Origin of the sequence: Saccharopolyspora hirsuta (assembly GCF_008630535.1) — a bacterium.
Taxonomy (GTDB): domain Bacteria; phylum Actinomycetota; class Actinomycetes; order Mycobacteriales; family Pseudonocardiaceae; genus Saccharopolyspora; species Saccharopolyspora hirsuta.
On record NZ_VWPH01000005.1, the window covers coordinates 397,774 to 511,421 of the forward strand.

At 72.1% G+C, this 113,648-nt stretch carries 110 protein-coding genes (2 of these 110 only partly in view); 64 read left to right on the plus strand and 46 right to left on the minus strand.

Translation table 11 applies throughout. From position 1 onward, the window contains the following. Positions 1–475, plus strand: partial view of a TetR/AcrR family transcriptional regulator gene (locus F1721_RS12695; RefSeq protein ID WP_150066824.1) — the 3' portion only. It extends 290 nt beyond the left edge of the window; 475 of the gene's 765 nt are visible here — the last part of the coding sequence; its start codon lies off the left edge, out of view; the stop codon is at positions 473–475. A 199-nt stretch (positions 476–674) separates the two neighbouring features. On the opposite strand, the gene F1721_RS12700 is transcribed toward F1721_RS12695, so the two are convergent. Next, entirely contained in the window at positions 675–1,679 is a 1,005-nt protein-coding gene (locus F1721_RS12700; protein WP_150066825.1) for an NADP-dependent oxidoreductase, read from the minus strand. Between the two features lie 113 nt (positions 1,680–1,792). On the opposite strand from F1721_RS12700, the gene F1721_RS12705 reads away from it, so the two are divergent. Both F1721_RS12705 and F1721_RS12710 read left to right on the plus strand, forming a co-directional pair. Next, on the plus strand, positions 1,793–2,437 hold the full coding sequence (locus tag F1721_RS12705; RefSeq protein WP_246154745.1) for a TetR family transcriptional regulator: 645 nt from the start codon (positions 1,793–1,795) through the stop codon (positions 2,435–2,437). A gap of 34 nt (positions 2,438–2,471) precedes the next feature. Next, positions 2,472–3,425: a threo-3-hydroxy-L-aspartate ammonia-lyase gene (locus tag F1721_RS12710; protein ID WP_150066827.1), complete on the plus strand. Its 954-nt coding sequence runs from the start codon at positions 2,472–2,474 to the stop codon at positions 3,423–3,425. Here F1721_RS12710 and F1721_RS12715 read toward each other — a convergent pair whose 3' ends face one another. Together F1721_RS12715 and F1721_RS12720 are read right to left on the minus strand one after the other, a co-directional pair. After that, positions 3,426–4,811, minus strand: coding sequence for an amidase (locus F1721_RS12715; RefSeq protein ID WP_150066828.1), 1,386 nt, complete (start codon positions 4,809–4,811; stop codon positions 3,426–3,428). A gap of 122 nt (positions 4,812–4,933) precedes the next feature. Next, positions 4,934–5,932 (minus strand): pirin family protein, encoded by a 999-nt coding sequence (locus F1721_RS12720; RefSeq protein ID WP_211840446.1) that lies wholly within the window; start codon positions 5,930–5,932, stop codon positions 4,934–4,936. Positions 5,933–6,007: 75 nt separating this feature from the next. Here F1721_RS12720 and F1721_RS12725 point away from each other — a divergent pair, with 75 nt between their 5' ends. Then, entirely contained in the window at positions 6,008–6,337 is a 330-nt protein-coding gene (locus F1721_RS12725) for a GNAT family N-acetyltransferase (protein WP_150066829.1), read from the plus strand. Here F1721_RS12725 and F1721_RS12730 read toward each other — a convergent pair whose 3' ends face one another. The 3 genes from F1721_RS12730 to F1721_RS12740 all read right to left on the minus strand — a co-directional run bounded on the left by F1721_RS12730 (position 6,338) and on the right by F1721_RS12740 (position 9,426). After that, positions 6,338–7,420 carry a VIT1/CCC1 transporter family protein gene (locus F1721_RS12730; RefSeq protein WP_150066830.1) on the minus strand — a complete coding sequence of 361 codons (1,083 nt, stop codon included), beginning with the start codon at positions 7,418–7,420 and terminating at the stop codon, positions 6,338–6,340. Positions 7,421–7,464: 44 nt separating this feature from the next. Continuing rightward, positions 7,465–8,244 carry an enoyl-CoA hydratase-related protein gene (locus tag F1721_RS12735; protein ID WP_150066831.1) on the minus strand — a complete coding sequence of 260 codons (780 nt, stop codon included), beginning with the start codon at positions 8,242–8,244 and terminating at the stop codon, positions 7,465–7,467. Positions 8,245–8,475: 231 nt separating this feature from the next. Next, on the minus strand, positions 8,476–9,426 hold the full coding sequence (locus F1721_RS12740; RefSeq protein WP_150066832.1) for a DUF1177 domain-containing protein: 951 nt from the start codon (positions 9,424–9,426) through the stop codon (positions 8,476–8,478). Between the two features lie 170 nt (positions 9,427–9,596). Here F1721_RS12740 and F1721_RS12745 point away from each other — a divergent pair, with 170 nt between their 5' ends. The 4 genes from F1721_RS12745 to F1721_RS12755 all read left to right on the plus strand — a co-directional run bounded on the left by F1721_RS12745 (position 9,597) and on the right by F1721_RS12755 (position 13,372). Beyond that, complete coding sequence (locus F1721_RS12745; protein WP_150066833.1) at positions 9,597–10,451, plus strand: IclR family transcriptional regulator; 855 nt, start codon at positions 9,597–9,599, stop codon at positions 10,449–10,451. A 49-nt stretch (positions 10,452–10,500) separates the two neighbouring features. Continuing rightward, entirely contained in the window at positions 10,501–10,686 is a 186-nt protein-coding gene (locus tag F1721_RS12750) for a hypothetical protein (RefSeq protein ID WP_150066834.1), read from the plus strand. A 534-nt stretch (positions 10,687–11,220) separates the two neighbouring features. Next, entirely contained in the window at positions 11,221–11,391 is a 171-nt protein-coding gene (locus F1721_RS34405) for a hypothetical protein (protein ID WP_170301463.1), read from the plus strand. Positions 11,392–11,485: 94 nt separating this feature from the next. Then, a complete protein-coding gene (locus tag F1721_RS12755) occupies positions 11,486–13,372 on the plus strand; it encodes an ABC transporter ATP-binding protein (protein WP_150066835.1) in 1,887 nt (628 codons plus the stop codon). Positions 13,373–13,572: 200 nt separating this feature from the next. On the opposite strand, the gene F1721_RS12760 is transcribed toward F1721_RS12755, so the two are convergent. Next, positions 13,573–14,766, minus strand: a complete 1,194-nt coding sequence (locus F1721_RS12760) for an FAD-dependent monooxygenase (RefSeq protein ID WP_150066836.1) — start codon at positions 14,764–14,766, stop codon at positions 13,573–13,575. Between the two features lie 286 nt (positions 14,767–15,052). On the opposite strand from F1721_RS12760, the gene qcrB reads away from it, so the two are divergent. The 7 genes from qcrB to F1721_RS12795 all read left to right on the plus strand — a co-directional run bounded on the left by qcrB (position 15,053) and on the right by F1721_RS12795 (position 20,898). Further along, positions 15,053–16,720, plus strand: coding sequence for a cytochrome bc1 complex cytochrome b subunit (qcrB, locus tag F1721_RS12765; RefSeq protein ID WP_150066837.1), 1,668 nt, complete (start codon positions 15,053–15,055; stop codon positions 16,718–16,720). Between the two features lie 50 nt (positions 16,721–16,770). Beyond that, positions 16,771–17,685, plus strand: coding sequence for a ribonuclease Z (locus F1721_RS12770; protein WP_150066838.1), 915 nt, complete (start codon positions 16,771–16,773; stop codon positions 17,683–17,685). Positions 17,686–17,726: 41 nt separating this feature from the next. Beyond that, positions 17,727–18,758 carry a CobW family GTP-binding protein gene (locus tag F1721_RS12775; protein WP_150066839.1) on the plus strand — a complete coding sequence of 344 codons (1,032 nt, stop codon included), beginning with the start codon at positions 17,727–17,729 and terminating at the stop codon, positions 18,756–18,758. Positions 18,759–18,830: 72 nt separating this feature from the next. After that, on the plus strand, positions 18,831–19,343 hold the full coding sequence (locus F1721_RS12780; RefSeq protein ID WP_150066840.1) for a mycothiol transferase: 513 nt from the start codon (positions 18,831–18,833) through the stop codon (positions 19,341–19,343). Positions 19,344–19,362: 19 nt separating this feature from the next. Continuing rightward, the gene (locus F1721_RS12785; RefSeq protein WP_150066841.1) at positions 19,363–19,848 is read left to right on the plus strand and encodes a DnaJ family domain-containing protein; all 486 of its coding nucleotides are present in this window, start codon (positions 19,363–19,365) and stop codon (positions 19,846–19,848) included. Positions 19,849–20,050: 202 nt separating this feature from the next. Next, positions 20,051–20,578, plus strand: a complete 528-nt coding sequence (locus F1721_RS12790) for a winged helix-turn-helix domain-containing protein (protein ID WP_150066842.1) — start codon at positions 20,051–20,053, stop codon at positions 20,576–20,578. Positions 20,579–20,619: 41 nt separating this feature from the next. Further along, positions 20,620–20,898 carry a DUF6343 family protein gene (locus F1721_RS12795; protein ID WP_150066843.1) on the plus strand — a complete coding sequence of 93 codons (279 nt, stop codon included), beginning with the start codon at positions 20,620–20,622 and terminating at the stop codon, positions 20,896–20,898. A 6-nt stretch (positions 20,899–20,904) separates the two neighbouring features. Here F1721_RS12795 and F1721_RS12800 read toward each other — a convergent pair whose 3' ends face one another. From F1721_RS12800 to F1721_RS12825, 6 genes are read right to left on the minus strand one after another with little or no spacing between them, the layout of a single operon-like run. Next, entirely contained in the window at positions 20,905–22,479 is a 1,575-nt protein-coding gene (locus tag F1721_RS12800; protein ID WP_150066844.1) for a dipeptide ABC transporter ATP-binding protein, read from the minus strand. A 36-nt stretch (positions 22,480–22,515) separates the two neighbouring features. Continuing rightward, a complete protein-coding gene (locus tag F1721_RS12805) occupies positions 22,516–24,822 on the minus strand; it encodes an arylsulfatase (protein ID WP_150066845.1) in 2,307 nt (768 codons plus the stop codon). Further along, positions 24,819–25,625 carry an ABC transporter permease gene (locus F1721_RS12810; RefSeq protein WP_150066846.1) on the minus strand — a complete coding sequence of 269 codons (807 nt, stop codon included), beginning with the start codon at positions 25,623–25,625 and terminating at the stop codon, positions 24,819–24,821. Before F1721_RS12810 ends, F1721_RS12805 begins: the two co-directional genes overlap by 4 nt. Beyond that, positions 25,622–26,581, minus strand: coding sequence for an ABC transporter permease (locus F1721_RS12815; RefSeq protein ID WP_150066847.1), 960 nt, complete (start codon positions 26,579–26,581; stop codon positions 25,622–25,624). Before F1721_RS12815 ends, F1721_RS12810 begins: the two co-directional genes overlap by 4 nt. A gap of 18 nt (positions 26,582–26,599) precedes the next feature. Next, positions 26,600–28,153 (minus strand): ABC transporter substrate-binding protein, encoded by a 1,554-nt coding sequence (locus F1721_RS12820; protein WP_150066848.1) that lies wholly within the window; start codon positions 28,151–28,153, stop codon positions 26,600–26,602. Next, complete coding sequence (locus F1721_RS12825) at positions 28,150–29,334, minus strand: ROK family transcriptional regulator (protein WP_246154749.1); 1,185 nt, start codon at positions 29,332–29,334, stop codon at positions 28,150–28,152. The genes F1721_RS12820 and F1721_RS12825 overlap by 4 nt, the downstream gene beginning before the upstream one ends. A 378-nt stretch (positions 29,335–29,712) precedes the next feature. On the opposite strand from F1721_RS12825, the gene F1721_RS12830 reads away from it, so the two are divergent. The 3 genes from F1721_RS12830 to F1721_RS12840 are packed head-to-tail and all read left to right on the plus strand — an operon-like array spanning position 29,713 to position 32,498. After that, positions 29,713–30,633, plus strand: coding sequence for a TauD/TfdA dioxygenase family protein (locus F1721_RS12830; protein ID WP_150066850.1), 921 nt, complete (start codon positions 29,713–29,715; stop codon positions 30,631–30,633). A 45-nt stretch (positions 30,634–30,678) separates the two neighbouring features. Then, positions 30,679–32,091, plus strand: a complete 1,413-nt coding sequence (locus F1721_RS12835) for an RtcB family protein (RefSeq protein ID WP_211840447.1) — start codon at positions 30,679–30,681, stop codon at positions 32,089–32,091. After that, the gene (locus F1721_RS12840; RefSeq protein WP_170301464.1) at positions 32,088–32,498 is read left to right on the plus strand and encodes an archease; all 411 of its coding nucleotides are present in this window, start codon (positions 32,088–32,090) and stop codon (positions 32,496–32,498) included. The genes F1721_RS12835 and F1721_RS12840 overlap by 4 nt, the downstream gene beginning before the upstream one ends. 3 nt (positions 32,499–32,501) lie before the next feature. Here F1721_RS12840 and F1721_RS12845 read toward each other — a convergent pair whose 3' ends face one another. The 5 genes from F1721_RS12845 to F1721_RS12865 form a co-directional block, all read right to left on the minus strand. Then, positions 32,502–33,302 carry an MBL fold metallo-hydrolase gene (locus F1721_RS12845; protein WP_150066852.1) on the minus strand — a complete coding sequence of 267 codons (801 nt, stop codon included), beginning with the start codon at positions 33,300–33,302 and terminating at the stop codon, positions 32,502–32,504. Between the two features lie 122 nt (positions 33,303–33,424). Then, positions 33,425–35,044: an ATP-binding cassette domain-containing protein gene (locus tag F1721_RS12850; RefSeq protein ID WP_246154752.1), complete on the minus strand. Its 1,620-nt coding sequence runs from the start codon at positions 35,042–35,044 to the stop codon at positions 33,425–33,427. A 219-nt stretch (positions 35,045–35,263) separates the two neighbouring features. After that, positions 35,264–36,052, minus strand: coding sequence for a 3-oxoacyl-ACP reductase FabG (fabG, locus tag F1721_RS12855; RefSeq protein ID WP_150066853.1), 789 nt, complete (start codon positions 36,050–36,052; stop codon positions 35,264–35,266). A gap of 58 nt (positions 36,053–36,110) precedes the next feature. After that, positions 36,111–37,145, minus strand: a complete 1,035-nt coding sequence (locus F1721_RS12860) for an NAD-dependent epimerase/dehydratase family protein (protein ID WP_150066854.1) — start codon at positions 37,143–37,145, stop codon at positions 36,111–36,113. Positions 37,146–37,188: 43 nt separating this feature from the next. After that, complete coding sequence (locus tag F1721_RS12865) at positions 37,189–38,295, minus strand: DegT/DnrJ/EryC1/StrS family aminotransferase (RefSeq protein ID WP_170301465.1); 1,107 nt, start codon at positions 38,293–38,295, stop codon at positions 37,189–37,191. A gap of 331 nt (positions 38,296–38,626) precedes the next feature. Here F1721_RS12865 and F1721_RS12870 point away from each other — a divergent pair, with 331 nt between their 5' ends. From F1721_RS12870 to F1721_RS12910, 10 genes are all read left to right on the plus strand, one after another. Continuing rightward, complete coding sequence (locus tag F1721_RS12870; RefSeq protein ID WP_150066856.1) at positions 38,627–38,896, plus strand: hypothetical protein; 270 nt, start codon at positions 38,627–38,629, stop codon at positions 38,894–38,896. Positions 38,897–38,920: 24 nt separating this feature from the next. Continuing rightward, entirely contained in the window at positions 38,921–39,835 is a 915-nt protein-coding gene (locus F1721_RS12875; protein ID WP_150066857.1) for a Phenylacetic acid catabolic protein, read from the plus strand. Further along, positions 39,835–40,833 carry a hypothetical protein gene (locus F1721_RS34410; RefSeq protein WP_170301466.1) on the plus strand — a complete coding sequence of 333 codons (999 nt, stop codon included), beginning with the start codon at positions 39,835–39,837 and terminating at the stop codon, positions 40,831–40,833. The genes F1721_RS12875 and F1721_RS34410 overlap by 1 nt, the downstream gene beginning before the upstream one ends. Next, complete coding sequence (locus F1721_RS34415; RefSeq protein ID WP_170301467.1) at positions 40,830–41,333, plus strand: metal-sulfur cluster assembly factor; 504 nt, start codon at positions 40,830–40,832, stop codon at positions 41,331–41,333. The genes F1721_RS34410 and F1721_RS34415 overlap by 4 nt, the downstream gene beginning before the upstream one ends. Next, on the plus strand, positions 41,330–42,091 hold the full coding sequence (locus tag F1721_RS12885) for an SDR family NAD(P)-dependent oxidoreductase (RefSeq protein ID WP_150066859.1): 762 nt from the start codon (positions 41,330–41,332) through the stop codon (positions 42,089–42,091). The genes F1721_RS34415 and F1721_RS12885 overlap by 4 nt, the downstream gene beginning before the upstream one ends. Continuing rightward, positions 42,082–42,399, plus strand: a complete 318-nt coding sequence (locus F1721_RS12890) for an enoyl-CoA hydratase-related protein (protein WP_150066860.1) — start codon at positions 42,082–42,084, stop codon at positions 42,397–42,399. The genes F1721_RS12885 and F1721_RS12890 overlap by 10 nt, the downstream gene beginning before the upstream one ends. A gap of 20 nt (positions 42,400–42,419) precedes the next feature. Further along, on the plus strand, positions 42,420–43,124 hold the full coding sequence (locus tag F1721_RS12895) for an alpha/beta fold hydrolase (RefSeq protein WP_211840448.1): 705 nt from the start codon (positions 42,420–42,422) through the stop codon (positions 43,122–43,124). A 73-nt stretch (positions 43,125–43,197) separates the two neighbouring features. Next, the gene (locus F1721_RS12900; protein ID WP_150066861.1) at positions 43,198–44,781 is read left to right on the plus strand and encodes a BCCT family transporter; all 1,584 of its coding nucleotides are present in this window, start codon (positions 43,198–43,200) and stop codon (positions 44,779–44,781) included. Between the two features lie 97 nt (positions 44,782–44,878). Beyond that, positions 44,879–45,094, plus strand: coding sequence for a DUF2277 domain-containing protein (locus F1721_RS12905; protein WP_150066862.1), 216 nt, complete (start codon positions 44,879–44,881; stop codon positions 45,092–45,094). Between the two features lie 70 nt (positions 45,095–45,164). Beyond that, positions 45,165–45,956 (plus strand): alpha/beta fold hydrolase, encoded by a 792-nt coding sequence (locus F1721_RS12910; protein WP_150066863.1) that lies wholly within the window; start codon positions 45,165–45,167, stop codon positions 45,954–45,956. On the opposite strand, the gene F1721_RS12915 is transcribed toward F1721_RS12910, so the two are convergent. Beyond that, a complete protein-coding gene (locus tag F1721_RS12915) occupies positions 45,957–46,400 on the minus strand; it encodes a hypothetical protein (protein WP_150066864.1) in 444 nt (147 codons plus the stop codon). A gap of 83 nt (positions 46,401–46,483) precedes the next feature. Between F1721_RS12915 and F1721_RS12920 the strand changes: the two genes are divergently transcribed. Beyond that, positions 46,484–48,232, plus strand: a complete 1,749-nt coding sequence (locus tag F1721_RS12920) for a hypothetical protein (protein WP_150066865.1) — start codon at positions 46,484–46,486, stop codon at positions 48,230–48,232. Here the strand turns inward: F1721_RS12920 and F1721_RS12925 are convergent. From F1721_RS12925 to F1721_RS12945, 5 genes are all read right to left on the minus strand, one after another. Next, entirely contained in the window at positions 48,226–50,151 is a 1,926-nt protein-coding gene (locus F1721_RS12925) for an NB-ARC domain-containing protein (RefSeq protein ID WP_170301468.1), read from the minus strand. The two genes, F1721_RS12920 and F1721_RS12925, sit on opposite strands and share 7 nt — an antisense overlap. Positions 50,152–50,336: 185 nt before the next feature. Beyond that, entirely contained in the window at positions 50,337–51,845 is a 1,509-nt protein-coding gene (locus tag F1721_RS12930; protein WP_150066867.1) for a tripartite tricarboxylate transporter permease, read from the minus strand. 3 nt (positions 51,846–51,848) lie between these two features. Then, positions 51,849–52,364, minus strand: a complete 516-nt coding sequence (locus tag F1721_RS12935; RefSeq protein ID WP_150066868.1) for a tripartite tricarboxylate transporter TctB family protein — start codon at positions 52,362–52,364, stop codon at positions 51,849–51,851. After that, complete coding sequence (locus F1721_RS12940) at positions 52,361–53,350, minus strand: Bug family tripartite tricarboxylate transporter substrate binding protein (RefSeq protein ID WP_150066978.1); 990 nt, start codon at positions 53,348–53,350, stop codon at positions 52,361–52,363. The genes F1721_RS12935 and F1721_RS12940 overlap by 4 nt, the downstream gene beginning before the upstream one ends. A gap of 124 nt (positions 53,351–53,474) precedes the next feature. Continuing rightward, positions 53,475–54,947 carry an LCP family protein gene (locus tag F1721_RS12945; protein ID WP_246154754.1) on the minus strand — a complete coding sequence of 491 codons (1,473 nt, stop codon included), beginning with the start codon at positions 54,945–54,947 and terminating at the stop codon, positions 53,475–53,477. A gap of 241 nt (positions 54,948–55,188) precedes the next feature. Between F1721_RS12945 and tatA the strand changes: the two genes are divergently transcribed. After that, positions 55,189–55,392, plus strand: a complete 204-nt coding sequence (tatA, locus tag F1721_RS12950; RefSeq protein WP_150066870.1) for a Sec-independent protein translocase subunit TatA — start codon at positions 55,189–55,191, stop codon at positions 55,390–55,392. A gap of 67 nt (positions 55,393–55,459) precedes the next feature. Here the strand turns inward: tatA and F1721_RS12955 are convergent, their stop codons facing one another. Then, positions 55,460–56,464 (minus strand): ABC transporter substrate-binding protein, encoded by a 1,005-nt coding sequence (locus F1721_RS12955; protein ID WP_150066871.1) that lies wholly within the window; start codon positions 56,462–56,464, stop codon positions 55,460–55,462. A 62-nt stretch (positions 56,465–56,526) separates the two neighbouring features. Here F1721_RS12955 and F1721_RS12960 point away from each other — a divergent pair, with 62 nt between their 5' ends. Continuing rightward, positions 56,527–57,450 (plus strand): siderophore-interacting protein, encoded by a 924-nt coding sequence (locus tag F1721_RS12960; RefSeq protein ID WP_150066872.1) that lies wholly within the window; start codon positions 56,527–56,529, stop codon positions 57,448–57,450. 94 nt (positions 57,451–57,544) lie between these two features. Continuing rightward, a complete protein-coding gene (locus tag F1721_RS12965) occupies positions 57,545–58,531 on the plus strand; it encodes a sigma-70 family RNA polymerase sigma factor (RefSeq protein ID WP_150066873.1) in 987 nt (328 codons plus the stop codon). Here F1721_RS12965 and F1721_RS12970 read toward each other — a convergent pair. Then, positions 58,528–59,316, minus strand: a complete 789-nt coding sequence (locus tag F1721_RS12970) for an alpha/beta fold hydrolase (protein ID WP_150066874.1) — start codon at positions 59,314–59,316, stop codon at positions 58,528–58,530. The two genes, F1721_RS12965 and F1721_RS12970, sit on opposite strands and share 4 nt — an antisense overlap. 61 nt (positions 59,317–59,377) lie before the next feature. On the opposite strand from F1721_RS12970, the gene selD reads away from it, so the two are divergent. The 4 genes from selD to F1721_RS12990 all read left to right on the plus strand — a co-directional run bounded on the left by selD (position 59,378) and on the right by F1721_RS12990 (position 64,287). Next, positions 59,378–60,379: a selenide, water dikinase SelD gene (gene selD / locus F1721_RS12975; RefSeq protein ID WP_150066979.1), complete on the plus strand. Its 1,002-nt coding sequence runs from the start codon at positions 59,378–59,380 to the stop codon at positions 60,377–60,379. Positions 60,380–60,612: 233 nt separating this feature from the next. Next, positions 60,613–61,773 (plus strand): LLM class flavin-dependent oxidoreductase, encoded by a 1,161-nt coding sequence (locus tag F1721_RS12980; protein WP_150066875.1) that lies wholly within the window; start codon positions 60,613–60,615, stop codon positions 61,771–61,773. Further along, on the plus strand, positions 61,770–63,137 hold the full coding sequence (locus F1721_RS12985; RefSeq protein ID WP_150066876.1) for an NtaA/DmoA family FMN-dependent monooxygenase: 1,368 nt from the start codon (positions 61,770–61,772) through the stop codon (positions 63,135–63,137). The genes F1721_RS12980 and F1721_RS12985 overlap by 4 nt, the downstream gene beginning before the upstream one ends. Positions 63,138–63,162: 25 nt before the next feature. Beyond that, a complete protein-coding gene (locus F1721_RS12990; RefSeq protein ID WP_150066877.1) occupies positions 63,163–64,287 on the plus strand; it encodes an MsnO8 family LLM class oxidoreductase in 1,125 nt (374 codons plus the stop codon). Here the strand turns inward: F1721_RS12990 and F1721_RS12995 are convergent. The 4 genes from F1721_RS12995 to F1721_RS13010 form a co-directional block, all read right to left on the minus strand. Then, the gene (locus tag F1721_RS12995) at positions 64,284–65,027 is read right to left on the minus strand and encodes an SDR family oxidoreductase (protein ID WP_150066878.1); all 744 of its coding nucleotides are present in this window, start codon (positions 65,025–65,027) and stop codon (positions 64,284–64,286) included. The genes F1721_RS12990 and F1721_RS12995 overlap by 4 nt on opposite strands. A 66-nt stretch (positions 65,028–65,093) precedes the next feature. Further along, entirely contained in the window at positions 65,094–66,380 is a 1,287-nt protein-coding gene (locus F1721_RS13000) for a M14 family metallopeptidase (protein ID WP_150066879.1), read from the minus strand. Between the two features lie 151 nt (positions 66,381–66,531). Further along, positions 66,532–67,920 carry an HNH endonuclease signature motif containing protein gene (locus tag F1721_RS13005; RefSeq protein WP_150066880.1) on the minus strand — a complete coding sequence of 463 codons (1,389 nt, stop codon included), beginning with the start codon at positions 67,918–67,920 and terminating at the stop codon, positions 66,532–66,534. 771 nt (positions 67,921–68,691) lie between these two features. After that, positions 68,692–70,014, minus strand: a complete 1,323-nt coding sequence (locus tag F1721_RS13010) for a carboxypeptidase regulatory-like domain-containing protein (RefSeq protein WP_211840449.1) — start codon at positions 70,012–70,014, stop codon at positions 68,692–68,694. Positions 70,015–70,230: 216 nt separating this feature from the next. On the opposite strand from F1721_RS13010, the gene F1721_RS13015 reads away from it, so the two are divergent. The 18 genes from F1721_RS13015 to F1721_RS13100 all read left to right on the plus strand — a co-directional run bounded on the left by F1721_RS13015 (position 70,231) and on the right by F1721_RS13100 (position 86,309). After that, positions 70,231–70,839, plus strand: a complete 609-nt coding sequence (locus F1721_RS13015) for a TetR/AcrR family transcriptional regulator (RefSeq protein WP_150066881.1) — start codon at positions 70,231–70,233, stop codon at positions 70,837–70,839. Between the two features lie 28 nt (positions 70,840–70,867). After that, the gene (locus tag F1721_RS13020) at positions 70,868–71,497 is read left to right on the plus strand and encodes an NUDIX hydrolase (RefSeq protein ID WP_150066882.1); all 630 of its coding nucleotides are present in this window, start codon (positions 70,868–70,870) and stop codon (positions 71,495–71,497) included. 47 nt (positions 71,498–71,544) lie between these two features. Further along, positions 71,545–72,486: a DUF3048 domain-containing protein gene (locus tag F1721_RS13025; RefSeq protein WP_150066883.1), complete on the plus strand. Its 942-nt coding sequence runs from the start codon at positions 71,545–71,547 to the stop codon at positions 72,484–72,486. Further along, the gene (locus tag F1721_RS13030; RefSeq protein ID WP_150066884.1) at positions 72,483–73,571 is read left to right on the plus strand and encodes a CapA family protein; all 1,089 of its coding nucleotides are present in this window, start codon (positions 72,483–72,485) and stop codon (positions 73,569–73,571) included. Before F1721_RS13025 ends, F1721_RS13030 begins: the two co-directional genes overlap by 4 nt. A gap of 41 nt (positions 73,572–73,612) precedes the next feature. Beyond that, on the plus strand, positions 73,613–74,602 hold the full coding sequence (locus F1721_RS13035; protein ID WP_150066885.1) for a quinone oxidoreductase family protein: 990 nt from the start codon (positions 73,613–73,615) through the stop codon (positions 74,600–74,602). Between the two features lie 185 nt (positions 74,603–74,787). Then, positions 74,788–75,471 carry a Crp/Fnr family transcriptional regulator gene (locus F1721_RS13040; protein ID WP_150066886.1) on the plus strand — a complete coding sequence of 228 codons (684 nt, stop codon included), beginning with the start codon at positions 74,788–74,790 and terminating at the stop codon, positions 75,469–75,471. A gap of 4 nt (positions 75,472–75,475) precedes the next feature. Further along, the gene (locus F1721_RS13045) at positions 75,476–76,438 is read left to right on the plus strand and encodes a hypothetical protein (RefSeq protein ID WP_246154757.1); all 963 of its coding nucleotides are present in this window, start codon (positions 75,476–75,478) and stop codon (positions 76,436–76,438) included. Then, complete coding sequence (locus F1721_RS13050; protein WP_150066887.1) at positions 76,435–78,528, plus strand: hypothetical protein; 2,094 nt, start codon at positions 76,435–76,437, stop codon at positions 78,526–78,528. The genes F1721_RS13045 and F1721_RS13050 overlap by 4 nt, the downstream gene beginning before the upstream one ends. 24 nt (positions 78,529–78,552) lie before the next feature. Continuing rightward, positions 78,553–79,314 (plus strand): hypothetical protein, encoded by a 762-nt coding sequence (locus F1721_RS13055; RefSeq protein WP_150066888.1) that lies wholly within the window; start codon positions 78,553–78,555, stop codon positions 79,312–79,314. A 130-nt stretch (positions 79,315–79,444) separates the two neighbouring features. Continuing rightward, the gene (locus tag F1721_RS13060; RefSeq protein ID WP_150066889.1) at positions 79,445–79,930 is read left to right on the plus strand and encodes an NUDIX domain-containing protein; all 486 of its coding nucleotides are present in this window, start codon (positions 79,445–79,447) and stop codon (positions 79,928–79,930) included. Positions 79,931–80,096: 166 nt separating this feature from the next. Continuing rightward, the gene (locus tag F1721_RS13065) at positions 80,097–80,915 is read left to right on the plus strand and encodes a CoA transferase subunit A (protein ID WP_150066890.1); all 819 of its coding nucleotides are present in this window, start codon (positions 80,097–80,099) and stop codon (positions 80,913–80,915) included. Beyond that, positions 80,912–81,670, plus strand: coding sequence for a CoA-transferase subunit beta (locus F1721_RS13070; RefSeq protein WP_150066891.1), 759 nt, complete (start codon positions 80,912–80,914; stop codon positions 81,668–81,670). The genes F1721_RS13065 and F1721_RS13070 overlap by 4 nt, the downstream gene beginning before the upstream one ends. Positions 81,671–81,704: 34 nt before the next feature. Continuing rightward, the gene (pcaH, locus tag F1721_RS13075; protein ID WP_150066892.1) at positions 81,705–82,454 is read left to right on the plus strand and encodes a protocatechuate 3,4-dioxygenase subunit beta; all 750 of its coding nucleotides are present in this window, start codon (positions 81,705–81,707) and stop codon (positions 82,452–82,454) included. Continuing rightward, on the plus strand, positions 82,454–83,026 hold the full coding sequence (gene pcaG, locus F1721_RS13080) for a protocatechuate 3,4-dioxygenase subunit alpha (RefSeq protein ID WP_150066893.1): 573 nt from the start codon (positions 82,454–82,456) through the stop codon (positions 83,024–83,026). Before pcaH ends, pcaG begins: the two co-directional genes overlap by 1 nt. After that, positions 82,998–84,353 (plus strand): 3-carboxy-cis,cis-muconate cycloisomerase, encoded by a 1,356-nt coding sequence (pcaB, locus tag F1721_RS13085; RefSeq protein ID WP_246154761.1) that lies wholly within the window; start codon positions 82,998–83,000, stop codon positions 84,351–84,353. The genes pcaG and pcaB overlap by 29 nt, the downstream gene beginning before the upstream one ends. After that, on the plus strand, positions 84,350–85,111 hold the full coding sequence (gene pcaD, locus F1721_RS13090; RefSeq protein WP_150066894.1) for a 3-oxoadipate enol-lactonase: 762 nt from the start codon (positions 84,350–84,352) through the stop codon (positions 85,109–85,111). Before pcaB ends, pcaD begins: the two co-directional genes overlap by 4 nt. Beyond that, complete coding sequence (gene pcaC / locus F1721_RS13095; RefSeq protein ID WP_150066895.1) at positions 85,111–85,494, plus strand: 4-carboxymuconolactone decarboxylase; 384 nt, start codon at positions 85,111–85,113, stop codon at positions 85,492–85,494. The genes pcaD and pcaC overlap by 1 nt, the downstream gene beginning before the upstream one ends. 14 nt (positions 85,495–85,508) lie before the next feature. Further along, on the plus strand, positions 85,509–86,309 hold the full coding sequence (locus F1721_RS13100; RefSeq protein WP_150066896.1) for an IclR family transcriptional regulator: 801 nt from the start codon (positions 85,509–85,511) through the stop codon (positions 86,307–86,309). Positions 86,310–86,312: 3 nt separating this feature from the next. Here the strand turns inward: F1721_RS13100 and F1721_RS13105 are convergent, their stop codons facing one another. Continuing rightward, positions 86,313–87,065, minus strand: coding sequence for a FadR/GntR family transcriptional regulator (locus F1721_RS13105; protein WP_246154763.1), 753 nt, complete (start codon positions 87,063–87,065; stop codon positions 86,313–86,315). A gap of 97 nt (positions 87,066–87,162) precedes the next feature. Here F1721_RS13105 and F1721_RS13110 point away from each other — a divergent pair, with 97 nt between their 5' ends. The 6 genes from F1721_RS13110 to F1721_RS13135 all read left to right on the plus strand — a co-directional run bounded on the left by F1721_RS13110 (position 87,163) and on the right by F1721_RS13135 (position 93,202). Next, complete coding sequence (locus F1721_RS13110; protein WP_150066897.1) at positions 87,163–88,791, plus strand: L-lactate permease; 1,629 nt, start codon at positions 87,163–87,165, stop codon at positions 88,789–88,791. A 25-nt stretch (positions 88,792–88,816) separates the two neighbouring features. Beyond that, complete coding sequence (locus tag F1721_RS13115; protein ID WP_150066898.1) at positions 88,817–89,551, plus strand: (Fe-S)-binding protein; 735 nt, start codon at positions 88,817–88,819, stop codon at positions 89,549–89,551. A 17-nt stretch (positions 89,552–89,568) separates the two neighbouring features. Continuing rightward, positions 89,569–90,999, plus strand: a complete 1,431-nt coding sequence (locus F1721_RS13120) for a LutB/LldF family L-lactate oxidation iron-sulfur protein (RefSeq protein WP_150066984.1) — start codon at positions 89,569–89,571, stop codon at positions 90,997–90,999. Next, positions 90,996–91,634 (plus strand): LutC/YkgG family protein, encoded by a 639-nt coding sequence (locus tag F1721_RS13125; protein ID WP_150066899.1) that lies wholly within the window; start codon positions 90,996–90,998, stop codon positions 91,632–91,634. The genes F1721_RS13120 and F1721_RS13125 overlap by 4 nt, the downstream gene beginning before the upstream one ends. Before the next feature lie 87 nt (positions 91,635–91,721). After that, positions 91,722–92,900: an acyl-CoA dehydrogenase family protein gene (locus tag F1721_RS13130; RefSeq protein WP_150066900.1), complete on the plus strand. Its 1,179-nt coding sequence runs from the start codon at positions 91,722–91,724 to the stop codon at positions 92,898–92,900. An 89-nt stretch (positions 92,901–92,989) separates the two neighbouring features. Next, on the plus strand, positions 92,990–93,202 hold the full coding sequence (locus tag F1721_RS13135) for a hypothetical protein (protein ID WP_150066901.1): 213 nt from the start codon (positions 92,990–92,992) through the stop codon (positions 93,200–93,202). On the opposite strand, the gene F1721_RS13140 is transcribed toward F1721_RS13135, so the two are convergent. Genes F1721_RS13140 through F1721_RS13150 form a run of 3 tightly spaced genes read right to left on the minus strand, consistent with a single transcriptional unit; the run spans position 93,181 to position 95,961 of the window. After that, entirely contained in the window at positions 93,181–93,765 is a 585-nt protein-coding gene (locus tag F1721_RS13140) for a GNAT family N-acetyltransferase (protein WP_150066902.1), read from the minus strand. The two genes, F1721_RS13135 and F1721_RS13140, sit on opposite strands and share 22 nt — an antisense overlap. Further along, a complete protein-coding gene (locus F1721_RS13145) occupies positions 93,755–95,233 on the minus strand; it encodes an APC family permease (RefSeq protein ID WP_150066903.1) in 1,479 nt (492 codons plus the stop codon). Before F1721_RS13145 ends, F1721_RS13140 begins: the two co-directional genes overlap by 11 nt. A gap of 29 nt (positions 95,234–95,262) precedes the next feature. Next, on the minus strand, positions 95,263–95,961 hold the full coding sequence (locus F1721_RS13150; protein ID WP_246154767.1) for a GPP34 family phosphoprotein: 699 nt from the start codon (positions 95,959–95,961) through the stop codon (positions 95,263–95,265). Between the two features lie 283 nt (positions 95,962–96,244). Between F1721_RS13150 and F1721_RS13155 the strand changes: the two genes are divergently transcribed. Then, positions 96,245–98,119 (plus strand): ABC transporter ATP-binding protein, encoded by a 1,875-nt coding sequence (locus F1721_RS13155; RefSeq protein ID WP_150066904.1) that lies wholly within the window; start codon positions 96,245–96,247, stop codon positions 98,117–98,119. Between the two features lie 2 nt (positions 98,120–98,121). Here F1721_RS13155 and F1721_RS13160 read toward each other — a convergent pair whose 3' ends face one another. Then, the gene (locus tag F1721_RS13160) at positions 98,122–98,616 is read right to left on the minus strand and encodes a MarR family winged helix-turn-helix transcriptional regulator (protein WP_211840451.1); all 495 of its coding nucleotides are present in this window, start codon (positions 98,614–98,616) and stop codon (positions 98,122–98,124) included. Positions 98,617–98,696: 80 nt separating this feature from the next. Then, the gene (locus F1721_RS13165) at positions 98,697–99,686 is read right to left on the minus strand and encodes a PHP domain-containing protein (protein WP_150066905.1); all 990 of its coding nucleotides are present in this window, start codon (positions 99,684–99,686) and stop codon (positions 98,697–98,699) included. A 126-nt stretch (positions 99,687–99,812) separates the two neighbouring features. On the opposite strand from F1721_RS13165, the gene F1721_RS13170 reads away from it, so the two are divergent. Further along, on the plus strand, positions 99,813–100,880 hold the full coding sequence (locus tag F1721_RS13170; protein ID WP_150066906.1) for a tartrate dehydrogenase: 1,068 nt from the start codon (positions 99,813–99,815) through the stop codon (positions 100,878–100,880). Between the two features lie 3 nt (positions 100,881–100,883). Here the strand turns inward: F1721_RS13170 and F1721_RS13175 are convergent, their stop codons facing one another. From F1721_RS13175 to F1721_RS13220, 10 genes are all read right to left on the minus strand, one after another. After that, the gene (locus F1721_RS13175; RefSeq protein WP_246154770.1) at positions 100,884–102,221 is read right to left on the minus strand and encodes an amidase; all 1,338 of its coding nucleotides are present in this window, start codon (positions 102,219–102,221) and stop codon (positions 100,884–100,886) included. Beyond that, complete coding sequence (gene cydC / locus F1721_RS13180; RefSeq protein WP_150066908.1) at positions 102,145–103,878, minus strand: thiol reductant ABC exporter subunit CydC; 1,734 nt, start codon at positions 103,876–103,878, stop codon at positions 102,145–102,147. Before cydC ends, F1721_RS13175 begins: the two co-directional genes overlap by 77 nt. Beyond that, positions 103,878–105,470 carry a thiol reductant ABC exporter subunit CydD gene (gene cydD / locus F1721_RS13185; RefSeq protein ID WP_246154771.1) on the minus strand — a complete coding sequence of 531 codons (1,593 nt, stop codon included), beginning with the start codon at positions 105,468–105,470 and terminating at the stop codon, positions 103,878–103,880. The genes cydC and cydD overlap by 1 nt, the downstream gene beginning before the upstream one ends. Further along, on the minus strand, positions 105,467–106,243 hold the full coding sequence (locus tag F1721_RS13190; protein WP_150066910.1) for a cytochrome d ubiquinol oxidase subunit II: 777 nt from the start codon (positions 106,241–106,243) through the stop codon (positions 105,467–105,469). The genes cydD and F1721_RS13190 overlap by 4 nt, the downstream gene beginning before the upstream one ends. A 10-nt stretch (positions 106,244–106,253) precedes the next feature. Next, on the minus strand, positions 106,254–107,513 hold the full coding sequence (locus F1721_RS13195; protein WP_150066911.1) for a cytochrome ubiquinol oxidase subunit I: 1,260 nt from the start codon (positions 107,511–107,513) through the stop codon (positions 106,254–106,256). A gap of 112 nt (positions 107,514–107,625) precedes the next feature. Beyond that, the gene (locus tag F1721_RS13200) at positions 107,626–108,291 is read right to left on the minus strand and encodes a response regulator (protein WP_150066987.1); all 666 of its coding nucleotides are present in this window, start codon (positions 108,289–108,291) and stop codon (positions 107,626–107,628) included. Further along, positions 108,288–109,427 carry a sensor histidine kinase gene (locus F1721_RS13205; protein ID WP_150066912.1) on the minus strand — a complete coding sequence of 380 codons (1,140 nt, stop codon included), beginning with the start codon at positions 109,425–109,427 and terminating at the stop codon, positions 108,288–108,290. The genes F1721_RS13200 and F1721_RS13205 overlap by 4 nt, the downstream gene beginning before the upstream one ends. After that, positions 109,424–110,191 carry an ABC transporter permease gene (locus F1721_RS13210; RefSeq protein WP_150066913.1) on the minus strand — a complete coding sequence of 256 codons (768 nt, stop codon included), beginning with the start codon at positions 110,189–110,191 and terminating at the stop codon, positions 109,424–109,426. Before F1721_RS13210 ends, F1721_RS13205 begins: the two co-directional genes overlap by 4 nt. Positions 110,192–110,213: 22 nt before the next feature. Then, the gene (locus F1721_RS13215; RefSeq protein ID WP_150066914.1) at positions 110,214–111,167 is read right to left on the minus strand and encodes a S1C family serine protease; all 954 of its coding nucleotides are present in this window, start codon (positions 111,165–111,167) and stop codon (positions 110,214–110,216) included. A 94-nt stretch (positions 111,168–111,261) separates the two neighbouring features. Further along, positions 111,262–112,074, minus strand: a complete 813-nt coding sequence (locus F1721_RS13220; protein ID WP_150066915.1) for a hypothetical protein — start codon at positions 112,072–112,074, stop codon at positions 111,262–111,264. A gap of 229 nt (positions 112,075–112,303) precedes the next feature. Here F1721_RS13220 and F1721_RS13225 point away from each other — a divergent pair, with 229 nt between their 5' ends. Together F1721_RS13225 and F1721_RS13230 are read left to right on the plus strand one after the other, a co-directional pair. Continuing rightward, positions 112,304–112,990, plus strand: coding sequence for a GntR family transcriptional regulator (locus tag F1721_RS13225; protein ID WP_150066916.1), 687 nt, complete (start codon positions 112,304–112,306; stop codon positions 112,988–112,990). Between the two features lie 46 nt (positions 112,991–113,036). After that, a protein-coding gene (locus F1721_RS13230; RefSeq protein ID WP_150066917.1) for a phosphotransferase family protein crosses the window boundary here: on the plus strand, positions 113,037–113,648 show its 5' portion. It continues 222 nt past the right edge of the window; 612 of the gene's 834 nt are visible here — the first part of the coding sequence; the start codon lies at positions 113,037–113,039; its stop codon lies off the right edge, out of view.

Below are 113,648 nucleotides of genomic sequence, written 5' to 3' on the forward strand. Positions count from 1 at the left end.
CGAGCCCGGCACGACCGGCTGGCGCGAGCAGCTCACCGGGATCGCGCGGGAGAACTGGGCGCTCTACCACCGCCACCCGTGGATGCTGCAGGTCGCGGCCGGTCGCGCGGTGCTGGGCCCGAACGCCATCGCGAAGTACGACTACGAGCTGAACGCGCTCACCGGTCTCGGCCTCACCGACGTCGAGGTCGACGCCACGCTGAGCCTGGTGCTCGGGCACGCCGAGGCGGCGGCCCGCCGCGCGGTGGAGGCCAAGCAGGTCGAGCAGCGCAGCGGGATGACCGACGAGCAGTGGTGGCGCGCGCACGCGCCCCTGCTCGGCCAGCTGATGGACCCGCAGCGCTACCCGACCGCGTCCCGCATCGGCTCGGCCGCCGGGGAGGCCCACGGCTCGGCGCACGACCCCGAGCACGCCTTCGAGTTCGGCCTGCAGCGCATCCTCGACGGCGTCGAAGCCCTCATCGCCCAGCGGTGAGACCGGCCGCCACTTGGTCTTCCGTCTTCGAAGCGGCGCCAGCCGCTCAGCCCACCCCCGCAACCGGCACCGCCGCGGGTTCTCAGACGTCGCCTGGCGAGGACAGCCCGTTCGTCGTGTATTGGACATCCCGCAGCCAGGCGGCGTCTGAGGTTCCGCCACCCGCACCGCCACGCAGAACGCGTGCGGAGAAAGAACTTCAGGCGATCTTGACCAGCATCTTGCCGGTGTTCTCGCCGCGGAGCAGGCCCAGGAAGGCCTCGGGGGCGTTGCGCAGGCCGTCCACGACGGTCTCCCGGTAGCTGATCTTGCCGTCGCGCAGCCAGCCGCCGACCTCGGCGAAGAACTGGTCCTTGAGGTGCGCGCGGTCGCCGACGATGAAGCCCTCCAGGCGCAGGCGCTTGGTGACCAGCTTGAACATGTTGTTCGGGCCGGGCTGCGGCTCGGTGTTGTTGTACTGGGAGATCATGCCGCACTCGGCGACCCGGCCGAAGTCGTTGAGCACGTCGATCGCCGCTTCCAGGTGCTCGCCGCCGACGTTGTCGAAGTAGACGTCGATGCCCTCCGGCGCGGCCGCGCGCAGCTGCTCGACGACCGGTCCGTCGTGGTAGTCGAAGGCGGCGTCGAAGCCGACCTCCTCGGTGAGGTAGCGGACCTTCTCCGGCGACCCGGCGCTGCCGATCACCCGGGAGGCGCCGCGCAGCTTGGCGATCTGCCCGACCATCGAGCCGACCGCGCCCGCCGCCCCGGAGACGAACACGACGTCGCCCTCCTTCTGCTGCGCGACGTCGACCAGGCCGACGTAGGCGGTCATGCCGGGCATGCCGAGCGCGTAGAGGTAGGCGTTCAGCGGTGCCGCCTGCGGGTCGACCTTGACCGCGCGCTCGGCCTTGACCACCGCGTGGTCGCGCCAGCCGAGGTCGTGCAGCACGTGGTCGCCGGGCTGGAAGCCCTCGGCGTTGGAGGTCACCACCTCGCCCACCGCGCCGCCCTGCAGCGCCTTGCCCACCTCGAAGGGCGGCACGTAGGACTTGCCCTCGTTCATCCGGCCCCGCATGTACGGGTCGACGCTCATCACCAGGTTGCGCACCAGCAGCTGGCCGTCGCCGGGCTGCGGGGTGTCGACCTCGACGACGTCGAAGTTGTCCGGGGTCGGCCAGCCCTTCGGGCGGGACGCCAGGCGGATCTCCAGGCCCTTGCTCATCGGTTCTCCTCCACGGGACGGGTTCGGCACCAACCCTACCGAAAGTGTCAGTGACTGCCAATTGTCGGCCGATGACTTATGTCTCGGTCTGCCGCAATGGCAGAATGGACGGCATGAGCGTCCCGACAGACCAGGGTGGCCTACGCGCCCGCAAGAAGCAGCGCACCCGCGCGGCCCTGATCGACGCGGGACTGGACCTGTTCCTCGCCAACGGCTACGAGGCGACCAACGTCGACGAGATCGCCGCCGCGGTCGAGGTCTCCTCGCGCACCTTCTTCCGCTACTTCGCCAGCAAGGAGGACATCGCGCTGGCCAAGGGCGCCGAGTTCGACGAGCTGCTGCTGGACGCCCTGACCTCCCGGCCCGCCGAGGAACCCCCGCTGACCGCGCTGCGGCACGCGATGCTGGGCATGCTCCGCGAAGCCGCCGCCGACTCCGGCGTCCAGCGGTTCTTGAGCACGCAGCACCTGATCAACAAGACGCCCGCCCTGCTGGCCGGGAACCTCCGGCGGGCCGCGGGCACCGAGGAGCGGCTGACCACCGAGATCGCCCGCCGCCAGGGCGTGGACCCCGATCAGGACATGCGGCCGCGGGTGCTCGTCGCCGCGGTCTGCGGGGCGCTGCGCATCGGCCTGGAGGCGACCTGCGCCGATCCCAGCCGCGAGCTGGGGCGGATGGTCGAGCTCGTCGAGCAGGCCATCGACCTGGCCACCGCCGGGATCCCGCAGCGCTGGGGAGACGACCCGCGCCGCTGGTGACTACGATCACCGGCAGCCGAACGGGAGGAGCTCGATGGGCGAGATCGTGAGCGCGGCCGACGTGCAGGACGCCGCCGACCGGCTGGCGGGCGTCGCGCACCGCACCCCGGTGATCACCTCCAGCACGCTGAACGAGCTGGTCGGCGCCGAGGTCTTCGTCAAGTGCGAGAACTTCCAGCGGATGGGCGCGTTCAAGTTCCGCGGCGCCTACAACGCGATCTCCCGGCTGAGCCGGGAGCAGCTGCGGCGCGGGGTCGTGGCGTACTCCTCCGGCAACCACGCGCAGGCCGTGGCGCTGGCCTGCCGGTTGCTCGGCACCACCGCGGTGATCCTGATGCCCGCCGACGCCCCGGCCGCCAAGCTCGCCGCCACCCGCGGCTACGGCGCGGAGGTCGTCACCTTCGACCGCTACACCGAGGACCGCGAGCAGCTCGGCCGCGAGCTCGCCGACCGGCGCGGGCTCGCGCTGGTCCCGCCGTACGACCACCCGCACGTCATGGCCGGTCAGGGCACCACCGCGCTGGAGCTGCTGGCCGAGACCGGGCCGCTGGACGCGCTCGTGGTGCCGGTCGGCGGCGGCGGGTTGATCGCCGGGTGCTCGACGGCGGCCAAGGCGCGGCACCCGGAGATCCGCGTGGTCGGGGTCGAACCCGACACCGCCGACGACACCCGTCGTTCACTCGCCGCGGGTGAGCGGGTGGCGACTCCGGTGTCGCGCACCATCGCCGACGGGCTGGCCGTCGCCACACCGGGCGAGCTGACGTTCTCGGTGAACCGGCGGCTGGTCGACGAGATCGTCCTGGTCTCCGACGACGAGATCCGCGCGGCGATGCGGCTGGCCTTCGAGCGGTTGAAGCTGGTGGTCGAGCCCAGCGGCGCGGTCGGCATCGCGGCGCTGCTCTCCGGCCGGATCACCGCGCCGCGAGTGGGCGTGGTGGTCTCCGGCGGCAACGTCGGGGTCGAGCGCTTCGCCGAGCTGCTGGGCTGATCACAGCCGCGGCCAGGGGCGCTGGGGCGGGCGGAGCTGCTCGTAGGCGCTGGCCAGGCGGAGCACGCCGACGTCGTCGAAGCGGCGGCCCGCGATCTGCAGGCCGATCGGCAGCCCGTCCGAGGTCCAGCCGCAGTTGACCGACACCGCGGGCTGCCCGGACATGTTGTAGGGCAGCGTGAACGCGATGTGCTCCATGCCGCGCAGCGGGTCGCCGGTCGGGTACGCCTGCTCCGCGGGGAACGCCGGGATCGGCGCGACCGGGGACAGCACGTAGTCGAAGTCGCGGACCACCCGGTTGGCCGCCGCCGAGATCGCGTCCATCTGGCTGAAGCCGTGGAACACCTGGGCCGCCGTGGCCCCCCGCGCGCTGCCCGCCCACTGCGCGATGCCCGGCAGGACCGCCGCCCGCCGCTCGGCGGGCAGCGCCGAGATGTCCGTCCAGGACCGGAAGCGCCAGAACAGGTCCATGCCGTCGAGCATCTCGCGGGACAGGAACGGGTCGATCGGCTCCACCGACGCACCGGCCGACTCCAGCAGCTGGGCCGCCCCGGCGACCGCGGCGGTGACCTCGGGTTCGACGGGCAGGCCGACGCGGTGGTCCAGCAGCAGGGCGATGCGCAGCCCGCGGACCTCCCCGTCGAGCCCGGTCCAGTCGATGTCGGCCGGGGGCAGCGCGGTGTGGTCGCGGGCGTCAGGCGCGGCCAGCACCGAGGCCAGCAGCGCGGTGTCGGCGACGGTGCGGGTCATCGGCCCGACCACGCGCCCCGGGTAGGGCGGGTGGACCGGGATGCGGCCGAAGGTGGGTTTGAGGCCGACCACCCCGCACCACCCGGCGGGCAACCGGATCGAGCCGCCGATGTCGGTGCCCAGGTGCAGCGGTCCGTACCCGGCCGCGGCGGCCGCACCGGCCCCGGCGCTGGAACCGCCCGGCGTGCGGCCGAGGTTCCACGGGTTCCGGGCCAGGCGGTGGAAGCTCGACGCGCCCGAGGACAGCATCCCGTAGTCGGGCATGGTGGTCTTGGCGAAGATCACCGCGCCGCTCTCGCGCAACCGGGCCGCCGCCGGTGCGTCCTCCCGCGCCGGGACGAGCTCGGTGGCCGCCGTCCCCTGCGGGACCGGGGTGCCCTTGGTGGCGATGTTCTCCTTCACCGTCACCGGAACGCCGTCGACCGGACCTGCCGGTGCGCCGCTGCGCCAGCGCTGCTGCGCGGCCAGCGCCGCGGTGCGCGCCGACTCCGGGTCCAGCGCGTAAGTCGCGCACAGCTTCGGTTCGCAGGCGTCGACGCGCTCCAGCACGGCGTCGAGGACCTCCACCGGCGAGGTCTCCCCCGCCCGGTAGGCCGCCACCAGGTCCACCGCCGAGAGATCGGCCAACTCCGCCATACCCACCCTCTCCCTCGCTCGCGACCGGAAGTCCGAGTCTCGGCCACCGCACCCGGCGGGGAAAGTTGGCAAGGTGTCCGCGCCGGGCGCCGACACCGAGCACATCGTCGGTTGACAGGCGATCAGCTCGGCCTGCGGGTCCGCCCGCGGGCGCGCAGCTCGGCGTTGGGCAGCGCAGGCGCGGGCAGCGCGGGCTCCGGGTAGCCGTGCACGACGCCGAAGCGTCCGTCCGGGGCACCGGAAACGCGCCCCTGCTCCCACTCCTCGCGCGCCTGGACGACCTCGTCGTGCGAGCGGCCGACGAAGTTCCACCACATGACGATCTGCTCCTCGAACGGGACACCGCCGAGCAGCAGCGCCCGCCCCGGTCCGCCGGAGCCCAGTTCGATCTGCTCGCGGCCCCGCCCGAGGTAGAGCATGTCGCCGACGCGGACCGGGCGGCCGTCCACGGAGATCCCGTCGGACATCGCCAGCACGGCGTGCTCGAAGTCGGCCTCCAGCGGCAACTTCAGGGTGCGGCCCGCGGTGATCGACACCTCGGCGCCCATCAGCGGCGTGTAGGCGCGCGCCGGTGAGACCGCCTCGGCCAGCTCGCCCATCAGCACCGTCGCCGAACCGTCCGATGAGGACACCACCGGGAGGTCGCCGTGGTGCTCGAAGTGCGGCGCGACGTCGCGCTGCTCGCCGGGCAGCGCGACCCACAGCTGCGCGCCGTGCAGCACCGGGCCGTGCCCGGTCGGCGACTCCTCGGAGTGGGAGATGCCGCGGCCCGCGGTCATCAGGTTCAGCTCGCCCGGGCGCACCAGCTGCTCGTTGCCGAGGCTGTCGCGGTGCAGCACCTCGCCGTCGAGCAGCCAGCTGACCGTCTGCAGGCCGGTGTGCGGGTGCGGCGGGACCTGCATGCCCGGCTGACCGGCGATGTCGGCCGGGCCGTAGAAGTCGGCGAAGCACCAGGCCCCGACCATGCGCCGGTCGCGGTTGGGCAGCGTGCGGCCGACCATCATGGCCCGCGGCCCGCCCAGCGGGACGGTGCGCGGTTCGAGCAGCTCGGCCTCGAGGTCGGCCGCGGTCGCCGCGCCGCCGCAGCGCAGCTCGGCCGGTTGCTGTTCCACATTGCTCACCCGGTCAGCTTCCCCCACCGCGCGGATGGGGCACAATCGACCCGACCCGCCGCCGATGGTCCTGGAGGCCCGACCGTGACCGACCAGCCCGAGGTCGCCGACAACCCGGACGCCGAGCGGTTCGAGATCCGCGCCGACGGCGAGCTCGCCGGGTTCGCCGAGTACAAGCTGCGCCCGACGTCGATCGCTTTCGTGCACACCGAGGTCGACCCCCGCTTCGGGGGCCGCGGCCTGGGCGGGATCCTGGTCCGCGCGGCCCTGGACTCCGCCCGCGAGCGCGGCCTGGCGGTGCTGCCGTACTGCCCGTTCGTGCGCCGCTGGATCAGCAACCACGCCGACTACCTGGACCTGGTTCCCGCCGACAAGCGCGCGAAGTTCGAGCTCGAGGCCTCCACTGCGGACTGATCAGCCGACGGTCGCGCCGAAGACCAGGCCGAGCACGTAGGTGGCCGCGGCCGCCCCCGCGCCGATGCCGAGCTGGCGCAGCGCGCGGGGCAGCGGCGCGGCGCCCGACAGCACGCCGACGGTCGCGCCGGTGAGCATCAGCGCGAGCCCGACCAGCAGCACCGCCACCAGCACCGCCCACCCGCCGGACATGCCGAACAGGAACGGCAGAACCGGCACCAGCGCGCCGGAGGCGAAGAAGGCGAAGCTGGAGGTGGCGGCCTTGATCCCGGTGCCGACGACCTCGTGGTCGTCGGTGGACGGCTCGGCCGCTGGCACCGGTGGTCGCGGGTCGCGCAGCAGGGCGTCGGCGCGGCGCTGCGCCTCGTCGGCGGACATGCCCCTGGCCCGGTAGACCAGCGCCAGCTCGTTGGCGTCGACGTCGAGGTAGGGCACCACGGCGCGCGCCTCCGGGTTCGGCGAGGCCGCGGCCAGCAGCTCCCGCTGGGAGCGCACCGAGATGTACTCCCCGGCCCCCATCGACAGCGCCCCGGCGAGCAGTCCGGCCAGACCGGTCAGCAGCACCGTCTGGGTCGCGACGTTCCCGCCGATCACCCCGAGGACGAGCGCCAGGTTGCTCACCAGACCGTCGTTCGCGCCGAACACCGCGGCTCGGAAGGTGCCCGACACGCGGGCCCGGCCGCGGGCGGCCAGCGCGCGCACCACCTCCTCGTGGATGCGCTCGTCGGCGGCCATCGCCGCGGAGGCGTCGCGGTCCGAGCCGTACGGCGAGCGGCTCTCCGCGCGCTGGGCCAGGGCGAGCACGAAGACCGAACCGAAGCGGCGGGCCAGGAACACCAGCAGCCGCATCCGGAACTGGCCGCGGCGCTGCGGACCGGCCTCGTCGCCGAGCAGCTCCGCCCAGTGCGCGGCGTGGCGCTCCTCGGCCTCGGCCAGCCCGAGCAGGATCTCGCGCTCCTCGCCGGTGCGGCGGGCGGCGAGCTCCCGGTAGACCGCGGCCTCCTCGCGCTCGTCGGCGAGCCGACGCCGCCACCTGCGCACCGACCTCGCATCGGCCTTGGACGATCTCCCGCTCTCACGCACGCGCCCAGCCTCGCAGCCGATCACCGCGGCCACCAGTCGGCGGGTCAGCCGCCGAACGTCGGCTTGCGCTTCTCCAGGAACGCCTGCATCTGCTCGCGCGCGTCCGGGGACTGCGAGGTCCCGGCCATCACCTCGGTGGCGATCGCGTAGGCATCGGCCTCGGGCCGGTCCAGCTGGGCGTAGATGGTCTGCTTGCCCACCGCCTTCGCGTGCCTGCTCCCCCGCGTGGCGCGCGCGAGCAGGTCGTCCACCGCGGCGTCCAGCTCGTCGTCGGGCACCACCCGGTTGACCAGCCCCCAGCGCTCGGCCGTCGCGGCGTCGATCGGGTCACCGGTGAGCGCGAGCTCCATCAGCCGCTTGCGCCCGATCGACCGCGCCACCGGCACCGCCGGGGTGTGGCAGAACCAGCCGCCCTTGCCGCCGGGCAGCGCGAACGCAGCGGACTCGGCGGCCACCGCCAGGTCGCAGGAGGCGACCAGCTGGCACCCGGCGGCCATCGCCAGCGCGTGCACGCGGGCGATCACCACCTGCGGCACGGCGTGGATGGTGCGCATCAGCGACTCGCACAGCCGCAGCATCTCGCGCATCCCGGCCAGGTCCCGCTCGGCCATGTCGCCGAAGTCGTGCCCGGAGCTGAACACCGGCCCGGTGCCCGCGAGCACGATGCCGGTCGCCTTGGTCTCGGCGGCCGCCTCGAAGGCCTGCTTGAGCTCGGCCAGGTGCGCGAGCGACAGCGAGTTGCGCCGGTCCGGCCGGTTCATCGTGATGCGGACGGTCGCACCGTCCTGCTCGGACAGCAGGTGCTGGTACTGCGGGCTGCTCATCGGCGCTCCTTCGACCAGGAAAGGATTCCAGACACATTCTGTGCGGCGGTGCAAGTGGCAGCCCCCTGAGGGCTCGTACGCGACATCTCACGTGTCGAGCAGTCCCGCCTCTCCGCGATTTTCAGTGGTGGTTGCGTCCTGGATCAGACTCGCGTTGTGCGGTTTCTTGTGGCCGGGTTGCGTCACGGTCCCCTGAGGTGCGGTTGAGCAGGATTCCGGTTTGCCGCTCGGTCACTCCTCGGCGGGCAGCGCACCCATCGTCTGCAGGTGGGCCATCGAGCCGTAGCGGGCGACGAGGTGGTCGAACTCGGCCCGGTCGTGGAAGGTCAGCTGCCCGGCGCCGAACTCCTTGGCCACCTCCACCGCGTAGCGGGCCGCCGCGGCGATGTCGGTCTCGTGGCTGGCGCCGGTGGCGCAGCCGGGCACCGCGGTGGCCGCGACGATCGCCAGGCCGACCACCGGGGCGTCCGTCGCGGTGGCGGGCTGCAGGATCGAGTTGATGTGGTAGACGCCGTTGCCGTAGGGCGTGATGTCCTGCGTGGTCACCGGGTAGGTCACCAGCGGTTCACCGGTGACGGTCTCCAGCAGGGTGCCCAGCCGGTCGGCGACGCGCAGGACCCAGCCCTGCTTGACCGTCGGCGAGAGCGCCAGGCCCCGGTGGTTGATGATCCGGTTGCCCTTGGTGGTGTCGATGGACAGCACGGCGTCCATGTCGGCGGTGACCTCGTGGGCGTTCATGGTGGCGATGCCCACCGGCGAGTCCATGAACGGCACCGGTTCGTGCGGCCGGGTGGGCGCCGTCGGGCACACGTGGGTGCTGATCACCACGTCGCCGGGCAGCCGGTCCCCGCGGGCGCGCATCGCCAGCAGCTTCGCCGCGGCCGAGATGGCCGCCGCGGCGCCGTCGCCGTCGGAGACGAAGCCGGTCACCTCGGGCCGGGCGCCGATGCCGCCCAGCCTGCCGACCACGCCCAGCGTCGGGGCGTCGCCGCCCGCCGACCGGCCGCGGGTGCCGGGCACCCGGACCTGGACGAAGTCGGTGCTGCCCAGGTCGCCGCGGACGGTGGTGCTGGTGGCCAGGCCGCGCTCACCGGCCGCGCGGTCCAGGTGATCCACGACGTCGGCGCCGGTGACCTCCGGCGAGTCGAGCAGGTCCACCACGTCCAGGACGTACTTGAGCATCCGCAGTTCCTCTTGGCCGGGGCCGCACCGCCGGGGCAGGACGGGGGGCTGCCCGCGCGGTGCGGCCGGGTTCGACGGCGGCCGCCGGGTGCGGGCGGCCGCTCACCGACCACGGTGCTCGTCGGCCGGACCGCCGAGCAAGGAAATCCCGCTATCCGCAAAATGGGGGCATGCCGGACTTCGGAACCGACCGCCGCACCCCGCCCGGCCTGCCGCAGACCGCCGACCGGGCGCTGCAGGTCCTGCTGGCCTTCGACCGCGCGCACCCGGAGCGGGGCGTCACCGAGATCGCCGCGGAGTTCGGGTTGCACACCTCGGTCGCGCAGCGGCTGCTGGCGACGCTGACCCACCGCGGGTTCCTGGTGCGCAACGACGCCAACCGCCGCTACCGGATCGGCCCGGCCGCACTGCACCTGGGCCGGATGTGGGACCGCGCGGGCGCGCTGGACCTGCTGGTGCGGCCGCTGCTGGCCGAGCTGGCCGAGGACACCGGGCACAGCGTGCTGCTGGCGCTGCCGGACAGCGCGCACATGCGCTGCGTGGTAGTCGCCGAAGGCGCCGACGGCCGGTTGCGCGACTACCCGCTGACCAACGAGCTCTACCCGGCGCACGCCGGCGCCACCAGCAAGGCCTACTACGCCTTCCTGCCGCCGGAGGCGCGGTCCCGGATCTTCACCGACCGGCCGCTGGCCCGGTTCACCGATCGGACGGTGACCGACCTGGCGGTGCTGGAGCGGCAGTTCGCCGACGTCCGGGAGTCCGGCTGGGCCTACACCGTCGGGGAGTACGACGCGGGGGTGGCCACGCTGGCGGTGCCGGTTTTCCTGCGCGACGATCTCTACGGCAGCGTCAGCGTCGGCTGGCACGCCGACCAGCACGACCACGACCCGGCCGACTGGGTGGAGCCGCTGCGCGAGCTCAGCACCCGGATCGGGGTGCGGCTGACCAGGCCGCTGCCCCGCGGCCGCGGGGCGCGACGCGCCGTGGCCGACGGCGGTGGCGGTCCGCGGTCGTCGGCCGGGTAGGGTTTTCGCGTCGCTGCGCGGGTGGTCCGACTACGGGGAGGCTGAGCCGATGAACCGCAAGCCGGTGATCGCGGTCGTGGTGCTGGTGGTCGTCGTGCTGGGCTTCCTGCTGGTCCGCGACCCGGTGGGCGCCGCGTCCACCGTGCAGGCCGCGTGGGACCTGGTGATCTCGGCGATCACCACCGTGATCACCTCGCTGACGACGTTCTTCCAGCACCTGTTCCACCGCGGCTGACCGATTCGGAAATTCCTCCACCGGTCCGGCGCTGCGCCACTTCTCCACCGCGCATTCCCGCGCTTCGCGACCGGGAAAGCGCCAGTACCCGATTCCGGCCGCGGGAAAACGAGTGCCGGGAAAAATCCAGGGACCAAATACCCGTTTTCCGGGACCGCGCGACGGCTCCGCAGCGGAAGGCGAAAAAGCCCGTCGAAGCAGGGCCGAAAGTCAGCTTGTCCCGCACCACCGGACGTCTTAACGTGGGTGGCGGTCACGTCGAGGAACGCGAAAGACCCGGCGTCCGCAGGACACCGGTAACTGGGGAAGTCCGGTTCGCCCCGCGAAGTGACCCGACGCGAGGGGCAATTCCGGAACGGGCCGCGAACCCGAAGCTCCCACCGCGCGGGAGTTCGATCCACGGGCCCAGATCGATTTCCGCGCGGAATGCGGTTCGGGGCGCCGCCGAATTCAGCTCGTGTCGCGTGCAAGCGCACGCCGGACAGCACGACGGTCCGGTAGGCGACGTGCATCGACTGGAAAAGAGTGATCGGAATGCAGATCAAGGACACCTTCAAGGTCGACTTCAACCGCAACCGCTTCGGCTGGGGCTGGGGCAACGGCTGGGGCTGGGGATCCGGCTGGGGCTGGGGATCCGGCTGGGGCTGGGGCCGCTGGGGCTCCGGCTGGGGCTGGGGCTGGGGTTGGGGCGGCTGGGGCTGCTGAGCGAGCCCTGACGTTCCATCCATCCATCCATCCGATTCGCGTAGCTCCCGCTCCCCCGGAGCGGGAGCTACGCCTCTGCCCGGGGGTGAGGCGGGTGCCGGGTTTGGTGAGCTGGCTGTTCCGGCCGGCGGAGCGGGACACCGAGGGGTTGGTCGAGCACGCGCCGGTGATGCGCGTGCGGTCGGTCATCAAGCGGTTCTGGCCGGACGCCCGGCCGTTCCGCGGCTGGCTGCTGCTCAGCCTGCTGCTCGTGCTGATCTCGCCACTGCTGGACACCGCGGCGATCTGGCTGTTCAAGGTGCTCATCGACGAGGTGCTGACACCGCAGAACTTCGCCGTGTTCCCGATGGTCGCCGCCGCCTACGCGGTGCTCACCCTCGCGTCCGGGGTGATCGACTTCTGCGGCCACTACCTCGCGGTGTGGATCGGCGAGAACTTCCTGCACCGGATGCGGACCAGGGTGTTCGCGCACCTGCACACGCTGTCGGTCGGGTTCTTCGACCGCAGGCGCATCGGCGACACGCTGTCCCGGCTCACCGGTGACGTGGGCGCCATCGAGGCCCTGGTGCTCTCCGGCGTCACCCAGACCTTCTCCTCGCTGGTCAAGATCCTGATGTTCGCCGGGGTGCTGTTCTACCTGAACTGGCAGCTGGCGCTGGTGTCGCTGATCGCGGTGCCGCTGTTCTGGGCGGTCGCCCGGTTCTTCGCCCGCCGGATCAAGGACGCCTCCCGCGAGGAGCGCGGGCGCAGCGGCTCGATCAGCACCGTCGCCGAGGAGAGCCTCGGCAACGCCCCGCTGATCCAGGCCTACGGCCGCGAGGCGGCCGAAGTGGACCGCTTCGCCCGGCAGAGCCGCGGCAACGTCGTCGCCGAACTGGCCTCGGCCCGGGTCGGGGCGCTGTTCGGCCCGCTCACCGACCTGCTGCAGGTCTGCGGCGTGCTGGCGATCGTCGGGGTGGGGATCCTGGAGCTGTCGGCCGGGCGGATCACCCTCGGCGGGCTGCTGGCGTTCCTGGTCTACCTGTCCCAGCTCTACGCCCCGGTGCAGAGCCTCGGGCAGCTGTCCAACACCATCTTCTCCGCCTCGGCCAGCGCCGAGCGGATCATCGAACTGCTCGACCAGAAACCGCTGGTGCAGAACCCGGCGAACCCGGTGCCGCTGCGGCGGGTCACCGGCCGCCTCGACGTCGACCGGGTCGACTTCCGCTACCCCGGCACCCCCGCCGACGTGCTGCACAGCGTGAGCTTCTGCGCCCCGCCCGGCCAGACCACCGCGGTGGTCGGCGCCAGCGGTGCGGGCAAGTCGACGCTGACCAAGCTGCTGCTGCGCTTCTACGACCCCACCGGCGGACGCATCCTGCTGGACGGCGTCGACCTGCGGCAGCTGGACATCACCGAACTGCGCGCCAACATCGCGATCGTGCTGCAGGAAACGCTGCTGCTGGACGGCACCATCGCGGACAACATCCGGGCCGGTCGGCCGGACGCCGACGAGCGCCAGCTCGTCGAGGCCGCCGAGGCCGCCGACGCCCACGAGTTCATCCAAACCCTGCCGGAGGGCTACGAAACCCGGGTCGGGCAGCGCGGTCGGCTGCTCTCCGGCGGGCAGCGGCAGCGCATCGCCATCGCCCGCGCGATGATCCGGGACGCGCCGATCCTGCTGCTGGACGAACCGACCACCAGCCTGGACGCCGACGCGACGCGCCGGATCCTCGCGCCGCTGCGCCGGTTGATGGCCGGGCGCACCACCATCGTGATCTCGCACAACCTGCTCACCGTCCGCGACGCCCAGCAGATCGTCTACCTGGACCGCGGCCGGATCACCGAGGTCGGCACGCACCAGGAGCTGCTGAGCAACAACAACGGCTACGCCCACCTCTACCGGCTGCACCACCCGGAGCGCGGCCAGGTGGTGCCCGAACAGCAGCAGGCCGGGTCGGTCACCCCGACCCGGCCCGTCGACGGCCAGCTGCCGAACTAAAGGGTGTTCTTCGTCTTTGAAGCGGCGAAGCCGCTTGGCCCGCCCTCGCGACTCGCACCGCCGCGGGTTCTCAGAGGCCGCCTGGCTAGGACAGCCCGTTCGCCGTGTATTGGGCATACATCAGAACGGGATCCCGCAGCCAGGCGGCCTCTGAGGTTCCGCCACCGGCACCGCCACGCAGAACGAGCGCGGAAGAGAAGTCAGCGCCAGGGCTCGCCTCGGCGGCGGGCCCGCAGCCACCGCTGCCCGGTTCCGGCCCACCGCAGCGCCTTGCGCGCCACCAGGTTCTGCCGGGCGAGGTAGCGCTGGTACTGCCACGGCCGCTGGATGCCGTGCCGCCCGGCCATCGCGTAGCAGAACTCCACCGCTCCGCGGTCGGTGTAGCGGTCGGCCCGCTCGAACCAGGCCATGCTGCTGCGCGCGGCGATCTGCGCCTCCCGCAGCGCGGCGTGGCCCGCTTCGTCGAACTCCTTGACCGCCAAGGCGGTTTCCGGCTGTTCGTAGAGGTTCTGCGCCAGCACGACCGCGTCCATGATGGCCAGTCGGGTGCCCGACCCCAGCGTGAAGTGCGTGGTGTGCGCGGCATCGCCGATCAGCACCGCGTTGTCGTAGCGCCAGGTCTCGTTGAACACCTGGGTGAAGCGCTGCCACGACGCCGGTTTGCCGCGCGACTGGCTGATCAGCGACCGGCCGCGCAGCTGGCCCGCGAAGACCTGCTCCAGCAGCTGCCGGGTCTCGGCGTCGCCGAGCCGGTCCAGCCCCAAACCCCGCCAGGTGGGTTCGGTGCACTCCACGATGAACGTGCTGATGCCCGCGGCGGACGGGTAGGCGTGGAACCAGATCCAGCCGGCCGGGGTCTGCTCGAAGTCGAAGGTGAACTTGTCGAACACCCGCTCCGTGCCCAGCCAGATGTAGGGGTTGTTCCCGTAGTCCACCCGGGTGCCGAACTGCTCCTGGTAGCGCTGCCGGGTGCGGCTGTTGGCCCCGTCGGCGACCACCACCAGGTCGGCGTCGGCGTAGTCGGCGAGGTCCTCCACCGCGGTCTCGTACTGGATCTTCACGCCGAGCTCGGTGGCCCGCTCGGCGAGGATCGCCAGCAGCGGGGCCCGGTTGACGCTGTAGCCGTAGCCGCCGAGGTAGGCCTTGTCGACCCCGCGCAGCGCGACCACCTGCTCCTGCCAGAGCGTCGACTCGGCGCGGATGCGGCGCGCGCTCTCCCGGTCGTTGCGGTAGAGCGTGTCCAGCAGGTCCTCCCAGTACACGACCCCCCAGCCGTAGGTGGCACCGGGCGGGTCCCGCTCGATCACGGTGATGTCGTGGCCGGCGTCGCGGAGCTTCGCCGAGATGGCGAAGTACAGACCGCCGGGACCGGCCCCGATGCACACGATTTTCACAGCAGCACCTCCTGAACGACAGGCGGGCAGCTGCGCAGGCGGCCCGACCGGACCGCCAATGTCCGCGTGAGAAGTCGATACGCCCTCGTTGTACCCCTCGGCGCACTTGGTCGCACCTGCGGCCGCGTCCGAGAGCGGCAGCCGCTGCGGCGGACACCAGTTCGGCTGCCGGGGCCCTGCCGAAGCAGTACGCTCGGAACCGCGCATCGTCCTTCCCCCGGCCACGCACGGGGTTCGGCAGCAGGCGGTCCCCGCGTCGTCCGGGGCGCGGCAGCCGGGAGTCGAGATGAGCAGGCTGACCCAGCCCACGAAGCCCGAGAGCAGGTTCGCCGCTTCGCTGCGCCGCCAGGCCGACGAGGTGGACCTGCGGTTCCGCCTGGCCGCCGGGGTGCGGCGGCAGCTCAACAAGGTCTTCCCGTCGAACTGGTCGTTCATGCTCGGCGAGATCGCGCTGTACAGCTTCATCGTGCTGCTGCTGACCGGCACCTACCTCGCCTGGTTCTTCGACCCGTCGATGACCGAGGTGGTCTACGACGGGAAGTTCACCAACCTGCGCGGAATCCCGATGTCGCGGGCCTTCGAGAGCACCCTGGACATCTCCTTCGACGTCCGCGGCGGGCTGTTCGCCCGGCAGCTGCACCACTGGGCGGCGCTGATCTTCATGGCCGCGATCGTGGTGCACATGTTCCGGATCTTCTTCACCGGCGCGTTCCGCCGCCCGCGCGAGGTCAACTGGACGATCGGGATCCTGCTGTTCTTCGCGGGCATGTTCGAGGGCTTCATCGGCTACTCGCTGCCCGACGACCTGCTGTCCGGCACGGGGCTGCGGATCGCCTCCGGGATCCTGCTGTCGGTGCCGGTGATCGGCACCTGGCTGCAGTGGATCCTGTTCGGCGCGGAGTTCCCGGGCACCGAGATCATCCCGCGCTTCTACATGATCCACATCTTCCTGCTGCCCGGCGTCATCCTGGGGCTGATCGCGGTCCACCTGGCCATCGTCTGGTACCAGAAGCACACCCAGTACCCCGGCAAGGGCCGCACCGAGTCCAACGTGGACGGCGTGCGGATCATGCCGGTCTTCGCGGTCAAGGGCAGCGGGTTGTTCTTCATGGTCACCGGCGTGCTGGCCATCATGAGCGGGATCTTCCAGATCAACGCGGTCTGGAACTTCGGCCCGTACAACGCCTCCATGGTCTCCGCGGCCTCGCAGCCCGACTGGTACATGATCTGGACCGACGGGATGGGCCGGTTGTGGCCGCCGTGGGAGCTCTACCTCGGCCCCTACACCGTCCCGGCGGTGTTCTTCCCGCTGATCATCGGTCTCGGCCTGGTGTTCACCATCGCGATCATCTACCCGATGCTGGAGCGCAAGCTCAGCGGCGACGACACCCACCACAACCTGCTGCAGCGACCGCGCGACGCCCCGGTGCGCACCTCGCTGGGCGCGATGGCGATCACGTTCTTCCTGGTGGTGCTGGCCTCCGGCGCCAACGACATCATCGCGTTCATGTTCGGCCTGTCGCTGAACATGACCACGTGGGCCGGGCGGATCGGCGTGCTGGTGCTCCCGCCGATCGCCTACTTCGTGACCTACCGGATCTGCCTGGGGCTGCAGCGCACCGACCGCGAGGTGCTGGAGCACGGCGTGGAGACCGGCATCATCAAGCGGTTGCCGCACGGCGAGTTCGTCGAGGTGCACCAGGCGCTGGGCCCGGTGGACGAGCACGGCCACCCGCAGCCCCTGCCCTACCAGGCCACCCCGGTGCCCAAGAAGATGAACCAGCTCGGCGCGGCCGGGCACTCGGTGCCGGGCAGCCTGCTGGTCCCGGACCCGCGGGAGGAGACCGAAGCGCTGGCGCAGGCGCGGCGCGAGCAGGCCGAGCAGGAGCAGGCGGCGCGGGCGGGCCGCGAGCCCGAGGTGCGCACCGGCCGCCCGCAGGAACCCGAGCAGTGAGGTTCCGCTACCGGCACCGCTGCGCAAAGCGCGTCATCTAGAGTTCAGCGGTGTCCAACCGGGAACTGGTCGTGCTCGGCACCGCGAGCCAGGCGCCCACGCGCGCCCGCAACCACAACGGCTACCTGCTGCGCTGGGACGGCGTCGGGTTCCTGTTCGACCCCGGCGAGGGCACCCAGCGGCAGATGATCCGCGCGGGGGTCAGCTCGCACGACATCGACCACATCTGCATCAGCCACTTCCACGGCGACCACTGCCTCGGGCTGCCGGGCGTGCTGCAGCGGCTGTCACTGGACCGGATGCCGCGCCCGGTGCACGCGCACTTCCCCGCCGCCGGGACCGAGTTCTTCCGGCGGCTGCACCGCGCGTCGGCCTTCGACGAGGTCGCGGAGGTGCGGGAGCGGCCGGTCGAGCGCGGCGGCACGGTGTTCACCGGAGCTTTCGGCGCGCTGGAGGCGGTGCCGCTGGACCACCGCATCGAGACGTTCGGCTACCGGCTGGTGGAGCCGGACGGGCGGCGGATGCTGCCCGATCGGCTGGCCCGCTTCGGGGTGCGCGGGCCGGACGTCGGCCGCCTGCAGCGGGCGGGCTCGCTGCGGGTCGGCGCCCGGACGGTGTCGTTGGAGGAGGTCAGCGAGCCGCGGCCGGGCCAGCGGTTCGCGTTCGTGATGGACACCCGGCTGTGCGACGGGGTGTTCGAGCTCGCCGCCGGGGCCGACGTGCTGGTGATCGAATCGACGTTCCTGGAGCAGGACGCCCGGCTGGCCGACGAGTACCGCCACCTCACCGCGGCCCAGGCCGCGCGGGTCGCCGCCGAGTGCGGGGTGCGGTGCCTGGTGCTGACGCACTTCTCCCAGCGCTACCCCGACCCGCGGCGCTTCCGCGACGAGGCGGCCGAGGTGTTCGACGGGCAGCTGGTGGTCGCCGAGGACCTGGTGCGGGTGCCGGTGCCACCACGGCGGTGAATATGCTTTCGGGCGGCTAGCGATCCGTCGGAGGCATTTCCTTGGTTCGGCAACCGATCCCGGTCATCATCGTCGCCGGGTTCCTCGGCTCCGGGAAGACGAGTCTGCTCAACCACCTGCTGCGCAACCCGCAGGGCGCGCGGATCGGGGTGGTGGTCAACGACTTCGGGCAGATCAACATCGACGCGCTGAGCGTGGCCGGGCAGGTCGACTCGACCGTCTCGCTGGGCAACGGGTGCCTGTGCTGCGCGGTGGACGCCAGCGGGCTGGACGACCTGCTGGCCCGGTTGGCGCGCCCGAGCAGCGACATCGACGTGATCGTGATCGAGGCCAGTGGGCTGGCCGATCCGCGCGGCATGGTCCGGCTGCTGCTCAACAGCACCAACCCGCGGCTCGGCTACGGCGGGCTGGTCGAGGTGGTCGACGCCGCCGAGTTCGACCGCACCCGGCAGCGCCACCCCGAGCTCGACCAGCACCTGCGCTTCGCCGACCTGGTGCTGCTGAACAAGACCGACCGGGTCGCCGAGGCCGACCGCGACCGGCTGCTGGCGCTGGTGCGCGAGCTCGCCGACGGCAAGCCCGTGCTGCCCACCGCGCACGGCCGGGTCGACCCGTCGCTGCTGTTCGACCGGGAATCGGTGCGGCAGCGGCGGGAGACCGCCCGGCAGCTGTCCTTCGACGACCTGCTCGCCGACTCCCACCACGACGACTGCCACGAACACCTGCACGCCGCGTACCAGAGCGTGTCCTTCACCGCGGACGAACCGGTCGACCCGCGGGCGCTGATGCGGTTCCTGGACGCCCGACCGGCCGGGGTGTACCGGATGAAGGGCCAGGTGCACTTCGGGGTGCCCGGCCACGAGCAGAAGTTCACCCTGCACACCGTCGGCGACTTCCTGCGCTTCCACCGCTCCCGCTGGGCCCGCGGCGAACCGCGCCGCACCCAGCTCGTGGTGATCGGTTCCGGCCTCGACGGCGACCGGGTGCGCGACGACCTCGAAGCCTGCCTGGGCGAGCCCGACGCCGCCGACGAGCACAGCATGCTCGACGTGCTCAAGTACACCCGCTCCTGAGCGGCTGCCGAGCGCGGGCGACCGTCGTACGGTGGCGCCGACCGGTGTTCCGCGCGGCGAGGGGCGTGCCCGATGACCAGTGCTGATGTGCTCGTGGATGCGTTCGGCCGGATCCGGGAGGTGGTGCACGACGCCGTCGCCGGGCTGGACCCCGACCAGCTGGCGGTCCGCCTCGACCCGGCGGCGAACTCGATCGGCTGGCTGGTCTGGCACCTGACCCGGGTCCAGGACGACCACGTCTCCGACGTGGCCGAGGTCGAGCAGGTGTGGACCGCGCAGGGCTGGGCGGACCGCTTCGGGCTGCCGTTCGGGGTCGAGGACATCGGCTACGGCCACGACCCGGACGACGTGGCGGCGGTGCGCGTCGAGTCCGGCGAGCTGCTCACCGGCTACTACGACGCCGTGCACGCCCAGACCCTCGACTTCGTGCGGGGCGTGACCGACGAGGACCTGGCCGAGGTCGTCGACGCCGCGTGGCAGCCGCCGGTCACGCTGGGCGTGCGGCTGGTGAGCGTGGTCGCCGACGACCTGCAGCACGCCGGGCAGGCGGCGTTCGTGCGCGGGATCGTGGAGCGCGCCGGTTAGCTGGTGGACAATCGGGACCATGACCGAGCGGAAGCCACCCGGCACCACGTTCGAATCGTGGGTGGACCGGCAGATCCGGACGGCTCAGGAGCGCGGCGACTTCGACGACCTGCCCGGCGCGGGCAAGCCGCTGCCCGGGGCGGGGCAGCCCGTCGAGGAGCAGTGGTGGCTCAAGGACTACCTCCGCCGCGAGGGCCTGTCCGGCGAGGCGCTGCTGCCGACGGCGCTGCGGCTGCGCAAGGAGGTCGAGCGGCTGCCGGAGACCGTGCGCGATCTGCCCACCGAGCAGTCCGTGCGCGAGGTCGCCGGTGAGCTGAACCGCCGGATCGTGGAGCACATGCGCGCGCCCAGCGGCCCGCAGGTGGCCATCGGGCTGGTCGACGTCGACGAGCTCGTCGACGGCTGGCGCTCCGCGCGGCAGCGCGCGGTGCCGCCGCCCGACCCCGCACCGGAACCCGCGCCGGAGACCCGGAAGACCCGCTGGTGGCACCGTTTTCGGCGGTGACCCGTCTCACCTGATGAGCGGCTTTGACGCCGTTGCGGCGGCGGTGCTTTGATCCGTCCATGGCACTGGGACCGCTGCTGGTGCAGCGCGCGCACATCGACCTGCTGTGGGTCGCGTCCGCGGCGTGTCCGCGCGGTTGAGCACTCCCGCGCACCACCATTTCCCCGGACCCGCACCGCGATGTGAGACGGAGATTCGTGCCATGACATCGGAAGCCGCTCGGCCGCTCGCGGCGAACTCGTTCGAGACCCGCCCGCTGCAGGACGGCGCGGTGGTCGAGGTGACCGCCCGGTTCATCGTCACCCGCCAGGACCTGGCCGCCCTGGAGCGGGTCTTCACCCCGCCGCCCGAGGCCATCCCCCAGCAGTCCGCGGCGGAGGTTCCCCGGCTGCGGTCGCTGCCCGCACCGGCGGAGCCGGTGGAACCGCAGCTGCGGATCCTGGTGGCGCCGCGGCGCGTCCTGCGCGCCGACGGCACCCCCGTGGAGCTGACCCGCCTGGAGTTCGACCTGCTGCTGTACCTGTGCGAGAACCCCGCCCGGGTGCACCGGCGCAGCGCGCTGCTCAACGCGGTGTGGGAGTTCAACAGCACCCCCAGCACCCGCACCGTGGACGTGCACATCCGCCGGATCCGCAGCAAGCTCGGCGCCGACCTGGACCTGATCACCACGGTGCGCGGCGTCGGCTACCGGATGGACCGGCCCGCCGACGTGCACATCGTCCGGGACTGACCGGGGGGCTTGGCACCGCGCCCGCCGGGTAGCCCAGGGGCATGCCGAAACGCAGTCGCGAGGAGTACGAGCGGGGGCTGCCCGGCTACCACGACCCGATGGCCGGGGTCGGCGGGGCGCCCTACGCGCGCAGCGCGCTGACCCTGCGGTTGTGGCTGGCCGGGTTCGGCCTGGTGTTCTGCGCGGGCGCGGCGGTGCTGCTGTTCCTGGAGCTGCCGGAGCTGGCCTGGTTCGCCTGGGTGCTCGTGGTGCTGGCGGTGATCGCCGCCGTGGACCTCGCCTGGGTCGCGCACCGCAAGCGGCGCGGCGAGCCCGGCTGAGCGCGGTCACACCTCCACCGGGTTCCGGGCACCGGGCACCGCGGCGAGCAGGCCGCGGGTGTAGTCCGCCGCCGGGTCGCGCAGGACCTGCCGGGGCGGCCCCTGCTCGACCACCCGGCCGCCGCGCAGGACCGCCACCCGGTGGGTGAGGTTGTCGGCCACCGCCAGGTCGTGGGTGATGAACAGGCAGGCGAAGCCCAGCTCGGCCTGCAGCTGCCGCAGCAGGTCCAGCACCGCCGCCTGGACCGAGACGTCCAGCGCGCTGGTCGGCTCGTCGGCGATCAGCAGCTGCGGCTCCAGGGCCAGCGCCCGGGCCAGGCCGACCCGCTGGCGCTGGCCGCCGGAGAGCTCGTGCGGTCGGCGGTCGGCCACCGCGCTCGGCAGCTGCACCGCGTCGAGGAGGTCGGCCACCCGGCGTCCGACCTCCGGCCCCGTCGCGGCGCGGTGCACGAGCAGCGGCTCACCGATGCAGTCCCGCACCGTCCACCGCGGGTCCAGCGACGCCGCCGCGCCTTGGAAGACGAAGCCGATGCGGCGGCGCAGCTGTCGGCGCTGGGCCGCTGACAGCGACGACGGGTCGGTGCCGAGCACCGACACCGAACCCGAGCGCGGCACGAGCAGCCCGGCCGCCACGCGGCCCAGCGTCGACTTGCCAGAGCCGGACTCCCCGACCAGGCCGAGCACCTCGCCCGCGCCGACCCGCAGGCTCACCCCGTCCACGGCGCGGAAACCGCCGTAGTCGACCACCACGTCGGTCAGCTCCAGCCCCGTCCGGTCGGCTTCGGCGGCCGGGGCCGGTTCCCCGCCGAACCGCGGGACTGCGGCCAGCAGCTGCCGGGTGTAGTCGTGGGCGGGCCGGGTGAACAGCTCGCCGACCGGCGCGGTCTCCACGACCTGCCCGCGGCGCAGCACCACCACCCGGTCGGCGATCTCCGCGACCACGCCCATGTTGTGCGTGATCAGCACGATCGACGTGCCGCGCTCGTCGCGGAGTCGGCGCAGCAGCGCCAGGATCTCCGCCTGCACGGTCACGTCCAGCGCGGTGGTCGGCTCGTCGGCGATCAGCACCTTCGGGTCGTTGGCCAGCGCCATCGCGATGACCACGCGCTGCTGCTGGCCGCCGGAGAGCTGGTGCGGGTACTGCCGCATGCGCCGCCGCGGTTCCGGGATGCCCACCGCGGCGAGCAGCTCGACCGCCTCGGCCCGCGCCTGCTTCCGGCTGAGCTCGCGGTGCGCCCGGAGCACCTCCACCAGCTGCCAGCCGATGCTGAACACCGGGTTCAGCGCCGCCGACGGTTCCTGGAAGACCATCGCGACGCCGGTGCCGCGCACCTGCTGCCAGCGCTGCGGATCCGCCCCCAGCAGCTCCCGCCCGTCCAGCCGGATGCTGCCGGAGACCGCCGCCGAGGGCGGCAGCAGGCCCAGCGCGGCGCGGGCGCTGACCGACTTGCCCGAGCCGGATTCGCCGACCACCGCGACGATCTCCCCGGGCGCCACCTCGAAGCTCACGTCCCGCACGACCGGCCCGGCGGCGAAGCCGACCGTCAGCCCGTCGAACGCCAGCACCGAACTCGCTGCCATGCCGATCTCCTCACACTCGTTGCGCGGAAAGGTGTTTCACTCGTAGCAGCGCTGCGCCTCGGCCCAGAGCTCGGCGACCTGCTGCGGGTCGTAGTCGGCCTGGCGACCCGGTTCGTAGCGGACCGAGGCGAGCTGGCCGGTGTAGGGGAAGCGGCCCTCCCGGCGGTGCAGCTCCCAGTCCACCGGGCCGCCGCGGTCCGAGCCGATGCTGATGCCAGTGAACGGCGCCATGCCCAGCAGCTGCGGCACCGGGGCGAGTTCGGCGCGCTTCGCCCCGACCTCCAGCGCCAAGCGCCACCGGAACTCCGGCAGGGCTTCGGCCACCAGGCGGACGGACACCGCGCCGGTGCCGACCGGAACCGGGTCGCTGCGGTGGATCCGGCCGTAGGCGTTGTAGACCAGCTGCGCGGCGTCGCCGTCGACGTGGACCAGGTAGCCACCGCCCTGGTCGCCGTGGGCGAACAGCACGCCGCGGTCCCCGGCGGTGTGCCGGACGTCCGCGGTGGCGGTGAAGTCGCGGAACTGCACCAGCCTCGCCGACCGGTAGCGCTCCAGCGTCGGGGTGCCGGGGAACAGCGTCACCGGGCGCTGGAACCGCTCCTCGTCCGGCCTGCGCAGCCGGGCGGCGGGGCTGCCGTCGTTGAGCGGGAACACCCCGTTGCGCCAGGCCTCGCGCTCCCACGCCGCCGCGAGCTCGGCGAGCTTGCCGGGGTTGTCCGCGGCGACGTCGCGGGTTTCGGTCGGGTCGGTGTCCAGGTGGTAGAGCTCCCACTCGGCGTCGGTGAACTCGGTGCCGGGCCGGTGGCGGGTCACGATCTTCCAGCCGTCGGCGTAGTAGCCGCGGTTGCCGCCGGTCTCGGTGTACTGGCGGGTGTGCCGACTGGGCCGGTCCGGGCTGCGCAGCACGTCCACCGCGCTCACCCCGTCCAGCTCGGCCGCCGGAACGCCGTGGCGCCGGTCCAGGCTCGGCACCCCGGCCAGCTCCAGCAGGGTCGGCGCCACGTCGGTGACGTAGACGTACTGGTGCCGCAGGCCGGTCGCGCCCAGCCCGGCGGGCCAGTGCAGCAGGAACGCGGTGCGCACCCCTCCGGCGAAGGTGTCGAACTTGTACAGCCGGAACGGCGTGTTCGACGCCTGCGCCCAGCCGCTCGGGTAGTGCACCGTCGTCTGCGGCCCGCCGATCAGCTCCGGGTCGCGGGGCACGTCGCGCTCCCACTCGGCGGGTAGTCCGGGCACGTGCGCGAACTGGCTGAAGTAGCTGCGGGTGCCCTCCTCGCCGCCCTCGGCGGTGGCACCGTTGTCCGAGGTGAAGGCGATGATGGTGTTGTCCAGCTCGCCGTGCCGGGTCAACGCCGCCAGCAGCTTGCCGAGGCTCTGGTCGACGCTGTCCACCGCCGCGGCGTAGACCTCCATGTAGCGCGCGAACAGCTCCTGCTGCTCGGTGCTCAGCTCGTCCCACGGCGGGACGCTGCGGCCCGGTTCGCTGTTGCGCGGCGGCAGGGCGGTGCCCTCCGGGAACAGCCCGGCGGCGAGCTGGCGCTGGAAGCGCTGCTCGCGGATCGCGTCCCAGCCCGCCGCGTAGCGACCCCGGTACTTCGCCAGGTCCGGTTCCCGGGCCGCGATCGGGCCGTGCACCGCGTGGTGGGCGAAGTAGAGGAAGAACGGCTTGTCCGCGTCGTTGGCGCGCAGCGTGTCGATCATGCCGATGGCGCGGTCGGTGAGGTCGTCGGTCAGGAAGTAGCCCTCCGGCTGGTCGCCGACGTCGTAGGGGCTGTTGTCCCACACCAGCCGGTGCGGGTGGTGCAGGTTGGTCAGCCCCTCCAGGCTGCCGAAGTAGCGGTCGAAGCCGCGCTGCAGCGGCCAGGAGGACCGGTCGGCCGCGTCGTGGCTGAGCGCGTCGCGGGTCAGGTGCCACTTGCCGACCGCGAAGGTCGCGTAGCCCGCGGCGCGCAGCGATTCGGCCAGGGTCGGCGCGTTGTCGGGCAGTTCGAAGGCGTGCGCCGGGAACCCCGGATCGGAGTTGGCCGGGACCGCGAAGCCCGCCCGGTGCGGGTTGAGGCCGGTCAGCAGCGCGGCGCGGGAGGGCGAGCACAGCGGGGTGGTGTGGTAGTTGGTCAGCTGAACTCCCCCGGCGGCCAGCCGGTCCAGGTTCGGGGTGTCCACTTCGGACCCGTACGGGCCGGTGTCGCTGTAGCCGAGGTCGTCGACCACGATCAGCACGACGTTGGGCGCACCGCGCTCCGGGCGGGTCTCCGGCGGCCACCACGGCCGCGATCCGGCGAAGGTCCGACCGATCTCGCCGCCGAACCCCTCGTAGCCGCGGGCGTCGTCGGGAATGCTCACCAGGTCCTCTCCCCTGTTCTCGTGGCCGCGCTCGCGGCCTGTGCGATCAGCTGGAAGCCGAGCACCAGCGCGGCGATGACCAGCAGCGGTCCGACGGCGTAGGCCGGGTTGGCGTCCAGGTAGTTCAGCGAGCCGTTGAGGGTGCTGCCCAGCGACGGCTCCGGCGGGCGCACGCCCAGGCCGAGGAAGCTCATCGCGCCTTCCAGGAACACCGCGATCGACATCGACAGCGCGGTCTGCACGATCAGCGGCCCCACCGAGTTGGGCACCACGTGGGTGCGCAGGATCCGGCCGCGGCGGGCACCGATCACCTCCGCCGCCGTGACGAACTCCAGCTCGCGCACCCGCAGCACCTCGCTGCGCACCAGGCGGGCGAAGACCGGGATCTCCACCGCCACGACGACCGCGAAGATCGTGCTCAGCCCGGGACCGAGCACCGCGGTCAGGGCGATGGCCAGGATCAGGTTCGGGAACGCCAGCAGCACGTCCAGCGCCCGCTGCACCACGACGTCGAGCACCCGGTGCGCGGTCGAGGCGACGCCGACCGCGATGCCGGTCAGCGCGCCCAGCGGCACGGCGGCGAAGCTGATCAGCAGGTCCACCCGGATGCCGTGCAGCACCCGGGAGAGCACGTCCCGGTTCAGCTCGTCGGTGCCGAACCAGTGCGCCGCGCTCGGCCCGAGCAGGTTCGCGCCCTCCACCTGCGTTTCCGGCGCGAAGGGCGCCAGCAGCGGCGCGGCCAGCCCGGCCGCGAAGACCACCCCGACCACGAGCGCGCCGACCAGTCCCCGGCGGGGGATCATGAGGTCCCTCCGAGCCGGATGCGCGGATCCAGGTAGGCGTGCACCACGTCGGTCACCAGCTGGATGACCACGTAGACCGCGACGGACAGCACGAGCAGCACTTGCACCACCGGGTAGTCCCGGCGGTCGATGCCCTGCTCGACGAGCATCCCCAGGCCGGGCCAGGAGAACACCGCCTCCACCAGGACCGCGCCGCCCAGCAGGTTGCCGATCTGCAGGCCCAGCACGGTCACCGCGGCGGGCACGGCGTTGCGCAGCGCGTGCCGGAACACGATCCGGCAGCGCGGGATTCCAGCCGCCGCAGCGGTGGTCGCGTAGTCGCGGGCCAGTTCGCCGCGCAATGCTTCGGAGAAGAACCGGGTGAGCACCGCGGCCACCGGCAGGGCGAGGCAGCTGGCGGGCAGCACCAGGTACTGGGCGGTGATGCCGAGGCGGTCGGCGAGCCCGTCCGGGGGCACTCCCCCGGCTGGCAGCAGCCGGAACGCCACGCCGAACACCAGCACCAGCAGCACGCCGGTGACGTACGGCGGCAGGGCGACGGCAGCGGTGGTGAAGCCGGTCAGCGCCCGGTCCACCCAGCGGCTGCGCGTGACCGCCCACAGTGGACCGAGCACGGCCGCGCACAGCACCGCCAGCACCAGCGCGGTAGTGGCCAGCACGACGGTGTTCGCCGCGCCGTCGGCGAGCAGGTCGCCGATCTCGCCGCCGATCAGGTAGGAACTGCCGAGGTCACCGGCGAGCAGGCCGCCCAGCCAGTGCAGGTACTGCAGGTGCAGCGGCTGGTCCAGGCCCAGCTCGCGGCGGATCGCGGCGACCGCCTCCGGCGTGGCGTCCGAACCCGCCAGGACCGCGGCCGGGTCACCGGGGATCAACCGGATCACCAGGAACACCAGCACCGAGGCCAGCAGCAGCACGAGCAGCGCCGACGGAACCCGGCGCAGCAGGTAGCCGGACATTGGCACCCCTTTCGCGGATCAGGCCAGGAAGGCTTCGGTCAGGTCGAGCTCGCGGCGGCGGCTGTAGCCGATGCCCTGCAGCTCGGGCGAATGCGCCCAGCGCTGCCAGCACACGCCGATCTCGATCAGGAACAGCTCGTCGAGCAGCTGGTCGGACAGCGCGGCGTGCGCCTCCGCGGGATCGCCGGTGAGCTGCCAGGCCGCGTCTGCGGCCCGGGTGTAGTCCGGCGAGCTGAAGTGCGATGCGTTCTTGCGCGCGTTGAACGGGTAGGCGCTGACGGTCAGCGTCGAGGGCGTCATCTGCGCCCACGAGTGCGTGGTCACCCACAGCCCGCGGAAACCTCCGGCGATCAGCTGCTGGGTGAACTGCGCCCGGTCCAGCGGTTCGAGCCGCACCTCGATGCCGATCTCGGCGAGGTTGTTCTGCACGATCTGGGCCACCGCCGCCAGCGAGGGGTCCTTCGCCGCGTACACCAGCGGCAGCACCGGCACCGGACCGTGCTGCGCCACCAGGGCGCGCGCCCGCGGCAGGTCCCGCGCGTAGCGCGCCGCGCGCGCCTCGTCGTAGGCCGGGCTGTCCTTCGGCCACGGCAGCGAGGAGGCGTAGCCCGCGCCGCGGAAGACCTCGGTGATGATCCGCTCCCGGTCCAGCGCGTGCGCGATCGCCCGGCGGATCCGCACGTCGTCCAGCGGTGGCGTCGTCACGTTCGTGCCGACGTAGGCCTGCAGCTCGGCCCCGGTGAGGGTGATCGCCCGGGCCGTGCCCAGGCGCACGGCGGACTCCACGTCGCGGTGGCCGAGGGTGTCGGCGAAGTGCACCTGGCCCGACTTCAGCGCCGACAGCAGCGAGGACTTCTCCGGGATGATCCGCGCCCGCACCCCGTCCAGGTAGGGCCTGCCGGGGACGAAGTAGTCGGGGTTGCGGGTGAACCGCAGCTCGGTGTTGGGCCGCCACCCGTCGAAGCGGAACGGTCCGGTGCCCACGAACCGGGCGCCGCTGCGCAGGTCGGCGATCGATTCCGAGTCGATGATCGGGACCGTGTCCAGCAGGTCGAAGATGTTGCTCAGCGGGTGGGCGAAGCGCAGCACCACCTCGTGCGGACCGATCACGTCGACGTCGGTGATCGCCGCCGCGGTGCTGCGCAGCTGCCCGTTCCACTGCGGATCCGCGTAGGTGCGCAGCGAGAACTCGACGTCGGCGGCGGTGAACTCCCGCCCGCTGTGGAAGCGGACGTCGTCGCGCAGCCGCAGGGTCAGCGCGGTGCCGTCCGGTGCGGGCGTCCAGGAGGTGGCCAGCGCAGGTCGCGGCTCCAGGCCCGACGGGCCGTAGTGGACCAGCCGGTCGTAGACCAGCCCGATCAGGGTCGTGATCGCCGGGCCGGTGTTGGTGAACAGGTTCTTGGGCACCAGGTCGGAGAGCAGGCCGAGCTCGGCGGTGCCGCCCGGTTTCGGGGGTCCCGCGGGCACCACCCGCTCCTGCCTGGCGACGGCCGACTCGCAGCCGGTGGCCAGCAGCGCGGCACCGACGCCGAGCCCGCGCAGCAGCCCGCGGCGGCCGATGTGTTGCGTCATGACTTCCTTCGTGCAGCGGTGAACAGGGCGAACGGTCGGTCGTAGAGGTGGGCCAGGACGCTGGTGCAGGCCGCGACGGCCTGCACGTCCGATCCGAACCGGGTGACCTGCGGCGGTGGCGCACCGGGCAGCGCGGTGTGGTCGGCGAAGCTGTGCCGCAGCTCGTCGAGCTGCTGCGGAGCGTCGGTGATCGCCTGGCCGCCCAGCACCACCAGGTCCGGGTCGACGACGTCGCGCACGGCCGCGATCGCGCGGCCCAGCGCGCGGGCCCGCGCCGTGAGGATCCGCGCGGCGCCGGGGTCACCGGCGGCCGCGGCGGCGTGCAGCAGCCGGATGTCCGGCCGGGCGATCACCCCGTCCGCGACGGCTTCGGCCAGCACGGTCTGCTCGGACACCGAGACCTCCAGGCAGCCGGTCCGCCCGCAGGGGCAGGGCACGTCGGTGCCGACCGGGAGGTGCGCGATGTCGCTGCCGCGCCCGGGTCCGCGGTGCAGCCGACCGCCCGAGACCAGCGCCACGCCCACCACCTGGCGGGCGTAGCAGTACAGCAGGCTCCGCGGCGTCTGGCGCAGCCCGAACAGCAGCTCCGCCGCGGCCATCGCGGGCAGGTGCCCGTCGACGTGCACCGGGTGCCCGGTGGCGGCGGACAGCAGCTCGCGGGCGGGCACCCGGTACCAGCCGAGCCGGTCGTGGTCGACCACGCCGCGGTCGGGGTCCACGCGCCCGCCGGTCACCAGCCCGATGCCCACCACGCTGCGCTGCGGGCGGCGGCGCAGGAACACAGCCAGCCGGGAGGCCAGGAAGTCCAGCACGTCCTCCGGTCCCCCGCCCGGCGTGGGCAGGTGCTCGTCGGCCAGCAGCCTGCCGCGCAGGTCGGCCAGCCCGAACGTGGTGGTGCTGACGCCGATGTGCACGCCGCACGCGGCCAGCGCGGTCTCGTCGATGTCCACCGGCACCCGGGGGCGGCCGATCGCACCGGAGTGCGTCAGCTCCGGCACCTCGCGGACGATCCCGAGCTCGATGAGCGCCGCCACCTGGCGGCTCACCGTCGGCGGGCTCAACGCCACCCGCCGCTCGATGGCGGCGCGGGACAGCGGTCCGGCCTGGCGGATCACGTCCAGGACGGTGGCGGCGTTGGTTTCGCGCACCCCGACCGGGCGCGCGGACAGCGTGGTCGTCACGAGTTGTCCCGTCTGCTCGGGAAGATTCGGAGAACAGAGCACCGCGGCACCGCGCGGCATTGCTTTCGGTGGTGGGGGAACTGCGCGGATCGCGCGCTCAGCCGCGGCAACAGCACGGCGCGGCGGAGGCCGGGATGCCGTGCGGGAGCGGGGCGCGGAACTGCTGCATGGGGCCGAGAATTCCCCGCGCACCAGAACGGTGTCAAAGCCTTCCGCGATGCGGGACGCGACCGGCGACTTATTTTCAGTGGCGCGAAAACCCTTGCCGCGCCGGGACAACCGTCCTTAGCGTTCGTCCGAGGTGGATGGATCTCACCTTCTCCGCGCCGAAACCCTCCGGCAACAGAACCTTCTTCCTTTTCCTCCGGGAGGACAACCATGACCGCTCAGCTCAACACCCGGGTCGAGGTCGTCAAGCTCGGCGCGCACATCGGTGCGCGCATCGACGGCGTCCGCCTCGGCGGTGATCTGGACGCCGCCACCGTCGCCGAGATCCGGGCCGCGCTGCTGACCCACAAGGTGATCTTCTTCCGCGACCAGCACCACCTGGACGACGCCGGGCAGCTGGCCTTCGCCGAGCTGCTCGGCGAGCCCACCCTGGCCCACCCCACCGTCAAGGGGCGCGAGCACGCCAACATCCTGCCCATCGACTCGGACTACTCGAAGGCCAACAGCTGGCACACCGACGTCACCTTCGTGGACCGCATCCCCGCGATCAGCCTGCTGCGCGCGGTGCGGCTGCCCTCCTACGGCGGCACCACGACGTGGGCCAGCACCGTGGCCGCCTACGAGAAGCTGCCCGAGTCGCTGCGGGCGCTGGTGGACCGGTTGTGGGCGGTGCACAGCAACGCCTACGACTACGCGGCCAACATCGACGAGCAGCGCACCGGCGGCGTCGACGTGAAGTTCCAGGAGTACCGCGAGGAGTTCGTCGCCGACGTCTACGAGACCGAGCACCCGGTGGTGCGGGTGCACCCGGAGACCGGTGAGCGGTCGCTGCTGCTGGGCCACTTCGTCCGCCGCCTGGTGGGGCTCACCAGCCCGGAGTCGGCGGCGCTGTTCCAGCTGCTGCAGAACCGGGTGACGCAGCTGGAGAACACGGTCCGCTGGAACTGGGCGGACGGGGACCTGGCGATCTGGGACAACCGGGCCACCCAGCACTACGCGATCGCCGACTACGACGACCAGCCGCGCCGCCTGCACCGCATCACGCTCGCCGGTGACGTCCCGGTGAGCGTCGACGGCGTCCGCAGCACCACCCGCACCGGCGACGCCTCGCACTACTCCCCCGTCGGCTGATCGCCTGCGCGTGTCGCTCCGGGCGGCGGTGGGTACTGCGGGGGCGTGGAGCTCGTCGAGGAGACGCCCTACCGGTTCCGGATCGAGCCGCACGGGGTGATGCGGGTGCCCGGGGTGGTGTTCGCGTCGCGGCGGCTGCTGCCGCCGAAGGGCGACGGTTCGCTGGACCAGGTGGCCAACGTCGCGGCGCTGCCGGGCATCGTCGGCGCGTCCTACGCGATGCCCGACATGCACTGGGGCTACGGCTTCCCGATCGGCGGGGTCGCCGCCACCGACGTCGAGGCCGGTGGCGTGGTCTCGCCGGGCGGGGTCGGGTTCGACATCTCGTGCGGGGTGCGGCTGCTGGCCGCCGAGCTGGAGCGCTCGGAGTTCCACCGCGTGGCCGAGAAGGTCATGAACGGCCTCAGCCGCGCCACCCCGCGCGGGGCGGGCCGGGGCGCGGTGTGGCAGGTGTCCCGCGACGGTCTCGAACGCCTGCTCGCGGACGGCTCCCGCTATGCGGTCGAGCGGGGCTGGGGCGGGCCGCGCGACCTGGAGCGCTGCGAGGACGGCGGGGCGGTCGCCGACGCCTCCCCCGGCCGGGTCAGCACGCGGGCGCGGGACCGCGGGCTCGGCCAGGTCGGCAGCCTCGGTTCGGGCAACCACTTCCTGGAGGTGCAGGCCGTCGACGAGATCTACGACGAGGGCGTCGCCGGGGCGTTCGGGCTCCACCCCGACCAGGTGTGCGTGATGATCCACTGCGGCTCGCGGGGGTTGGGCCACCAGATCTGCACCGACCACGTGCGGCGGATGGACGAGACCATGGCCGACCGCGGGATCTCGGTGCCGGACCGGCAGCTGGCCTGCGCCCCGGTCGGCTCCGCCGACGGCCGGGCCTACCTGGGCGCGATGGCCGCGGCGGCGAACTACGCCCGCGCGAACCGGCACGTGCTCGGCGTCGCCGCCGGTGAGGTGCTCCGGGAGGTCACCGGGCGCGGGCTGGACCTGGTCTACGACATCTCGCACAACCTCGCCAAGCTCGAAACGCACGAGGTCGCCGGGCAGGCCCGCAGGTTGTGCGTGCACCGCAAGGGCGCCACCCGCGCCCTGCCGCCCGGGCACCCGGAACTGCCGCCGGGCCTGCGCGAGGCAGGGCAACCGGTGCTCATCCCGGGTTCGATGGGCACCGCGTCCTACGTGCTGGCCGGGGTTCCCGGTGGGGACGCGTTCCACTCGACCTGCCACGGGGCGGGCCGCCTGCAGAGCCGCCACCAGGCCGTTCGCACGACCGACGCGCACCAGTTGCGGCGGGAGCTGGAGCGCGGCGGCATCGTGGTGCGCGGGAGCTCGGCGCGCGGCCTGGCCGAGGAGGCGCCGACCGCCTACAAGGACGTCGACGCGGTGGTGGCCGTCGCGGAGGGGGCCGGGCTGTGCCGGAAGGTGGCCAGGCTCGTGCCGTTGGGCGTGGTGAAGGGGTGAGCGGCGGGTACCGCTTCCTGCCGCACACCGCCGACATCCGCTTCGAGGCGTGGGGCGGCAGCCGCGAGGAGTGCCTCGCGCAAGCCTGCCGCGCGCTGGTCGCCTCCTTCGCGGAGATCCCAGCATCAGCACCGGCCCGGACCGCCTCAGCGGGGATCGACGGCGGCGACGAGCAGCTGCTGCTCTCCGTGCTGGACGAGATCATCTACCGGCTCGACGTCGGAGGCACCCTGCCCCGGGAGATAGACGTGCGGCCCACACCGACGGGGATCGACCTGGATATGTCCGAAGTGGACACCGATCGCGTCCGGTTCACCGGGGCGACGCCGAAAGCGGTTTCCCTGCACGGTTTCTCGTTCACCCGCGACGACCGCGGCTGGCGCTGCAGCGTCACCGTGGACGTGTGAGCGCTACTCGTCGGCGACGAAGCGCAGGTAGCGCTCGGCGGAGCGCTGGACGATGCGATCCGCACCGGCCGGGATCACCGCGTCCCACCACGCGCCGTAGAGCGCCTCGAACCGGTACTGCTCCAGCAGCCGAGCGGCCCGGCGGACCACGCTGGGCCGCTCCGGGATCAGGTTCGGGTAGCTGTACATGAACGCCACGTGCGTGCGGTCCGGGATGACCTGCACGATGTCGCCGCTGAACAGCGCGCCGCCGCCGCGGTCCCAGTGCAGCACGGTGCCGCCCGCGAAGTGCACGCCCAGGTTGATCAGCGTCAGGCCGGGGGCCAGCTGCTCGGTGGTCCCCTCCCACAGCCGGATCGACGGGTCCGGGCGGCCGATCCACTTCTCGTCGGCGGCGTGCAGGTGCACCGGCACGTCGAAGGCGCGCGCCCACTCGACCATCGTGGTGTAGTAGTGCGGGTGGCTGATCGCGATGCCCGCCAGCCCGCCGAGCGCGTCGATCGCGCCGACGATCTCGTCGTCCAAGTAGGACACGCAGTCCCACAGGAAGTTCCCGGCCTCGGTGCGCAGCAGCAGCGCGCGCTGGCCGATGGCGAACCGCGGTTCGCAGCCGATGCCCAGCACCTCGCCCTGCTCGCGGATCAGCGCGGTGTGCTCCCCGGCCCGGACCGCGTCCAGATCGGTCCACCGCTGCCCGTCGATCGGCACGTACTGCCGCTCGTCCTCGCAGATCGGGCAGTCGGGTCGCGGGTGGGCGTACTGCATCCCGCAGGTCGCGCAGATCGGCAGCGGAGTGGCTGGCATGGCGATCGGTCCTCTCGCGCTCGTCGCAGGCCGCCAGCCTAACCCGCGCTCGCGGCCCGGAGCCGGTGGAGAATTCGCGGTGCACGCCAGCGCCGTGCCGGACGTGCACCGCGAATCCGGGGTCAGAGCCGCAGCCGCGGCCAGTCCGCGGTGTCGCGCAGCAGCTGGCGGTCGTGGGTGGCCACCACCACCGCCGCCGAGGTCGCCGCCAACGCCTCGGTCAGCTCGTCGACCAGCCTGGTGGACAGGTGGTTGGTCGGCTCGTCGAGCAGCAGCACGTGCGGGCGCGCGGCCAGCGCGATCGCCAGCTGCAACCGGCGCTGCTGCCCGACCGACAGCTCGGCCACCGGTCGGCCGAGTGCGGCGGAAGGCAGCAGCCCGAGCTCCGAGAGCGGAACCGGGCCGCCGTCGAGCCGACCGGACGTCACCAGCTCGGCGACGGCCGCCTCGTAGGCCTGGTGCGCGCTCCGCCGCGACGGGGCCGGGGACTCCTGGGACAGCCACGCGACCCGCGCCGCGGGTTTGCGCTGCACAGCACCGGAAGTCGGCTCGACCGCCCCGGCCAGCAATGCCATCAGGCTGGACTTGCCCGCCCCGTTGCGGCCGGTGATCACCAGCCGGTCCCCGGACTGCAGCAGCGCCGACCGGGGGTGCGCCAACCGGCCGCGCAGGGTCACCTCGTCGGCCCGCAGCAGCGGAACTCCGGGCAGGTTCCCCAGTTCCGGGGCCCGGAACCGCAGCGGCGGGGGCGGCACGTCGACGCGGTGCGCGGCCAGGTCCTCCTGCCGCCGGTGGACGGCGCGGACCAGGCCCGGGGCGCGGGTGGCGCGGGTGTGCTTGCCGGTGCCCTTCTCCGGCCGCCAGCCGGTGGACAGCCGGTTCTGCGCCGCCGACAGGTCGTCGGCCAGCCGCTGGTGCTCGCGCTGCTGCGCGCGGTACTCGTGCTCCCAGCGCTCGCGCTCGGCCTGGTGGCCCTGCTGGTAGCCGAGGTAACCGCCGCCGTAGACCCGCGGCCGCCCGTCCCGGCTGGGTTCGAGGTCCAGCACCGCCGTCACCACGTCCGACAGCAGCGCCCGGTCGTGGCTGACCAGCACCACCCCGCCGGGGTGCTCGCGCAGCCGCGCGGTGAGGTGGTCGAGCCCGCCGGAGTCCAGGTGGTTGGTGGGCTCGTCGAGCAGCAGCAGGTCGTGGCCCGCCCCGAGCAGGCAGGCCAGCCGGACCCGGTAGCGCTGCCCCACCGACAGGGTCGCCAGCGGCCGGTCCCGGTCGTCGACCGCGCCCAGCGCGGCCAGCGAGATCTCGACCTGCCGGTCGGCGTCCCAGGCGTTCAGCGACTCCGCCGCGGCCAGGGCTCCGGCGTACCGCTCGTCGGCGCCCGGCCGGTCCTCGACCAGCTCGCTGGTCGCCGCGTCCAGCTCGCGCAGGACGCGGCGCACCTCGGTGAGCTCGAGGTCGATCAGGTCGCCGACGGTGCGCGCCGGGTCGACCGGGATCTCCTGGTCGGCGACGCCGGTGGAGCCGACGCGGTGCACGGTGCCGCGGTCGGCGGTCAGCTTCCCGGCGAGCACCTGGATCAGGGTGGTCTTGCCCGCGCCGTTGTCGCCCACCACGCCGAGCCGGTCACCGGCGGAGACCGCCAGGTCGACCCCGGTCAGCACGGGACGCCCGCCGCGGGCGAGGTGCAGCCCGGTGGCGGTGAGGTGCGCTCGGGCGCGCGCAGGTAGTTCAGTGCGAATGGACACGGTTCCTCCGAGAGGGATCCCCGCGGCACGGCAGAGCGCAGCCCTGGGCCAGCGGTGGGGATCCGGAAAAGAAGTGCGTTCAACAACCGACGTGCTCAGGCGCGGACGTGCTCGTGGCCGTCCCGGCGCCGAGGCCGGTGCTCTCAGAGGAAGTAGTGAACTAGCACGCCGCAACGCTAGCAGACCGCTGCGCGGCACCGCGCGTGATTTCCGCCCGGCTCACTGCACGCCGAGCGCCTCCAGGCTCTCCGGCAGGACCTGGCCGCCGTCGACCACGATCGTCTGCCCGGTGATGTACCCGGCTTCCTCGCTGGCCAGGAACAGCGCGGTGTGGCCGATGTCGGACACCGAGCCGAGGCGGCCCAGCGGCACGGACGCGGCCATCCGGCGCAGGTAGTCCTCCCCCAGGTCGTCCAGGCCCTCGGTGCGGATGTTGCCGGGCAGGACGGCGTTGATGGTGATGCCCTTCGCCGCGAGCTCGATGGCGGCGGTCCGGATGAAGCCCAGCTGGGCCGCCTTGCTCGCGCCGTAGTGGCTCCAGCCGGGGAACCCGGTGATCGGCCCGGTGATCGACGAGGTGACCACGATCCGGCCCAGGTCGGAATCGGCGAGGGCGTCCAGGCACGCCTGCACGGAGTACACCGTGCCGTGGAAGTTGGTCGCCATCACCTGCTGCAGGCTCTCCGGGGCCATGCTGTGCAGCGGGTCGTCCGGGAACACACCGGCGTTCGCGCACAGCACGTCGATCCCACCGAAGCGGCGGACGGTCTCCGCCGCCGCAGCGCGGCAGTCCGCCGGATCGGAGGTGTCGGCGGCGAACCAGGACACCCGGCCGCCGTCCGCCGCCCGGCCCGAGAGCTCCTCGGCGGTGCTCGCCAGCGCGTCCTCGTCCCGACCGGTGATCAGCACCTGGCAGCCGACCTCGGCGAACACCGCGGCGATGCCCTTGCCGATTCCCCGGCTCCCGCCGGTGACCAGCACCCGGCGCCCTGCGAGCGACTTCAGCACGGTGATGTCCTCCCCTCCGGGCGGACCACGCGCCCCGGGTGCGAGATCGTATCCCGGTTCACCGCGCTCCGGCGCCGATTTCGCCGCTGTGCTGCTTCATCCACCGCACGTTGTAGAAGCGGGAATCGGCCAGCGGGTTCGCGAGGTCGCCGTTGCGGATCGCCTCGGTCACGTCGTCGCAGGCGTCGGCGACGGTGCGCGCCGGGGTGATGCCGAGGGTTTCCCGCAGGCGCCGCGAGGTGAGCCGGTAGGAGCGGATGTCGTCGGACTCGGTGGTGGTGATCGCGACCGGTTTGCCGGTGGCGCTCTCCACCCGGGCGGCGATCACCTCGGCGATCTCCGCGACCGGCAGGTTCTGGTTGCCCACGTTGAGCGCGCTGCCGTTGAGCGCGCCGAGCGTCCCGTCCAGCACCAGCCGCTCGTACACCGAGACCAGGTCCTCGATGTGGACGTTCGGCCGGTACTGCGCGCCGCCGAACACCGTGATCTCGCCGTTGACCACGGCCTGCGCGGTCAGCATGTTCACGGTGAGGTCGAGGCGCTGCCGCGGCGAGACCCCGCACACCGTGGCCGCGCGCACCGCCACCGTCTCGAAACCCGTTGCGGTGAGCGGGAACAGCAGTTCCTCGCCCCTGGCCTTGTACCGGTTGTAGTCGGTGATCGGGACCAGCGGGTGGTTCTCGTCCACGTCCGGCGAGTCGCTGACCCCGTAGACGCTGGCGGACGACGCGTACACGAACCGGCGCGCGCCCGCCTCCCGCGGCAGCCGCATCACGTGGTCGAGGCAGTCGAAGTTGATCGACCGGCCCAGGTCCGGGTCGAGGTCGAAGCTCGGGTCGTTGGCGACGGCGGCCAGGTGCACGACCACGTCCGCACCGTCCAGCGCCGCCCGGTACGCGGCGGCGTCCCTGATGTCCCCGCGCACGTTCTCCAGGCCGGGGTCGGCCAGGCCGTGCAGCCCGTCGCCGAAGAACTGCGCGTCCAGCACTCGGACCCGGACACCGGCGGCGAGCAGCCGCCGCGCGAGGACCGAGCCGATGTAACCGGCCCCGCCGGTGATCAGGACGAGCTGCGGGCGCGTTTGTCCGGTCATGCGATCGTCACCTCAATGCGGTCGGGTGGTGCGCGTGAATGCATCAGTTGCCGAAGAAAGCGTTCATCTCCTGGACGACGAGGTGAATTTGCCGTTCGTCCAGCGCCGGGTGCAGCGGGAGGGAGAGAATTTCCGCGGCCTGCTTTTCGGTGACCGGCAGCCCGCCCGCCGCGACCTCGACGCTGCCGTCCCCGGCCGCGGGCTGCCGGTGAATCGGCACCGGGTAGTGAATTGCCGTTTCGATTCCCGAATTGCGCAGGTGCGCTTGCAGCTCGGCCCGCTGGTCCGTTCGGATCACGTACCGGTGATAAACGTGAACGGCATTGCCGCCGACCACCGGTGTGGTGATCGGAAGCCCGGAAAGTCCTTCGTCGTAGATCTGCGCCAGATCGCGCCGGCGCTTCGTCCACTCCTCCAGGTGGGACAGCTTGATGTTGAGCAGGCACGCCTGCAGGCTGTCGAGCCTGGAATTCTCGCCCCAGCGGACGACCGTGTCGCGGTCCTGCAAACCGTGGTTCCGCAGCAACCGCAGCTCGCGGGCCAGCTCGTCGTCATCGGTCACCACGACACCCGCGTCACCGCAGGCGCCCAAGTTCTTCAGCGGGTGCAGGCTGAAGCACCCGGCGATGCCGAATCCGCCGACCGGCACGCCGTCGGACGAAGCGAGGATCGCCTGCGCGCAGTCCTCGACGAGCAGCACGCCCCGCCGCGCGCACAGGTCCCGGATCGCCCCGATCCTGGCCGGGAGCCCCCGCAGGTGGACCGCGATCACCACCCGCGTGTCCGCGGTGATCGCCCGGTCCAGCGCCTCGACGTCGATGTTCTCGTCGTCGGCGACGTCGACCAGCAGCGGCCGCAGGCCCTCCGAGATCATGGCCCCGGCCGTCGCGACGAACGTGTTGGCGACCGTGATCCCGGTGGCACCGGCCTCGATCCCGAGGGCGCGGAGCACCAGCCGGAGCGCATCGGTCCCGGAGTTGACCGCGACGGCGTGCGCCACGTCGTGGAGCTCGGCGATCCGCCCCTCGAAAGCGGCGACCTCACCGCCGCCGATGAACTGACCGGAGCGCAACTGCGCCGAAAGCGGGGAGAGGAAATCCGCCAGCAGCGACTCGTTCTCACCGGCTACGCCCGCAAATGGAACACGCACGACCGCCATGATCTGCTCTCCGATGCGAAATCAGCTCGGACCGCACCACTGCTCGCCCGGCAGGACGGTGGTGTCGGCAATTCTTCAGCACGGCTGGCCGTCGCGACGGATTCGGGGGTTCGGCCAACGGGGGGAAAGCACGTCATCCCTGCGGTGACCGCGCTGGAGATCACTTTACGCACAAGATCGAATTGCCCGCCAAACAAGTGTGTCGCCCGTCACAACGGCTGCTGCTCCTTGCGGGTGGCGCCTGGCGGAAAACGGTCAGCACTTGCCCGAAAACGGGCAACCTCGCTTGCCCCGGCCATCGCGAGCGCGCAAAGCTGCACGCATGTCCCAGTCTTTCTTCGACGAGCTCGAGGATTACGTCGTGCTCGCGACTGGCGCCGATCGGGCCACCGCCAATCGGCTGATTCACACCATTGTCGAGAACCTCAACGAGCCGGTGGCCGACTACGTGCGGCGCAGGCACCGCGAGCTCCAGGACTGCGGCTACAAGAACGGGAAGATCTGGGAATTCCTGCGGGGCGAACTGGCGGCCAGACCGCTGGCCCCGCCCCGCTTCAGCGAGCGCCAGCTCCGGCGCATCGTCTACGGCTGAGCGCTGGCGGAAAGGACCTCCGGCATGGACGACCGCGCGGCGCCCGGGTCCGCGACCACTGCGCGACCGGCGAAGCGGCAGAAGTACGAACTGCACGACGAGATGCCGGACGAGGTGCGCGCCGGTGCGCTCCGGTTCACCTCGATCCAGGCGCTCAACGAGCTGATCGGCTCCCTGATCTACGTGCCCTGGGTCGACCGCGCGCCCAGCGTGCAGCGCAAGCAGATGCTCATCGCGAAGGTGCAGGACGAGATCGGCCACGGCCACGTGGTCGCCAGGCTGGCGGCCGACCTCGGCGGGGGCTGGGAGCAGGTCCTGGCCGACTACCTCGCCGGGAAGAGCTTCCTGCACAACGTCTTCCACTACGAGTTCACCTCGTGGGAGGACTTCGGCGCCGGTGGCCTGCTGATGAACTCGGCGGCGATCGCCCAGTTCAAGTCGCTGGCGGGCGGCGTCTACCTGCCCTACGCGCGGGCGCTCAAGAAGATCGCCCGCGAGGAGTCCTTCCACTACCAGCACTCGGCGGACATCGTGCGGGAGGTCATGCGCTTCGGCAGCGCCGCGCAGATCGCCGCCGTGCGGCGCAGCTTCCACACCTGGCTCCCCCGGGTGCTCGCCTTCCTCGGGCCCGAGGACTCGGACACCGTGCACGCGAACCCCATGTGGCAGTGCGGGCTGAAACCGGACAGCAACGACGCCGTCCGCCAGCAGTGGCTCGCGCGGATCGTTCCCGCCGTGCGGAAGCTCGGCGTGGACTTCGACCGGGACCTGGTCCGCGAACGCCCCGACGGCAGCTGGGAGTACGCGGAGCCGGACTGGGCCGAGGTGAAGGAGGTGGTCCGCAACGGCGGCCCGGCTTCGGCGGACCGGCTCGCCCACGCCCGGCGGGTGCTGGAGCGGAACTCGGCTGCTCGACGAGCGTGGAAGCGGGCGGCCTGATGCCACGACGACTCGGCGAGCGGCAGGTGTTCGAGGTCTTCACCCGGACCACGACCGACCAGGCGATCACCAACGTCGGCTCGGTGACCGCCCCGGACGCCGCACTGGCCTGGCAGCTGGCGAAGGAGACCTGCGGCCGTCGGGACGACCTCGCCGACCTGTGGGTGGTGAGCCGGGCGGACATCGTCGCCGCCGACAAGACCGACCAGCCGCGGCTGACCGCCCGGACCCGGATGCCGCACCGCCAGCCCGCATTCCCGATGCGCAGGCGGGAAATGCCGCGCGACCAGGCCGCGTCGCCCTCGGCACCCCGCGAGACCCGGGCCGCGTGGTCGAGCCTGGCCGAGGACCTGTTCCTGTGCTCCCACCTGCTCGCCGGGCGGCTGTACGACTTCGTCGAGCTGGAGACCTCGCTGGCGGAAGGCTCGATCGCCCAGGAGTGCCTGGCCCACGCGAGCGTGCTCGCCGAACTCAGCGGGGCGGCGCCGACCGGGGTGGACGAGTACTTCTTCGAGCGCAGCCCCGACCGGTGGCTGCCCAGCGGGATCTGGTTCCGCGGCAGCCGGTCCTGGTCCGCCGCGGTCGTCCGGGGTCTGCTCCTGGCGCTGGCGCTGGAGCTCGCGATGAACCGGTCGCACGTGGACGGCCAGGAACTGCGGCAGCTGGCGGTGGAGCAGGAAGCGCATTCAGCGCACTGGGGGCGCGCTTTCGCCGCGCTGCTGGCCGACGAGGAGATCCGGGACGACCTCCGATCCGATTTCCAGCAGATCCTCGACGTAGCAGGCGATCTGCTCGGGGTGCCTCCGCTGGACACCGATCCGGACGTCCAGGCGGAGTTCGCCGACCGCCTGGTCCGGGCCGGGGTCCCGGACTCGTGGCTGGCGGCCTGGCCGTCCTCGCCGCGGCCTCGGCAGCGGTCGTGGTCAGCGGGCATCGAGGAGGTCATCACCGAGATGAACGCCGTCCGACGCACCTACGACCCGGGGGTGATCCTGTGAGCAACGTCCCCGTCGAGCGGGTTTGGCGGGCCGTCCGCGCGGTGTCCGACCCCGAGATCGACATCAGCCTCGTCGACCTCGGCGTGCTCCGCAGCATCGCGCTGTCCCAGCACGTCCTCCGCGTCGTGCTCTTCCCCACCAGGACCGGATGCCCTGGCCGATCGGTGATGGAGCGGCGGATCACCGAGGCCGCCACCGCGGTGGCCCCCGGTGTCCGGCTGGAGTTCGACTGGCGGCCCGGGGCGTGGACCGCCACCTCGATCACAGCGAGCGGCGCGGAAGACCTCCGCGCGGCCGGGTACGCCCTTCCCGATGACGAGGGCGAGATCCGTTGCCCCTACTGCGATTCGGCAGCCGTCAACCGCGCGGCCGACTTCGGCGGCAGCGTCTGCAAGCGACCGTTCAGCTGCACGACCTGCGGCTCGGCCTTCGACCAGTTCGGCGCGGGTGCGTGCGCTGCCGACCGCGGCCTCCGATCAGCTCTGGGAGCGAGATCATGAGCACCGGCGCACCCCCTCGCTCGTTGCAGGGCACGACGGCGGTGGTCACCGGTGGCACCACCGGGCTCGGGCTCGGCATCGCCGAGCGGTTCCTCGCCGCTGGCGCGACCGTCGTCTGCGCCTCGCGGGACACCCACGACGTCCGGACCGTGCTGGACCGGTTCCCCGAACGGGCGCACTACCACCGCGCCGACGTGTCCGACGAGGCGTCGGTCCGGGACCTGATGCGGTTCGCCCACGAGCGGACCGGTCGGCTCGACGTGGTCGTCGCGAACGCGGGGATCAGCCGGGACGCGAAGCTCGCCCGGCTGAGCCTGGCGGACTGGAACGCCATGGTGGGCACGAACCTGACCGGGGTCTTCCTCACCATCAGGGAATCGCTGCCGTACCTGCTCGAATCCGGTCGCGGCCGGATCATCACGGTGTCCTCGCTGATGGGCAGCAGGACGGCGGTGGGCGCGGCCGGTTACTGCGCGACCAAGGCGGGCGTCGAGATGCTCACCCGGGCAGCGGCGATCGAGCTGGGCCCGAAGGGCATCTCGGTCAACGCGATCGCACCCGGCTTCATCAACACCGGCATGGGGAAGAAGGTCGAGGCCGACGAGCGGCTGTGGCAGCGCTACCGGGACCGGATCGCGCTGGGACGGCTCGGGGACACGGCCGAGGTGACCGAAGCGGCCGCGTTCCTCGCCGCCCCGGAGAGCTCCTACGTCAACGGGCACGTCCTGGAGATCAACGGCGGGTTGCGATGGTCCTGAACCACACCCCCGGCGAGGTCGTGTCGGGCATCGCGCTCGACGTCGCGGGGTCCACCGGCATCATCACCCTGGACCGGCCACCGGTGAACGCGATGGATTTCGCCCTGCAGGACCGGTTGTTCGACGTCGCCCGGCAGGTCGCGGCGGACGAGGACGTGCGCGCAGTCGTCATCCGCGGCGCGGGCGCGGCGTTCTCGGCCGGTGCCGACATCGAGCAGATGGCGCGCACCTCGGCCAACCCGGCGCGGTTTACAGTCGTTCGTGGACCGCGGCCCGGGGAAGGCGCATTCGGCACCGGCGCGCACTAGCAGTCACGGATGGGTGGTGCATGGGCACGTACGTGTTCGTTCCCGGCGGTTGGCACGGCGGCTGGGTGTACGAGGACGTGTGCGCCGACCTGGCGCAACGCGGTCACGTCGCGCACGCGGTGACCCCGACCGGGCTGGACCCGCAGTCGCCCGGCGAATCCGCGAACCTGCGGACCCACATCGACGACGTGGTGCGCCACCTCGCCTCACACGACCTCGACGACGTGGTGCTGTGCGGGCACAGCTACGCCGGGATGATCGTGCGCGGTGTGGTGGACAGCTGCCCGGAACGGCTGGTCGGCGCGGTCTACATCGACGCCTACGTCCCGGAATCGGGTGATTCCTGCTGGAGCCTCACCAGCGATCGGTTCCGCGCGATGTTCGTGGCCGGGTCCCGGCGCACCGGCCTGCTGGTGGACCCGCCACCCGGGCTCGACCCCCGCGCGGTCCCCCACCCGCTCGGATCGTTCATGCAGGAGCTGCGGCTTTCCGGCCGGGACGACGACCTGCACCGCTGCTACATCTACCTGTCACGCTGGCGGGGAAGCCCCTTCGGAGCGGTCTACGACCGGCTGCGCGCGGATCCCGGCTGGCAAACGGTCGAACTGCCGACGTCCCACAACATCATGCAGCTCGACCCAGGCCTCCTGGTCGACAATCTGCTGCGGGAGACCGCGGGCTGGACCGCACCGGTGGCGGACGCCCGGCCCCGGAACGGGCCCTGAGCTGCACGGCCAGCAGCGCGCGAACTGTCGTGGCATCCTCCGGTCGAGCTCGGGGATTGTGAGGTGCGCGGCCATGGCGGAGCAACCGGCGGGTCCTGCCCGAGCGTCGACCGATCGCGTCATCTTCGGCACCACCGCGCTGCTGGTCCTGTTCTTCCTCGGCTGGGGCATCGCCTCGCCCACGACCCTCGGCGCGTTCGCCGAGGCCGGGCTGCGCTGGGCGGTGGACGACATCGGCTGGGGGTTCTCGCTGGCCGCGACCGGGTTCGTGGTCTTCGTCGGCTGGCTCGCGCTGAGCCGCTACGGGACGATCCCGCTGGGCGGTGACGGCGAACGGCCGGAGTTCCGCACGCCGTCGTGGATCGCGATGATGTTCATCGCGGGCATGGGCATCGGTCTGATGTTCTTCGGCGTGGCCGAACCGCTGGCGCACTACGTGCAGCCCCCGCCGGAAACGGTCGCGCCGCTGAGCCCCGCCGCCGTGCGGACGTCGTTCGCGACCACGCTGTTCCACTGGACGCTGCACCCGTGGGCGATCTACGCGGTGGTCGGCCTGACGATCGCCTACGGCGCCTTCCGCCGGGGCAGGCGCCAGCTGATCAGCTCCGCGTTCGCTCCCCTGCTGGGGCGGCGGCGCGCGGTCAAGCCGCTGGGAAAGGTCATCGACGTCCTCGCGCTGTTCGCGACGCTGTTCGGTTCGGCGGCCTCGCTGGGCATCGGCACGCTGCAGATCAGCAGCGGGATGCGCAGCGCGGGGTGGATCGACGCCGTCGGCACACCGGTGCTGGTGCTGATCATCGCTGTCCTGACGGTCTGCTTCGTGGCCTCCGCGGTCTCCGGTGTCGCCCGGGGAATCCAGTGGCTGTCCGGGATCAACGTGGTCCTCGCCGCGGTGCTGGCGGTGTTCGTGCTGATCACCGGACCGACGGTGTTCATCCTGAGCCTGCTCCCGACCTCCGTCGGCAACTACGTCAGCGACTTCGCGGAGATGGCAGCGCGCACCGGGGCCACCGGGAGCGAGGCCCTCGACGAGTGGCTCTCGCACTGGACCATCTTCTACTGGGCGTGGTGGATCTCGTGGGCGCCGTTCGTCGGCACGTTCCTGGCCCGGATCAGCCGGGGTCGCAGCATCCGGCAGTTCGTCGGCGGGGTGCTCCTGGTGCCCGGCGCGGTCAGCACGGTCTGGTTCGCGATCTTCGGCGGCACCGCCATCGACCTGCAGCGCGGCGGCGCCGTCGACGTGGCCGGTTCCGGCGGCGAGGAGGTGCAGATCTTCACCGTCGTCCGAGCGCTTCCGATCCCCGCGGTCACCACGGTGCTGATCATCGCGCTGGTGGCGATCTTCTTCATCACCGGCGCCGACTCCGCGTCGCTCGTGATGGGCAAGTTCTCCCAGCGCGGCACGATCTCGCCGCGGAAGTGGGTGATCGTGTTCTGGGGCGTGGCCACCGGATCCGTCGCCGCGATCATGCTCATCTCCGGCGAGGACCACGCCCTGGAGGGCATCCAGAACCTGACCTTCCTCGCCTCGGTCCCGTTCGCGCTGGTCATGGTCCTGATGTGCGCCTCCCTGGTCAAGGACCTGCGCAGCGACGACCAAGTCCTCGTCGACGAGCACGACGAAGGCGAGCCGGGACCGCCACCCGGACGCACCTGACGGCGCACCGCCGAGACGGCTGGTCGCACACGCGCGTGGTGAACTGCCGCTAGCATGACCGAGACGCCCCTCGGGAAACCTGCCCAGGAAGTGCCCCATGTGCCGCAGCATCAAGACCCTCCGCCCGCCCTACGCCGAGGAGGTCACCGAGGGTGACGTCCGCGCGGCGGCGTTGCAGTACGTCCGCAAGATCTCCGGGTTCCGGCAGCCCGCCGCGCACAACGCCGCGGCGTTCGAGCAGGCCGTGGACGAGATCGAGCAGGCCACCGCGAAGCTGCTCGCCTCGCTGCAGGTCCGCGGCCAGAACCGCTGATCTCTGGACCGGCGTGATCGCGGGCCGCAGAATCGAGCTCGGCAATCCGACGCTGGGAGGTTGATCGAGCTTGCAGACCGCGACGGCCGCGCTGAACGGCATCCGCACGCACTACTGCGCGAACGGCTCGGGTCCGGCCGTGGTGTTCGTGCACGGTCTGGCCCAGGACCACCGCAGCTGGCAGCGCCAGCAGGAGGCGTTCACCGACCACCGCACCTACGCCTACGACGTGCGCGGCCACGGCGCGACGGCCCTCGGCGCTGCCGACGGCACCTTGGAGCAGCTGCGCGACGACCTGCTGGCGTTCCTCGCCGAGGTCTCCGGGCCCGCGGTGTGCGTCGGGTTCTCGCTGGGCGGCACCGTGGTGCTCTCCGCCGCCGCGCAGCGCCCCGACCTGGTCACCGGAGCCGTGGTGCTCGGCACCTCCTCCGTGGTGGGCCGACGGGCGGCCGAGATCAACCTCCAGCGCGCCGAGCAGGCCGCGGACCGCCCAGCCCTGCTGGAATCCCTGCGCGAGGACACCCGGGCGATGACCTACGACTCCACAGTGGACGTCGACGAGCTGGTCGCGTACCGGGCATCGACGATCGGTGATGGCGCGGGCTACGCGAACGCCCTCACCGCGATGGCCGGGATCCGCGACAACCCGCTGACACCCGCGCTCGCCGCGATCGAGTGCCCGGTGACCGTGATCGGTGCCGAGCACGACGCGATCTGCCCGCGCAAGGCCGCCGACATCCTCCTCGAAGGCCTCCCCCGCGCGACCTACCTGGAGATCCCGAACTCCGGCCACCTGATGAACGTCGACAACCCGGAAGCCGTCACCACCGCCCTCCGCACCGCACTGGCGGGCGCGGACTGATCAGGCCGCGTCCAAGCGCTCCTTCATCGAGCCGCGCACGGCCGCCACCGCATCGCGGTACTCGGTCTCCGCCTCCACGACCACCTGACTGCCCGCACTGTTCCGCCGCCGCACCAGCAGCAGGCGATCGGCCGCGTCCAGGACCGCTCGCACCGGGCCGTCGGCCAGGTCCGGCTCGTGGAGCTCGATGTGCGCCGCCGCTTCGCGCAGCGGCTCCAGGACCGACCCCGGGGAATCGAGCGCGGAGGTCAACCTGCGAGCAGGCACCAGGAACTTGGCGAACCGCTCCTCCTGCAGCTCCTTCGCCTTCTCGAAACGCCGATCGTCACGTTCCTGCGCGGATCGCTTGTCGGTCCGGGCAGCGGTCAACCAGACGCCCGCCAGCGCACCGAGCGAACTGATGAGCGCGACCAGGACCGTGACGTAGCCAGGTGTTGACCCCATGCCCGGACACGTTACCGCCAGGGCCACCGCGCCGGATCCGAACGGTAGAATCGGGGCGGAAACGTCCCCACAGGAGAAATTGCGTGTCGGCTTCACCCTGGGTCAAGGTGCCCATCGGCCCCGACGGCCCGCGGTGGTCCACAGTGCACCCGCTGCGGACTGCGCTGGTGGTCGTCCACACGCTGACCGCGTGGAACCGGCTCGCCGACATCCTTCCCGTCTTCGACTCCGACCACCGCGTGCAGCTGGTGTTCACGTTCCCCGGAGCGTCCGCCATCGACTCCGACGTGGAGCACGTCCTGCACGAGCGCGGTGCGATCCGCATCGACTGGTCGCAGGCGGTCGACACCGAGTTCGACCTGGCCATCTCCGTGCACAACAGCGGGGATCTGCACGAAATCAACGCCCCGCTGATCACACTTTCGCACGGAATGGGATATACTAAGCACGCGAATCAGCGAATCAGCGAATCAGCGAATCAGCGAATCAGCGAATCAGCGAATCAGCGAATCAGCGAATCAGCGAATCAGCGAATCAGCGAATCAGCGAATCGCTCCGTCTACGGCTTGTCGCCGGAGTGGCTGCTCCGGGACGGTTCCGTCGTCCCGACGGCTGTCGTGCTCTCGCACGACGAACAGCTCGGGCGGCTCGCCGCGACGACCCCGCAGGCGGTGCCCGCTGCTGTCGTGGCCGGTGATCCCTGCTTCGACCGCTTGCGCGCAAGCCTCCCGGAACGGGCCGAGTACCGCCGGGCGCTGGGTGCCGACGCGAGCTCCACGGTGGTCGCGGTCTCGTCGACGTGGGGCGACAAGTCGCTGATCGGCCGCCACCCCGAGCTGATCGGTGAATTGCTCGCGGAACTGCCGGACGATCACGTCGTCGCCGCCGTCCTGCACCCGAACACCTGGTACGCCCATGGCCCCTGGCAGCTGCGATACTGGCTCGGCGCATCGCTGCGGTCCGGGCTCCGGCTGATCCCGCCAGCCGAGGGCTGGCAGCAGACGATCATCGCCGCGGACGTGACCATCGGCGATCACGGCGCCGTGACCGGCTACTCAGCTGCACTCCGAAAACCCACGTTGCTGGCCTCGTTCCCCGAGGAGGAGGTCGCCGCTGGTTCCGCGGTGGCCGCGGTGGGCTCGGCCGCGCCGCGCCTGGACGTGCACCGCGGGCTCGCCGACCAGCTCCGCGAAGCGATCCGGCGGCACGACCCGGACCGGTTCGGCGAGGTCGAACGGCTCACGAGCTCGGTCCCCGACGACTCGGCGCAGCACCTCCGGAAGCTCTGCTACCGGCTCATGGACCTGCCGGAACCGACCGGCTCAGCGCTGGTCCCGGTGTACCCGGCCCGCACGCTCGTGCCTGAGCGGGACACCGTCCGCGCCTGGTGGTTCGACGGGGACTGGCACGGCGACGAGGTCCGGCTGACCCGATGGCCAGCCGATGTGCACCTCCGACGCGGTCGCAAACCCGCTTCCCCGGACCGGTTCCTCGTGGTGGCCAGCACGCACCCGCAGCGCGACACGCGCAATTCCGCCGCAGTCGTCGTGCGCGAGGTGGATGCGGCCGACGACGTCGGTGAGGTGCTCGCCCAGCTGCTGACCTCTTTCCCGGCTTGTCGACTCGCCGCGGCCCGCCTCGGCGGCCAGTGCTGGATGCTGGACCGCGAAGGGCACCAGCTGTCGGCGACCACGACGGATGCCGTGGCCGCGGCGTCAGCCGTCCACGCGTGGTCCCGGGCCCGGCGGGACTGGTCGGCGCTCCCAGCTCGGTTCGACCTGGCGGTGGGGGCGCGCCGATCCACCGTCGTGATCGCGAAGCGCGATCAGTGACCGAGCTCGTCGAGCTCGCCCCGCACCTCTTCAGCCCTGGTATCGCCGAGCTTCTCGTACAGCGCCAGCGCTTCCCGGTACGCCTCGGTCGCGGTGCCGACGTCCCCGCCCTCGACCGCCGCACCGCCGAGGTCGACCAGGACATCGGCCAGCAGCTTCACCGCGCCTTCGCCCCGGAACAGGTCCGCGGCCGCCGCCAGATCCGCACGCCCGTCCGCACCACCGCGGACCTTCCCCCTGACGTGCAAGCACTTCGCCCGGTTGTCGGGCTCCTTCGTCCCCTCCCGGAAGTACTCCAGCGCTCGGTCGACGTGCTGCTCGGCCCGCTCCCGATCGCCGAGCTTCTCGAACGCCCTCGCTCGCTGCAGGCTCAGCAGGGCGAACATGCGGTCCTGCTGCGCCGGTTCGATCTCCTCGCCAGTGGCCGACTCGACCACTTCCCAGGAAAGGGCGTAATCCTGCAGCGCGCCCCGCAGGTCGCCGCGCTTGGCCTTGAGCTTGCCGTTCCACTCGTACGAGCTCTGCTGGCCGTGCTTGTCGCCGATCTCGTGCGCGATGCGGCTGAACTCCGCGAAGTCCTCCCCCGCCCGCTCCAGGTCGCCGACGGCGAGGCGGGCCGCCCCGCGCTGCTGGTGCAGCTGCATGCGGGCAGCCGGGTCGGTGGCGACCTCCAGCGCGATGTCGTGCAGCTCGAGCCAGATGTCGTAGTGGTGGTGGTAGTGCAGGTACTTGAAGAGCATGATCACGAGCCGGACGGCGGCATCGCCCTGCCCCAGCGCAGGCGCTTCCCGCACGCACGCGACCAGGTTGGTCAGCTCCGCGGCGAACCAGTCCAGCGCCTGCTCCCGCGTCACCACGAGCTCGGGTTCAGCGAGCCCGTCGAACAGCGGACCGGCGCGCCACCGGTCGGACACCGCCCGGTCCCGCGGATTGGCCTGGTCCACGAACCACGTCACGAGCTCCGCCTTCAGCTCGCGGCACAGCTCGGCGCCGTCTTCGGCGTTGGCCTTCTCCTGCGCGTCGATCCGGACGAGGTCGTGGAACTCGAAGCGGTTCCCGGCCTCGATCAGCAGGTTCCGGTCAACCAGATTGTGCAGGAGCAGCACGGCATCGTGCTCGTCCACACCGAGCACGACAGCCGCAGCGTCCGCGGTGAAGGACGAACCCGGGATCAGGGCGCACCTCCGGTAAACCCGCTGCAGCTCTCGGGAAATCTCGTCGTAGGTCACCTGGAGGAACGCGGGGATGCGAGCCTGGTCGTCGAATTCCAGCAGTGCTGAACTCGACTTCCGCAACTTGCCGAGCAGGGGTTCGGCAACCGCCGCTCGTCCGACCAGCTGCGCCGCCACGATCTTGATCAGCAGCGGGATGCCGCAGCACTGATCGGCGAGCGCCTCGATCACGGCCCGGTCGATCTCCGTCGCCGTCTGGCGGAGGTCGTGGATGAACAGCTCCAACGCCTCGCCGTCCGGCAGCTTCTCCACCGAGTAGGGCTCGAACCCGTCCGCCACCAGCGAGCGGGACAGCACGTGCGTGATCACCACGACCGCCGACTCCGGGGAACTTCCCGGCACCAGGTCCGCCACCAGGTCGGCACGCACCGCATCGTCGATCACGACCAGTCGGCGGGCGTCGCTCATGCGCTGGTCGTACGCGGCTTTGAGCCCCTCCCGCGTGGCGGGCAGCTCGGTCTCCGGGACGCCGAGCCCGAGCAGGGCCTGCCGCATCAGCGAGGTGTCCGGGACCGGCTCACCGCCGACTTGCTGACCGTAGAGCCAGATCGGCTGCCCGCTGAAGGAGTCCCGCTCCAGCTCGGCGAATTCGCGGACCATGCTCGACGTCCCCACCCCGGGCATGCCGGTCACGTGCATCTTGCAGACGTGTCCCCCGCTCCGGCAGCGGCGCAGCTGATCCCTCATCCTGCCGAGGTTCTCGCGCCGATCCATGAACCGCTCCGCTCGCGCCTGCACCTGGCCCCACTCCCCCAATTCCAGAACGTCGGAAAGATCGCGCGCAGTCCACGTTAGCGCACGCTGCGTGCATCCCGGACAGCGCAAGAGGCGGCCGCGGTGTGGAACCGCAGCCGCCTCCTGGGGAGGGTCGATCAGGCGTCGACCCGGTCCGGCTCGTTCTGCTTCTTCGCGCGGACGAGCTTGTTCCACAGCGGCCAGGTCAGCAGCAGGGCGATGATCACGTAGACCGCGATCGCCAGCGGCGAGTTCACCAGGCCGGTCAGCGAACCGTCGCTGATCTGCAGCGCTCGGCGCATCTGCAGCTCCGCGGCCGGGCCGAGGATGACGCCGACGATGGCCGGCAGCACCGGCAGCCCGTAGCGGCGCATCGCGAAGCCGATCACACCGATGATGAACAGCAGCACCAAGTCCAGCGCCTCACCACCGACCGCGTACGCGCCGACGCTGGCGAAGAACAGGATCCCGGCGTACAGGTACGGGCGCGGGATCTGCAGCAGCTTCGCCCACACCGGGGCCATCGGCAGGTTGATGACCAGCAGCAGCGCCAAGCCCACGAACATGCTCGCGATCAGCGCCCACACCAGGTCCGCCTCGCGCTGGAACAGCAGCGGCCCGGGCTGGATGCCGTACTGCTGGAACGCCGCCAGCATCACCGCGGCCACCGAGGTGGTCGGCAGGCCCAGGGTGAGCATGGTGACCATCGTGCCCGCCGCGCTCGCCGTGGCGGTCGCCTCCGGTCCGGCGACGCCCTCGATGGCGCCCTTGCCCCAGTCACCGGTCTTGCGGGACAGCTGCTTCTCGACCGTGTAGGACAGGAACGTCGGCATCTCCGCGCCACCGGCCGGGATCGCGCCGAACGGGAACCCGATCAGCGGCCCGCGCAGCCACGGCTTCCAGGTGCGCCGCAGGTCTGCCCGGCCCAGCCAGGGACGGCCGACCGACAGCGGCTTGTCCTGGGTGTGCCGCAGGTGCGCGGCGACCCACAGCGACTCGCCGACGGCGAACAGCCCGACCGCCACGACCACCACGTCGATGCCGTCGGCCAGCTGCAGCGAGCCGAACGTCAGGCGGGCCTGGCCGCTCATCTGGTCCAGGCCGACCAGCCCGATGGTCAGGCCGATCAGCAGCGAGGCGAACCCGCGGATCCGCGAGCTGCCCAGCACGGTCGCGGTCGCGGCGAAGGCCAGCACCATGAACGCGAAGTAGTCCGGGGCGCCGATGTTCACCGCGTAGCCCGCGATCACCGGTGCCAGCAGCACCAGCAGGACCAGGCCGATCAGGCCGCCGATGAAGTGGCCGATCGCCGCCGCGGCCAGCGCCTGCGAGCCGCGGCCCGCCTTGGCCATCTTGTTGCCCTCGATGGCCACCACCACCGCCGCGCTCTCACCCGGGGTGTTGAGCAGGATCGAGGTGGTCGAGCCGCCGAACATGCCGCCGAAGTAGATCCCGGCGAACATGATGAACGCACCGGTGGGGTCCAGCGCGTAGGTGACCGGCAGCAGCAGCGCCACCGCCATCGCCGGGCCGATGCCCGGCAGCACGCCCACGGCGGTGCCGAGCAGCACGCCGATCGCGGCGAACAGCAGGTGCTCCGGGGTCAGCGCGGTGCTGAAGCCCGCCAGGAGGTTGGACAGGTCCATCGGTTACAGCACCTCCATCAGCGGGCCACCGGGCAGCGGGACGCCGAGCAGGTTGTTGAACGCCAGCCAGGTCAGCACCGAGATGACCGCGGCGATCAGCGGGTCCCGCACGAAGTTCCGGCTGCCCAGCGAGTAGGCCGCGCCCCAGAACAGGATCGCCGCCGACGCCGGGAACCCGATCACGTTGATCAGCGCCGCGTTCAGCAGGAAGAACCCGGACAGCAGCAGCAGGGTGCGCCAGTCGGTCGGCGCGTCCAGGTCGACGTCCTCGCCGCCCTCGGCCTCACCGCGGCCGCCGCGCAGCACGTCGCGGGCCAGCAGCACGGCGACGACCACCAGCAGCGCGCCGACCACGACCGGCACCGCCTTGGGGCCCACCGGGCCGCGCTGCGCGAAGTCGGTCGGGATGTTGATCGCGTCCACCAGAACCAGCACGCCGACCGCGAGCAGCAGGGCGCACAGCCCCAGCTCGGAGTGCGACTTCCACCAGCTCCGGCGTTCGTCCGCAGCGGAACTCATGCGGCCCCCAATTCCTTGAGCACCGACGCCACCCGGTCGTTCTCCGCCTTCAGGAAGGTGCCGAACGCGTCACCGGTCTGGAAGGCGTCCGACCAGCCGTTGAGCCGCATCGCCTCGCGCCACTGCTCGCTGTCGTGCAGCTTGGTGAACAGCGAGATCAGCTTCTTCCGCTCGTTGTCGCTGATGTCCGGCGGGGCGACGATGCCGCGCCAGTTGGTGAAGCTGACGTCCACCCCGGACTCCTGCAGGGTCGGGGCGTCGATGCCCGGCACCCGCTCGGGGCTGGTCACCGCCAGCGCCCGCAGCTCGCCCGCGGCGATCTGGTCGCGGGTCTCGCCGATCCCGGACACGCCGAAGGCGACCTTGCTGCCCAGCACCGAGGCCATCAGCTCACCGCCGCCGTCGAAGGGTACGTAGTTGACGTCCTTGGCGGGCAGGCCGATCGCCCGCGCGGTCAGCATCGGGGCCAGGTGGTCCGGGCCGCCCGGCGAAGAACCGCCGCCCACCGGGACCGCGCCCGGGTTGGCCTTCCACGCCTCGATCAGCTCGCCGATGGTCCGGTACGGCGAGCCCTTGGCCACCACGATCACGTCGGCTTCCTCGGTGAGCTTCGCGATCGGCGTGGTGTCCTGCAGCGACACCGGCGAGTGGTTGGTGTAGACCGACCCCACCACGCCCAGGCCCATGGACATCACCAGCGCGCCGTTGCCCGCCTCGTTGACCAACCGGCCCAGCCCGACCGTGCCACCCGCACCGGGCAGGTTGAAGACCTCGGTCGGCCCGTTCAGCCCGGTGTCCTCGATGGCCTTCACCGCGGTCCGCGCGGTGATGTCGTAGCCACCGCCGGGGGTGTTGGGCACCATGACCCGCAGACCGCGGATCTGGGACCCCGCGGCTTCGTCCCGCCCCGAACCCGCCAGGGGTGGCACCACTAACACCAGCAGTGCTGCGCCCAGCACCGCCAGCGCCACTTTCAGCTTGCGCATCATCACCTCACTGTGATCCCGATCTCGCACTGACCGGGTGGTGGGTGATCATCCCCCGCGCGACGCGAACCGTCTCGGTTTCGGGGCTATCGAAAGTTGCGGAAGTTCTGTAACCGGGTGCCGGTCAGTTCACGCAGGGGATCCCGTCGGCGGTGATCGTGCCACCGCTCGGCTGCTCGGGCGACTGCCGGACGAGCCCGTCGAGCTGGAGCCGCGGGGCGGCGGCGAAGTGCTGTGCGCCCGGCCCGTCGTAGTCGTCGCCCAGCACGACCCTGATGCGCCCACCGCTGAGCGCGGGATCGGGTTCGACGGGCAGCCCGCCGAGGTGTTCGGCGACGAAGCGGGCCGCCTCGTCGTTGCCGGGCGTGAAGAGCACGTGCGAGGTGGCGGTTTCGGGGCCGTTGCCGACGTTGCCGACCGGGATTCCCTCGGAGTTCAGCTCGTCCTGCACGCGCGAGGCCAGGCCGGTGATGCCGGTGCCGTTGAGCACGTCCACCACGCTGGTGTTCAGGCTGTCGGGCCGCGGCTGTTCGGCGGGCAGGCCTTCGTTGACCCGCTGGATCATCAGCTGCACCTTGCGCGGGTTGACCTTGACGGCCATCCCGTCGTGCGGGGTGTCGTACTCGGGGTCCTCGACCGGGATGGTGTCGAAGGTGATGTTGCCCCCGGCCAGGCCCTGCAGCTGCCCGGCGAAGGCGAGCACGTCCAGGCCCTCGTCGAGCACCACGGACTGCTGCACCGAGTCGAACATCCGGTTCAGCTTCGCCGGGTTGGTCAGGGTCCCGGTGGACAGCATTGAGCGCGCCAGCCCGGCCATGAAAGCCTGCTGCCGCTGCACCCGGTCCAGGTCGCCGCGTGGCAGACCGTGCCGCTGCCGGACGAAGGCCAGCGCGTCCCCGCCGGAGATCACCTGGTGCCCGGCCGGGAAGCGCGCCCCGGAGAAGGGGTCGTCCACCGCGTTGTTCAGGCACACCTCGACGCCGCCGATCGCCTGGGTGAGCTGGTAGAAGCCGAGCAGGTTGACCTCGGCGTAGTGGTCGACGTTGACGCCGGTGAGCTGCTCGACGGTGCGCACCAGCAGCTTGCGACCCGCGTCGTTGGACCGGCGCTCCAGCTCGGCGGGGTCGGACACGCCCTCGGACTGCAGTTCGGCGCGCGCGGTGGCCTTGCCCCGCCCGTACGCGGAGTTGATCTTGTGCTGGCCGTGGCCGTCCGGGATCGACACGTAGGAGTCGCGCGGCAGCGAGTAGGCGACCGCGCGGGAGCGGTCCTCCGGGATGTGCAGCAGGATCAGCGTGTCGGTCAGGCTGGACCCGCTGTCCCCGGTGCGCAGCTCGCGCAGCATCTCCTCCGGCAGCGCGTTGCCCTGCGCGTCGGTGCGGCCGTCCAACCCGACCAGCAGGATGTCCACCGCGCCGTCCGGCCCCGCCCCCGAGGTCACGTCGCTGGTCGCCATCCCGCCCTGCAACCGGCCGAACGTGGACCACAGGTAGCCGCTGAACGCGAACACCGCGGTCGAGGCCAGCGCGACGGCGATGCGGGCCCCGGTCCGCCACCCGCGCCGACCTCGCGCCGGGCGCACCCGGGCGATGGGCACCGTGTGATCGTCGCGGTCGGAACCAGGTCGGGCACCACCGATCACCGGATCTCCTCACCTCACCCAGTCGGGCCACGCGGACGGCCGTCGCCGAGCCTACTCGCCCCCGCGGCGCGGAAGTCGATCACGTTCGCCGGGCGGCCGACGACCGCGGACCACCCTGATGGGTAGACTCCGGATAGCGCATCCGCAGGCCGCCTGACCTCGGGACCAGGTGGCCGAACAGCGAGGAGTTACTGCCATGGGTTCGCTCAGTGCCTGGCACTGGCTGATCGTGCTCGCCGCGGTCGTGCTGTTGTTCGGCTCGGCGAAGCTGCCCCAGATGGCCCGCTCGCTCGGCCAGTCCGCCCGCGTCCTCAAGGCCGAGGCGCGCGGCATGAAGGCCGACGAGGAAGCGGCCAAGCAGCACGCCGTCGACAACGACGACAAGCCGCAGAAGAGCTGACCGCTCGAACCGAGGAGCTCCCCCGCCGACCGGGTCGACGGGGGAGCTCCTCGGTGTTCCGGGCCGATCAGGCCCTGGCCAGGCCCGCCTCCAGCTGGTCGGCGAGCTTGTTCATGATCTTCGCGTAGCTGGCGTAGCTCATCGGGGCGACCGCGTCCCACTCGGCGAAGCGGTCCGCGGCGGCGGCCGGGTGCGCGGCGAAGACCGGGTTCTGCTTCATCTGCTCCGGCTTCATCGACGCCGACCGGGCATCCCACAGCAGGATGTCGCCCGGGTAGGCGTTGGCGTTCTCCCAGGACAGCCGCTCGAAGTAGCCGCCACCGGCGAGGTCGGGGTTCTTCGGCGTGGTGATCGGCAGGCCGAGCTCCTTGACGTAGTAGTCCAGGTCGGGATTGCGCGCGGGCACCACCACGAAGTACTCCTCCTTGGTGCCGCCCACGGCCAGGATCGACTTGCCCTCGGCGCGCATCCGGGCCCCGATGTCGCGCAGCCGCTGCGCGGCGGCGTTGAACGCCTCCTCGTCGGCCTTCACCTTCGTGGACTCGACATCGGCGCCGAGCGCGCGGGCCAGCTCCTTGTACTTGCCGATCGCCTCGGGCAGCGAGATGCCGGACTGCTGCACCCCGACCGTCGGCACGATCCGCTTGACCGCGTCCTCCTGGTCCTGCACCAGGTGCCACAGGCCGGGGAACTCCGCGTACTTGCCGCTGACCACCAGGTCGGGCTGCAGGGAGGTCAAGCGCTCCAGGTTCACCTCGCCGTAGCCGGGGCCGGTGACGTCGGTGACCTGCGCCGGGTCGATGCTGCCCGCCTCCGGCTCGGTGGAACCGTCGTCGCGCACCAGCGGGCCGAACGTCCCGGCGATCGGCACGCCGAAGTCCTTGAGCGCGCCGGCCGCCGAGACCTGCGCGACGATCCGCTCGGGGCGGTGGTCGGTGGTCACCGTGATCCCGCGATCATCGGTGTAGGACCAACCGCCCTCCCCCCCGCCTTCCGGCGCGGGCGAGCCGCACCCCGCCAGCACTCCCACGGCCGCCAACGACGCGGCTGCGGCTCGGATCTTGTGACGCACACCAACCTCCCCAAATCTGTAAGGCTAGGCTAACCTAGCACCTGATCTCGGGAGGTTCACGGATGGCAGGTACGCAGACCGTCGAGCACCGGCCGGACTACCGGCTGTTCCCCGTCGAGGTGGCGCGGGTGCAGCGGCTCGGGCCCAGCTTCGTCCGCATCACCTTCACCGCGGAATGCCTGCGCGGCTTCGGCGCCGGTGGGGACGACCAGCGGATCAAGCTCGTGCTGCCGCAACCCGGTCGCACCATCGCGGACTTCCCGGAGGGCGCCGACTGGTACCAGCGGTGGCTGGCGCAGCCCGACGAGATACGCCCGACGCTGCGCACCTACACCGTCCGCGCCTTCCGCCCGGACGACGCCGAGCTCGACGTCGACTTCGTGCTGCACGGGGTCGCCGACGGGCACGGCGGCCCCGCGTCCACCTGGGCCGCGGCCGCGCGCCCCGGCCAGCAGATCGGGCTGCTCGGCCCGGACCGCCCCGGCCGCGGGCGCCCGTGGGGCTGCGAGTGGGCCCCGCCGGAATCGGCCAGCCACCTGGTGCTGGCCGGTGACGAGACCGCGGTGCCCGCGGTCGCCGCGATCGTCGAGAGCCTGCCGCCGTGCGCCCGCGGCGTGGTCTGCCTCGAGGTGCCCGAGGAGCTGGACCGCCAGGACTGGCAGGTGCCCTCCGGGGTCGAGGTGCGGTGGTTCTCCCGCTGCGCGGGCGCGCCGCACGGCAAGCTGCTGGAGGAAGGTGTGGCCAGCGCGCTCGCCGAGCTCCACCCGCGGTCGGCCTCCGGTGCCGCCGAGCTCGACGACATCGACGTGGACACCGAGACGCTGTGGGACGTGCCCGCGCAGGACACCGCGCCGAGCCGCCTCTACGGGTGGCTGGCCGGTGAGGCGGGGGTGATCAAGCGGTTGCGCCGCATGCTGGTCGCCGACTACGGCATCCCGAAGCAGTCGGTGGCCTTCATGGGCTACTGGCGCGAGGGCCGCAGCTGACCCGATCCGGCCGCTCCTGTCGGTGCTCCCCACTACTGTTCCAGCGACTCCGCCGGTCTAGAGTCGCAACAGGAGCAGCCGAAAGGGGGACGCCATGGGCCCCACCATGGTCGTCGAGGACTTCGCCACCGCGGCCGATCCGTACCGGCGCGAGCTGCTGGCTCACTGCTACCGGATGCTCGGCTCGCTCCACGACGCCGAGGACCTGGTGCAGGAGACCTACCTGCGCGCCTGGCGCGCCTACGACCGGTTCGAGGGCCGCTCGTCGCTGCGCACCTGGCTGTACAAGATCGCCACGACGGCCTGCCTGACCGCGCTGGAGAACCGCAAGCGCCGCCCGCTGCCGACCGGGCTCGGCGGGCCCAGCGAGATCCCCGGCGACGAGCTGGTGGAGCGGTCCGAGATCCCCTGGCTGGAGCCGATCCCGGACGCCGCCCTGGTGGACGACCCGACCGACCCGGCCGCCATCGTCAGCGCGCGGGAGAGCACCCGGTTGGCGTTCATCGCCGCCCTCCAGCACCTGCCCGCCCGGCAGCGCGCGGTGCTGGTGCTGCGCGACGTGCTCAGGTGGAAGGCCGCCGAGGTCGCCGAGGCCATCGGCACCAGCACGGCGGCGGTCAACAGCATGCTGCAGCGCGCCCGGGCACAGCTCGCCGAGGTCAAGCCCTCGCCGGACGACACGCCCGCTCCGCTGACCGACGAGCAGCAGCGGCTGCTGGACCGCTACGTGACGGCCTTCGAGGCCAAGGACATCTCCGCCATCGTGCAGCTGTTCACCGCCGAAGCGGTGTGGGAGATGCCGCCGTTCGTCAACTGGGTGCGCGGTGCCGAGCAGATCGGTCGGCTGGTGGACCTCAAGTGCCCCGCCGGGCCGGGCGACCTGCGGCTGCTGCCCGCGCGGGCCAACGGCCAGGCCGCCTTCGGCGTCTACCGGCGCGCGCCCGACGGGGTGTTCCGGCCGTTCCACCTGCAGGTCCTGGAGCTCGACGGCAGCGCGGTCCGGCACACCGTCGCCTTCTTCGACGTCAGCGTGTTCCCGGCCTTCGGACTGCCCGACACCTGCCCGGAGCGGCGCGACTAGTCGAGCGGGTGCTCGGCCAGGAAACCCAGCACCGCGGCGGAGGCCTCCGCCCGCTTCTCCTCGAAGTAGGCGTGCCGGGCCCCGTCCAGGTAGTGCACCTCCGCGCCCGGGATGCGGTTGGCGAGGATCAGGGCGTTGTCCACCGGGCTGAACGCGTCGTCGGTGCCGTGCAGCACCAGCGTCGGCGCGGTGATCTGGTCCAGCACCGCCCAGCTGTCGTGGGCGTTGCTGGCGCGCAGGTGCCCGCGGCGGGCGTGGCCGGGCATCGGGCCGCCGAGCGTCACGTACGGGCCCGGGTTCTCGCGCACCCATTCCGGGCTGTACATCAGGTCGATCAGGACCTCGCGGGCGGCGTCCGCCGACGGCTGCGCCAGCGCCCGGGTGATCTCCGGGGCGGCCCGCAGCCCGTGCACTCCCCCGACCGAGGTGCAGCCCAGGACCAGGGCACCGACGTGGTCCGGGTAGTCGATCGCCAGCCACTGGGCGACCTTGCCGCCCATCGACGTCCCGTACACGTGCGCGCGGGCGATGCCGAGCTCGTCGAGGACGCAGACCACGTCGGTGGCGAAGCGGCGGACGCTGTACTCGGCGTCGGCGGGCTTGTCGCTCCGCCCGGTGCCCAGGTAGTCCAGCACGATCACCTGGTGCTCCGCCTCGAAGTCGGCGCGCACGTTGTCCCACCAGTGGTGGGTGTTGGCCTGCCCGCTGAGCAGGACCAGCGGTTCCCCGCTGCCGTGCGCTTCGTAGTAGATCTCGGCTTGGTCGGCGCTTTTCACGAACGGCACACCACCATCCTAGGGATCGCCTCCGCTGTGCTGGGCGACCAGAGGTGCTCTAATGCCCGGTATGACCGGCCCGGAGCCGATTCGCCTGACCCAGTACGCGCACGGTGGCGGGTGCGCGTGCAAGATCCCGCCCGGCGAGCTGGAGGCGGTGCTGGGCGGGCTGCCCACCGACGTGACCGAGCCCGCTGCGCAGCTGCTGGTCGGCGTCGCCACCGGCGACGACGCGGCGGTGGTGCGCGCGGAAGGCGGCCCCGGGATCGTGGTCACCACGGACTTCTTCACCCCGGTGGTGGACGATGCGCGCGACTGGGGGCGCATCGCAGCGGCCAACGCGCTGTCCGATGTGTACGCGATGGGCGGCACGCCGGTCGTCGCGGTGAACCTGCTCGGCTGGCCCCGCGACGTCCTGCCGTTCGAGCTGGCCGCGGAGGTGCTGCGGGGCGGCGGCGAGGTCGCGGCGGCGGCCGGGTGCCACCTCGGCGGCGGGCACAGCATCGACGACCCCGAACCCAAGTACGGCATGGCGGTGACCGGCCTGGTCGACCCGGACCGGTTGCTGCGCAACGACGCCGCGCGCCCCGGGCAGCCGCTGTCGTTGACCAAGCCGCTGGGCATCGGCGTGCTCAACACCCGCCACAAGCGCACCGGAGAACGCTTCCCGCAGGCCGTCGAGGCGATGACTGCGCTCAACCGGGACGCGGCCGCGGCGGCGCTGCGGGCGGGCGCGGTGTGCGCCACCGACGTCACCGGGTTCGGGTTGCTCGGGCACCTGTTCAAGATGATGCGCGCCTCGGGGACCTCCGCCGAGCTCGACATCGCCGCGGTGCCGTACCTCGACGGCGCGCGGGACGCCGTGCGCGCGGGTTTCGTCAGCGGTGGCACGCGGCGCAACCTGGACTGGGTCCGGCCGCACCTCGACGCCGGTGCCGCACCTGACGAGGACCAGCTGCTGCTCGCCGACGCGCAGACCTCGGGCGGCCTGCTGGTGGTCGGCGAAGTTCCCGGCGCGCCGGTGATCGGCCACGTCCTGCCCGCGGCCGACGCGGTGATCGCGCTGCGCTGAGGCGCCCACATGGTGGGCAGCGGTCGGGTTCCGTTGACGTTGCGGCGATTCCGGTTCTAGCGTTCAGGGCATGGCGCATCCGGTGCAGCTGGTCACCAGGGACCACGTGGATCTCCTCCGGGTCATCTCCGCCGCCTGTCCGCGGCCCTGACGCCGCGCACCCCTCCCTCTTTCTCCACTGTGGACGTATTCGGTCCGCGGTGCTCCACGCCCGCAGGAAGGACGACCTGCACATGGCACCACCCGAACTGCACCTCGCGGTAGCGCTCGACGGGGCCGGTTGGCACCCGGCCGCCTGGCGGCGACCGCAGGCCCGCCCCGCCGAGCTGTTCACCGCCCGGTACTGGGTCGATCTCGCCCAGGAGGCCCAGCGCGGACTGCTCGACCTCATCACCTTCGAAGACGCCCTGAGCCCGCAGTCCAGCCGCGACGACGGTCCCGACGACCGCACCGACCAGGTGCGCGGGCGGCTCGACGCGGGCCTGATCGCGGCGCGCGTGGCGCCCCGGACCGAGCGCATCGGTCTGGTGCCCAGCGCCGTGGTCACCCACACCGAGCCGTTCCACATCTCCAAAGCCGTCGCCAGCCTCGACTACATCAGCACCGGGCGGGCTGGCTGGCAGCCGAAGGTCTCCGCGCTCCGCACCGAGGCCGCGCACTTCGGCCGCCGGGAGGTGCACGCCGACGAGCTGCTGGACGAGGCCGCCGACTACGTCGAGGTGGTGCGCAGGTTGTGGGACAGCTGGGAGGACGACGCGGAGATCCGCGACGTGGCCACCGGCCGGTTCATCGACCGCGACAAGCTGCACTACATCGACTTCGCCGGGAAGTGGTTCGCCGTCAAGGGACCGTCCATCACTCCCCGACCGCCGCAGGGGCAGCCGCTGGTCACCGCGCTGGCCACCGATGCGGCCGGGCACCGGTTCGCCGCCCGCGCCGCCGACGTCGTGCTCACCACGCCCCACGACGTCGAGCAGGTGCAGATCGTCGAATCCCGCATCCGGGCCGAGCAGGCAGCCGCCGGGCGGGAGCAGGACCGGCTGCACGTCTTCGGCGACATCGTGGTGTTCCTCGGCACCGATGCGGCGGACCGCAAGGCGCAGCTGGACGAGCTCGACGGCGCTGAGTCCACATGGGACGCTCCGGTCTTCACCGGCACGGCCGCCGAGCTCGCCGACAGGTTGCAGACCTGGTCCGCGGCGGGGCTCTCCGGCTTCCGGTTGCGGCCGGGCGCGATCCCGGAGGACCTGACCGCCATCACCCGCGACCTGGTGCCGGAGCTGCAGCGGCGCGGGCTCTTCCGCACCTCCTACGACACCGGATCGCTGCGCGGGCGGCTCGGTCTGCCCCGCCCCGCCAGCCGTTACGCCACGACAGCTGGAGGACGTCCGTGAGCAAGCAGATCCACCTCGCCGCCCACTTCCCCGGGGTCAACAACACCACGGTGTGGAGCGATCCGCGGTCGTTGAGCCAGATCGAGTTCTCCTCGTTCGAGCACCTCGCCCGCACCGCCGAGCGCGCCAAGTTCGACTTCCTGTTCCTGGCCGAGGGGCTGCGTCTGCGCGAGCAGGGCGGCAAGATCTACGACCTGGACGTGGTCGGCCGCCCGGACACCTTCACCGTGCTGGCCGGGCTCGCCGCCGTGACCGAGCACCTGGGGCTGGCGGGCACGATCAACTCGACGTTCAACGAGCCCTACGAGGTGGCGCGGCAGTTCGCCAGCCTCGACCACCTCTCCGGCGGTCGCGCCGCGTGGAACGTGGTGACCTCGTGGGACGCGTTCACCGGGGAGAACTTCCGGCGCGGCGGCTTCCTGCCCGAGGACCAGCGCTACGAGCGCGCCGAGCGGTTCCTGCGCACCGCGTGGGAGCTGTTCGACTCCTGGCGCGGGGACGAGATCGTCGCCGACAAGGAGAGCGGCACCTTCCTCACCGACCCGCGTGCCGGTTCGTTCGCGCACCGGGACGCGCACTTCGACATCGCCGGGCGGTTCAACGTGCCGCGCAGCCCGCAGGGGAGGCCGGTGATCTTCCAGGCCGGGGACTCCGACGCCGGGCGGGAGTTCGCCGCCTCCGCGGCCGACGCCATCTTCACCGGGCACGGAACCCTCCAGGCGGGCAAGGACTTCTACGCCGACGTCAAGCGCCGGTTGCCGGGCCACGGGCGGTCCCGCGACGAGCTGCTGGTGTTCCCGGCGACGACCGTGGTGCTCGGCGACACCGACGCCGAAGCCCACGAGCGAGCCGCGCACATCCGGCGCCAGCAGGTCAGCGGGCAGACCGCGATCCGGTTCCTGGAGCAGCTGTGGAACCGCGATCTCAGCGACCTGGACCCGGACGGCCCGCTGCCGGAGTTCGACCCGGTGCCGGGCGAGAACACCATCGCCAAGGGCCGCGCCAGCGTGCGGCGGCACCGCGACCCGGTCGCCACCGCCCGGCAGTGGCGCGAGCTGGCCGAGGCCAAGCAGCTGTCCATCCGGGAGCTGATCATCGAGGTGACCGCCCGGCAGTCGTTCATCGGCACCGCGTCGAGCGTGGCGGCGGAGATGAACCGGTTCGTGCAGGAGGACGCCTGCGACGGGTTCATCCTCGTCCCGCACCTCACCCCGGGCGGCCTGGACGAGTTCGCCGACACAGTGGTGCCGCTGCTGCAGGAGCGCGGCGTGTACCGCACGGAGTACCCGGGCGGGACGCTGCGCGACAACCTCGGTCTCCCGCCGCTGCGGGACCCGCGGCACAGCAGCAGGAACGCCTCATGACCCGGTTCGATCGGAGGTCGCACTGATGTCCACCCCGCTCTCGGTCCTGGACCTCGCACCGATTCCCTCGGGGCGGACGGCTGCCGACGCGCTGCACAACACGATCGACCTGGCACAGCGCACCGAGCAGCTCGGCTACAAGCGCTACTGGGTCGCCGAGCACCACCTCACACCGGGTGTGGCCTCAGCCGCGCCAGCGGTGCTGATAGCGCTGATCGCCGGGGCCACCAGCCGGATCCGGGTCGGTTCGGCGGCGGTGCTGCTGGGACAGCACTCGCCGCTGGTGGTGGCCGAGCAGTTCGGCACCATCGCCCAGCTGCACCCGGGCCGGGTGGACCTCGGCCTCGGCCGGTCCGCTCCGAACCGCTCCGGCGACCTGGCGCGCCGCTTCGCCGAGGGTGTGGACGCGCCGTCGGAAGTCGTCGACGGGCTGCTGATCCCGTCCAAGCCGAAGGGCCTGGCCAAGTCCGAGCGGCTGCTGGCGCGCATCGCCGAGCACCAGCGGCTGGTCGGCAGCCCCGGGGAGGAGCTGGACTACCGGACCCAGGTCGGCCGGATCCTCCAGTACGTCACCGGCGGCTTCCGCGACGGTGCGGGCGAACCGCTGCACGCCAACCCCGCCGAGGGCGCGGACCTGGAGGTGTGGGTCCTGGGCTCCAGCGCCGGGGAGAGCTCGGCGACCGCGGGCGCGCTGGGCCTGCCGTTCGCGGCGAACTACCACGTCAGCCCGTCCACCGTGCTGGAGTCGGTGTCGGCCTACCGACGCGACTTCACCGCTTCGACCAGGCTGACCCGGCCGTACGTGGTGGTCTCGGCGGACGTGGTGGTGGCCGACACCGAGGAGGCGGCCCGCGAGCTGGCCGCGCCCTACGCTCCGTGGGTGCACAGCATCCGCGCCGGGGCGGGCGCGATCCCGTTCCCCAGCCCCGCGGAGGCGGCGGAGTTCAGCTGGACGGACGAGCAGCGGGAACTGGTCGCCGACCGGGTGGACACGCAGTTCGTCGGCACACCGGAGGTGGTGGCGCGCGGCCTGGCGACGCTGCGCGACGTCACCGGAGCCGACGAACTGGTGATCACCACGATCACCCACGACCACGCCGACCGGGTGCGCTCCTACGAGCTGCTGGCCAAGGCGTGGCAGGCGGGTTAACCGCGGCCGATGAACGGCATCGCGGTGGCCGTGATGGTCAGGAACTGGACGTTCGCCGAGAGCGGCAGCCCGGCCATGTAGAGCACCGCCTCGGCGACGTGCCGGGCGTCGAAGGTGGGTTCCGGGCGGGTGGTGCCGTCCGCCTGGGCCGCACCGGTGGCGATGCCCGCGGTCATCTCGGTGGCGGCGTTGCCGATGTCGATCTGCCCGCAGGCGATGTCGTACGGGCGGCCGTCCAGCGAGATCGACTTGGTCAGGCCGGTGATCGCGTGCTTGGTCGCGGTGTAGGCGACGCTGCGCGGCCGCGGGCTGTGCGCGGAGATCGAGCCGTTGTTGATGATCCGCCCGCCCTGCGGCCGCTGGTCCCGCATGATGCGGAAGGCGTGCTGGGCGCAGAGGAACGAGCCGGTGAGGTTGACCTGCACGACGTCCTGCCAGTCCGCGCTGGACAGCTCGGCGACGGACCCGGCGGGCCCGAAGGTGCCCGCGTTGTTGACCAGCAGGTCCACCCGCCCCCACTCGTCGCGCACGCCGTCGAACAGCGCGGCGACCGAGTCCGGGTCGCCGACGTCGGTGGGCACCGCGAGCGCGGCCGGGGAGCCCTGCGCGGTCTCCTGCAGCGGTTCGAGGCGCCGACCGGCCAACGCCACCCGGTACCCGGCGTCGAGCAGCGCTCGCGCGATCTCCCGGCCCACGCCGGAGCCCGCACCGGTCACCACCGCGACTCGCATCTCGCCCATCTGCCCTCCCGTTGTGGATGTCGACGGCCCGCCCATTGATACCTGAGCGGGCCGCCGACCCGCGGGTCAGGCCCCGGCTTCGCGCAGCAGGATGTCCACCGCCGCGTCGTTGCGCTCGGTCTCGCGCTGGATCACCTCGTCGGGCGGGTAGAAGCCGTCGATGCCGCCGCTGGAGGGGTACATCTCGAAGGTGAAGGACAGGATCTTGTGCTTGCCCCACATCCAGTCGTTGACGCTGCCGTCGGTGATGTAGAGGTCGCTGGACTGCTGCGGGGTGTAGCCGTTGGTCCGGGCCATCTCGGTGCCGACCCGGACGAACCGGTCGTACTCCTCCTGGGTCATGCCCTCGGCCGTGTCGGCGTCGGTGTAGCCGTAGGGCCACAGGACCAGTTCGGAGAAGGTGTGGAAGTCGATGTGCGCCTTGATCTGCTGCGCACCGTCGACCACCCGGGAGTCGACGAACCCGGCGAGCTGGCTGGCCTCCGGTGAGGAGAAGGGCGCGGTGCCGCGGTAGGTCTCCGAGGCAGGGTTGCCGCTGGAGCCGCCGCAGCAGCCCCACTGGTAGTCCCAGTTGCGGTTGGTGTCGGTACCGGTGTCCTGGCGGTTCTTCCGCCAGCCCCGGTACTGGCCGGATTCGACGTCGTAGATGGAGCCGTCCGGGTTGACCATCGGCACGATCCAGATCTCGCGGCTGTCGACGACCTCCTTGATGGCCGGGTCGGAGGCGTAGCCGTCGGTGAACCGGGTGATGATGCGCAGGCACATCTCGGTGGTCAGGTGTTCCCGCGCGTGCTGGTTGCAGCTGAACAGCACCTCGGGCTCGGCCTCGTCCTGCGCGACGTTGCCGCTGATCTTCAGCACCGGGATGTCGCGGCCCTCGAAGGACTTGCCGACGCTGGACTTCGCGGCGATGTCGCCGTGGTCGGCGACGACCTGGTCCAGGACCTGGTTGACCTCGTCGTAGGTGTGGTAGCCCTGATCGTCAGGGGGGAAGGCGGCGGTGCCGGGTGCTGCCTTCCGGTCGAGGTTGAGCTCCTGGAGCGCGCTGACGACGTCCTGCTGCGCCTGGAGCGCGAACCCACCGGCCCGGAGCTGCGCGGCCTGTTCGGGGGTGGCCTCGATCGTGGCCGTGCTCCCGGTGACGGACAGGACCTGCGCGCCGCTGCGGTTGATCTCGGTCCGGCTGCGGCTGTCGGTGTCCGGCACGGTGTAGACCGCGGTGCCACCGGCTTCGGCCGCCGGAACCGCGACCGGGTCGTCGGGTGCGGCCGAGACGCCTGCTTGGGCTGCGGGGAGCAGCAGGAGGCAGGCAGCGGCCGCGATCGTCGCTGCGGTGCGCCGTGAACTGAACATCGGACCTCCGATCGATCAGCGGTCGTGGACCCCCGAATCTGGCGGACCGGTGCACCGCTCGCCACCAGCGAAAGTGGCATTCCCGGGCGCATCCGGTTCCCAGTTGTCCGGGATAAACCGGGAAAACGCGGCACCCCGCCGCCGCAGGGCGTCACGGGATGCCCTCCGGGCTCCGGGGAGCCGGGATGAGATCCCGGAGGGTGTCGCGGTGCGCGGCGGGTAACGCCCTGCCGCCCGGTCTCGGCGCCCGAGCCAAGTCCACACTGGACGGTGGGGTGAACACCGGACGGCCGTCGCGCAGGGTGATCTCCCACCCCTGACCGTGGACGACGCGGTGGTGGTGCGCGCAGGTCATGACCATGTTGCCGATGTCGGTGGGACCGCCATCGACCCAGTGCACGATGTGATGCGCCTGCGGCGTCCCCGGCGGCCGGTCGCACCCGGGGAACGCGCAGACGCCGTCGCGCTGCAGCAGAGCCGCCCGGATGTGCGGCGGCGCGGTCCGCTGCGAGGCGCCGACGTCCAGCGGAAGGCTGTCCCCACCGAGCACCACGGGCAGCACCTCGCAGTCGCAGGCGATGCGCCGCACGTTCTCGGCGCTGATCGACTGCTCGGTCGCGGCCAGCGTGCCGGGCATGCCCTCCGCCCCGAGCAGGAGCCCGCGCTTGAGGTCGTCGAAGTCGATCGTGACGGCCAGGTGCGGGCGCTGCCCGCCGACCCGCGGCATCCGGTCGGATTCCAGCACGATGTCGAGCATCGCGGCCAACCCGTCGGCGTTGCGCTGCCCCGCAGAACGCGGATCCTTCTCCCCGTCCACCTCCGGACGCGGCGCGGCCAACGGCTGGATGGCCGACACGAACCTGGCACCGGTCTCGCGGTCGAGACGCGCCTTGACCACGAGCATTCCGTCCCGCCCGGTGGCGTAGTGCAGCTCGCGCGCCTCGTGCTGGGCCTCCTCGTCGCGGTAGGCACCGTCCTGATCGAGCAGGTACTTGATCCGCTCGGCGAGCTTGGCCAGATCCCGAGGGCACATCCGCCGCGCGTTGTCGGCGAGCAGGACGTCGACCTCCTCGGTGTGGTGCACCCGCGCGTGCTCGGGCATGCTGCGAACGCAGCGCGACACCACGAGCGCGTGATCCACCCCGATGGCGCCTTCGGACATCGCCGCAGCAGTGGCGGGCAGATCAGCGGGAAGCGGCTCGCCGCAGAGGCTGGTCTGCTGCTCGACATCGCGAGCCACCACCACGCGCCCCTTGGCGTCCGCCGGGTCGATGTTGAGCAATCCCCGCAGCCAGGTCTGCGGCGACCGAACCCCCTGCTGCGCAGGCAGACTGCGGTGCTCAGCTTCGGCGATCAGCTGCAACTGGCGCATCCGCGCCGCCCGGACCAACCGCTCGATCTCGACGATCTCGTCGACGAGTTCCGCATCGGAGCACGACACCACCGGCCGCCCTTCCAGGGCGACCTCGGGCAGGCTTGAGCCCGAAACCGCCCCGAAGGGAACGTCCGAATCCGCGACTGCGGTGATCAAAGGTGCCATGCCTCAATGATCCCAAGATTCGCACACATTTTCGACTCAATAACGGTAGCTCGATCCGGTGATCATCCGCGAAGAACCCTCAGAAACGACCCGCGCATCGCATCCGCGCACGGCGCGAAAACCTGGCGCTCAGCGGCGATACCAGGGCGGGTCGACGAGGAGAGGCGCGCCGCGCACGGGGCCGCGTCGGGGTTCAAAGCGGCAGGTGGTCGTCTCGGGATGATGCAATTTCAATCGAAATTGGCGTCGTCACCGACAGAACCTGCGGTGGCGAGGCCAGCCAATTTCAATCGAAATTGCAGTCGTCACCACCCCTCGGAAGGCCGTGACCGCAACCTCGGGAGATGGCCCCCAACTTCAAGCGAAACCACGGCCGTTCGCCACCACACGAACAGCCGTGATACCACGGCGAACACCAACGCTCACCGCCCGCGGCAAAACCAAACCCCACCGATCCCCCGACACCACCGCACGGTCACCCCTTCACCAACGGCCACCACCAAACCCCAGCCCCCACGCCGCAAGGCGACAATCCCCAGCCGAAATCCCCACCACAACCCCCGCAACCCGAACCATCCCACACCGGGCCATCCCCGTGGCACGAAGCCGAACAGGGGCTGTGGACCGGATGTCAAGCCTGAAACCCCGAAGGGGCGGCCGCCAGGCCGGGCTTGGCATCCGGTCCACAGCCCCCAAAATCCACCAACCACGGGGCTGGCCCCCGCACGCCACAACCTCTAAAAGCCCCAACCACCCCGAAAGCGGAGAAGATCACCGCACCCCAACCCGCGCCTCCCGCTCCAGCACGAAGTCGCACCCGATCCGCCCAGCCCGAACCCCGACCCGATCCACGCCAGGCCGCATCCCAGGAGCCGAAGCAACAACGGTCACGTACTGCCGAGGCAGGTCGTGCACCTCGTACTCCCCGTCCCCACCGGTCACCAGGTGCGCCAACTGCACCCCACCGGCGTCGGTCACGGTAACGATGGCCCCGGCCACCGGCTCCCCGGAACCATCCCGAACCGTCCCGGCGAGCGTGTGGTGGTACCGCGGCACCGGCGCCTCGATGGCCGGGTCGACAACTACCCCGCTGTCGTCCTCGTGCTCATAGGTCCCCGCGGTGGTGACCACCTCAGGATCAGAAGCCTGCTTCCGCCTGGCCCGAACCTGGTTGAACACCACCAACGCCACCCCGAACGCACACCAGGCGCACAACCCCAAAACCGCGGGCAGCGCCCCGGCCCCGTTGAAGTAGAGGATCCCGCGCATCGAGTCCACGGCCTGCCCCAGCGGCAGGAACCGGTGCAGCGACTGGAAGAACGGCGGCACCAGCTCCTTCGGGATGGCACCGCTGCTGGACGGCATGCTCAGCAGCACGAACACCCCCATCGCCACCCCGGGGATGAACTGCTTGACGAACGGCACCAACCCGAACGTCGTCCAGGCCACCGCCTGCGTGAGCAGGAACCCGATCAGGATCAGCACCGGCTCGGCGTGGATGACCTCCATGGACAGCGCGGCGAAGTAGCAGACGACCGAGCCGAACGCGCCCACCCCGACCAGCGCGAGCAGCTTCTGCCGGGTGCTCAGCGCGGCCCGCAGCAGCATCATCACGGTGATGTAGGGCGGGATGTTCAGGGCGAGCAGGCAGTAGAACAGCCCGGTGCCCATCACGTCGCCGGGCGCGGACGGCGCCAGGTCGGTCAGCACCAGGTGGTGCCCGGTGGCCGAGGCGACCGGGGTGAACAGCTGCTGCAGCACCATCAGCAGCGCAGAGCCGTTCGCCTTGGCGTAGAACAGCTCACCGCGCACCGGGTCGTACGCGGCGACGGCGTCGCGCTGCGTGATCGCATCCCGCGCCCCCTGCACGTCGGGCACGGCCGCGACGTCGACCCCGCCGGGCATCTTCTGCTCGAAGGCCGCGCCGAGCTGCTGCGCGGCCTGCTCCCCGACCACCGCGACCGGCATGTCGTGCGGCGCCGGGGCGTGGAACGGCAGCAGGTAGCAGACCATGAACCCGACGATGAAGAACATCGGGAACCACAGCGCCGATGCCAGGGTGCGCACCAGCGAGCTCGGTTGTGCCTCGGTCAAGGGAACTCCTCGCGAGCAGGTCGGGGCGCAACGCCGCACTCGGTTCGAATCGCCCGGCGCGATCGGCGCCGCGGGCGAGAACCACCCCGTTTGACGGTTAGCGAGACTAACGTATTTCTGCAGTCCGTGCAAAAATGCAGGTGTGCAACATCGGTTCGTCGCAGATGCCCGGAATCGGCACCGGGCCGCGCGGCACGACGGGAACGGACGATCCGGATGACCGAGGCCACGGCCGAGGAGACCTGCGGGCTGCGCGAGCGCAAGAAGCGCGCCACCCGGCAGGCGCTGCAGGGCGCCGCCATCGGCCTGTTCCTGGAGCGCGGTGTCGAAGCGGTCACCGTGGAGGACATCTGCGCCCGCGCCCAGGTGTCCCCGCGCACCTTCTTCAACTACTTCACCGCCAAGGAAGAAGTGCTGGTCCCCTGGACCTCGGACATCGTGGCGCGCACCGCCCGGCACGTCCTGGACCAGCCCGCCGAGCACCCGCCGCTGCGGGTGGCGCACACCGTGCTCGCGGCCGCGATCGACTCCGCCATGGCCGCCCCGACCTGGCGCGACCAGGCACAGGTGCTGCGCGAGCACCCCGAGCTGATGCCCCGCGTCGTGGTCGCCTCGCGCGCGCTGGAGGCCGCGCTGGCCGACGGGCTGGCCCAGCGGCTCGACCGGGACCGCGAGGACCTCTACGTCGGACTGCTGGCGAGCACCGCCATCACGGCGATGCGCACCGCGATCCAGGCCTGGCACCGGGCGGACCCGGACCTCGCCCCGCACGAGTTCCTGGACCGCGCGTTCGACCTGCTCGGCCGCGGGTTGCCGTCCGACTGACCCGGCCTCGCCCAGCGAAAGGATCGCGATGTCCGACCTCGTCAAGTTGCCCACCGACCCCGTCGAAGCCCGCCGCCGCATCGCCGCGCGGCTGGACCGGTTCCCGGCCACCGCCATCCCGCTGCGGGACCGCCGACCAGCAGCGGTGGCGGTCGCGCTGGCCAGCGAGAACGGCCAGCTCGGCGTCTGGATCACCCGGCGGGCCGCGACGCTGCGCGCGCACGCGGGCCAGTTCGCGCTGCCCGGCGGCCGGGTGGACCCGGGCGAGGACGCGCCGGAGGCCGCGCTGCGCGAGCTGCACGAGGAGCTCGGGGTGTCCGCGGACCAGTGCGACGTGCTCGGTCGGCTGGACGACTACGCGACCCGCTCGGGGTACGTGATCACGCCGGTGGTGGTGTGGATCGGCGAGGCGCCGCAGCTGGCGCCCAACCCCGCTGAGGTGGCCGGGGTCGACCTGGTGCCGCTGGCCGACCTGGACGTGGAGCCGCGGTTCGTGCGGATCGCCGAGTCCGATCGCCCGGTGATCCAGCTCCCGCTGCTGGACACCCTCATCCACGCGCCGACGGCGGCCGTGCTGCACCAGTTCCGCGAGGTCGCGCTGCACGACCGGCACACCGCGGTGGCGGACCTGGAGCAACCGGTTTTCGCCTGGCGCTGACCGCGCGGGCGTAGCCTGGACCTGGAGGGAATTCCGGGAGCTTTCTGATGCGGCGCGAGTTGCTGCGCGCGTTGTCCGCAGCGCTGTTCGTGCTCGCGGTGCTCGGCGGAGTTGCGTGCAGCCCGTCCCAGCCACCGCGCGCCGGGGCTCCCTCGCCGCCAGCAGGCGGTGCACCGGCAGCCGCGCTCGCGCCGGTGCTCGCGGTCAAGATCGACAACGTGCCGGACGCCCGGCCACCAGTGGGCATCGGTGCGGCGAACCTGATCTACGTCGAGCCGGTCGAAGGCGGCTACAGCCGCCTGCTGGCGATCTTCGCCGGACAGCTTCCACCGCTGGTCGGGCCGGTGCGCAGCGCGCGGGAGACCGACGCCGAGCTGCTCCCCCAGTTCGGCCACCCCACGCTGGCCTACTCGGGCGCGGCACCCGAGCTGCTGCCCGTGATCGACGCCGCACCGCTGACCGATGCCTCCGACTCCAACCAGCCCGCCGCCTACTCCCGCGACGAAGCGCGCCCGGTGCCGCACAACCTGTTCCTCGATCCGGCCAAGCTTCCTCCCGGCGCGGACTGGCCCGCGCAGAACCGCCCGGTCACCGGACCTGCTCCCGCCGGTGGGAGGCCGACCGACCACTACGAGGTCAGCTTCCCGGCCGCCACCGCGGCGTTCTACTGGTCCCCGCAGGACCAGCGGTGGCAGGTGTCGATGGACGGCCAGCCCTACGCGGCGGTCGACACCGGTCGCCTCGGCGCGCCGACCGTGGTGATCCAGCGGGTGCAGGTGCGGGAATCGGCGATCCGCGACGCGGCGGGCAACCCGTCACCGATCGCCGAGACCGTCGGCAGCGGCCCGGTCGTGGTGCTGCGGGACGGGCGCGCCTTCGACGGCACCTGGTCCCGCCCGGCCCGGGACGCCGCGACCACCTACACCGGCCTGTCGGGCGAGCCGCTGCCGGTCGCGTCCGGCCAGGTCTGGATCGTGCTCACGCCATGAAGCTGTTCCTGTGCGGCGATGTGATGCCCGGTCGCGGCGTGGACCAGATCCTGCCGCACCCCGGTGATCCCGCCCTGCACGAGCCCTACCTGCAGGACGCGCGCAGCTACGTGGCGGCCGCCGAGGAGCGCAACGGGCCGATCCGCTGCCCGGTCGGGTTCGCCTGGCCCTGGGGCAGCGCGCTGCGGGCCATCGAGGAGGCCGCGCCGGACGTGCGGGTGATCAACCTCGAGTCCAGCATCACCCGCGACGGCTGCTTCGCCGCGGACAAGGGTTTGCACTACCGGATGAACCCGGACAACGTGGACTGCTTGCGCGCGGGCCGCCCGGACGTGTGCAGCCTGGCCAACAACCACGTCCTGGACTTCGGCCGCCAGGGCCTGGCCGACACGCTCGACGCGCTGTCCCGGGCCGGGCTGCGCTGGGTGGGCGCCGGGCGCGACGCCGCCGAAGCGCACCGCCCGGTGCTGGTCGGCACACCGCGAGGCCGGGTGGCGGTGTTCGGCTGCGGGGCCGCTTCCAGCGGGATCCCGGGCGGCTGGGCGGCGACCTCGCGACGGCCTGGCGTCCACTTCCTGCCGGACCTCTCCGACCGGCGGGCGGCCGAGCTCACCGCCGAGATCCGCGAGCGGACCAGGCCCGGCGACGTCGTGGTCGTCTCGCTGCACTGGGGAAGCAACTGGCAGTACCAGGTGACCGCGGAGCAGATCCGCTTCGCGCACCGCCTGATCGACGGCGGCGTGCACGTGGTGCACGGCCACTCCTCGCACCACCCGCGGCCGATCGAGGTCTACCGCGGGCGCCTGGTCCTCTACGGCTGCGGCGACTTCATCGACGACTACGAGGGGATCCCCGGCTACGAGAGCTACCGGGACGACCTCCGCCTGCTGTTCTTCGCCACCCTCACCCCGGCCGGCGAACTGGCCGAGCTGCGCATGCTGCCGATGCAGGCCCGCCGGATGCGCCTGCACCCGGCCTCGACCGCCGACGCCGAGTGGCTCCGCGACACCCTGACCCGGATCAGCGCCGACTTCGGCACCGAGATCTCCCTGTCCGACGGGACGCTGCACGCCCACCACCGCTGAGTCCGAAGTGGACCGGCCCGGGTCCGGGGTAGAACGGGGACATGCGAGCGATCGTCCTCTCCACCACCGCCGAAGGCCCCACCTGGCTGGAACGGCACGACCTCGAACCCCCGGAACCGGAGGACGCCGAGATCGTCGTCGAAGTCCGCGCCGCCGCGCTGAACCACGCCGACCTCGACGAACTCGCCGGCACCTACGCCTCGGCGCAACGCCGGGCGGACCGCCCGCACGTCGTCGGCTCGGACCTCGCGGGAGTCGTCACCTCGGTCGGCAGCGCGGTGTCCGGAGTGCGGCCCGGCGACCACGTGATGGCGATGGTCGACGGAGCCTTCGCCGACCGGGTCGCGTTCGACCACCGGATCGCGCTGCCCGTGCCGGACGCCCTGAACTGGCCCGAAGCCGCGGCCCTGCCATCGGCGCTGATGACCGAGCACGACGCCCTGCTGAACCAGGGACAGCTCGCCCCCGGCCAGAGCGTGCTGATCACGGCGGCAACCTCCGGGGTCGGCCTGATCGCGCTGGACATCGCGCAGTGGGCGGGAGCGGCCCAGGTCTTCGCGACGACCACGAGCCCGCAGAAGGAACTCCTGCTCACCGCCCGCGGCGCGCGAGCCGTCAACACCCGCAGCACCGACCTGGCCGAGACGGTGCTGGCCGCCACCGGCGGCCGGGGCGTCGACCTGGTCGTCGACCACGTCGGCGGCGCCCTCCTGGACGCCTGCATCGCGGCCACCCGCATCGGCGGCACCGTCGTGCAGGTGGGCCGGGCGAGCGGTCCGGTCTCGACGATCGACGTGGACCGCCTGGCCTACCGCCGCGTCCACCTGATCGGCACCACCTTCCGCACCCGCGGCGCGGACGACCGGGCCCGCATCGCGCAGGCGATCCGCACCCACCTGCTCCCAGCGGTCGCGGACGGCCGAGTCCGCCCGCATGTCCACGAGGTCATCGCGCTGGCCCAAGCCGCCAGGGCCCGCGCGGAACTGGCAACCCCCACCTCAGCAGGCAAGATCGTCCTCGACTTCCGCTGACCGGCTGATCCGGAGGAGTACCGAGGTCACCAGAAGTAACGGCTGGACGGCTCATCGAGTGATCTTGTTCCGCACCCGCCACGCGAGGTCTGCCAGGCGTTAGACACAACACCGTGAACGGGGCAAACGACTACCGCGCAGGACGCGGTTTCCGATCCCTCATTCCCACCCGGTCCTGGTCGACCATGGTCCAGCAGGGCATCCGAGCAAGACATCAGGCCGGTGACCGGCTGCTGCACCAAGGCACCCCGGGAGGCTGGGTGCTGTTGTGCCTGTCCGGACGGTTGAAGGTGGTCTACGCCGAGCCCGACGGTCGTGAACTGATGCTCGCGGTCCGCGGGCCCGGCGACGTGATCGGCGAATTCTCCAGCCGCGACGGACTGCCCAGATCGGCCACGGTGCAAGCGATCGAGCCGGGTATCACGTCCAAGCTCGGCGACCGCCGCTTCACCGAACTCGTCGAGACCCTGGGGCTGAAGTCGCAGCTAGACGGCTACATCATGGGCAAGCTGCGGGCCAGCGCCGCACACGCTTGGCAGCTCGCCCACCACACCACCGCGACCAGGTTGGCGGACCTGATCACCGCGTTGATCGACGTGGCCGGACCCGACCACCCAGCTCCCACGACCATCGCCATGCCGCAGGAGGAGCTGGCAGCCGCGCTCGGGCTCGCGAGATCGGCGATCACCCCGGTGCTCGCCAGGTGGAAGTCCGCCGGGCTGATCCGGATCTCGCGCGGCAAGCTCCACGTCACCGACCCCGAGGCGCTGCTGCAACTCCGGAGCACCGATGTGTCCAGTTCTGGACAGAACCCGCCGCGGCAACCGGGCAACCTCCTTCCCGTCCTGCGAACCCGACTGCGGAGGTGAACCGGTGGACGACCAGTCCCGGGAGATCAATCGCCCCATCGGCGAGTACATCGGCATCCTGGCCGTGGACGTGCACGGCTTCAGCAAGCACAACAATGTGCAGCAGCAGACCATCGTGGAGGTCTTGGCAGACGTCCTGCAGCAGGCCACCATCCGCACCGGCCTGCGGAGCGACTGGGATGACCGCTTCCGAGCACATCGTGGTGACGGCTACCTCATGAGCGTTCCCCAGGACCTGGTCGCCGTCGTCGTCGACAGGTTCTTCGACGCCCTGCAGGCCGAGCTGCGCCGCCGGGCCCCGCAGCTCCGCACCAACGACATCACGCTCAGGCTGCGGGCGAGTTTGCACCTGGGCCCCGTCCGAGCGTTCGACGCGCTGCTGACCGACTCCCCCAGCGGCAGGATCATGGTCGATGTCGGCCGCATGGTCGACGCGAAGTCCGTCAAAGCGCTCCTCGACCACTCGGACCCGGCCGTGACCCACGTGGCGGTGGTGATCTCGAGCTCGGTGATGGACGAGGTCGTGGCTGCCGGTCACACCGCCCGACAGCGCACCGAGTTCGTGCAGGCCCCGCTGGAGGTCGACGCCAAGGAGTACTCGGGGGTCGGATACCTGCGCGTACCGGCCCCGTCGGGCGAACTGCTCCGCTCGGGATTGCTCTCCGGCCAGCCCGAGCCGGAACCGGATGGTGGAGTCGCACCGAGCAGCGGTGTCCAGAACAACTTGCACGGGTACGCGCGGAACGTCATCCAGACCGGTGCGATGGGGGACTTCACGGACCAATCGGCGCGGAGCAACGGCGGCATCGCGGTGAGCGGCAGCAACAACACCACCGCAGGCCGGGACATCGACCGGTCCCAGAACAAGCAGGAGTTCTCCGGCCGCTTCCACACGCGGGGCGACTCCAACTTCAGCCCGTCCAGCGGTCGACGTGTCGGCTCCGGAAACACCGCGGAGGAGCAGTGAGCGCGGTGAACTACGACGTCGACGACCTCGGCATGCTCGACCCGCCCAACCGGACAGCGTCTGAACCGACGCCGCTCGTCGAGGCACCAGCGCTCCAACCCGAGGCGGACGAAGCGGTCCACCAGCCCACCGCCTCGGTGGTGGGCAGCGGCAACGTCACCGCGCAGCGGGACGTCGACCAGTCCGTCAACCTGAACATCCTCAGCAACGAGCTTGCTGAAGTCGTGCTCGCCACTGCCCGTGCCCAGCAGCGAATCGGGCGCGGCTTGCAGGACGACGAAGCCCTCGAGCGCCTGTCCGCGAGCTACGAACCACCGCCGGGCCTGCTCGGTGAGGAGCCCGAAACCGCGTTCCGCATTCTGCGCGACCGGCGAGTGCTGATGATCACCGCGAAGGAACGCGAAGGCGGACAGTTCGCCGCCGCGCTGCGGTTGGGCCACGAGCTGCAGAAGGAGCACACCGGCCTGGTGGTCCGCGAGGAGCTGTTCGAGCAGAAGCTCGGCTTGCAGGCCAAGACGCTGCTGGTCGAGCACGAACCCGCCGTGGTCCTGGTCGACCTCCGGTGGGCCGGTGAAGAGGATTTCGAGAACGTTCGCCGCGGGCTGGTGGAGTTCACCAAGCAGCTGGAGGTGCCCTACCGGAGCTACCTCGTCCTGATCGTTCCGCAGGAGCAGGCGCGCAAGTTCGATGGTGTGCTCCCCAACCGGATGCACTGGCTGCAGAATCCCCCGTCCACCGAGGTCTTCGCCAAGCACGCTGTCGTGCCGAACCCGAAGGACCTGGTCCGAGGGGATGTCGAGAAGGCCTTGGACTCCCTGTGGCCACCGCGGGTCAAGGAAATCGCCGAAGAGGTGTCCGACCGCCATGCTCGTGGCGAAGATCCCGAACAGGCGCTCCTAGCCGCTCTCCACGAGCGCTCGCAGGCGCACACCCCGGAGTGGCGGAAGAAGATCAGCCGGCACCAGGCGGAGGGGCACACCGAGTGGGTCGCGCTGCTCCTGGCGGCCAGCCTCCTGGAGGAGGCGTCCGCCCAGCACATCGTCGCAGCGTCCAAGGAGCTCTTGGCGTGCAGCGGCATCAAACCCGCCGAGGTCAACCCGTTGCTGAGCCCCAGCCCGCACACCAAGTTGTTGCAGCTGGAGGACGATTTCGATGCCGGAACGCGCAAGTTCCGGCCGCGCGGATCCGGCCAGCAAGTGCTGCAGCACGTGTGGCGGGAGCATCACGACCTCCGGAAGACACTCCTGGGGTGGATCGGCGTTCTCCCCCGGAAGATCCGCGACTTGGCGCAAGAGGAGTTGGAGCAGGTAGCGGACCGCGTCGCCGAGCTCGCCGCCCAAGACGGTCCGCGCATCGCGATCCTGCTCGCCGATTCGTGGGCGAAGACCGACGACGGGAAGCCGGACGACTACCGCCGGTCGATCGCCGTTCGGCTGTTGACCACGACCGCCACCGACCTGTCGTTGGGCAAGCCCGTCCGGCAGAAGCTCTGGGAGTGGTCGCAGGACCCCAGCGCCGACCGCCAGCTGCTAACCGCGGAGGTCTGCGCCGGGATCGGCCAAGCGTTCCCACGCGTCGCCCTGACCCGCCTCAAGCACCTGGCCAACTCGGAGCACGACCTGGTGCGCGCAGCGGTCCGAAGAGCTGTCGAGCAGATCGGGGCCGAGCTCGGTGCGTCGACGTTCCTGCGCTACCTGGCGGAGTGGTTCGAGAACGCCACCCCGGGCCGGATGCTGATCCTGGCGGAGACCGTCGCGACCGTGCTCAGCGACCGGGCGCTGGACGTCGACGCCGATGCCGCGGCGTCGTTCTGGCAACAGGCCCTGACGACCATGCCGCCCGAGAACCTGCGTCCGGTGGTCGAGAGCTGGCTGGTCGCCACGGCCAAAGCCCCGCCCGAGCAGCGCGACGTCCTGGTCGAGCCGCTGGTCGCGGCCGCTGAGCACGACTCGCGCCGCATCGCGCAGCTGCAGTCCGCCAGCCGGTTCGGTCGGACGTACTTGGACCTCAGCTCGCTGGAGGCGGACCTGTCCGACGCCGTGCACCACCTGTGGACCCGGTTGGACGAAGTCGATCCGGTCCGGTTGTGACGCAGCGAGAGGAGGTAGGCGCACATGCACCACCGTCGGCTGGCGCGGGCGTTCCGCGAGCAGCTTGCCGCCGACCCCCACCGCGGCGCAGTCGGCCGACCGCACGTGGTCGCCTTGCGCAGCGCCGACCCGGCACTCCGGTTCGAGGCCAAGCTGTTCGTGGAGTGCCAGTGGTCGGGCGCCGGGGCTGCACCACCAGCTGCTCGGGAGATCGCCGCGGAGGGCATCATCCGCCGAGCCGAGAAGGTCAGCCAGGACCGCACGCTGACCGAGTGCTCGCGGCTGCACGGCGAGCTGGCCATCGCGCTGCTCCGTTGGGAACTTGTGGAGGACACCAAGGTCCGTGCGCGAGCGCACTGCGCGTCAGTGACTGCCGATCCGGAACTCGCTTCAGCGGTGGCGACGCGGGAGGAGGCAGCGCGCCGCCAGGTCCTGCTCTCCTGGCAGCACGAGCAGCGGGAGCACGACGCGACGCGTCTGCGCTCGTTGATCGTTGACCCGCTCCGGGCCACTGCGTGGTGGTTCGCCGACAACCAGGACAAGATCGAAGAGCTGTCCGAGGTCGCCAAGGTGTTCCTGGACCTGCGGGCCGCCCTTGGTCCTGCCCGCGAGGAGGACACCGCTGGCCGTGTTCTGGACGAATTCCTGGACGGCGTCGACAGCGCCGAAGGGCTCCGGCTGCAGCTGTACCTGCAGCGGGTGTTCGGCGAGCGCGGCCGCAGCGACCTCGTCGAGCGCATTGACCCGGTTCTCCGGGACGCCGCCGGGGAGCCTGGTCCGAGCTGAGTCCGTGCCGGGCTGCGAGCTGCTCTCGCAGCCCGGCACGAGAGGGCGGGCGGGCGCGGCGAACCCGCAGTTCGGGGGTTTTCTCGGCTAAGGTGATCTTTCTCAGCGCCGTGGGAGGGGATGCGGACCGATGCCCAAGTTCAGCTGGCACACCTGCCCCGTGCCCGAGGGCCTGCCGGTGCGGCAGGTGTACGGGTTCCTGTTCGTCCCCGACGGCCGGGTGCTGCTCCGGGTGGACGGCAGCAAGCACACCCTGCCCGGCGGGCGTCCCGAGCCCGGCGAGGTCGAGTACCGCGACATCCTGCGGCGGGAGTCGATGGAGGAGGTCACCGTCGACATCGACGAGCCGCACTACCTGGGCTACCAGTGCGTGGACGACGGGATCGCGCCGTACGCGCAGGTGCGGATGGCCGCCGTGATCAGCCTGGTGCACCCGCCCGCGCCGGATCCGGACAGCGGCCGCACCTACCGGCGGCTGCTGGTGCACCCCGGCAAGGTCGGCGACCTGCTCGCCTGGGGCGAGACCGGCTACCTGCAGGCCACCGCGGCCGCCGAAGCCGCCGTCGCCGTCTTCCACCTCCCGTCCGACGGCCTGCCCGAAACCGGCGACCTCTGACCTGACACCCCCCCGAACCGCGGCGGGACGCCCGCTCGCGGCGCTTCTGCCTGCCCTCATGACGCGGGAAATCCGCAGCCGCGTCCTTGACCTGAATCGAACCGCGCGCATATCGTTCGCAGAAAGCACAGGTGTTCACTATGCGCACAAGCGAGGAGTGGTCGGGGTGGCACGCATCCTGCAGCTCGACGAGGCGATCGCGGAGCTCGTCCACGACGGCGACGCGATCGCCCTGGAGGGCTTCACCCACCTGATCCCGGTCGCCGCCGGGCACGAGATCATCCGGCAGGGCCGCAAGGACCTCACCCTGATCCGGATGACCCCGGACATCGTCTACGACCAGCTCATCGGTGCCGGGTGCGCGCGCAAGCTGGTCTTCTCGTGGGGCGGCAACCCCGGCGTCGGCTCGCTGCACCGGTTCCGCGACGCCATCCAGAACTCCTGGCCGGTCCCGCTGGAGATCGAGGAGCACAGCCACGCAGGCATGGCCAACCGCTACGCCGCGGGCGCCTCCGGGCTGCCGTTCGCGGTGCTGCGCGGCTACCGCGGCACCGACCTGCCCGCGCAGACCGACACCATCAAGCCGATCGAGTGCCCCTTCACCGGCGAGCAGCTGACCGCCGTGCCCGCGCTCAACCCGGACGTCGGCATCATCCACGCCCAGCAGGCCGACCGGGCAGGCAACGTGCAGATGTGGGGCATCACCGGGGTGCAGAAGGAGACCGTGCTGGCCTCGAAGCGCTCGCTGGTCACCGTCGAGGAGATCGTCGACGAGCTGACCCCGCGCCCCGGCGCGGTGGTGCTGCCGCAGTGGGTCGTCACCGCCGTCTCCGAGGTCCCGGGTGGCGCGCACCCGTCGTACGCGCAGGGTTATTACGAGCGCGACAACGCCTACTACCAGCAGTGGGACCCGATCGGCCGGGACCGGGAGAAGTTCGCGAACTGGCTGGAGACCGAGGTCCAGCGGGAGAGGAGCGCGCGATGACCGCCGAGTACACCGCGGACGAGATGATGACCGTCGGCGCGGCCCGGTCGCTGCGCGACGGCGCGGCCTGCTTCGTCGGCATCGGCCTGCCCAGCACCGCGGCCAACCTGGCGCGGCGCACGCACGCCCCGGACCTGGTGCTGATCTACGAGTCCGGCACGCTGGGCGCCAAACCGGACCGGCTGCCGCTGTCCATCGGCGACGGCGTGCTGGCCGACACCGCCGACTCGGTGATCAGCGTGCCGGAGATCTTCAACTACTGGCTGCAGCCCGGCCGCATCGACATCGGCTTCCTCGGCGGCGCGCAGGTCGACCGGTTCGGCAACATCAACACCACCGTCATCGGCGGCGACTACGCCAACCCGAAGGTGCGGCTGCCCGGGGCCGGTGGCGCCCCGGAGATCGCCGCGTCCTGCCGGGAGGTGCTGATCGTGATGCGGATGAGCCCGCGCAGCTTCGTCGACCGGCTCGACTTCGTCACCTCCGTCGGCTACGGCACCGGCAAGGGCGACCGGGAGGCGCTCGGGTTGCGCGGCCGGGGCCCGGTCAAGGTGATCACCGACCTGGGCGTGCTGGAACCCGACCCGGACACCTGCGAGCTCACCCTCACCCAGCTCAGCCCGGGCGCGACCGTCGAGCAGGCCAGGGCCGCCGTCGGGTGGCCGCTGAAGGTCGCCGACTCGCCGACCGAGCTGGCGCCGCCGACCGAGACCGAGCTCGCGGTGCTGCGCGAGCTGAAGGCCACCGTCGCATGACCGGCACCGCCCGCCCAGAACTCGAGGAGCTGCGATGACCACTCGTGAAACCCGGTCGCCAGCCGGGCTGATCCTGCCCCGCTACGGCAGCGACGAGCCGTCCCACCCGGCGCTGGACACGCCCGAGTACCGCTCGTCCGCGCTGCGCCACCCCAAGCAGCCGCTGCAGTACCTGCCGCACTACCTCACCGAGGTCACCGGTCCGCTGCTGGGCCAGGACCGCTGCGGGGAGCACGACCACGACCTGACCGTCCAGCACGACGGGGAACCGCTGGGCGAGCGGATCATCGTCAGCGGCCGGGTGCTGGACTCCAACGGCAAGCCGGTGCCCAACACGCTGGTGGAGATCTGGCAGGCCAACGCCGCGGGCCGCTACCTGCACCAGGGCGACCGGCACCCGGCGCCGCTGGACCCGAACTTCTCCGGGACCGGCCGGTGCGTGACCGACGCCGACGGCAACTACAAGTTCATCACCATCAAGCCCGGCGCCTACCCGTGGCGCAACCACGACAACGCCTGGCGCCCCGCGCACATCCACTTCTCGCTGTTCGGGCAGGCGTTCACCCAGCGGTTGATCACCCAGATGTACTTCCCGGGCGACCCGCTGTTCCACCAGGACCCGATCTTCAACTCGGTGCGCGACGAGAAGGCCCGAGAGCGGATGATCTCCCGCTTCGACCTGGACACGACGGTGCCGGAGTGGGCGCTGAGCTACAAGTGGGACATCGTGCTGCGCGGCCCGCAGGCCACCGTGTTCGAGGACGAGGAAGAGGAGGACGACTGATGGGTGCTTCCACTCCCCCCGCCACCACGCCGTCGCAGACCGTCGGCCCGTTCTTCGGCCTGCCCGGCGGGATCCTGTGGGCCGACGGCCCGGAGGTCGTCGCCGAGGGCGCACCGGGCGCGTTCCTGCTGCGCGGTCAGCTCCTCGACGGCGCCGGTGAGCCGATCCCGGACGGCGTGGTCGAGATCTGGCAGGCCGACGAGCAGGGCCGCTTCGACCACCCCGCCGACCCCCGCCCGGAGTCCTCGTCCTGGCAGGGCTTCGGCCGCTGCCCGACCGGCACCGACGGCGGGTTCTGGTTCCGCACCGTCAAACCCGGGCCGCTGCCCACGCCGACCGGGCAGACCGAGGCGCCGCACATCAACGTGACCGTGCTGGCCCGCGGGATGCTCAACCGCGTGGTCACCCGCGTCTACTTCCCGGACGAGGAGCGGGCCAACGCCGCCGACCCGGTGCTGTCTGCAGTGGATCCCGCGCGCCGGGGCACGCTGCTCGCCACCCCGGACGACCAGGGCTACCGCTTCGACATCCGGATCCAGGGCGATGACGAGACCGTATTCTTCGCGATCTGACGGCCTGTTCGGGCCGATGTTCGGCACCCCGGCGGCCGCCGAGCGGACCTCCGCCGGGGCGTGGCTGCAGGCGATGCTGGACTTCGAGTCGGCGCTGGCCGCGGCGCAGGCCGCGGCCGGGGTCGTCCCGCGCGCGGCGGCCGAGGAGATCGCCCGGTGCTGCCGCGCGGAGCTGTTCGACGTCGACTCGATCGCCGAGCGCGCGGTGTCCTCGGCGACGCCGGTGATCGCGCTGGTGCGCGACCTCACCGCGCTGCTGGGCGAGGACGCCAAGCCGCACGTGCACCGGGGCGCCACCAGCCAGGACGTGATCGACACGGCCGCGATGCTGGTCGCGCGCGACGTCCTGGACCTGATCATCGACGATCTGCGCGCGGCTGCGGACGAGTGCGCGCGCCTGGCCGAGCAGCACCGCGGCACGGTGATGATCGCCCGCTCGCTGCTGCAGCAGGCGCTGCCCACGACGTTCGGCAACCGCTGCGCGACCTGGCTGATCTCGCTCGACGAGGCGGTAACCGCGCTGGAGCGGATTCGCGGGCGGTTGGCCGTGCAGTTCGGCGGCGCTGCGGGCACGCTCGCCGCGCTCGGCGCCGACGGCGTCCGGGTGCTCGAACTGCTCGCCGCCGAGCTGGGGCTGGCCGAGCCCGTGGCTCCCTGGCACACCGACCGCACGCGCGTCGCCGAGCTGGCCGGGGCGCTGGGGACGGCAGCCGGGGCAGTCGGGAAGATCGCCCTGGACGTCGAGCTGCACGCGCAGACCGAGGTCGGCGAGCTCGCCGAGGGCGCGGCCGGTGGTTCCTCGGCCATGCCGCACAAGCAGAACCCGGTGTCCGCGGTGCTGGTGACCGCCGCGTCCAAGCGCGTTCCCGGCCTGGTCGCGACGCTGCTGGCGGCGATGCCCCAGGAGCACGAGCGCGCCGCCGGGTCCTGGCAGTCCGAGTGGGAACCGCTGACCGACCTGCTGCGGCTCGTCGCCGCCGCAGCCGCGCAGACCCGGCGGCTGCTCGCCGGGTTGCGGGTCCACCCCGAGAGGATGGCCGCCAACCTCGACCTGACCCGCGGGCTGGTGATGGCCGAGAGCGCCGCGGGCCGGTTGATGGACTCGCTCGGCCGCACCGAAGCGCAGGACCTGGTCGGGCGGCTGTGCCGCCGCGCAGTGCAGGAGGGCACGACGCTGCGCACCGAGCTGCTGGCCGACCAGCGGGTGCGGGAGGTGCTGTCCGAGGACGAGGTCGTCGCGGCCACCGAACCGGCCGACTACCTCGGCTCCGCCCCCGCCTTCGTCGACCGCGCACTGACCGCACACGCCGAATTGGAGAAGCGGTGAACGTCAACTACGAACTGACCGGCCCGGACGGCGCCCCGGTCGTGGTGCTGTCCAACTCGCTGGGCACCGACCTGACCCTGTGGGACGCGCAGGTCCCGGCCTTGGCGCAGGAGTTCCAGGTGCTGCGCTACGACCAGCGCGGACACGGCGCGACCCCGGGCAAGCCCGGCCCGTACACCCTCAAGCAGCTCGGCGGGGACGTGCTCGCGCTGCTGGACACCCTGGGCATCCGCAAGGCGCACTTCGCCGGGGTGTCGCTGGGCGGCATGACCGGCATGTGGCTGGCCGAGCACGCGCCCGAGCGCATCGACCGGCTCGCGCTGATCTGCACCTCCGCCGACCTCGGCCCGGCCTCGATGTGGCGGGACCGCGCCGCGCTGGTGCGGGAGAAGGGCACCGCGGCGATGGTCGAACCGTCGCTGCCGAAGTGGTTCACCCCCGAGCTGGCCGGCCGGGAGGACGTCGTCGCGAAGTTCGGCGGGATGCTCTCCGCGGCCGACGACGACGGCTACGCCGGGTGCTGCGAGGCCATCGCGGACATGGACCTGCTGGACGGGCTCGGCGGGATCACCGCGCCGACGCTGGTCATCGCGGGCGCCGAGGACCCCGCCACTCCCCCGTCGCACGCCGAGCGCATCGCCACCGCCGTCGGGGGCGCGCGCCTGGAGGTGCTCTCGCCCGCCGCGCACCTGGCCAACGCCGAGCAGCCCGAAGCGGTCAACCGGCTGCTGCTGGAGCACTTCACGAGGAGCCTGTGATGTCCGACGAATCCCGCTACGCGCAGGGCATGGGCGTGCGCCGGGAGGTGCTCGGCGACGAGCACGTGGACCGCGCGAACGCCAAGATCACCCCGTTCACCGAGGGCTTCCAGGACTTCATCACCCGCTACGCCTGGGGCGAGTTGTGGAGCGGCGACGGGGTGGACCGGCGCACCCGCAGCATGCTGACGCTGGCGATCCTGGCCGCGGTGGGCTGCGAGGACGAGTTCGCCATGCACGTCAAGGCCGCGCGCCGCAACGGGGTGCCGCCGGAGCACATCCGCGAGGTGCTGATGCACGTCGCGGTCTACGCCGGGGTACCCCGCGCCAACAGCGCCTTCGCGATCGCCAATACGATCCTGGGTGACGAGCAGTCCGACTGAGCCGGGAGATCACCGTGGAGACCGCAACCGACCCGAGCGGCGGCTACGTGCAGTCGCTGGCGCGCGGGCTCATGGTGATCCGCGCGTTCGACGAGGCCAACCCCGAGATGACGCTGTCCGAGGTCGCCCGCGCGACGGACCTGTCGCGCGCGGCGGCCCGGCGCTTCCTGCACACCCTGGTGCACCTGGGTTACGTGTGGACCGACGGCCGGGTGTTCGCGCTGACCCCGCGGGTGCTGGAGCTCGGCTTCGCCTACCTGTCCAGCATCTCGCTGCCGGAGATCGCCCAGCCGTACCTGGAGCGGCTGGTCGCCGAGGTGCACGAGTCGGCGTCGGTGTCGGTGCTGGACGGTCCGGACATCGTCTACGTGGCCCGGGTGCCCACCTCGCGGATCATGACGGTGTCGATCAACATCGGCACCCGCTTCCCCGCCTACGCCACCTCGATGGGCAGGGTCCTGCTGGCCGACCTGCCACCGGCCGAGCTGGACGCCTACCTGTCCGAGGTGGACCTGGCCCCGCTGGGCCCGCACACCATCACCACCCCCGCGCAGTTCCGGGAGGAGCTGGCGCGCATCCGCGAGCAGGGCTGGGCGCTGGTGGACCAGGAGCTGGAGGCCGGGCTGCGGTCGATCGCCGCCCCGATCCGGGACCGGTCGAACAAGGTGGTGGCGGCGGTGAACATCTCCTCGCACGCCTCCCGCACCAGCCCGGAGGACGCCCGCCGCGACCTGCTCCCGCCGCTGCTGCAGACCGCCGAGCGCATCGCCGCCGACCTCGCGGTGGCCCCCGCCTCCCGCGCGGTCTCCCGCTGACCTTCAGCCCAGGTCCTGCAGCCAGGCGCTGCGGTAGAAGCTGCGGATGTGCCGCTCCACCTGCGCTTCCGCGTCAGCTGCGTCCCGGGCGAGCAGTGCCTGGTGGATCAGCCGGTGGTCGTGGCGCAGGTCGTCGGCGATCGGGAACCACCCGTCGCCGAGGTCGTCGAAGGCGGCCAGCAGCGGTCGGCGCAGCGACTCGCGGATGGCGATCGTCATGTCCGCCACCAGCCGGTTCCCCCCGGCCTCGGCGATGGCGACGTGGAACCGGGTGTCCAGGTCGTTGAACCGCTCCCGGTCGCAGTCCGGCGCGTCCATCTCGTCCAGCAGCTCGCGCAGCTCCTCGAGCTCGGCCTCGGTGGCGCGCTGCGCGGCGTTGCGCGCGCTCTCCCGCTCCAGCATGATCCGCGCCCGCACCACGTCGGCCATCGGGAAGTTCGCCAGCGCCACGTGGAGCCGGAGCAGCCTGGTCAGGGCCTGGCTGGGCAGCGCGGCGACCGTCGTGCCGGAGTCCGGGCCGGTGCCCACCGCCATCCGCAGCACGCCCTGGGCCTCCAGCGCGCGGAACGCCTCCCGCACCGCCGCCCGGCTCACGCCGAGCATCTGCGCCAGGTCCCGCTCCGGCGGCAGCCGGTCCCCGACGCCGAGCTGGCCGCTGACGATCTGCTCCTCGATGCGGTCGATGACCAGCTCGTAGGTGCGCGCCCGGGCGACCGGTCGCCACCCCGCGCGGTCGTCCATCTCCGAACCGGTCACCGGTCCCCCTTTACAAACCCCACCAGCGATCTTTATGGTACCGCCAGCTCTTGGTCTGACCATAGAAAGGTCAACGGCACAGAGAGGTGTCGCCTTCGTGTACCAACCGCTCACCGCTCCGATCGCGGACAGCCTCGGCCTGTCCGCGCTGCTCGCCGCAGTCCCGCTGCTGGTGGTCTTCCTGCTGCTCGGCGTCCTGCGCGTCAAGGCGCACTGGGCCGGGTTGTCCGGGCTGGCCGCCGCGCTGCTGATCGCCGTGCTCGGCTACGGGATGCCAGCCGATCTCGCGCTGCTGTCCGCAGGTCAGGGCGCCGCCTTCGGCGTGCTGCCGATCCTGTGGATCGTCATCACCGCGATCTGGCTCTACCAGCTGACCGTGCGCAGCGGTCGCTTCGAGGACCTGCGGGCGACCTTCGCGCTGCTCTCGCCCGACCCGCGGATCCAGGCCGTGGTGATCGCCTTCTGCTTCGGCGGTCTGCTCGAGGCCCTCGCCGGGTTCGGCGCCCCGGTCGCGATCACCGGCATGATGCTCGTCGCCATCGGCTTCCCACCGCTGCGCGCCGCCGTGACGGTCCTGCTGGCCAACACCGCTCCCGTCGCCTTCGGCGCGCTGAGCACGCCGATCATCACCGCGGGCGAGCTCACCGGGATCCCCTACGAGCACATCGGCGCCGTGGTCGGGCGGCAGACCCCGCTGCTGGCGGTGATCGTCCCGGTCCTGCTGGTGCTCGTGGTGGACGGTCGGCGCGGCGTGCGGCAGACCTGGCCCGCCGCGCTGGTCACCGGCGTGGCGTTCGCGGTCGCGCAGTTCGTGTGCGCCAACTACATCTCGGTCCCGCTGACCGACATCGTCTCGGCGCTGGTGGGCGCGGTGGCCCTGGTCGTGCTGCTGCGGTTCTGGCAGCCCGCGGGCAGCGCCGAAGCACGTGCCGACCTGACCGCCGGTGCCGCCGACGAGGCTCCCGGGCGACAGCTGGGCGCCGGGCGGATCTTCCTCGCGCTGTTCCCGTACCTGCTGGTGATCGCGGTGTTCTCAGTGGTCAAGCTGTGGGAGCCCGTCGGGGAGGCACTGGCCGCGACCGATGTTGAGGTCCCGTGGCCGGGCCTGCACGGCGCGCTGCTGTCGGCCTCCGGCGAACCGGCCAGCAGCACGGTGTTCACGCTCAGCTGGCTGTCCTCCCCCGGCAGCCTGCTGCTGCTCTGCGGTCTCGGCGTAACGCTGGTCTACCGGATCAAGCCGACGACGGCGCTGGCCGAGCTCGGCCGCACCGCGGTGTCGATGCGCTGGTCGGGGCTGACCATCGTCAGCGTGCTGGCGCTGGCCTACGTGATGAACCAGTCCGGGCAGACCACCACGATCGGCACCGCGATCGCCGGGATCGGCACCGCTTTCGCGTTCTTCTCCCCCGTGCTCGGCTGGCTCGGCGTGGCCGTCACCGGCTCGGACACCAGCGCCAACGCGCTGTTCGCGAGCCTGCAGCAGGTCGCCGCGGAGCGGGTCGGGGTCGACCCGGCGCTGCTGGTCGCGGCGAACACCTCCGGCGGGGTGATGGGCAAGATGATCAGCCCGCAGAACCTGACCATCGTGGCCACCGCGGTCGGCATGGCCGGGGCGGAGGCCAAGATCCTGCGGGGCGTTCTCAAGTGGAGCATCGGGCTGCTGCTCGCCCTGTGCGCGCTGGTCTTCCTGCAGTCCGAAGTCCTGTCGTGGATGCTTCCACGGTGAGCGGATCAGAACGAGGTGATGTGGCATGAGGGTGGCGCTGTTCGCGACCTGCCTCGGGGACACCGTGTTCCCGGCAGCGCCGAAGGCGACCGTGCAGGTCCTGGAGCGGCTCGGCTGCGAGGTGGAGTTCCCCGCGGCGCAGACCTGCTGCGGGCAGATGCACACCAACACCGGGTACCGCAGGCAGGCGAAGTCCTCGGTGCGGACCTTCGTGGACGCCTTCGCCGACTACGACGCCGTGGTCGCCCCCTCCGGGTCGTGCGTGGCCTCGGTGCGCCACCAGCACGCGATGGTCGCCGACGGCGACCGCAAGCTCAGCCGCGCGGTCGCGCAGGTGGCCCCGCAGGTGCACGAGCTGTCGGAGTTCCTGGTGGACGTGCTCGGGGTGACCGACGTCGGGGCGTACTTCCCGCACCGGGTCACCTACCACCCGACCTGCCACTCCGCGCGGCTGCTGCGGGTCGGCGACCGCCCGCTGCGGCTGCTGCGCGCGGTCCGCTCGCTGGAGCTCGTCGAGCTGCCCGCGGCCGAGCAGTGCTGCGGGTTCGGCGGCACGTTCGCGCTGAAGAACCCGGACGTGTCGGTGGCGATGGGCGCCGACAAGGCGCGGCACGTCCGGGAGACCGACGCCGAGGTGCTCTGCGCCGGGGACAGCTCGTGCCTGATGCACATCGGCGGGCTGCTTTCCCGGCAGCGCTCCGGAATCCGGGTGATGCACCTCGCCGAGATCCTGGCCAGCGCGGAAGGAGCCGACCGGTGACCGGAACCTACCTGGGCATGCCCGCGTTCCCGCAGGCCGCCAAGCGCGAGCTGGCCAACTCGCAGCTGCGGCACAACCTCGCCGACGCCACCTCGACGATCCGGCGCAAGCGCGCCGACGTGGTCGGCGAGCTGGACGACTGGGCGCAGCTGCGCGAGGCGGGCGCGGCGATCAAGACCCACACGCTGTCCAACCTGGACACCTACCTCGAGCAGTTCGAGGCGGCGGTCACCGCCGCGGGCGGCACCGTGCACTGGGCGCGCGACGCCGAGGAGGCCAACCGCATCGTGGTGGACCTGGTGCGCGCCACCGGGGAGCGCGAGGTGGTCAAGGTCAAGTCGATGGCCACCCAGGAGATCGAGCTCAACGAGGCGCTGGAGGCGGCCGGGATCGACGCCTGGGAGACCGACCTGGCGGAGTTGATCGTCCAGCTCGGGCACGACGCGCCGAGCCACATCCTGGTGCCCGCGATCCACCGCAACCGCGCGGAGATCCGGGAGATCTTCCAGCGCGAGATGGGCAAGGTCGGCGCGCCCGCCCCGGCCGACCTCACCGACGAACCGGCCCGGCTGGCCGAAGCGGCTCGCCGCCACCTGCGGGAGAAGTTCCTGCGGGCCAAGGTCGCCGTCTCCGGCGCGAACTTCGCCGTCGCCGAGTCCGGCACGCTGGTCGTGGTGGAGTCCGAGGGCAACGGCCGGATGTGCCTGACCCTGCCGGAGACGCTGATCAGCGTCGTCGGGATCGAGAAGCTGGTGCCGCGCTGGCAGGACCTGGAGGTCTTCCTGCAGCTGCTGCCTCGGTCCAGCACCGGCGAGCGGATGAACCCCTACACCTCGACCTGGACCGGCGTCACGCCGGGCGACGGGCCGCAGCAGTTCCACGTGGTGCTGCTGGACAACGGCCGCACCAACGCCCTCGCCGACGAGATCGGCCGCCAGGCGCTGCGCTGCATCCGCTGCTCGGCCTGCCTGAACGTGTGCCCGGTGTACGAGCGCACCGGCGGGCACGCCTACGGGTCGGTCTACCCCGGACCGATCGGGGCGGTGCTGACGCCCCAGCTGCGCGGCACCACGTCCGAAGTGGACCAGGCGCTGCCGTACGCGTCCTCGCTGTGCGGGGCCTGCTACGACGTCTGCCCGGTCGCGATCAACATCCCGGACCTGCTGGTGCACCTGCGGACCCGCGTGGTCGAGGAGCACCGCGGCTGGCGGTCCAAGCCGATGGACGCGCTGATGGGCCTGGCGTCGTGGGTGCTCGGTGACGCCAAGCGGCTGGCTGCCGCGCAGAAGGTTGCGGCGCTGAGCCGGAGGGTGATCGGCCGCAAGGGCACCATCGGCCGACTGCCCCCGCCGCTGTCCCGGTGGACCGATGCGCGCGACGCACCGGCCCCGGCCGAAGAACCGTTCCGAACGTGGTGGGAGCGCAACCGAGGGGGCGATGCGCGATGAGCGCGGCACGCGAGGCGATCCTGGGCCGGGTGCGCTCGGCGATCGCGGGCACCGAGCGGACGTCGTTGGCCGACGTCCCGCGGCACTACCGGGAGCACCGCCCGGCGGACGACCTCGTCGGCCTGTTCTGCGAGCGGGTCGCCGACTACCGGGCCACTGTGGACCGGGTCGCGCCGGGCGGGCTGACCGCCGCGATCACGGCCGCCGCCCGCGGCGTCGGAGCCCGGAGGGTGCTCGCCCCAGCCGGGGTACCACAGGAGTGGTGCGAGGCCTTGCGGGCGGAGTTCGACCAGGTCGAGGACGGGGTCGGCATCGACACGGCCGGTCTGGAGCAGGTCGACGCGGTGATCACCACGGCCGTGGTGGGCATCGCCTCCACCGGCACGATCGTGCTCGACCACGGGCCGGGCCAGGGGCACCGGGCGGTGACCCTGGTGCCCGACGTGCACATCTGCGTGGTCTCCGAGTCGCAGGTCGCCGACGACGTCCCGGACGCCGTGCGGCGGCTGGACCCGACGCGACCGATGACCTTCATCAGCGGTCCGTCGGCCACCAGCGACATCGAGCTCAAGCGCGTCGAAGGCGTGCACGGGCCGCGCACCCTCCACGTCCTGGTGACCCCGGACGCCACCTGACGGGAGTTCGCACCGCGGACCACTTGGCACTCCTCCACGACACCCCAGGCACACTGATCACCAGGACGGGTGATCGTGGAGGAGTCGATGGTGGAGGCCCACGCTCCGCTGGAGCCGCAGCTGGACGTCGTCGCGCGCGCCGCGGCGTTGCGCGATCAGCTGGCATCGCACCGCAGCGAGGGCGAGCAGCAGCGGAGGCTGGCCGACGAGGCGATCGCTGCGCTGGACGCGGCCGGGTTCTTCCGCGCATGGGTGCCGAGCCGATTCGGCGGCGCCGAGCTCGACCTGCGCACCTACCTGGACGCCACCGCGGAGCTCACCAAGGGCGACGCGTCGGCGGGCTGGCTGGTCATGATCCTCGGCTGCGGCGACTGGCTGACCGGGCTGTTCCCGGACCGGGCGCAGCAGGAGGTCTTCGGCGCAGACCCGGACACCAAGGTCTGCCAGGTGCTCTCGCCGAAGGCCCGGGCCCGGCGCACCGACGGCGGCTGGCTGGTGAGCAGCAGGTGGGCCCCGGCGTCGGGGTGCCTGCACGCGGAGTGGGCGATGCTCGGCATGACGCTGCCGGAGCACGGCGCCGCGTTCGGCCTGGTGCCGATGCGGGAGCTGAGCGTCGAGGACACCTGGTTCACCCTCGGGATGCGCGGCACCGGCAGCAACATGCTGGTCGGCGAGGACGTGTTCATCCCCGACCACCGCGTGCTGCACCGCCGCCCGGCCACGCGCGGCGAGTTCCCCCGCACCGGCAACGACTCCCCGCGGTACCGGGCCGCGCTGGTCCCCACGCTGGCCACCTTCCTGATCGCCCCGCTGCTCGGGATGGCCGAGCAGGCGCTGGAGCACGTCGTGGCGCAGTCCGGCGGGCGGGGCATCTCGTTCACCAGCTACGAGCGCCAGCTCGACTCGACCGGGTTCCAGCTGGCGGTGGCCGAGGCGGCCACCAAGATCGACGTCGCGCGGATGATCGCGCACCGGTCGGCCGCCGTCGTCGAAGGGCACGCGCACGCAGGCACGCATCCCGACCTGCTGGAGCGCACCCGCCTGCGGCAGCACTCCAGCTACGCGGTGCGGCAGTGCCGGGAGGCCGTCGAGATGCTGGTCAACGCCTACGGGGCGGGTGCGATGTCGGAGCGCGACCCGCTGCACGGCATCGTGCGCGACATCCAGACCGCGGCCCGGCACGCGCTCGCCCACCCGGCCTCCAACGCCGAGGTCTTCGGCCGCGCGCTGCTGGGCGTCGAACCCGGCATCACCGAGATGATCTGAGCCCGCCACACGATCAAGTGACACCGGGAACCGGGCTCCTGGGTGCACCGGTCGAAGTGGTGCCGATCACCTCAGGAGGGAGTTCCGCGTTGCCGGACATCAGGGTTCTGCTGCGGGGCGGCCCGCAGGACGGGAACGAGGTCGACGTGCCCGCGGACGGCTCGGGAAAGCCGATCCCGCGGATCACGCTCCCCGCCCGCGCCCGCAACGCCCAGGCAGTCCCACCGCTGCTGATCTACGAGCGCGGCCGCCGCGCCCCGGACGGCACCTGGCAGTTCGTCTACGTCGGCGCCGAGACCTGAGCGGCGTCGCGCCACATCGGGTACATGGTGGGGCCGTCGTGCGGGAGGACCATCGGGGTGCCGATGTCGCGGAAGCCCAGGCGCAGGTACAGGTTCCGGCTGCGGGCGCTGCTGGCCTCCAGGTAGGACGGCAGTCCTTCGGCGTCCCACCGCTGCAGGGCGCGGCGCAGCTCAGCGCCGCCGACACCGGTGGACTGCACCGAGGGGTCGACCGCGATCATCGCCAGGTACTGGTGCGGTTCCGCGGGGTGGTTGGCCGCCGTCAGCTCGCCGAACTCGCGGAAGCGCTCCATGCGCGGCCCGGCGAGCTCGGCCAGGCGGCGGTCGCCCTCCTCGTCGAGGATGCTCGGCGGTCCGTCGCGGCCGGACAGCCAGACCTGGACCGCGAGGCCGTCGGCGCCGACGATCACCTCGCCGTGCTGCTCCGCGCGCGGCACGACCATGCCGAACCACCCGCGGTACACCTCGTGGCGGTGCTGCTGGTCCGGCACCAGCCAGCGGGCGAACTCGTCGTCGGCGAACGCCCGCACCAGCGTTCGGATGCGCACATCGTCACCGGACACCGGCGGTCTCCTTCCCCGGTTGCACCGTCGCCGCGCGCGCTCCCAGGCCGATGCGCGCGTACGCCCACGGGCGGACGCGCTTCAGCGCCGCACCCCAGACGGCACCGAGCACGAACACGACCAGGAATCCCAGCGGGAGCGCCCAGGCCGCCGGGTCGCCGTCCTCCACGCCGAGCACGGTGCCGAATGAGAGCACCGTCAGCAGCAGGATCACGGCCAGCACCACGGCCGCGATCAGGGGCGCGACCACGGTCCGCCAGCGGCTGTGGCCGTGGTCGCGGTGGGCCAGGAAGTAGCCCAGGACCGCGACCGAGGTCAGCATCACCAGCGACAGCACGCCGAGCGCACCGGCCGAAGCGCCCCAGAAGAACAGGTAGGTGATCGGGTCGATCCCGGTCACCGCCACCAGCGCCACCACGACGATCGAGATCGCGGTGGTGGTCAGCGAGCCCGCCGCCGGGGCCGCGGTGCGCGAGCTGGTGGTGCCCCACCAGCTCAGGCCGACGCCCTCGCGGCCCAGCGCGAAGAAGTAGCGGGAGCAGACGTGGTGGAACGACAGCATCGCGGCGAACAGGCTGGTGACGTACAGGGCCGAGCCGATGGTCACCAGCACCCCGGGCAGCCGCTGCCCGGCGAGCACGAAGAGCAGTTCCGTGGAGTGGGTCTCGGCCTGCGAGACGATGTTGCCCGGTCCGGTGGCCACCGTCATCGCCCACGTCGACAGCGAGTACAGGCCGCCGATCACCACCAGCGAGATGTAGGTCGCGTAGATCACCGTGCGCGGGTTCTTGGCCTCCTCGGCCAGCACCGTGGAGTTCTCGAACCCGATGAACCCGGTGAAGGCGATCACCAGGATGACCCCGGCCGCCCCGGTCATCAGCTGCGCGGGGTTGAGCGTGTCGAGCACGACGCCGTCCGGGGAGGGCGCGGAGACGAACGCCGCGTCGAAGGTCAGGATGATCGCCACCTCGGCCAGCAGCAGCACGCCCAGCACCCGGCCGTTGACGTCGATGCGCAGCACGCCGAGCACCGCCACCACGGCCAGGCCCGCGCCCGCGAACACCCACCACGGCGCGGTGCTCCCGGTGACCTGCCGCACGAAGTCGGCCGCCCCGACGCCGAGCCCGCCCGCCAGGCTGACCAGGATCAGCAGGTAGGACACCAGCGCGACCGCACCCGCCCCGGTGCCGGTCACCCGGCCCAAGCCCTTGGCGATGTAGGCGTAGAACGCCCCGGCGTTCTCCACGTGCCGGGACATCGTGACGTAGCCGATCGCGAACAGGCCGAGGACCAGGGCGATCGCCAGGTACCCGAGCGGGATCCCGGTCACCCCGGACACCGCGAAACCGCTGACCGCACCCCCGCCGACGACCGTTTCCGGGGCCGCGGCGGCGACGGTGAAGAAGACGATCGAGGTCACACCCAGTCGGGCGCGGGCCAGTGCGGCGGACACTTTGGACGGTGGCAACTGCTCGCTCCTTCGCGGGTTCGGCGGGATCAGTGTCTGGGGGTGATGGCCGACTGGCCGCGCGCGGCCGCGACCTCGGCGATCAGGTTCCGCAGCGGTCCGGGGATGCGCTTCTGCCAGGACTTCATCCGGAAGTCGCCCTGCCGCGCGACGTTCTTGGGCAACCGCACGTTGCGGATCACGCCGGTCTCGCGCGCCAGCAGCGCGAAGGTGATCTCGGCGATGCGCTCCGGCACGGTGATCATGCCGTTGCCGGTGGCGGTGTCGGCGCTGGTGAACAGCAGCTCCAGGACCGCTTCCGGGCTGGCCACGCCGGGGTCGGCGAACCGCCACGCCGAGGCCGCGCCACCGCGCCACCCGGCCGAGACCGGCACCTCGCGCAGCACGTCGATGATGACCAGCCGGGCGCGGACCTTCTCGGTGGCGGCCTGGCCCAGGTAGTCCAGCCAGGTGCGCAGGTCGTGGCCGGGTTCCTCGCGGATCTCCCGCAGGATCGCCCAGGACAGGAAGTCCGGGCAGCGCCCCCGGCCGCTGGGCCGGACGCTGGGGGTGACCGCGATCTCCTCCTCCAGGATCAGCTCGGCCAGCAGGCCCGCGGCGCAGCCCAGCGAGACCAGCGCACCGTCCACCCGGGGTGTGATCCGGTGCCCTCCGGCGTGCGCGGCGAGGAAGAACCGATCCGCCACCCGCAGCGGGATGCGGGTGGCATCCAGCTCGGAAACCGTCACCGGCCACCCCCGGCCGAAGTGCCGATCAACACCCAGTCGCTCCCATCCGAGCCGTCGCCGCCCCCGAACCGATCACCCGCCGAGTTCGGAAAGTGCCCGAAACAGCGCACAGAGTAACTTACCCGAAGGTTTGTTCAAGTTCGCTGCCCGCGCGTGCCGTTGCGACAGCCGGGTGATCTCCGGTCCGGGAACACCCCCGCGGGCGGCGTTGTTGACTTCGACCTAGCACGAGGTTCGAGGATGGCGCAGTACGGTCGACGCACATCCGGAGGGGGCTGCGAACATGACGGTGAGCTGGGAGACGATGCGATCCTTCGCCAGCGACGGATCGGTGACCCGGCAGCGGCTCTCGCCCGGGTTGGCCCGCCGCATCCTGCGCTACGCCCGGCCCTACCTGCGCGACATCGTCCCGTTCCTGGCGCTGGTGGTCCTGGCCGCCGTGCTCGGCATCGTCAACCCGCTGCTGTTCAAGGCGATCATCGACGACGGGATCGTGCCGCGGAACATGTCGGTGGTGGTCTGGCTGGCGGTCGCGGTCGCCGGGGTCGCGCTCCTGGACGCCGCGCTGTCGCTGCTGCAGCGCTGGTACTCCGCCCGGCTCGGCGAGGGGCTGATCTACGACCTGCGCTCGGAGGTCTTCGACCACGTGCAGCGGATGCCGGTGGCGTTCTTCGTCCGGGCCCAGACCGGGGCGCTGGTCAGCCGCCTCAACAACGACGTCATCGGCGCGCAGCGGGCGCTGACCAGCACGCTGTCGTCGGTGGTGTCCAACGTGCTGAGCCTGGTCCTGGTGCTGGCCACCATGTTCACGCTGTCCTGGCAGATCACCCTGATCGCGCTGGCGCTGCTGCCGCTGTTCCTGCTGCCGGTGCGCTGGATCGGGCGGCGGCTGCAGCGGATCACCCGGGAGCAGATGAAGGTCGACGCCGAGATGAGCTCGCTGATGACCGAGCGCTTCGGGGTGGCCGGGGCGATGCTGGCCAAGCTCTACGGCCGCGCCGACGAGGAGGCCGCGCGGTTCTCCGAGCGGGCCGCGCGGGTGCGCGACATGGGTGTGATCTCGGCGATGTACAGCCGGGTCTTCTTCGTCGCGCTGACGCTGCTGGCCTCGCTGGCCACCGCGGTGGTCTACGGACTGGGCGGCGGCCTGGTGCTGACCGGCGCGTTCCAGCTCGGCACCCTGGTCGCGCTGGCCACCCTGCTCAACCGGCTCTACGGGCCGCTGACCGCGCTGTCGAACGTGCACGTGGACGTGATGACCGCGCTGGTCAGCTTCGACCGGGTCTTCGAGATCCTGGACCTGCGCCCGATGGTCCGGGAGAAGCCGGACGCCGCCGAGCTGCCCGCCGGTGCCGCCGACGTCGAGTTCGACCGGGTGTCGTTCCGCTACCCGGCCTCCGACGAGGTCTCGCTGGCCTCGCTGGAATCGGTGGCCCGGAAGGACAGCTCGCCCGCGCACGACGTGCTGCACGACGTCTCCTTCCGCGCCGCGCCGGGCGAGACGATCGCGCTGGTCGGGCACTCGGGCGCGGGCAAGACCACCATCACCAACCTGGCCGGACGCCTCTACGACGTCGACTCCGGCGCGGTGCGCATCGGCGGCCACGACGTCCGGGACGTCTCGCTGGCCTCGCTGTACCGCACCGTCGGCGTGGTCACCCAGGACCCGCACATGTTCCACGACACCATCCGCGCCAACCTGACCTTCGCCCGGCCGGACGCCACCGACGAGGAGCTCCTGGAAGCGCTGCGCACCGCGCAGCTGGGCCACCTCGTCGAGGCGCTGCCGGAAGGGCTGGACACGGTGGTCGGCGACCGCGGCTACCGGCTCTCCGGCGGTGAGAAGCAGCGGCTGGCGATCGCCCGGCTGCTGCTCAAGGCCCCGCCGATCGTGGTGCTGGACGAGGCGACCGCGCACCTGGACTCGGAGTCGGAAGCGGCCGTGCAGGCGGCGCTGCGCACGGCGCTGTCCGGGCGGACCGCGCTGGTCATCGCGCACCGCCTGGCCACCATCCGGGAGGCGGACCGGATCCTGGTCATCTCCGGCGGGCGCATCGCCGAGGACGGCACCCACGCCGACCTGCTGTCCCGCGACGGCCTCTACGCCGAGCTCTACCGCACCCAGTTCGCCCAGCAGGACACCGAAGCAGCGGCCTGAGCTCAGGCTCCTGGCTGCGGGGGCGCGGTGGTGAGCGTGCCTTCGGGGTCGAGGTGCGCGAGGACCGCCGTGCAGAGCTCGTTGAGCTGGCGCACCTGGTCTTCGGTGAGCCCGCCGAAGACCAGGTCCCGGACCTTCGCGACGTGTCCCGGCGCCGCGGCCACGACCTTGTCGTACCCGGCGTCGGTGAGCTCGGCGACGTTGCCGCGCCCGTCGCTGGTGGCCCGCTGTCGGCGAACCCAGCCCTGCTGCTCCAACCGGGCGACCACGTGCGAGACCCGCGACGGGGAGGCGTTGGCCCGCGCCGCCAGGTCGCTCATCCGCAGCGCGCGGTCGGGGTCCTCGGAGAGCATCGCCAGCACCCAGTAGCCGAAGTGGGTCAGCCCGGAGTCCCGCTGCAGCTGCGCGTCGAGCGCGGCCGGGACGACGGTCATCAGCGCGGCGAACTTCCGCCAGGCGCACTGCTCCGAATCGCTGAGCCATCTGGGTTCGGTCACCGGACCAGCATACGCCAAATATACTTGAACGTTCAGACATCTGCGCTGTTCAGGGCCTCCGACGGAGGTACCGCATCCGCTCAGCCAGCGGCGGTGAGCTGGTCGGCGGTGCGGGTGTTGAGGACCCGGTCCGGGGGCACTTCGCACTCCTCGGCGCGGGCGCAGCCGTGCGCCAGCCAGTCCAGCTGGCCGGGGGCGTGCGCGTCGGAGTCGATGCTGAACAGGCAGCCGATGTCGCGGGCCAGCCGGATCAGCTCGCGGGGCGGGTCCAGCCGGTCGGGCCGCGAGTTGATCTCGACCGCGACGCCGTGGTCCCGGCACGCCCGGAACACCGCGGCGGCGTCGAAGGTCGACTGCGGGCGCTTCCTGGCGCCGATCAGGCGGCCGGTGCAGTGCCCGAGCACGTCCACGTGCGGGTTGGCCACCGCCGCGCACATCCGGCGGGTCATCTCCGCGGCGGGCATCCGCAGCTCGGAGTGCGCGCTGGCCACCACCACGTCGAGCCGGGCCAGCAGCTCCTCCTCCTGGTCCAGCGACCCGTCGGCGAGGATGTCGACCTCGATGCCGGTCAGGATGCGGAACGGCGCGAGCCGCCGGTTGAGCTCGGCGACGACGTCCAGCTGCTCGCGCATGCGGTCCGCGGACAGGCCGCGGGCCACCTTCAGCCGCGGCGAGTGGTCGGTCAGCGCGATCCACTCGTGGCCGAGGTCGCGGGCGGTGGTGGCCATCTCGGCGATCGGGCTGCCCCCGTCGGACCAGTCCGAGTGCGTGTGGCAGTCGCCGCGCAGCGCCGCCCGCAGCGCCGCGCCGCGCTCCGGGACGTCCACTTCGGACCGGAGCCGGGCCAGGTAGTCGGGGACCTCGCCGCGGTGGGCGGCCTCGATGACGGCCGCGGTCGTCCGGCCGATGCCCTCCAGCGCGGTCAGCCGCCCCGCGGCCACCCGCTCGTCGAGGTCCGGCAGCTCGTCGACGACCGCGGCGGCCCGCCGGAACGCCCGCACCCGGTAGGTCGGCGCATCGGCCCGTTCCAGCCAGAAGGCGATCTCGCGCAGTGCCCGTGCCGCATCCACGTGGTCCTTCGTAGTCGCTGCGCGGCAGTGACGCCACCGACGATTCCCGCTCGGGTCTTGGCCCGCGCCCGGGGCGGGGCGTTAGATGACCACCGGGAACGCGATCTTCGAGGGACGAGGTGGAGAGTGCAGGAGTACGAACTCGCGGTGCTGCCCGGTGACGGGATCGGCAACGAGGTCATGCCCGAGGCGTTGCGGGTGCTCGACGTGGTCGGCGCGAAGTACGGGGTGCGGTTCGGCTACCGGCACTTCGACTGGAGCTGCGAGACCTACAAGAGCACCGGGGCGATGATGCCGCCCGACGGGCTGGCGCGGTTGCGCGACCACGACGCGATCCTGCTCGGCGCGGTCGGCTGGCCCGGCGTGCCCGACCACATCTCGCTGTGGGGGCTGCTGCTGCCGATCCGGCGCGAGTTCGACCAGTACGTCAACCTGCGGCCGGTGCGGCTGCTGCCGGGCGTGACGCCGCCGGTGCGCGACAAGCAGCCGGGCGACATCGACTTCTGGGTGGTCCGGGAGAACACCGAGGGCGAGTACTCGCAGCTGGGCGGCAGGCAGGGCGAGGGCACCCCGACCGAGATGGTGCTGCAGACCGCGGCCTTCACCCGGCGCGGCACCGACCGGATCATGCGCTACGCCTTCGAGCTGGCCCGCGAGCTCGGCAAGCCGCACGTGACCTCGGCGACCAAGTCCAACGGCATCTACCACTCGATGCCGTACTGGGACGAGCGGTTCGCCGCCATCGCCGCGGAGTACCCGGAGATCACCGTCGACCAGGACCACATCGACATCCTGTGCGCGCGGTTCGTGATGTCGCCGGAGCGCTTCGACGTGGTGGTGGCCAGCAACCTGTTCGGCGACATCCTGTCCGACCTGGGGCCGGGCGTGACCGGCACGATCGGGGTGGCGCCGTCGGGCAACATCAACCCCGAGCGCACCTACCCGTCGACCTTCGAGCCGGTGCACGGGTCGGCGCCGGACATCGCCGGGAAGGGCATCGCCAACCCGATCGGCCAGATCTGGTCGGCGGCGATGATGCTGGACCACCTCGGGCTGGCGGAGGCCGGTGCCGACGTGGTCGCCGCGATCGAGCGGGTGCTCGCCGACGCCTCGGCCCCGCGCACGCCCGACCTCGGCGGCAAGGCGACCACCGAGGACCTGGGCAGGGCGATCGCGGAGGCGGTCCGGGGCTGACCGTCAGCCGCCGATGCGGGCGGCGACGGCCAGCAGGACGTCCTCCCGGCCCGGTCGGCCGACGAGCTGGAGGCCGACCGGGAGCCCGCCGAGCACACCGGCGGGCACCGACACCGCGGGGACGCCCGCGAGGTTCCACGGCTTGGTCAGCCCGATCAGCGCGCCGCGCACGTCCGCCGCGGTCCCGTCGACGGGGATCTCGCGGCGGCCGAGCTCGGTGGCCACCACGCAGGTGGTGGGCGTGGCCAGCAGGTCGACCTCGGACAGCAGCTCGTGGACCTCGCGCCGCCACTCCTCGCGCGCGGCGAGCGCGCGCACGTGCTGCCAGCCCGCGGTCCGGGCCGCCTGCCGCAGCCGGTCCAGGACGTCGTCGGTGAACAGCTCCGGGTGCTCGGCCACGCGCTCGGCGTGGTTGGCGTAGGCCTCGCTGAACTGGATGCCCAGGAAACCGCGGTGCACCACGTCCGGATCGCGGATGCCGACCTCGCGCACGGCCAGCCCGTCGACGTCGAGCGCGGCGCGGGCGATCCGGGTGATCTCCGGGTCCGTCGGGTGCAGCGCGCCGGGGTCCAGCCACCCGATGCTCGCGGTCTCCCCGCTCTCGCCGCTCGGAGTGCTGCGCAGCCCGGCCAGGACGCGGTAGCCGGTGCGGCAGTCCTGCGGGGTGCGGGCCAGCACGCCGACGTGGTCCAGCGACTGCGCCAGCGGGAACACCCCGTCGGTGGAGATCGCGCCGTACGCCGGTTTGAACCCCACCACCCCGCACAGCGCGGCCGGGATGCGCACCGATCCCCCGGTGTCGGTGCCCAGCGCCAGCGGCACCATCCCGGCCGCGACCGCGGCGCCGCTGCCGCCGCTGGAGCCGCCGGTGATCCGGGTGGTGTCGTGCGGGTTGCGGGACGGGCCGCGGTGCGCGCTGTCCCCGGTGGGGCCGAAGGCGAACTCGTGGGTGGTGGTCTTGCCGACCAGCACCGCACCACCGGTGCGCAGCCGCCGCACGCACTCGGCGTCCGATGTGGACACGTGCTCGGCGAAGTGCGCCGAGCCCATCGCGGTGGGCAGCCCGGCGACCTCGATGATGTCCTTGACCGCCACCGGGATGCCGTGCAGCGGACCGCGGTCGAGTCCTTCGGCCAGTTCGGCGTCGGCCTTCTCCGCGGCCTGCACCGCTCCTTCGCGGTCGACCGCGGTGAAGGCGTTGAGCTCGCCGTCGAGCTCGTCGATGGTGCGCAGCGCGGCCCGGGTGAGCTCGACGGCGCTGGTCTCACCGGCGCGCAGCCGGTCGGCGAGTTCGGTGATCGTCCGGTCGCGGAAGAACCCCGCAGGGCTGTGCTGGGTCAACGGTGGCGCCCCCTCCTCCGGCGTTCGGATCATCGTGCGCCCGGATTGCGGAGTTCGTCAACGCTTCCGCCTCCCACAGGTCCCGGAACGGGCCCGGCACCGCCACCAGTTCCCGGTGCGGTCCGCGCTGCACGATCCGACCGGCGTCGAGCACCAGGACCTCGTCGAACTGCGCGAGACCGGCCAGCCGGTGCGTCACGACGATCGTGGTCCGCCCCGCCCGGGCGTGCCGGACGCGCGCCAGGACCTCGTCGGCGAGCTCGGGTTCCAGCGCCTCGGTCGGCTCGTCGAGCAGCAGCACGTCCGGCTCGGGCAGCAGGGCCCGCGCCAGCAGGAGGCGTTGCCGCTGACCGCCGGAGAGCGGTTGCCCGGATTCGCCGACGAACGTGTCGAAACCTGCTGGCTGGCGGCGGATCCAGTCGAGCAGCCCGGCCTGCTCGACGGCCCGCTCCAGCTGGGACCGGTCGGCTCCCGGTGCGGCCAGCAGCAGGTTGTCGCGGATGGTGGCGCTGAAGACGTGCGCATCCTGCGTCACAGCGCGGGTTTCCGGCCGTTCGACGCGGCCCGCCGAGACAGGTGCGAGCCCGGCGAGGACACCGAGCAGCGTGCTCTTGCCCGCTCCGCTGGCGCCGACGACGGCGACCGCACGGCCGGGCTCGACGGTCAGGCTCACGTCGGTGAGCGCCGGTCGGTCGTAGTGCGCTGAGACGTCGTGGAGCGCGATTCTCTCCGAGTTCACCTGCGGCAACGCGATCGGCGGCGCGGCGAGCAGTTCGGTGATCCTCCGCAACGCTGGGCGGTGCTCGGTCCAGCGGCGCGCGGCGTCGGTCAGCGGGAGAACCGTCTCGAACGCCGCCAAGGCCAGGAAACCCACCACGGCGGCACCGGTCTGCGACTGCCCGGCCAGCAGTGCCGACCAGGTAACGGCTACCGCCGTCGCACCCTGCAGCAGGACCCCGCCCGCCAGCAGAGCACTCGACCTCCGAGCCGCTCGACCATCGCGGCGGCGCATCCGCGCTGAGTGCTGCTCGGCGCGCGCGACCGCTGCGGGGACTGCACCGAAGGCGGCCAGTTCCCGAGCGCCGTCCACGAGATCGGCTGCGGCGACGGCCAGTTCGGCTCGATCGGCAGCGGTCCGGTCCTGCCGGTGGGACAGCACCGCCAAGGCCGGGAGGGCCACCGCCGCGACCAGCAGACCAGCGGCCAGCACCGCTCCGGCGGCCGGGACCACCGCGGTGCAGGCGATCACCGAACCGGTGGCGACGACCAGGGCGATCACGGCCGGGGAGAGGCAGCGCAGCAACAGCTCCTGCACGCTGTCGACGTCGGAGACCAAGCGGGACAGGGCATCTCCGTCGCGCAGCGCCGGTCGGCCCAGCTGTGCCCGGAACACCTCGGGACGCAACCGCGCGACCGCCCGCAACGCGGCGTCGTGACCCGCCAGGCGCTCCAGGTAGCGGAACGCGCCGCGGGCCAGCGCACAAGCGCGAACGCCGACGATTCCCAAGCTCAGCGCGGACAGCGCGGGCTGTTCGGCCGCACGGGTGATGAGCCACGCCGCCAGCGCCATCAGCCCCACCGCGCACAGCTCGGCGATCACTCCGGCGGCGATGGCGGCGAACAGGCGAAGCCAGGTTCGGCGTAGAACTCGATTCATCACGCCACCCCCACAACCGATCCGTTGTGCAGGCGGATCACCCGGTCGACGGCTTTCAGGAGGGCCGGTCGGTGTGCCACCGCGATCGCGGTCCGGCCGTGGAGCACCTCAGCGGCCGAGGCGGCCAGCACACCTTCGGTGTGCAGGTCCAGGCGCGCTGTCGGCTCGTCCAGCAGGACGATCGGGGCGTTCTTGAGGTAGGCGCGGGCGACCGCCACGCGTTGCCGCTGACCGGCGGAGAGCTCGGCCCCGCGCTCCCCCAGGCGGGTTCGGTAGCCGTCCGGGTGCTGCTCGATGAACTCCGCCGCGTGCGCCGCGCGTGCCGCCGCCCGGACTTCCGCCATCGAGGCACCGGCCGCGCCGAGGCGGATGTTGTCCGCGATCGTCCCGGCGAACAGGTGCGGGTGCTGCGGCACCCACGCGACCTGGCGGCGCCACTCCGCCACGTCGAGTTCGCGCAGGTCGACGCCGTCCACCAGCACCCGGCCGGAGGTGGGCCGGACGAAACCGAGCAGCAGGTGCAGGACGGTGGACTTGCCCGCGCCGCTGGGTCCGACCAGCGCCACCCGCTCCCCCGGCCGGACCACGAGCGAAACGCGGTCCAGCACCGGGTTCTCGTGGCCGGGGAAGTGCACGCTGACGTCCTCGAATCGGATCTCTCCCGCGGTGGCCTCCCGCCGCGTCCCGCCCTGCTCCGCGGTCGGGGTGTCCAGGACCTCGAAGACCTGCTCGGCCGCTGCCATCCCTTCAGCAGCGGCGTGGAACCTGGTGCCCAGCGCCCGCAGCGGCAGCAACGCCTCCGGCGTCAGCAGCAACACCACCAGGGCCGTGGTCAGGTCCATCCCGCCGGACAGCAGCCGCAACCCGACCGGTACCGCGACCAGCGCGACCGCCAGCGACGACACCAGCTCCAGCGCGAAGCCCGACAGGAACGCCACCCGCAGCGCGCGCATCGTCGCCGAGCGGTGCTCGTCGGCCATCCGCGCGATCACCTGCTGCTGGTGCTCGGCCCGCCCGAACACCCGCAGCGTGCTCAACCCGGCCAGCACGTCGCGGAAGTGCCCGCCGAGCCGCTGCAGGTGCGTCCACTGGTCGTCGGTCACGTCGCGGGTGCGCAGGCCGATCAGCGCGCCGAACAGCGGGATCAGCGGGAGGGTCAGTGCGACGATCAGCGCGGAAGGCCAGTCGGCCAGCCCCAGCCGCACCAGCACGACCGGCGGCACGAGCACCGCGACCGCCAGCTGCGGCACCACACCGGTGATCGCCGGTTCCAGCGCGTCGACCCCCTTCGTGACGAGCGTGCTGAACGCCCCGCTCGACCGCTGCGCCGCCGCCCGAGCAAGAAGCGAACTGCGCAGGTCTGCCTTGAGATTCGCGGCGGCTCCTTGCACGACGGCATTGCTGCACCAGGCGGTGCAGGCGCGCAGCACCACGGCACCTGCGAGCCACGGCAGGTAGGTGGGGTCGAGCAGTGCGATGGCGCGGGCGAGCAGGTCCGCCTGCGCGATGATCAGCCCGGCCTGCACCGGCGCCAGGACCGCCACCGCGAACCGGGTTCGCCGGGGCAGCAGGCCGAGGAGTCGCTTGTTCACAGGTACAGCGGCCTTTCCGCGCGAGCCCGCAAGACCCACCACACGCAGACCTGGGCGGCGATCAGGAACGGTGTGAGCACCAGCGCGGCGGGCAGCAGCAGCCCGAGCGTGGCGGGGTCGGCAGTGCTCTCCAGCAGCGGCAAGCGGAACCCGACCGCCAGGCACAGCACCACCATCACCCCGGAGGTGAGCGCGAGTCCCCGCCACTCCCCGAAGCGGCCGAACAACGCACCGGCGCGCTGGCGCGGCAACCCGGACAGCCGGAGCCGGGCGAACGCCAGCCCGTGCACCGCGAACAGCGTCGCGACCGCCACCCCGGCCAGCAGTGCACCGGGCCCGGTGGCCACCTCGCCGACCTGGCCCGCGAGCAGCCCGGCGAACATCCAGCCCCAGCTCAGCGCCACCACCCAGCTGCCGCCGGTGATCGCCGCGTCGCACACCGCCCACCACCCGCGGGCATCGGCCCGGCCCCGCAGCCACAGCCCCATGTCGCGCACGATCCACCCGGTCAGCAGCAGCACCACGGCCGGGAACTGCCCGGTGAGCAGTTCGCCCTCCAGCTCCGGGAAGGAACCGACCAGGATTCCGGCGGTGGCCACCAGCCACACCTCGTTGCCGAGGAAGAACGGCGCGATGCCGGTGATGACCAGCCTCCGCTGCCGCGCGTCCCGCCCCAGTGCGGGCAGCAGCATGCCGACGCCGATGTCCGCACCGCCCAGCAGGAAGTAGCCGAGGGCGAACACACCCAGCACCGCGATAGCCAGCAGTTCCACGATTCGCTCCTCAGAACGCGGCGGAGATCGGACGGGGTTCGGCTTCGGGCCCGCTGCCCAGCGCGACCGCGTCGGGCCCGCGCACCGCCTGGCGCAGCAGCAACCACCAGTTGACCACCAGCAGCAGTCCGAACAGGACGGTGAAGACCAGCAGCGAGGTCCGCATCGCCGTCGCGGACACGTCGGAGACCGCGTCCTCCACGCGCAGCACGCCGTCGATCACCCACGGCTGGCGGCCCATCTCGCGGAACACCCAGCCGGAGATCATCGCCAGGTAGGGCAGCGGAACGGCCGCCACCAGCACCAGGTGCCACAACCGGAACCGCCGCACCACCGGTTTGAAGAGCGCGAGCAGCGCGCTCGGCACCAGCAGGTACAGCAGCAGCGCGAAGGCGAGCAGCATGACGATCCCGCCCGCCCTGGTCCAGGGCTCCGGCGGCACGTAGTCACCGGGACCGAAGCGGCCCACCAGCTCGGCCTGCAGCTCCGCGATCCGCGCGCTGTCCCGGCTGAAGACCGCGAGCTTCATCGGCTGCAGGTGGCCGAACTGCAGGCCACCGGCCACCACCGTTGCGAACAGCGCGGGCAGCGCGCTGAACAAGCCGATGCGCAGCGACTTGGTGAACAGCTCCACCTCGGCGGTCCGGCGGAACAGGTGCAGGGCGCTGATGCCCGCCACGAAAACCCCTGCGGTCACCAGGGATCCGCCCAGGACGTGCCAGAACGCGTTGGTGGCGGCCGGATTGGTCAGCACCGCCCAAGCGTCGGTGAGCCGCAGCACGCCGTCGGTGTGCTCGTAGCCCACGGGGTTCTGCAGGAATCCGTTGGACACCAGGATCCAGTACGCCGAGGCGTAGGCGGTGAGCACGACGACCCAGATGAGCCCGAGGTGCACCCAGCGGTTCAGCCGCCCCCAGCCGAAGATCCACAGCCCCAGGAACGTCGACTCGACGAAGAACGCGACCAGCGCCTCCATCGCCAGCGAAGCGCCGATGACGTTTCCCGCGGTGTGCATCAGCCCGCTCCAGGCCAGCCCGAACTGGAACTCCATCACCAGCCCGGTGACGATGCCCACCGCGTAGTTGATCACGTAGAGCTGGCCCCAGAACCGGGTCATCCGCTCGTGCACCGGGTTCCGCGACAGCGTCGCCCGGGTCTGCACGCAGGCCACCAGCGTCGCCAGCCCGATGGTCAGCGCGACGAACAGGAAGTGGCCGCCAGCGGTCAGGGCGAACTGCAGGCGCGCCAGGTCGAGGGTCTCCGGATCCATGCCCACCAGCCTGGCGCCGCGGCGCTCGCCGGACGTCGGGCTGCGGAGGGCACTTCGGGTACCGCGCCGGTTGTCCCCTAGGGGCGCTCCCCTACACCCGCAGTTGCGGCCCTCAGGTCAGCCAGCCCGGGGTGATCAGGGCCGATTCGTAGGCCAGCACCACCAGCTGCGCGCGGTCGCGCACCCCGAGCTTGCTCATGATCCGGCTCACGTGGGTCTTCGCCGTCGCCGGGCTGAGCACCAGGCGCGCGGCGATCTCGTCGTTGGACAGCCCGCGCGCCACCAGCACCAGCACCTCCCGCTCGCGGTCGGTCAACGAGCTCAACCGCGGGCTCGGGGCGGGCCGGTCGCTGCGGGCGGCGAACTCGGCGATGAGCCGCCGGGTGATCGCCGGGGCCAGCAGCGCATCGCCGCGGGCCACCACCCGCACCGCGTGGATCAGCTCGGTCGGTTCGGTGTCCTTGACCAGGAACCCGCTCGCCCCGGCGCGCAGCGCGCCGTAGACGTGGTCGTCCACGTCGAAGGTGGTCAGGATGAGCACCTTCACCGCGGCCCGCCGCGGGTCGGCGCAGATCCGCCGGGTCGCCTCCAGCCCGTCCAGCTCCGGCATCCGGATGTCCATCAGCACCACGTCGGGCCGCAGCTCGGCGGCGCGGCGCACCGCCTCGGCGCCGTCGGCGACCTCCCCGGCCACCTCGACGTCGTCCTCGCCCTCCAGGATGGACCGGAACCCGGCCCGCACCAGCGTCTGGTCGTCGGCCAGCAGCACCCGGATCACGGCGCGGCCCGCCACGGCAGGCTGGCCCGCACCCGGAACCCGCCAGCGGGGAGGGGCTCGGCGGAGAACTCCCCGCCCAGCGCCCGCGCGCGCTCCTCCATGCCGCGAATCCCGTTGCCCCGGTTGGCGTTCCGCGTCGGCGTCGCGGTCCCGTCGTCATCGATCTGCACCCGCACATCGTGGCCGGAGTAGCGGATCCGCACGAAGGCCGTGCGCGCGTCGGCGTGTCGGGTCACGTTGGTCAGCGCCTCCTGCACGATCCGGTACCCGGCCAGGTCCACCTCCGGCGGCAGCGACCGGGGCTCGCCGTCGACCTCGACCCGCACCTCCAGCCCGGTCGCGCGGGCCTGCGCGACCAGGTCGTCCAACCGGGCCAGCCCCGCCGGTGCCTCGTCGACCTGGCGGAGCACGCCGAGCGCGGTCCGCAGGTCGCGCAGCGCGTCCTTGCTGGCCTGCTTGATCGAGGTCAGTGCCGACTCGGCCTGCGCGGGGTCGGCGCCCATCCGGTGCAGCGCGGCTCCGGCCTGCACGTTGATCAGCGAGATGTGGTGGCCGAGCACGTCGTGCAGCTCCCGCGCGATCCGCAGCCGCTCCGCACCGGCCCGGGAGCGGGCCTCTTCCTCCTTCTCCCGCTCCACCGCCAGCATCCGCTGCTCCGCTTCGTGCAGGTAGGCGCGCCGGTTGTGCACCAGACCGCCGATCGCGACCGCCGCGACCAGCCACCCGGCGAACAGGTACAGCGAGGTGTCGTCCAGGTGCCGCTGCCCGCCGCCCACCTCGCCGTAGCCGACGAGGAGCATCGCCACCACCGCGAGCAGCACCGCAACGGCTGTGCGCCCCTCGGCGGCCACAGTGCACAGCGCGACCGCGAACGCCAGCAGCAGCGGACCGTCCGCCGTGCTGAGCGGGTAGTAGACGGCGCAGCCCACCAGCACGGCCAGCGCGACGGGGACCGGGAAGCGGCGGCGCAGCACCAGGACCGCGCAGGTGCCGAGGATCATCAGCACGTCGAAGAGCCGCAGCGCGCCCCGCTCGACGGCGAAGTTCAGCAGCACGGCGAGCAGCACCACGACTGCGACCAGCACCGCCAGCGCCACGTCGACCGCGGTGCCTGGCAACCGCCGCAAAACCGTCATGCCCGGAAGAATAGGCGTCGCCCGGAGCTGGTCAGCAGGCCGCGCGCGACGATCTCCAGCGCGACCAGGATCGCCACCGACTCCACCGCCAGCAGCGCCACCAGCACGTAGAGCTGCACGACCCCGGCCTGGACCGGCGTGGCGCCGCCGAGCAGCATCCCGACGAACGCGCCGGGCAGCGTCACCGTGCCCACGGTGCGGGTCTGGTCGAGCGCGGGCACCAGCGCGCTCCCGGCCGCGGGCCGGGCGATCTCCAGCCGCGCGCACCGCCCGGTCATGCCCAGCGCCAGCGCAGCTTCCACTTCGCCGCGCCGATGGTGCAGCTCGTCGAGCAAGCGCCGCCCCGCGAGTGCGGTGGCCACCATCGCGCCACCGATGAGCTGTCCCACCAGCGGGATCAGCACCAGCCCGGTCAGCGGCACCGCCCCGGTGACGACCAGCAGGCCCACCGCGGGCGCGACGCCCGCCGCGATCGGCAGCCCGGCCCACAACCAGCTGCGGTCGCCGGTGATCCGCCGCCCGGCGGTGTGCGCGGCGATCGCGAACATCAGCACGATGAACAGCGCCGCCAGCGCGGTCGACTGCACGAGGTAGGCGATCAGCAGCGACACCGCCGCCAGCTGCACCGCTCCGCGCACCCCGGCGAACAGCACGTCGCGGTAGCGGGCCAGCCGCCCGAGCCCGGCGACGGCTGCGGCGGCGATCAGCAGCAGCGCGATGGCCACCCCGAGCGCGGGTGTGACCGGGATGGATCCAGATGGCACCGCCCGACTCTAGACGGCGGGCTCAGCGCGGGCTGTCCAGCAGCTCCACGGGCTCGGTGATCACGTCGACGAGCGCTCCGTTGCGGGTCACGGTGATCTGCAGCGGGCGGCCGATGGCTTCGGCGAACATCAGCCGCTGCAGGCCCTGGGCGTCGCGCACCGGGTGACCGCCCGCGGTGAGCACGAGGTCGCCGCGGTGCAGCCCGGCCCGCGCGGCGGGGCTGTGCCGGACCACGTCCACCACGCGCAGCCCGGTCTGCTGACCGGTGCGCTCGACCAGCTCGTCGGGCAGCGGCGCCGGGGTGGTCACCAGCCCCAGGTAGGCGCGGCGGACCCGGCCGTGCCGGACCAGCGAGTCGATGATGCGGCGGGTGGTGGCGTTGATCGGGATCGCCAGCCCGAGCCCCACTCCGGCGACCGCGGTGTTGATCCCCACCACGACGCCGCGCGAGTCGGCCAGCGCCCCACCGGAGTTGCCGGGGTTGAGCGCGGCGTCGGTCTGGATGACGTCCTCGATGATCCGGGCGGCTTGGCCGCTGCGCGCGGGCAGCGACCGGCCGAGCCCGCTGACCACGCCCGCGGTGACCGACCCGGCGAGCCCGAGCGGGTTGCCGACCGCGACCACGAGCTGGCCGACCACCAGCCGGTCGCTGTCGCCCAGCTGCACCGGGGGCGGCGTCTCGCCCACCGCGCGCACCACCGCCAGGTCCGACAGCGGGTCGGCGCCGACCACGGAGAACGGCGCGTCGGAACCGTCGGCGAAGCGCGCGGTGCCGCCGTCGGCCCGGCCGACGACGTGCGCGTTGGTGAGCAGGTATCCGTCGTCGGTGAACACCACCGCCGACCCGGTCCCCTCGCCCCACTCGCCAGCCGAGTGCAGGCTGGCCACGCTGGGCGTGATCGTGCGGGCGACCTGGGCCACGGTGCGGGAGTAGCCGTCCAGGGCGTCGAAAGGATCGTGCGGAGTCCCGGCCATCACGACCTCCAACCGGAGTGGTGTACCTGCCGGAACGCCGCGCAGCACCGCCGGATTCCCGGGCCCCGTTCGCCCTCGGCTTAGCCGGTGGTGCTCACGACCGCTCCCGCTCACGAGGAGCACGCGCTGCGGTGATGGCGCCCAGCGCGGCGACTGCGGCGAGCACGCCGAGCGTCAGCAGCACGACCTGCGCGTCGTGCACCGGGCCGGTTCCGGCCAGCCCCGCCAGCACCGATTTCACCCCGATGAACACCAGCACCACGGCCAGCCCGACCGGGGCGTCCGGCATCCGCGCGAGCAGGCCCCGCACCAGGCCGAACACGTGCTGGAAGCCGACCAGGGCGAGCACTCCGGCCACCAGCGCCAAGGGCCCGGAACCGGTCACCGCGTGCGCGGCGGAGGCCGACATCAGACCGAGCACCGCCGCGGCGAGCACACCCGTGCCAAGAACCAGGTGCGCGCTCGCTGCGCGGGGCGGAGAGCCTTCGCGGCGGAACGCCTGCCACGCACCCCAGAGGACCGCAGCGCCCAGCAGGACCGAGGTGGAACCGACCACGAGCGTTCCGGGTTCGCCGAATGCCATCGTGCCGCGGGCCAGCACCCCGACGACCACGACGACCGCGATGACCCGGCCCCACTCGGGCGTCCCCGCTGCGACCGAGAGCAGCACGACCAGCAGGTCGACCGTCGACGCCAGCGACGTCCCCCACCCGGCGAAGAACCTCGCCGCGACGTCGGCCCCGCTGGTGCTGAGCAGCGCTGCGCCGAACAGCACGGCCACCAGGAGCTGGGCGGCGATGATCAGCGCGCAGCGGCGCAACGGCCGGTCCCGACCGGCGGCGGTCAGATCCCAGGCGACGAGAGCCAGCAGGACTCCCACCGCCGCGAACCAGGAAATCGCAGGCACGCCCACAAGCGCCTCCGGTTCGGGAGCGATCGGCCCCCCGATGGCCGACGTCGGCCCCGCACTGCCGTTCTAGACCCGCCTGGTCGAGGATGTCCAGCGGCCCCAGGGCGATCCATCCGTTCGGCGCAGCGGGCGTCCTCTGTGGATGGTCATCCGGATCGCACTGACATACTGTATGCTAAAACCATCGGGCAAAACACCCGCGCCCCGACCGATGCCGGAGTTGAGCATGTCGCTGACCTCGAAACTGCCGCAGGGCCTCGCCGCGCGCCAGGTCTCGCGCCCGGTCCCGCTCCGGGACACCGTCTACGAGGCCATCCTGGAGCTGATCATCAGCGGGGAGCTCAAGCCGGGCCAGCACCTGGTGGAGAAGGAGCTGGCCGAACTGCTCGGGGTGTCCCGCCAGCCGGTGCGCGAGGCGCTGCAGTGGCTGAAGAAGGACGAGTGGGTGGACCTGCGCCCCGGCTACGGCGCGTTCGTGCACAGCCCCACCCCCGAGGAGGCCGACCAGCTGCTGGGCGTGCGCACCCTGCTGGAGGCCGAGTCGGCCCGGCTGGCCGCGCTGAACTCGACCAAGAAGGGCATCGCCGAGCTCAAGCAGATCTACAAGCGCGGCGTGCAGGCGCTCAAGGCCGACGACGTCGAAGCCGTGGTGGCGGCCAACGCCGAGCTGCACGCCCGGATCACCGAGATGTCCGGCAACAAGGTGCTCAACGAGCTGGTGGCGCAGATCAACCGCCGGGTCCGCTGGTACCACACCCCGGTGGCCAAGTCGCGCGGCAAGAAGTCGTGGGACGAGCACTCCGCCCTGATCGACGCGATCGGCAAGAAGGACGCCGACCGCGCGGCGCAGCTGATGCGCGAGCACACCGAGCACACCCGCGAGACCTACCTGGCGCAGAACGCCGAGAGCTGAGAAATCCGGTGGACCGCGAGGAAGTCCCGCTGCGACGATCACGGCCATGACGAGCAGCCCGACCGCGGAGCAGGTGACAGCGCTGGTCACCGACGCGCTGGCGCTGACCGGGGCGCTGCGCCCGATCGACGAGGGCGGCGAGCACCTCTCGTGGTTCTTCGGCGAGCACCACGTGGTGCGCCTGGCCCCGGATCCCGAGGCGAGCCGGCGGCAGCGGCGCGAACTCGCGCTGCGCGATCTGCTCCGCGACCGGATCGGCGTCCCCGTTCCCCGCTCGGCCGCCAGCGGGGAGTGGGCGCCCGGACTGAGCTTCACCGTCGACGAACGGCTGCCCGGCACCTCCGCCGAGCTGCGACCGGTGGGTGCCTCCGGTGAGCGGGACCTCGCCGCGATGCTGGCCGGGCTGCGCTCGACCGATGTCCCGGCCGACCTGCCGACCGCTCCGGTGCGCGACGTGCCGGAACTGCTGCGCACCGCCCGCTCCGCCGCCGACCGCCTCGCCGCGAACGGCCAGCTCCGGGGCGAGTTCGTGCTGGAGGAGGTCGACCCGGCCCGCGAGGCGGTCCTGCTGCACGCCGATCTGAAGGGCGAGCACCTGCTGGTCGACGAGCACGGGTCGATCTCCGGCGTGCTGGACTGGACCGACGCCGCGCTCGGC

Bases quoted from the DNA above. Each gene is read 5' to 3' on its own strand.
- F1721_RS12845 (WP_150066852.1), bottom strand. From the start codon at position 33,302: ATGCCAGCCACTCCGCTGCCGATCTGCGCGACCTGCGGGATGCAGTAC.
- F1721_RS13155 (WP_150066904.1), top strand. From the start codon at position 96,245: ATGACGGTGAGCTGGGAGACGATGCGATCCTTCGCCAGCGACGGATCG.
- pcaB (WP_246154761.1), top strand. From the start codon at position 82,998: ATGACGAGACCGTATTCTTCGCGATCTGACGGCCTGTTCGGGCCGATG.
- F1721_RS12980 (WP_150066875.1), top strand. From the start codon at position 60,613: ATGGCACCACCCGAACTGCACCTCGCGGTAGCGCTCGACGGGGCCGGT.
- F1721_RS12940 (WP_150066978.1), bottom strand. From the start codon at position 53,350: ATGCGCAAGCTGAAAGTGGCGCTGGCGGTGCTGGGCGCAGCACTGCTG.
- F1721_RS12750 (WP_150066834.1), top strand. From the start codon at position 10,501: ATGAACCGCAAGCCGGTGATCGCGGTCGTGGTGCTGGTGGTCGTCGTG.
- F1721_RS12915 (WP_150066864.1), bottom strand. From the start codon at position 46,400: ATGGGGTCAACACCTGGCTACGTCACGGTCCTGGTCGCGCTCATCAGT.
- F1721_RS13115 (WP_150066898.1), top strand. From the start codon at position 88,817: ATGAGGGTGGCGCTGTTCGCGACCTGCCTCGGGGACACCGTGTTCCCG.
- tatA (WP_150066870.1), top strand. From the start codon at position 55,189: ATGGGTTCGCTCAGTGCCTGGCACTGGCTGATCGTGCTCGCCGCGGTC.
- F1721_RS12900 (WP_150066861.1), top strand. From the start codon at position 43,198: ATGGCGGAGCAACCGGCGGGTCCTGCCCGAGCGTCGACCGATCGCGTC.
- F1721_RS12745 (WP_150066833.1), top strand. From the start codon at position 9,597: ATGCCGGACTTCGGAACCGACCGCCGCACCCCGCCCGGCCTGCCGCAG.
- F1721_RS13130 (WP_150066900.1), top strand. From the start codon at position 91,722: ATGGTGGAGGCCCACGCTCCGCTGGAGCCGCAGCTGGACGTCGTCGCG.
- F1721_RS13060 (WP_150066889.1), top strand. From the start codon at position 79,445: ATGCCCAAGTTCAGCTGGCACACCTGCCCCGTGCCCGAGGGCCTGCCG.
- cydC (WP_150066908.1), bottom strand. From the start codon at position 103,878: ATGAATCGAGTTCTACGCCGAACCTGGCTTCGCCTGTTCGCCGCCATC.
- F1721_RS12795 (WP_150066843.1), top strand. From the start codon at position 20,620: ATGCCGAAACGCAGTCGCGAGGAGTACGAGCGGGGGCTGCCCGGCTAC.
- F1721_RS12820 (WP_150066848.1), bottom strand. From the start codon at position 28,153: ATGACGCAACACATCGGCCGCCGCGGGCTGCTGCGCGGGCTCGGCGTC.
- F1721_RS12895 (WP_211840448.1), top strand. From the start codon at position 42,420: ATGGGCACGTACGTGTTCGTTCCCGGCGGTTGGCACGGCGGCTGGGTG.
- F1721_RS12710 (WP_150066827.1), top strand. From the start codon at position 2,472: ATGGGCGAGATCGTGAGCGCGGCCGACGTGCAGGACGCCGCCGACCGG.
- F1721_RS12935 (WP_150066868.1), bottom strand. From the start codon at position 52,364: ATGAGTTCCGCTGCGGACGAACGCCGGAGCTGGTGGAAGTCGCACTCC.
- F1721_RS13015 (WP_150066881.1), top strand. From the start codon at position 70,231: ATGACCGAGGCCACGGCCGAGGAGACCTGCGGGCTGCGCGAGCGCAAG.
- F1721_RS12810 (WP_150066846.1), bottom strand. From the start codon at position 25,625: ATGATCCCCCGCCGGGGACTGGTCGGCGCGCTCGTGGTCGGGGTGGTC.
- F1721_RS12700 (WP_150066825.1), bottom strand. From the start codon at position 1,679: ATGAGCAAGGGCCTGGAGATCCGCCTGGCGTCCCGCCCGAAGGGCTGG.
- F1721_RS13055 (WP_150066888.1), top strand. From the start codon at position 78,553: ATGCACCACCGTCGGCTGGCGCGGGCGTTCCGCGAGCAGCTTGCCGCC.
- F1721_RS12740 (WP_150066832.1), bottom strand. From the start codon at position 9,426: ATGCTCAAGTACGTCCTGGACGTGGTGGACCTGCTCGACTCGCCGGAG.
- F1721_RS12715 (WP_150066828.1), bottom strand. From the start codon at position 4,811: ATGGCGGAGTTGGCCGATCTCTCGGCGGTGGACCTGGTGGCGGCCTAC.
- F1721_RS12960 (WP_150066872.1), top strand. From the start codon at position 56,527: ATGGCAGGTACGCAGACCGTCGAGCACCGGCCGGACTACCGGCTGTTC.
- F1721_RS12930 (WP_150066867.1), bottom strand. From the start codon at position 51,845: ATGGACCTGTCCAACCTCCTGGCGGGCTTCAGCACCGCGCTGACCCCG.
- F1721_RS12925 (WP_170301468.1), bottom strand. From the start codon at position 50,151: ATGAGGGATCAGCTGCGCCGCTGCCGGAGCGGGGGACACGTCTGCAAG.
- pcaH (WP_150066892.1), top strand. From the start codon at position 81,705: ATGACCACTCGTGAAACCCGGTCGCCAGCCGGGCTGATCCTGCCCCGC.
- F1721_RS13205 (WP_150066912.1), bottom strand. From the start codon at position 109,427: ATGACGGTTTTGCGGCGGTTGCCAGGCACCGCGGTCGACGTGGCGCTG.
- F1721_RS12860 (WP_150066854.1), bottom strand. From the start codon at position 37,145: ATGACCGGACAAACGCGCCCGCAGCTCGTCCTGATCACCGGCGGGGCC.
- F1721_RS34410 (WP_170301466.1), top strand. From the start codon at position 39,835: ATGCCACGACGACTCGGCGAGCGGCAGGTGTTCGAGGTCTTCACCCGG.
- F1721_RS13215 (WP_150066914.1), bottom strand. From the start codon at position 111,167: ATGGCCGGGACTCCGCACGATCCTTTCGACGCCCTGGACGGCTACTCC.
- F1721_RS13005 (WP_150066880.1), bottom strand. From the start codon at position 67,920: ATGGCACCTTTGATCACCGCAGTCGCGGATTCGGACGTTCCCTTCGGG.
- F1721_RS13000 (WP_150066879.1), bottom strand. From the start codon at position 66,380: ATGTTCAGTTCACGGCGCACCGCAGCGACGATCGCGGCCGCTGCCTGC.
- F1721_RS13030 (WP_150066884.1), top strand. From the start codon at position 72,483: ATGAAGCTGTTCCTGTGCGGCGATGTGATGCCCGGTCGCGGCGTGGAC.
- F1721_RS12875 (WP_150066857.1), top strand. From the start codon at position 38,921: ATGGACGACCGCGCGGCGCCCGGGTCCGCGACCACTGCGCGACCGGCG.
- F1721_RS12800 (WP_150066844.1), bottom strand. From the start codon at position 22,479: ATGGCAGCGAGTTCGGTGCTGGCGTTCGACGGGCTGACGGTCGGCTTC.
- pcaG (WP_150066893.1), top strand. From the start codon at position 82,454: ATGGGTGCTTCCACTCCCCCCGCCACCACGCCGTCGCAGACCGTCGGC.
- F1721_RS13225 (WP_150066916.1), top strand. From the start codon at position 112,304: ATGTCGCTGACCTCGAAACTGCCGCAGGGCCTCGCCGCGCGCCAGGTC.
- F1721_RS13020 (WP_150066882.1), top strand. From the start codon at position 70,868: ATGTCCGACCTCGTCAAGTTGCCCACCGACCCCGTCGAAGCCCGCCGC.
- F1721_RS12990 (WP_150066877.1), top strand. From the start codon at position 63,163: ATGTCCACCCCGCTCTCGGTCCTGGACCTCGCACCGATTCCCTCGGGG.
- F1721_RS12780 (WP_150066840.1), top strand. From the start codon at position 18,831: ATGACCAGTGCTGATGTGCTCGTGGATGCGTTCGGCCGGATCCGGGAG.
- F1721_RS12830 (WP_150066850.1), top strand. From the start codon at position 29,713: ATGACCGCTCAGCTCAACACCCGGGTCGAGGTCGTCAAGCTCGGCGCG.
- F1721_RS34405 (WP_170301463.1), top strand. From the start codon at position 11,221: ATGCAGATCAAGGACACCTTCAAGGTCGACTTCAACCGCAACCGCTTC.
- F1721_RS12735 (WP_150066831.1), bottom strand. From the start codon at position 8,244: ATGAGCAGCCCGCAGTACCAGCACCTGCTGTCCGAGCAGGACGGTGCG.
- F1721_RS13040 (WP_150066886.1), top strand. From the start codon at position 74,788: ATGGTCCAGCAGGGCATCCGAGCAAGACATCAGGCCGGTGACCGGCTG.
- pcaC (WP_150066895.1), top strand. From the start codon at position 85,111: ATGTCCGACGAATCCCGCTACGCGCAGGGCATGGGCGTGCGCCGGGAG.
- F1721_RS13035 (WP_150066885.1), top strand. From the start codon at position 73,613: ATGCGAGCGATCGTCCTCTCCACCACCGCCGAAGGCCCCACCTGGCTG.
- F1721_RS13070 (WP_150066891.1), top strand. From the start codon at position 80,912: ATGACCGCCGAGTACACCGCGGACGAGATGATGACCGTCGGCGCGGCC.
- selD (WP_150066979.1), top strand. From the start codon at position 59,378: ATGACCGGCCCGGAGCCGATTCGCCTGACCCAGTACGCGCACGGTGGC.
- F1721_RS12790 (WP_150066842.1), top strand. From the start codon at position 20,051: ATGACATCGGAAGCCGCTCGGCCGCTCGCGGCGAACTCGTTCGAGACC.
- F1721_RS12705 (WP_246154745.1), top strand. From the start codon at position 1,793: ATGAGCGTCCCGACAGACCAGGGTGGCCTACGCGCCCGCAAGAAGCAG.
- F1721_RS12870 (WP_150066856.1), top strand. From the start codon at position 38,627: ATGTCCCAGTCTTTCTTCGACGAGCTCGAGGATTACGTCGTGCTCGCG.
- F1721_RS12995 (WP_150066878.1), bottom strand. From the start codon at position 65,027: ATGGGCGAGATGCGAGTCGCGGTGGTGACCGGTGCGGGCTCCGGCGTG.
- qcrB (WP_150066837.1), top strand. From the start codon at position 15,053: ATGAGCAGGCTGACCCAGCCCACGAAGCCCGAGAGCAGGTTCGCCGCT.
- F1721_RS12905 (WP_150066862.1), top strand. From the start codon at position 44,879: ATGTGCCGCAGCATCAAGACCCTCCGCCCGCCCTACGCCGAGGAGGTC.
- F1721_RS12815 (WP_150066847.1), bottom strand. From the start codon at position 26,581: ATGTCCGGCTACCTGCTGCGCCGGGTTCCGTCGGCGCTGCTCGTGCTG.
- F1721_RS13195 (WP_150066911.1), bottom strand. From the start codon at position 107,513: ATGGATCCGGAGACCCTCGACCTGGCGCGCCTGCAGTTCGCCCTGACC.
- F1721_RS12885 (WP_150066859.1), top strand. From the start codon at position 41,330: ATGAGCACCGGCGCACCCCCTCGCTCGTTGCAGGGCACGACGGCGGTG.
- F1721_RS13125 (WP_150066899.1), top strand. From the start codon at position 90,996: ATGAGCGCGGCACGCGAGGCGATCCTGGGCCGGGTGCGCTCGGCGATC.
- F1721_RS13120 (WP_150066984.1), top strand. From the start codon at position 89,569: ATGCCCGCGTTCCCGCAGGCCGCCAAGCGCGAGCTGGCCAACTCGCAG.
- F1721_RS13025 (WP_150066883.1), top strand. From the start codon at position 71,545: ATGCGGCGCGAGTTGCTGCGCGCGTTGTCCGCAGCGCTGTTCGTGCTC.
- F1721_RS12785 (WP_150066841.1), top strand. From the start codon at position 19,363: ATGACCGAGCGGAAGCCACCCGGCACCACGTTCGAATCGTGGGTGGAC.
- F1721_RS12965 (WP_150066873.1), top strand. From the start codon at position 57,545: ATGGGCCCCACCATGGTCGTCGAGGACTTCGCCACCGCGGCCGATCCG.
- F1721_RS12890 (WP_150066860.1), top strand. From the start codon at position 42,082: ATGGTCCTGAACCACACCCCCGGCGAGGTCGTGTCGGGCATCGCGCTC.